101 protein-coding genes, 1 tRNA gene and 1 pseudogene (1 of these 103 cut by a window edge) are annotated in these 115,343 nt (G+C 62.6%); 32 read left to right on the top strand and 71 right to left on the bottom strand.

Translation table 11 applies throughout. From position 1 onward, the window contains the following. Positions 1-6 precede the first annotated feature (6 nt). The 4 genes from L630_RS0102045 to L630_RS0102060 all read left to right on the top strand — a co-directional run bounded on the left by L630_RS0102045 (position 7) and on the right by L630_RS0102060 (position 4,660). Positions 7-957: an alpha/beta hydrolase gene (locus tag L630_RS0102045; protein WP_024846626.1), complete on the top strand. Its 951-nt coding sequence runs from the start codon at positions 7-9 to the stop codon at positions 955-957. 56 nt (positions 958-1,013) lie between these two features. Continuing rightward, entirely contained in the window at positions 1,014-2,189 is a 1,176-nt protein-coding gene (locus L630_RS0102050) for a CaiB/BaiF CoA-transferase family protein (RefSeq protein ID WP_024846627.1), read from the top strand. After that, complete coding sequence (locus L630_RS0102055) at positions 2,186-3,835, top strand: thiamine pyrophosphate-binding protein (RefSeq protein ID WP_024846628.1); 1,650 nt, start codon at positions 2,186-2,188, stop codon at positions 3,833-3,835. Before L630_RS0102050 ends, L630_RS0102055 begins: the two co-directional genes overlap by 4 nt. A gap of 219 nt (positions 3,836-4,054) precedes the next feature. Beyond that, a complete protein-coding gene (locus tag L630_RS0102060; protein WP_051473067.1) occupies positions 4,055-4,660 on the top strand; it encodes a TerC family protein in 606 nt (201 codons plus the stop codon). Between the two features lie 121 nt (positions 4,661-4,781). On the opposite strand, the gene L630_RS0102065 is transcribed toward L630_RS0102060, so the two are convergent. Genes L630_RS0102065 through pobA form a run of 5 tightly spaced genes read right to left on the bottom strand, consistent with a single transcriptional unit; the run spans position 4,782 to position 8,799 of the window. Beyond that, positions 4,782-5,840 (bottom strand): 3-carboxy-cis,cis-muconate cycloisomerase, encoded by a 1,059-nt coding sequence (locus L630_RS0102065; RefSeq protein WP_024846630.1) that lies wholly within the window; start codon positions 5,838-5,840, stop codon positions 4,782-4,784. Between the two features lie 11 nt (positions 5,841-5,851). Continuing rightward, complete coding sequence (gene pcaG, locus L630_RS0102070) at positions 5,852-6,466, bottom strand: protocatechuate 3,4-dioxygenase subunit alpha (protein ID WP_024846631.1); 615 nt, start codon at positions 6,464-6,466, stop codon at positions 5,852-5,854. A 3-nt stretch (positions 6,467-6,469) separates the two neighbouring features. After that, positions 6,470-7,225, bottom strand: a complete 756-nt coding sequence (gene pcaH / locus L630_RS0102075; RefSeq protein WP_024846632.1) for a protocatechuate 3,4-dioxygenase subunit beta — start codon at positions 7,223-7,225, stop codon at positions 6,470-6,472. Then, positions 7,222-7,617 (bottom strand): 4-carboxymuconolactone decarboxylase, encoded by a 396-nt coding sequence (pcaC, locus tag L630_RS0102080; protein WP_024846633.1) that lies wholly within the window; start codon positions 7,615-7,617, stop codon positions 7,222-7,224. The genes pcaH and pcaC overlap by 4 nt, the downstream gene beginning before the upstream one ends. Before the next feature lie 12 nt (positions 7,618-7,629). Further along, positions 7,630-8,799: a 4-hydroxybenzoate 3-monooxygenase gene (pobA, locus tag L630_RS0102085; protein WP_024846634.1), complete on the bottom strand. Its 1,170-nt coding sequence runs from the start codon at positions 8,797-8,799 to the stop codon at positions 7,630-7,632. A 45-nt stretch (positions 8,800-8,844) separates the two neighbouring features. Here pobA and L630_RS0102090 point away from each other — a divergent pair, with 45 nt between their 5' ends. Then, positions 8,845-9,816, top strand: coding sequence for a helix-turn-helix domain-containing protein (locus L630_RS0102090; protein WP_245263636.1), 972 nt, complete (start codon positions 8,845-8,847; stop codon positions 9,814-9,816). A gap of 60 nt (positions 9,817-9,876) precedes the next feature. Here L630_RS0102090 and L630_RS0102095 read toward each other — a convergent pair whose 3' ends face one another. From L630_RS0102095 to L630_RS0102125, 7 genes are all read right to left on the bottom strand, one after another. Continuing rightward, complete coding sequence (locus L630_RS0102095) at positions 9,877-10,842, bottom strand: ABC transporter substrate-binding protein (RefSeq protein WP_024846636.1); 966 nt, start codon at positions 10,840-10,842, stop codon at positions 9,877-9,879. Positions 10,843-10,865: 23 nt separating this feature from the next. Continuing rightward, on the bottom strand, positions 10,866-11,978 hold the full coding sequence (locus L630_RS0102100) for an ABC transporter permease (RefSeq protein WP_024846637.1): 1,113 nt from the start codon (positions 11,976-11,978) through the stop codon (positions 10,866-10,868). Continuing rightward, positions 11,975-12,856, bottom strand: a complete 882-nt coding sequence (locus tag L630_RS0102105) for an ABC transporter permease (RefSeq protein WP_024846638.1) — start codon at positions 12,854-12,856, stop codon at positions 11,975-11,977. Before L630_RS0102105 ends, L630_RS0102100 begins: the two co-directional genes overlap by 4 nt. Before the next feature lie 39 nt (positions 12,857-12,895). Next, positions 12,896-13,687 (bottom strand): ABC transporter ATP-binding protein, encoded by a 792-nt coding sequence (locus L630_RS0102110; protein ID WP_024846639.1) that lies wholly within the window; start codon positions 13,685-13,687, stop codon positions 12,896-12,898. A gap of 100 nt (positions 13,688-13,787) precedes the next feature. Next, complete coding sequence (gene hydA / locus L630_RS0102115) at positions 13,788-15,239, bottom strand: dihydropyrimidinase (RefSeq protein WP_024846640.1); 1,452 nt, start codon at positions 15,237-15,239, stop codon at positions 13,788-13,790. A gap of 70 nt (positions 15,240-15,309) precedes the next feature. Then, positions 15,310-16,560, bottom strand: a complete 1,251-nt coding sequence (locus tag L630_RS0102120; RefSeq protein ID WP_024846641.1) for a Zn-dependent hydrolase — start codon at positions 16,558-16,560, stop codon at positions 15,310-15,312. A gap of 75 nt (positions 16,561-16,635) precedes the next feature. Continuing rightward, positions 16,636-17,964, bottom strand: a complete 1,329-nt coding sequence (locus tag L630_RS0102125; RefSeq protein ID WP_024846642.1) for an aspartate aminotransferase family protein — start codon at positions 17,962-17,964, stop codon at positions 16,636-16,638. A gap of 218 nt (positions 17,965-18,182) precedes the next feature. On the opposite strand from L630_RS0102125, the gene rutR reads away from it, so the two are divergent. After that, entirely contained in the window at positions 18,183-18,815 is a 633-nt protein-coding gene (gene rutR / locus L630_RS0102130) for an HTH-type transcriptional regulator RutR (RefSeq protein ID WP_024846643.1), read from the top strand. 3 nt (positions 18,816-18,818) lie between these two features. On the opposite strand, the gene L630_RS0102135 is transcribed toward rutR, so the two are convergent. The 6 genes from L630_RS0102135 to L630_RS0102160 all read right to left on the bottom strand — a co-directional run bounded on the left by L630_RS0102135 (position 18,819) and on the right by L630_RS0102160 (position 24,025). Beyond that, positions 18,819-19,073, bottom strand: a complete 255-nt coding sequence (locus L630_RS0102135; RefSeq protein ID WP_024846644.1) for a hypothetical protein — start codon at positions 19,071-19,073, stop codon at positions 18,819-18,821. A gap of 63 nt (positions 19,074-19,136) precedes the next feature. Beyond that, entirely contained in the window at positions 19,137-20,093 is a 957-nt protein-coding gene (locus L630_RS0102140; protein WP_245263637.1) for a DMT family transporter, read from the bottom strand. A gap of 487 nt (positions 20,094-20,580) precedes the next feature. Beyond that, positions 20,581-21,894: an NAD-dependent dihydropyrimidine dehydrogenase subunit PreA gene (gene preA, locus L630_RS0102145; protein ID WP_024846646.1), complete on the bottom strand. Its 1,314-nt coding sequence runs from the start codon at positions 21,892-21,894 to the stop codon at positions 20,581-20,583. Positions 21,895-21,896: 2 nt separating this feature from the next. Next, positions 21,897-23,264 (bottom strand): NAD(P)-dependent oxidoreductase, encoded by a 1,368-nt coding sequence (locus tag L630_RS0102150; RefSeq protein ID WP_024846647.1) that lies wholly within the window; start codon positions 23,262-23,264, stop codon positions 21,897-21,899. A 126-nt stretch (positions 23,265-23,390) separates the two neighbouring features. Then, on the bottom strand, positions 23,391-23,783 hold the full coding sequence (locus tag L630_RS0102155; protein WP_024846648.1) for a type II toxin-antitoxin system VapC family toxin: 393 nt from the start codon (positions 23,781-23,783) through the stop codon (positions 23,391-23,393). Then, complete coding sequence (locus tag L630_RS0102160) at positions 23,780-24,025, bottom strand: type II toxin-antitoxin system VapB family antitoxin (protein ID WP_084465693.1); 246 nt, start codon at positions 24,023-24,025, stop codon at positions 23,780-23,782. Before L630_RS0102160 ends, L630_RS0102155 begins: the two co-directional genes overlap by 4 nt. Positions 24,026-24,210: 185 nt before the next feature. On the opposite strand from L630_RS0102160, the gene L630_RS0102165 reads away from it, so the two are divergent. Beyond that, positions 24,211-24,804 (top strand): glucosaminidase domain-containing protein, encoded by a 594-nt coding sequence (locus L630_RS0102165; protein ID WP_144708575.1) that lies wholly within the window; start codon positions 24,211-24,213, stop codon positions 24,802-24,804. Between the two features lie 25 nt (positions 24,805-24,829). Here L630_RS0102165 and L630_RS22740 read toward each other — a convergent pair whose 3' ends face one another. Next, positions 24,830-24,979 carry a hypothetical protein gene (locus L630_RS22740; protein ID WP_156941748.1) on the bottom strand — a complete coding sequence of 50 codons (150 nt, stop codon included), beginning with the start codon at positions 24,977-24,979 and terminating at the stop codon, positions 24,830-24,832. On the opposite strand from L630_RS22740, the gene L630_RS0102170 reads away from it, so the two are divergent. After that, a complete protein-coding gene (locus L630_RS0102170) occupies positions 24,978-27,020 on the top strand; it encodes an acyltransferase family protein (RefSeq protein ID WP_084465696.1) in 2,043 nt (680 codons plus the stop codon). The two genes, L630_RS22740 and L630_RS0102170, sit on opposite strands and share 2 nt — an antisense overlap. A 15-nt stretch (positions 27,021-27,035) precedes the next feature. Here the strand turns inward: L630_RS0102170 and L630_RS0102175 are convergent, their stop codons facing one another. Continuing rightward, positions 27,036-28,676 (bottom strand): ABC transporter substrate-binding protein, encoded by a 1,641-nt coding sequence (locus L630_RS0102175; RefSeq protein WP_024846652.1) that lies wholly within the window; start codon positions 28,674-28,676, stop codon positions 27,036-27,038. A 238-nt stretch (positions 28,677-28,914) separates the two neighbouring features. Between L630_RS0102175 and L630_RS0102180 the strand changes: the two genes are divergently transcribed. Then, the gene (locus L630_RS0102180) at positions 28,915-34,383 is read left to right on the top strand and encodes an MG2 domain-containing protein (RefSeq protein ID WP_024846653.1); all 5,469 of its coding nucleotides are present in this window, start codon (positions 28,915-28,917) and stop codon (positions 34,381-34,383) included. After that, on the top strand, positions 34,380-36,449 hold the full coding sequence (gene pbpC, locus L630_RS0102185) for a penicillin-binding protein 1C (RefSeq protein ID WP_024846654.1): 2,070 nt from the start codon (positions 34,380-34,382) through the stop codon (positions 36,447-36,449). The genes L630_RS0102180 and pbpC overlap by 4 nt, the downstream gene beginning before the upstream one ends. A 6-nt stretch (positions 36,450-36,455) precedes the next feature. Here pbpC and L630_RS0102190 read toward each other — a convergent pair whose 3' ends face one another. Then, the gene (locus L630_RS0102190) at positions 36,456-37,685 is read right to left on the bottom strand and encodes an FAD-dependent oxidoreductase (RefSeq protein ID WP_024846655.1); all 1,230 of its coding nucleotides are present in this window, start codon (positions 37,683-37,685) and stop codon (positions 36,456-36,458) included. Between the two features lie 229 nt (positions 37,686-37,914). Between L630_RS0102190 and L630_RS0102195 the strand changes: the two genes are divergently transcribed. Beyond that, positions 37,915-39,096: an amino acid aminotransferase gene (locus tag L630_RS0102195; RefSeq protein WP_024846656.1), complete on the top strand. Its 1,182-nt coding sequence runs from the start codon at positions 37,915-37,917 to the stop codon at positions 39,094-39,096. 15 nt (positions 39,097-39,111) lie between these two features. Here the strand turns inward: L630_RS0102195 and L630_RS0102200 are convergent, their stop codons facing one another. Next, positions 39,112-40,089 (bottom strand): MBL fold metallo-hydrolase, encoded by a 978-nt coding sequence (locus L630_RS0102200; protein ID WP_024846657.1) that lies wholly within the window; start codon positions 40,087-40,089, stop codon positions 39,112-39,114. Positions 40,090-40,317: 228 nt separating this feature from the next. On the opposite strand from L630_RS0102200, the gene L630_RS20905 reads away from it, so the two are divergent. Next, the gene (locus tag L630_RS20905; protein WP_034329138.1) at positions 40,318-41,718 is read left to right on the top strand and encodes a DHA2 family efflux MFS transporter permease subunit; all 1,401 of its coding nucleotides are present in this window, start codon (positions 40,318-40,320) and stop codon (positions 41,716-41,718) included. A 51-nt stretch (positions 41,719-41,769) separates the two neighbouring features. Here L630_RS20905 and L630_RS0102210 read toward each other — a convergent pair whose 3' ends face one another. The 12 genes from L630_RS0102210 to L630_RS0102270 all read right to left on the bottom strand — a co-directional run bounded on the left by L630_RS0102210 (position 41,770) and on the right by L630_RS0102270 (position 54,943). After that, complete coding sequence (locus tag L630_RS0102210) at positions 41,770-42,513, bottom strand: RlmE family RNA methyltransferase (protein ID WP_024846658.1); 744 nt, start codon at positions 42,511-42,513, stop codon at positions 41,770-41,772. Beyond that, positions 42,510-43,937, bottom strand: a complete 1,428-nt coding sequence (locus L630_RS0102215) for a Ppx/GppA phosphatase family protein (RefSeq protein WP_024846659.1) — start codon at positions 43,935-43,937, stop codon at positions 42,510-42,512. The genes L630_RS0102210 and L630_RS0102215 overlap by 4 nt, the downstream gene beginning before the upstream one ends. A gap of 270 nt (positions 43,938-44,207) precedes the next feature. Continuing rightward, positions 44,208-44,993 carry an IclR family transcriptional regulator gene (locus tag L630_RS0102220; protein ID WP_024846660.1) on the bottom strand — a complete coding sequence of 262 codons (786 nt, stop codon included), beginning with the start codon at positions 44,991-44,993 and terminating at the stop codon, positions 44,208-44,210. Positions 44,994-45,060: 67 nt separating this feature from the next. After that, positions 45,061-46,377, bottom strand: a complete 1,317-nt coding sequence (locus L630_RS0102225; RefSeq protein ID WP_024846661.1) for a TRAP transporter large permease — start codon at positions 46,375-46,377, stop codon at positions 45,061-45,063. A 20-nt stretch (positions 46,378-46,397) separates the two neighbouring features. After that, complete coding sequence (locus L630_RS0102230; RefSeq protein ID WP_024846662.1) at positions 46,398-46,946, bottom strand: TRAP transporter small permease; 549 nt, start codon at positions 46,944-46,946, stop codon at positions 46,398-46,400. Positions 46,947-46,971: 25 nt separating this feature from the next. Further along, a complete protein-coding gene (locus tag L630_RS0102235) occupies positions 46,972-47,967 on the bottom strand; it encodes a TRAP transporter substrate-binding protein (RefSeq protein ID WP_024846663.1) in 996 nt (331 codons plus the stop codon). 70 nt (positions 47,968-48,037) lie between these two features. Beyond that, complete coding sequence (locus L630_RS0102240; RefSeq protein ID WP_186445248.1) at positions 48,038-49,033, bottom strand: aminopeptidase; 996 nt, start codon at positions 49,031-49,033, stop codon at positions 48,038-48,040. 16 nt (positions 49,034-49,049) lie between these two features. Continuing rightward, positions 49,050-50,390: an MmgE/PrpD family protein gene (locus L630_RS22080; protein WP_024846665.1), complete on the bottom strand. Its 1,341-nt coding sequence runs from the start codon at positions 50,388-50,390 to the stop codon at positions 49,050-49,052. Positions 50,391-50,393: 3 nt separating this feature from the next. Further along, positions 50,394-51,326, bottom strand: coding sequence for a hypothetical protein (locus L630_RS0102250; RefSeq protein WP_084465701.1), 933 nt, complete (start codon positions 51,324-51,326; stop codon positions 50,394-50,396). A 663-nt stretch (positions 51,327-51,989) separates the two neighbouring features. Continuing rightward, entirely contained in the window at positions 51,990-52,463 is a 474-nt protein-coding gene (locus L630_RS0102260; protein WP_024846667.1) for a tripartite tricarboxylate transporter TctB family protein, read from the bottom strand. Beyond that, on the bottom strand, positions 52,460-53,431 hold the full coding sequence (locus tag L630_RS0102265) for a tripartite tricarboxylate transporter substrate binding protein (protein ID WP_024846668.1): 972 nt from the start codon (positions 53,429-53,431) through the stop codon (positions 52,460-52,462). The genes L630_RS0102260 and L630_RS0102265 overlap by 4 nt, the downstream gene beginning before the upstream one ends. Before the next feature lie 33 nt (positions 53,432-53,464). Continuing rightward, positions 53,465-54,943, bottom strand: coding sequence for a tripartite tricarboxylate transporter permease (locus L630_RS0102270; protein WP_024846669.1), 1,479 nt, complete (start codon positions 54,941-54,943; stop codon positions 53,465-53,467). 275 nt (positions 54,944-55,218) lie between these two features. On the opposite strand from L630_RS0102270, the gene L630_RS0102275 reads away from it, so the two are divergent. The 3 genes from L630_RS0102275 (at position 55,219) to L630_RS0102285 (ending at position 60,441) form a co-directional block, all read left to right on the top strand. Then, positions 55,219-56,457: a LysR family transcriptional regulator gene (locus L630_RS0102275; RefSeq protein ID WP_084465705.1), complete on the top strand. Its 1,239-nt coding sequence runs from the start codon at positions 55,219-55,221 to the stop codon at positions 56,455-56,457. 172 nt (positions 56,458-56,629) lie between these two features. Further along, positions 56,630-57,499: a DUF1932 domain-containing protein gene (locus L630_RS0102280; RefSeq protein WP_024846671.1), complete on the top strand. Its 870-nt coding sequence runs from the start codon at positions 56,630-56,632 to the stop codon at positions 57,497-57,499. A 59-nt stretch (positions 57,500-57,558) separates the two neighbouring features. Beyond that, positions 57,559-60,441: an FAD-binding and (Fe-S)-binding domain-containing protein gene (locus L630_RS0102285; protein ID WP_034329180.1), complete on the top strand. Its 2,883-nt coding sequence runs from the start codon at positions 57,559-57,561 to the stop codon at positions 60,439-60,441. A 50-nt stretch (positions 60,442-60,491) separates the two neighbouring features. Here L630_RS0102285 and L630_RS0102290 read toward each other — a convergent pair whose 3' ends face one another. The 4 genes from L630_RS0102290 to L630_RS0102305 all read right to left on the bottom strand — a co-directional run bounded on the left by L630_RS0102290 (position 60,492) and on the right by L630_RS0102305 (position 64,059). Then, complete coding sequence (locus L630_RS0102290; RefSeq protein ID WP_024846673.1) at positions 60,492-61,487, bottom strand: TRAP transporter substrate-binding protein; 996 nt, start codon at positions 61,485-61,487, stop codon at positions 60,492-60,494. Positions 61,488-61,822: 335 nt separating this feature from the next. Continuing rightward, entirely contained in the window at positions 61,823-63,100 is a 1,278-nt protein-coding gene (locus tag L630_RS0102295) for a TRAP transporter large permease subunit (protein ID WP_024846674.1), read from the bottom strand. After that, positions 63,097-63,642: a TRAP transporter small permease gene (locus L630_RS0102300; protein ID WP_024846675.1), complete on the bottom strand. Its 546-nt coding sequence runs from the start codon at positions 63,640-63,642 to the stop codon at positions 63,097-63,099. Before L630_RS0102300 ends, L630_RS0102295 begins: the two co-directional genes overlap by 4 nt. Before the next feature lie 126 nt (positions 63,643-63,768). After that, a complete protein-coding gene (locus tag L630_RS0102305) occupies positions 63,769-64,059 on the bottom strand; it encodes a DUF1330 domain-containing protein (RefSeq protein WP_024846676.1) in 291 nt (96 codons plus the stop codon). Positions 64,060-64,269: 210 nt separating this feature from the next. Between L630_RS0102305 and L630_RS0102310 the strand changes: the two genes are divergently transcribed. Further along, positions 64,270-65,079, top strand: a complete 810-nt coding sequence (locus tag L630_RS0102310) for an IclR family transcriptional regulator (RefSeq protein WP_024846677.1) — start codon at positions 64,270-64,272, stop codon at positions 65,077-65,079. Positions 65,080-65,148: 69 nt separating this feature from the next. On the opposite strand, the gene hpaI is transcribed toward L630_RS0102310, so the two are convergent. Genes hpaI through L630_RS0102325 form a run of 3 tightly spaced genes read right to left on the bottom strand, consistent with a single transcriptional unit; the run spans position 65,149 to position 67,618 of the window. Beyond that, positions 65,149-65,910 (bottom strand): 4-hydroxy-2-oxoheptanedioate aldolase, encoded by a 762-nt coding sequence (gene hpaI / locus L630_RS0102315; protein WP_024846678.1) that lies wholly within the window; start codon positions 65,908-65,910, stop codon positions 65,149-65,151. 8 nt (positions 65,911-65,918) lie between these two features. Then, positions 65,919-66,701 carry a 2-oxo-hept-4-ene-1,7-dioate hydratase gene (gene hpaH / locus L630_RS0102320; protein ID WP_024846679.1) on the bottom strand — a complete coding sequence of 261 codons (783 nt, stop codon included), beginning with the start codon at positions 66,699-66,701 and terminating at the stop codon, positions 65,919-65,921. A 26-nt stretch (positions 66,702-66,727) separates the two neighbouring features. Continuing rightward, positions 66,728-67,618: a dioxygenase gene (locus tag L630_RS0102325; RefSeq protein ID WP_024846680.1), complete on the bottom strand. Its 891-nt coding sequence runs from the start codon at positions 67,616-67,618 to the stop codon at positions 66,728-66,730. 249 nt (positions 67,619-67,867) lie between these two features. Here L630_RS0102325 and L630_RS0102330 point away from each other — a divergent pair, with 249 nt between their 5' ends. The 4 genes from L630_RS0102330 to aroQ all read left to right on the top strand — a co-directional run bounded on the left by L630_RS0102330 (position 67,868) and on the right by aroQ (position 71,089). Continuing rightward, positions 67,868-68,563, top strand: coding sequence for a GntR family transcriptional regulator (locus L630_RS0102330; RefSeq protein WP_051473081.1), 696 nt, complete (start codon positions 67,868-67,870; stop codon positions 68,561-68,563). Between the two features lie 156 nt (positions 68,564-68,719). Beyond that, positions 68,720-69,700 carry a sialic acid TRAP transporter substrate-binding protein SiaP gene (locus L630_RS0102335; protein ID WP_024846682.1) on the top strand — a complete coding sequence of 327 codons (981 nt, stop codon included), beginning with the start codon at positions 68,720-68,722 and terminating at the stop codon, positions 69,698-69,700. A gap of 39 nt (positions 69,701-69,739) precedes the next feature. Next, the gene (locus L630_RS0102340) at positions 69,740-70,558 is read left to right on the top strand and encodes a TIM barrel protein (protein WP_024846683.1); all 819 of its coding nucleotides are present in this window, start codon (positions 69,740-69,742) and stop codon (positions 70,556-70,558) included. Positions 70,559-70,621: 63 nt separating this feature from the next. Next, positions 70,622-71,089, top strand: a complete 468-nt coding sequence (gene aroQ, locus L630_RS0102345) for a type II 3-dehydroquinate dehydratase (protein ID WP_024846684.1) — start codon at positions 70,622-70,624, stop codon at positions 71,087-71,089. A gap of 231 nt (positions 71,090-71,320) precedes the next feature. Here aroQ and L630_RS0102350 read toward each other — a convergent pair whose 3' ends face one another. Together L630_RS0102350 and L630_RS0102355 are read right to left on the bottom strand one after the other, a co-directional pair. Next, on the bottom strand, positions 71,321-71,722 hold the full coding sequence (locus L630_RS0102350) for a DUF930 domain-containing protein (protein ID WP_245263638.1): 402 nt from the start codon (positions 71,720-71,722) through the stop codon (positions 71,321-71,323). Between the two features lie 187 nt (positions 71,723-71,909). Then, the gene (locus L630_RS0102355) at positions 71,910-72,551 is read right to left on the bottom strand and encodes a dihydrofolate reductase family protein (RefSeq protein WP_024846686.1); all 642 of its coding nucleotides are present in this window, start codon (positions 72,549-72,551) and stop codon (positions 71,910-71,912) included. 103 nt (positions 72,552-72,654) lie between these two features. Here L630_RS0102355 and L630_RS0102360 point away from each other — a divergent pair, with 103 nt between their 5' ends. Both L630_RS0102360 and L630_RS0102365 read left to right on the top strand, forming a co-directional pair. Then, a complete protein-coding gene (locus tag L630_RS0102360) occupies positions 72,655-73,005 on the top strand; it encodes a metalloregulator ArsR/SmtB family transcription factor (protein ID WP_024846687.1) in 351 nt (116 codons plus the stop codon). Further along, a complete protein-coding gene (locus tag L630_RS0102365) occupies positions 72,986-73,474 on the top strand; it encodes an SRPBCC domain-containing protein (RefSeq protein ID WP_024846688.1) in 489 nt (162 codons plus the stop codon). Before L630_RS0102360 ends, L630_RS0102365 begins: the two co-directional genes overlap by 20 nt. 62 nt (positions 73,475-73,536) lie before the next feature. On the opposite strand, the gene L630_RS23110 is transcribed toward L630_RS0102365, so the two are convergent. The 5 genes and pseudogenes from L630_RS23110 to L630_RS0102390 form a co-directional block, all read right to left on the bottom strand. Next, positions 73,537-73,737 (bottom strand): helix-turn-helix transcriptional regulator, encoded by a 201-nt coding sequence (locus L630_RS23110; RefSeq protein WP_348601453.1) that lies wholly within the window; start codon positions 73,735-73,737, stop codon positions 73,537-73,539. A 585-nt stretch (positions 73,738-74,322) separates the two neighbouring features. Next, positions 74,323-74,980 (bottom strand): annotated as a pseudogene (locus L630_RS22350) (glycerophosphodiester phosphodiesterase family protein); the annotation flags it as partial. Between the two features lie 422 nt (positions 74,981-75,402). Further along, the gene (locus L630_RS0102380) at positions 75,403-77,049 is read right to left on the bottom strand and encodes a BCCT family transporter (protein ID WP_024846689.1); all 1,647 of its coding nucleotides are present in this window, start codon (positions 77,047-77,049) and stop codon (positions 75,403-75,405) included. Between the two features lie 223 nt (positions 77,050-77,272). Further along, a tRNA-Gln gene (locus tag L630_RS0102385) sits at positions 77,273-77,346 on the bottom strand. Positions 77,347-77,800: 454 nt separating this feature from the next. Beyond that, positions 77,801-78,292, bottom strand: a complete 492-nt coding sequence (locus L630_RS0102390) for a MarR family winged helix-turn-helix transcriptional regulator (RefSeq protein ID WP_024846690.1) — start codon at positions 78,290-78,292, stop codon at positions 77,801-77,803. 44 nt (positions 78,293-78,336) lie between these two features. Here L630_RS0102390 and L630_RS0102395 point away from each other — a divergent pair, with 44 nt between their 5' ends. Next, positions 78,337-79,851, top strand: coding sequence for an FAD-dependent oxidoreductase (locus L630_RS0102395; RefSeq protein WP_024846691.1), 1,515 nt, complete (start codon positions 78,337-78,339; stop codon positions 79,849-79,851). 45 nt (positions 79,852-79,896) lie between these two features. Beyond that, on the top strand, positions 79,897-81,108 hold the full coding sequence (locus L630_RS20925; RefSeq protein WP_051473071.1) for an MFS transporter: 1,212 nt from the start codon (positions 79,897-79,899) through the stop codon (positions 81,106-81,108). A gap of 79 nt (positions 81,109-81,187) precedes the next feature. Here L630_RS20925 and L630_RS0102405 read toward each other — a convergent pair whose 3' ends face one another. Next, positions 81,188-83,575: a transketolase gene (locus L630_RS0102405; RefSeq protein WP_024846692.1), complete on the bottom strand. Its 2,388-nt coding sequence runs from the start codon at positions 83,573-83,575 to the stop codon at positions 81,188-81,190. A gap of 128 nt (positions 83,576-83,703) precedes the next feature. On the opposite strand from L630_RS0102405, the gene L630_RS0102410 reads away from it, so the two are divergent. Continuing rightward, the gene (locus L630_RS0102410; RefSeq protein ID WP_024846693.1) at positions 83,704-84,174 is read left to right on the top strand and encodes an Lrp/AsnC family transcriptional regulator; all 471 of its coding nucleotides are present in this window, start codon (positions 83,704-83,706) and stop codon (positions 84,172-84,174) included. Positions 84,175-84,190: 16 nt separating this feature from the next. On the opposite strand, the gene L630_RS0102415 is transcribed toward L630_RS0102410, so the two are convergent. The 6 genes from L630_RS0102415 to L630_RS0102440 all read right to left on the bottom strand — a co-directional run bounded on the left by L630_RS0102415 (position 84,191) and on the right by L630_RS0102440 (position 90,191). Continuing rightward, entirely contained in the window at positions 84,191-85,171 is a 981-nt protein-coding gene (locus tag L630_RS0102415; RefSeq protein WP_024846694.1) for a GlxA family transcriptional regulator, read from the bottom strand. Positions 85,172-85,288: 117 nt separating this feature from the next. Then, complete coding sequence (locus tag L630_RS0102420; RefSeq protein WP_024846695.1) at positions 85,289-86,290, bottom strand: dipeptidase; 1,002 nt, start codon at positions 86,288-86,290, stop codon at positions 85,289-85,291. A gap of 17 nt (positions 86,291-86,307) precedes the next feature. Then, a complete protein-coding gene (locus tag L630_RS0102425) occupies positions 86,308-87,369 on the bottom strand; it encodes an ABC transporter ATP-binding protein (protein ID WP_024846696.1) in 1,062 nt (353 codons plus the stop codon). Positions 87,370-87,379: 10 nt separating this feature from the next. Next, on the bottom strand, positions 87,380-88,195 hold the full coding sequence (locus L630_RS0102430) for an ABC transporter permease (protein WP_024846697.1): 816 nt from the start codon (positions 88,193-88,195) through the stop codon (positions 87,380-87,382). Then, positions 88,195-89,097, bottom strand: a complete 903-nt coding sequence (locus tag L630_RS0102435; protein WP_051473072.1) for an ABC transporter permease — start codon at positions 89,095-89,097, stop codon at positions 88,195-88,197. The genes L630_RS0102430 and L630_RS0102435 overlap by 1 nt, the downstream gene beginning before the upstream one ends. 38 nt (positions 89,098-89,135) lie before the next feature. Next, on the bottom strand, positions 89,136-90,191 hold the full coding sequence (locus L630_RS0102440) for an extracellular solute-binding protein (protein ID WP_024846699.1): 1,056 nt from the start codon (positions 90,189-90,191) through the stop codon (positions 89,136-89,138). Between the two features lie 117 nt (positions 90,192-90,308). Between L630_RS0102440 and L630_RS0102445 the strand changes: the two genes are divergently transcribed. After that, positions 90,309-91,211, top strand: a complete 903-nt coding sequence (locus L630_RS0102445; protein ID WP_024846700.1) for a LysR substrate-binding domain-containing protein — start codon at positions 90,309-90,311, stop codon at positions 91,209-91,211. Positions 91,212-91,223: 12 nt separating this feature from the next. On the opposite strand, the gene L630_RS0102450 is transcribed toward L630_RS0102445, so the two are convergent. Next, the gene (locus L630_RS0102450) at positions 91,224-91,928 is read right to left on the bottom strand and encodes an isochorismatase family protein (protein ID WP_024846701.1); all 705 of its coding nucleotides are present in this window, start codon (positions 91,926-91,928) and stop codon (positions 91,224-91,226) included. 142 nt (positions 91,929-92,070) lie between these two features. Between L630_RS0102450 and L630_RS0102455 the strand changes: the two genes are divergently transcribed. Next, complete coding sequence (locus L630_RS0102455; RefSeq protein WP_024846702.1) at positions 92,071-92,964, top strand: LysR family transcriptional regulator; 894 nt, start codon at positions 92,071-92,073, stop codon at positions 92,962-92,964. 232 nt (positions 92,965-93,196) lie between these two features. Here L630_RS0102455 and L630_RS0102460 read toward each other — a convergent pair whose 3' ends face one another. From L630_RS0102460 to L630_RS0102485, 6 genes are all read right to left on the bottom strand, one after another. Next, a complete protein-coding gene (locus tag L630_RS0102460; RefSeq protein ID WP_024846703.1) occupies positions 93,197-93,424 on the bottom strand; it encodes a hypothetical protein in 228 nt (75 codons plus the stop codon). Between the two features lie 407 nt (positions 93,425-93,831). Next, positions 93,832-94,419, bottom strand: coding sequence for a DJ-1/PfpI family protein (locus L630_RS0102465; RefSeq protein WP_024846704.1), 588 nt, complete (start codon positions 94,417-94,419; stop codon positions 93,832-93,834). A gap of 64 nt (positions 94,420-94,483) precedes the next feature. Next, complete coding sequence (locus L630_RS0102470) at positions 94,484-95,452, bottom strand: substrate-binding domain-containing protein (RefSeq protein WP_024846705.1); 969 nt, start codon at positions 95,450-95,452, stop codon at positions 94,484-94,486. A 31-nt stretch (positions 95,453-95,483) separates the two neighbouring features. Continuing rightward, complete coding sequence (locus tag L630_RS0102475) at positions 95,484-96,479, bottom strand: ABC transporter permease (protein WP_024846706.1); 996 nt, start codon at positions 96,477-96,479, stop codon at positions 95,484-95,486. Next, positions 96,445-98,028, bottom strand: a complete 1,584-nt coding sequence (locus tag L630_RS0102480) for a sugar ABC transporter ATP-binding protein (protein WP_024846707.1) — start codon at positions 98,026-98,028, stop codon at positions 96,445-96,447. Before L630_RS0102480 ends, L630_RS0102475 begins: the two co-directional genes overlap by 35 nt. Next, positions 98,025-98,708 carry a GntR family transcriptional regulator gene (locus tag L630_RS0102485; protein WP_024846708.1) on the bottom strand — a complete coding sequence of 228 codons (684 nt, stop codon included), beginning with the start codon at positions 98,706-98,708 and terminating at the stop codon, positions 98,025-98,027. The genes L630_RS0102480 and L630_RS0102485 overlap by 4 nt, the downstream gene beginning before the upstream one ends. A 178-nt stretch (positions 98,709-98,886) precedes the next feature. Here L630_RS0102485 and L630_RS0102490 point away from each other — a divergent pair, with 178 nt between their 5' ends. The 3 genes from L630_RS0102490 to L630_RS0102500 are packed head-to-tail and all read left to right on the top strand — an operon-like array spanning position 98,887 to position 102,440. Continuing rightward, a complete protein-coding gene (locus L630_RS0102490; protein ID WP_024846709.1) occupies positions 98,887-100,083 on the top strand; it encodes an iron-containing alcohol dehydrogenase in 1,197 nt (398 codons plus the stop codon). Positions 100,084-100,100: 17 nt separating this feature from the next. Continuing rightward, the gene (locus L630_RS0102495; RefSeq protein WP_024846710.1) at positions 100,101-101,564 is read left to right on the top strand and encodes an NAD-dependent succinate-semialdehyde dehydrogenase; all 1,464 of its coding nucleotides are present in this window, start codon (positions 100,101-100,103) and stop codon (positions 101,562-101,564) included. A 39-nt stretch (positions 101,565-101,603) separates the two neighbouring features. After that, positions 101,604-102,440 (top strand): alpha/beta hydrolase, encoded by an 837-nt coding sequence (locus L630_RS0102500; protein ID WP_024846711.1) that lies wholly within the window; start codon positions 101,604-101,606, stop codon positions 102,438-102,440. A gap of 42 nt (positions 102,441-102,482) precedes the next feature. Here the strand turns inward: L630_RS0102500 and L630_RS0102505 are convergent, their stop codons facing one another. The 5 genes from L630_RS0102505 to L630_RS0102525 all read right to left on the bottom strand — a co-directional run bounded on the left by L630_RS0102505 (position 102,483) and on the right by L630_RS0102525 (position 107,523). Then, entirely contained in the window at positions 102,483-104,000 is a 1,518-nt protein-coding gene (locus L630_RS0102505) for a tripartite tricarboxylate transporter permease (RefSeq protein ID WP_024846712.1), read from the bottom strand. Between the two features lie 9 nt (positions 104,001-104,009). Next, positions 104,010-104,480, bottom strand: coding sequence for a tripartite tricarboxylate transporter TctB family protein (locus L630_RS0102510; RefSeq protein WP_024846713.1), 471 nt, complete (start codon positions 104,478-104,480; stop codon positions 104,010-104,012). 77 nt (positions 104,481-104,557) lie between these two features. Next, positions 104,558-105,523 (bottom strand): tripartite tricarboxylate transporter substrate binding protein, encoded by a 966-nt coding sequence (locus L630_RS0102515; RefSeq protein WP_034329144.1) that lies wholly within the window; start codon positions 105,521-105,523, stop codon positions 104,558-104,560. Between the two features lie 85 nt (positions 105,524-105,608). Beyond that, a complete protein-coding gene (locus L630_RS0102520; RefSeq protein WP_024846715.1) occupies positions 105,609-106,358 on the bottom strand; it encodes an SDR family oxidoreductase in 750 nt (249 codons plus the stop codon). Positions 106,359-106,395: 37 nt separating this feature from the next. After that, positions 106,396-107,523 carry an iron-containing alcohol dehydrogenase gene (locus tag L630_RS0102525; protein WP_024846716.1) on the bottom strand — a complete coding sequence of 376 codons (1,128 nt, stop codon included), beginning with the start codon at positions 107,521-107,523 and terminating at the stop codon, positions 106,396-106,398. 392 nt (positions 107,524-107,915) lie between these two features. Between L630_RS0102525 and L630_RS0102530 the strand changes: the two genes are divergently transcribed. Both L630_RS0102530 and L630_RS0102535 read left to right on the top strand, forming a co-directional pair. Beyond that, entirely contained in the window at positions 107,916-109,436 is a 1,521-nt protein-coding gene (locus tag L630_RS0102530; protein WP_024846717.1) for an aldehyde dehydrogenase (NADP(+)), read from the top strand. Positions 109,437-109,472: 36 nt separating this feature from the next. Further along, complete coding sequence (locus tag L630_RS0102535) at positions 109,473-110,282, top strand: IclR family transcriptional regulator (RefSeq protein ID WP_024846718.1); 810 nt, start codon at positions 109,473-109,475, stop codon at positions 110,280-110,282. Positions 110,283-110,402: 120 nt separating this feature from the next. On the opposite strand, the gene L630_RS0102540 is transcribed toward L630_RS0102535, so the two are convergent. The 4 genes from L630_RS0102540 to L630_RS0102555 all read right to left on the bottom strand — a co-directional run. Then, the gene (locus L630_RS0102540) at positions 110,403-110,828 is read right to left on the bottom strand and encodes a universal stress protein (protein ID WP_024846719.1); all 426 of its coding nucleotides are present in this window, start codon (positions 110,826-110,828) and stop codon (positions 110,403-110,405) included. Between the two features lie 11 nt (positions 110,829-110,839). Further along, positions 110,840-113,503, bottom strand: coding sequence for a TRAP transporter permease (locus tag L630_RS0102545; protein ID WP_084465708.1), 2,664 nt, complete (start codon positions 113,501-113,503; stop codon positions 110,840-110,842). 149 nt (positions 113,504-113,652) lie between these two features. Beyond that, positions 113,653-114,633: a TAXI family TRAP transporter solute-binding subunit gene (locus tag L630_RS0102550; RefSeq protein WP_024846721.1), complete on the bottom strand. Its 981-nt coding sequence runs from the start codon at positions 114,631-114,633 to the stop codon at positions 113,653-113,655. Between the two features lie 124 nt (positions 114,634-114,757). Continuing rightward, positions 114,758-115,343 carry the 3' portion of an aspartate aminotransferase family protein gene (locus L630_RS0102555; RefSeq protein ID WP_024846722.1) on the bottom strand. 740 nt of this gene lie beyond the right edge of the window, so only the last 586 of its 1,326 coding nucleotides appear in the window; the start codon falls outside the window, past its right edge; the stop codon is at positions 114,758-114,760.

Raw genomic sequence — 115,343 nt, forward strand, 5'->3', positions numbered from 1 at the left:
AATCGAATGGCTTTTGACACTCCCGAGACCATCTTGTCGCCAACAGGTGCGAAGGTCAATCTTCGCTCGGTTGCACCTGAAGAATCGCCTGTCGCGGCGGTACAAATCAATCATGGTCTCGCAGAACATTCGGCGCGTTACAGCCGGTTCGCAAAGTATCTTGCCGAACGCGGCTTCGCGGTAGTTGCACACGATCATCGCGGCCATGGTTACACGAGTGCCCCCGGCGCGCCGCGGGGATCGTTCGGCCCCGGAGGTGTAGATACCGTGCTCGACGACGTACTTGCCGTCCACGAGCACATTGCGCAGGCATATCCTGGACTGCCGGTCATCGTCTTCGGCCATTCGATGGGCGCTCTGATCGCGCTCAACTTCGTCAGCCGCCATCCGCGCCGCATTTCCGGAGCAGCGATTTGGAACGGCAATTTCACCGGCGGTGTCCTCGGCCTCGCCGCTAAGGTCGTGCTTGCCTGGGAAAAGTTCAGGCTCGGTTCCGACGTTCCCTCGCGCATTCTCCCGCGTCTTACCTTCCGCGACTGGGCCCGAAAAGTGTCAGATGGTCGGACCGAGTTCGACTGGCTGTCGCACGACCATAACGAGGTCGATCGCTATGTCGCCGATCCGCTTTGCGGCTGGGCACCATCAATTGGCATGTGGAACGCGGTCTTCGACATGATGATCGCCGGCTCGGACGATCGCAACCTCGCCCGCATCCCGCGTGACCTGCCCATCAATCTCGTCGGCGGCGACGAAGACCCGGCCACCGACTTCGGCAAGGCGGTCACCAGGCTCGAGGACCGCATGCGGCGGATGGGCTTTTTGAATCTTACTTCAACGATCTACGAGAAGACACGACACGAATCTCTCAACGAGTTGAATCAGAACATCATCATGAAGAAGTTCGCCGACTGGGCGGAAATGGTCGCCACAAACACTGGCACAACCCCTTCGGCGTGACATTTCGAGCGGTCGTCTGGTAGTGCTCGGGTCGACTAGATTTGGAGCGAATATTCATGGCTCAACCGCCTCTATCGGGCGTGCGCGTAATCGAACTTGCGCGCATCCTCGCCGGTCCCTGGGCTGGCCAGCTGCTGGCCGACCTCGGCGCCGACGTCATCAAGGTCGAGAATCCGGACGGCGGCGATGACACCCGCAAATGGGGCCCGCCCTTCGTCACTGGAGCCGACGGCGAAAACCTTTCCGCCGCCTACTATCACGCCGCCAATCGGGGCAAGCGCTCGATCGCGATCGACTTCTCGACGCCCGAAGGTGCAGAAACCGTCCGCAAGCTGGTCGCGACCGCCGACGTTCTCATCGAGAACTTCAAGCTCGGCGGGCTCAAGAAGTACGGCCTGGACTACGAGAGCCTGAAGAAGATCAACCCGAAGCTCGTGTACTGCTCCATTACCGGCTTCGGCCAGGACGGTCCCTATGCGCCGCGCGCAGGCTACGACTTCATCATCCAGGGCATGACCGGCCTGATGTCGATCACCGGCGAGCCCGGTCGCGAGCCGCAGAAGGTTGGCGTTGCCGTCACCGACATTTTCACCGGCCTCTATTCGGTCATCGCCATCCAGGCTGCGCTTCGCCACGCGGAGAGGACCGGCGAGGGCCAGCACATCGACATGGCGCTGTTCGACACGCAGATCTCGGTGCTGGCGAACCAGAACCTCAACTATCTCGTTTCGGGCGTCGCGCCGCGCCAGATGGGCAACGCCCATATGAACATTGCCCCGTACGAGGTGGTGCCGGTGGCCGACGGCCACATCATCCTCGCGGTCGGCAATGACGGCCAGTTCCAGCGCTTCTGCAAGGTGACCGGTCTCGACGACCTCGCCACCAACCCGGATTTTGCCACCAACCCGGCGCGCGTCACCAACCGTGTCGTGCTGCGCGAACGTGTGGTTGCTGCGACGCAGACCTGGAAGCGTGACGAACTCCTGGCCGAACTCGAGAAGGTCGCGGTGCCGGCCGCGCCGATCAACACGATCGCGGACGCCTTCGCCGATCCGCAGACGATCGCGCGCGGCATGCGGCTCGACCTCGACGACGGCTTCGGCACCAAGCTCCCCTCGGTACGGGCGCCGATGGTGATGAGCGAAACGCCTTTGGTCTACGACCGCCCCTCGCCGCGGCTGGGGCAGCACACCGACGAAATCCTTGCAGAACTTGAACGGAGCGGAAAATGAGAACTGGCGGCCAACTCATTGTCGACACGCTTGAAGTGAACGGTGTCGACCGGCTGTTCTGCGTTCCGGGAGAAAGCTACCTCGCGGTTCTCGACGCCCTGCACGACTCGAAGATCGAGACCGTTGTCTGCCGCCAGGAAGGCGGCGCGGCAATGATGGCCGACTGCTACGGCCGCCTCACCGGCAAGCCAGGCATCTGTTTCGTCACCCGCGGCCCCGGCGCCACCAACGCGTCGGCCGGCGTCCACATCGCAGCGCAGGACTCGATCCCGATGATCCTGTTCATCGGTCAGGTCGCACGCGATATGATGGAGCGCGAAGCCTTCCAGGAGGTGGACTACAAGGCGTTCTACGGCTCGATTGCAAAGTGGGTCGTCGAGATCAACGACGCCCGCCGCATTCCCGAGCTCGTCACCCGCGCCTTCGCGGTCGCCACGTCCGGCCGCCCCGGCCCGGTCGTGATCGCATTGCCCGAGGACATGCTGATTGAAGAGGTCGAGACCGTTGTACCGGTGGCGTATACCCCGGTCGAGACGCGCCCCGGCGACGCCGAGATTTCCGCCATGGTCGAGCTGCTGGAGAAGGCCGAGCGTCCGTTCGTCGTCCTCGGCGGCACCCGCTGGACCGAGGAAGCGGTGGAGAAGATGTGCGCGGCGCTGGAGCGCTGGTCGCTGCCGGTGGGCTGCTCCTTCCGCCGCCAGGCACTGTGCGACCAGTTGCACCCGAACTACACCGGCGACATCGGCATCGGCATTAACCCGAAGCTCGCCAGCTACATCAAGGACGCCGACCTCATCCTGCTCATCGGCTCGCGCTTCGGCGAGATGCCGTCGTCAAGCTACACGCTGATGAAGAGCCCCTACCCCGACCAGAAGCTGGTCCATGTCTATCCGGACCCGGAGGAACTCGGCCGGGTCTACCGCCCGACCGTCGCGATCAACGCGACGCCGTCGAGCTTTGCCGACGCCTTCGCTGAAACCGCGCCGTCACGCACGCCCGTTTGGGCGAACCGGACGGCGGAGCTTCACCAGAACTATCTCGAGTGGTCAACGCCGCCGGCGACCGGCCCCGGCAAGGTGCTGATGGGTCCGATCATGCAGCATCTCGAGCAGGTGCTGCCGGAAGACGCCATCATCTGCAACGGCGCCGGCAATTTTGCGACCTGGATGCACCGCTTCCACCGCTATCGCCGCTTCAACACGCAGGCCGCCCCTACTTCTGGGTCAATGGGTTACGGCCTGCCGGCGGGCGTTGCGGCAAAACACATCTTCCGCGATCGCGAGGTGATCGTCTGGGCCGGCGACGGCGACTTCATGATGCACGGCCAGGAATTCGCGACCGCGATCCAGTACGACCTGCCCATCATCGTCGTGATCCTCAACAACGGCATCTACGGGACGATCCGCATGCACCAGGAGCGTGAGTATCCCGGCCGCGTGTCAGGCACAATGCTGACGAACCCCGATTTCGCGGCACTGGCCCGCGCTTATGGCGGCCATGGCGAGACTGTGGAGGAAACCTCGCAGTTCGCCGAGGCATTCGCCCGCGCGCGCCAGAGCGCCAAACCGGCGATCATCGAGGTCAAGCTGGACCCCGAGGCCATTACCCCGGCCAAAACGCTCAGCGACATCCGCGCCGGCAAATAGCCGGCGCACGCCTTCCCTCGGGGACGCAAATTGCGGCGAAAAAACAGCGCACCCCGCTTGAACTGCACACGTTAAGTGCCCATTTACAAGCGCCCGCCGGTTCCACCCCGTGTCGGGTCCTGGGCGCTTGCGCCGAATAAATTTTGAGACCCGGACTAACGGAGAGGGATAGTGGCGGAACTTCTAACTGCGGAGGGCTGGATCGTCCTCCTACAGGTCATGGCTATTGACCTGGTTCTGGCGGGTGACAATGCGGTTGTCATCGGCCTTGCAGCGGCAGGTCTTCCGGCCGACCAGCGCCGCAAGGCAATTCTGATCGGCATCATTGCGGCAACCGTGATGCGCATCTGCTTTGCGGCCGTGACCGCGGAATTGCTGCAGCTTGGGCCTATGCTTCTCCTCGCTGGCGGCCTCCTGCTCCTCTGGGTCTGCTGGAAGATGTGGCGCGAGCTCCGCGCGCCGGAGCACGAACATGAGGCACACGAAGCGCTGCACGGCGAGGACCTCGACAAGGACGGGGCGGTTGCCGGAAAGGCGCCGCGCAAGACGCTGAAGCAGGCGGTCTGGCAGATCGTTGCAGCCGACGTCTCGATGTCGCTCGACAACGTTCTCGCAGTCGCCGGTGCTGCCCGCGAGCATCCGACCGTGATGATCATCGGCCTGGCGATGTCGATCGCCCTGATGGGTCTGGCAGCGTCCTTCATTGCGCGCCTGCTCGAGCGCTACCGCTGGATCGCCTATATCGGTCTTGCGATCATTTTCTACGTCGCCTGCGACCTCATCTACCGCGGCGCTACGGAGTCCTTCCCGGGACTCTTTGGCTGACAGCCTACGACGAACTGATCAGAAAGCCGGCCTTCGAGCCGGCTTTTTTTTTCGCTTCCCCTAGCCGCGCAAACAAAAAGGCCGCGCAATGCGCGGCCTGCCAGAAGCTGGGTAGACGCCCTTACTTGCGGTTGAACGAAACCGCCGGGAGAAGCGTCGCGGCTGTGCGGAGCGAAGCGGCAGTCCCCACCGCCATTTGCGGCAGGAGCATCCATTCGAGCGTCCAGGCAGCGCCCGAGCGTTCGTTTTCGTGCACCAGCGATTGGTGCATGCCGGCAACCAGTGTCGCGTTGAAACGCGCAAGCGCGACGAGCGTCTCAGCCCCAACCGGATTGACCTTATGCGGCATGGCGGACGAGCCCCCACCCGCAGCGAGCTTGATCTCGGCGACCTCGTTCTGCGCAAGCAAAGCAATGTCCTGCCCCATCTTGCCGAGGCTGCCCGTCAGCAGCGACAGGTAAGATGCGAAGCCCGCGACGCCGTCACGTTCGCTGTGGCGTGCCCGCTCCGGAGCTTCGAGGCCGAGGCGCTGTGCCAGAAGTCGCGACACCTCGGCGCCCTCGTCGCCCAGCTTCTCCAGCGTGCCGGCAGCGCCGCCGAAGGAAAGAACAGCAACGCCCCGCGTCGCCTCGTCCAGCTTATCGCGAAGGCGGACCAGGGGGTCCTTCCAGCTCGCGATCTTGCGGGCGGCGGGCACGGGAATGGCGGCCTGCATGCGGGTGTGCCCCATCGTCTCGATGGAGCCGTCGCGCGCCTCGATCTCTTCGAGCAGCTTGATGACGGCATTGAGACGGGAAGAAAGAACCGATGAAAGCGCCTTCAGGCGCAGGGCAAGGCTGGTGTCGATGACGTCCTGGCTGGTCGCGCCGAAGTGAACCTTCGAGCCAAAGGTGTCACCGACCGCCTTGCGCATCATGGCAACCAGCGACGGGATCACCACCCCGTCGCGAGCCGTGCCGACGCGGAGAGCGTCCATGTCCGGCACGAATTGCGAAAGCGCATCCCCGATCGCATTCCCCGCTTCCGCCGGGATCACTCCTGCTTCAGCTTCCGCCGCAGCGAGCGCGACCTCGAACGAGATCATGGCCTGGACATCGGCCTGTGCGGAAAAGAGTGCCGAAACCTCCTCGTCACCGAGGAGGCCCGACAGGAACGGGTGGTCGAATGGGGCTGCGCTCACGTTGTCCTGCGTCAGATATCGAAGAAGACGGTTTCCTTTTCACCCTGCAGGTGAATGTCGAACGTGTAGACATTCCCTTCACGCTGGGCAATCAGGGTCGGGACGCGGACGCGGTGCTCGATCCTGTTGAGGATCGGGTCTTCCGCATTCGCCGCTTCTTCGTCGCCGAAGTACATGCGGGTGTGCAGGCCGAGGTTGATGCCGCGCGCCACGATCCAGAACGTGATGTGCGGCGCCTGCATGCGGCCGTCGGAGAACGGAACGCGGCCCGGCTTGATCGTCTCGAACTTGAAGACGCCGTCATCCTGGCCGGCCGGGCAACGGCCCCAACCCGTGAAATTCGGGTCGGCAGAGCCACGCAGTTCCGCCGGCGAGTTGTAGAGACCATCGGCGTCTGCCTGCCAGATCTCGATCAGCGCGTCCTTGAGCGGCGTGCCGGTGCCGTCGATGACACGGCCGGTGACGATGATGCGCTCGCCCTTGGTCTTCTCGTTGACCATGCGGCCGCCGAGGTCTTCCGGATAGACGCCTTTGATGTCGCAGAAGTTCGGCGTCAGGCCAATGTGGACGTAAGGGCCCGCGGTCTGCGACGGGCTTTCCTTCAGACGGTTGAGGGACTGGACCATGTATCAGTTTCCTTCGCGACGGTTCTCGAAGAAGGTGGAGCGGCGGCCGCGCAGCACAATGTCGAACTTGTAGGCGCGGCTGTCCATCGGCGTGGTCGCCTGCATGTCGAGCCTCGCGGTCAGCATCTTCACGGCTTCCGGATCGTTCAGCGTGCGCGCGATCGGGCACAGCGGGATCAGCGGATCGCCCTCGAAATACATCTGGGTGATCAGGCGCTGCGAGAAACCGCTGCCGAAGATCGAGAAGTGGATGTGCGCCGGACGCCAGTCGTTAGGACCATTCGGCCAAGGATACGGACCCGGCTGAATGGTGCGGAACCAGTAGCGGCCTTCCTCGTCGGTGATCGAACGGCCGCAGCCGCCAAAGTTCGGGTCGAGGGCAGCCTGGTAGCCTTCCTTCTTGTGGCGGTAGCGGCCACCGGCATTGGCCTGCCAGTACTCGACCAGTGCACCCGGGACCGGGCGACCATTTTCGTCAAGGACACGGCCGTAGACGATGATGCGCGGACCGATCGCACTCTCGCCTGGGCGGGCGTAGTTGTGGATCAGGTCGTTGTCGAGCTCACCGATGATGTTGTGGCCGAAACGCGGACCGGTGTTCTCCGAAATCGTGCCCTCCAGCGACAGCAGGGCACGCTGCGGCGAGCGCACGATCGAGGTCTTGTACCAAGGCGTGTATGCCTTGGGGTGCCAGTCGAGGTCGCGCTGGAAGAACGGACCTGTCTCCGGCAGCCGGTTGGAGCGTATGGGATCGCTCATTGCTCTCTCTCCTTGTCCATCTCGTCAAATGTCTGCTTGACGATCTTGATCGCGTGGTTGGCGCGCGGGACGCCCGCATAGATGGCGACGTGCAACAGTGCCTCCATGATGTCGTCGCGGGATGCGCCGGTGTTGGCGGTGGCGCGCACATGCATCGCCACCTCCTCGTGATTTCCGAGGGCGGCCAGAAGCGCGATGGTGATTATCGAGCGTTCACGCTTGGTGATCGTGTCGCGCGACCAGACATGTCCCCATGCCGCCTCGGTAATCAGTTCCTGGAAAGGCGCATCGAACGGGGTCTTGTTCGCCTCGGCGCGGTCGACATGGGCATTGCCCAGGACGCTGCGCCGCGTCTTCATCCCCTGTTCGTAGCGCTTGGAAATCTCGCTCATCTGCTTCTCCGCTCAGTAGGGCAGCCCGACATAGTTTTCGGCCAGCGACTGCTGCGCGGCGAGCGAGCCCGAGAGGTAGTCGAGCTCGGCCTCCTGAATGCGTTGGCCGAATGCGCCGGCGTCGGGGAACCGGTGCAGCGTGTTCGTCATCCACCAGGAGAAGCGCTCGGCCTTCCAGACGCGGCGCAGCGCCCGCTGCGAATAGGCGTCGATCCCGGCCTCCGACTTGTCGAGGTAGTGCTCGCGCAGCCCGTCAAAGAGGTAGCGGACGTCGCTGGCGGCAAGGTTCAGGCCCTTCGCACCGGTCGGCGGCACGATGTGCGCGGCATCTCCGACGAGGAACAGGCGGCCAAAGCGCATCGGCTCGGCCACGAAGGAACGCAGCGGCGCGATCGACTTCTCGATCGACGGGCCGATGGTCATCTTCTCGGCCGTTTCGGCCGGAAGACGGGCGCGAATTTCGTCCCAGAAGCGCTCATCCGACCAGTCCTCGACCTTGTCGTCGAGCGAGCACTGTACGTAGTAGCGGCTGCGCGTGTGCGAGCGCATCGAGCAAAGCGCGAACCCGCGCTGGTGGTTCGAGTATATCAGCTCATGGCTGACAGGCGGCACTTCAGCGATGATTCCGAGCCATCCAAACGGATAAACCCGCTCATAAGTCTCGAGCCCCTTGCCTTCCACTGCCTTTCGGGACGGCCCATGATAGCCATCGCAGCCTGCGATGAAGTCGCAGTCGAGGCGGTGGGTAACGCCATCCTTCTCGTAGGTGACATATGGCTTGTCGCCGTCGAAATCGTGCGGCTGGACGTTGGCCGCCTCATAGACGGTCAAAGCCCCGGAAGCCTCGCGGCAATCCATCAGGTCACGCGTGAGCTCGGTCTGGCCGTAGACGACGACGCGCTTGCCCGTGAACTTGTGGAGGTCGATCCGGTGGTGGCGGCCGGAAAAGGTTAGGTCGAACCCCTCGTGCGCCAGCCCCTCGCGGCGCATACGGTCGCCCGCCCCTGCTTCAACCAACATGTTGGCCATGCCCTCTTCGAGGACACCAGCACGAATACGGCCGAGCACATAATCCTTGCTGACACGTTCGAGGATAACGTTGTCGATGCCGGCGTTGGTGAGAAGCTGACCGAGCAATAGCCCGGAGGGTCCGGAGCCGATGATGGCTACCTGGGTACGCATGCTGGCTGTCCTCCCTCGTGGCTGCAGCGTGAAGATTGTATACCGTTGCGCCGGTTACCCTCTCAATGGACTTTCCGGGCAAACGATTGCACTATCGGAACACCTTGCAGGATGAAATCGTTGGCGCAGACTGTTCCCTCATATCGACTTTATCGTGAAGCATACGGGGAATCCGGGGATTTCTGGATTCACTGCGAAACGATCCCGGAGCGCACGCACCTGCACAATTGGGAAATTTCGCCTCACCGCCACGACGCGCTGTTCCAGATTTTTTTTATGAGCGACGGTGCTGGCGAAATCACGGGCGACGATGGCAGCCGCCGCTTCAAGGCTCCCTGCGCGATATTTATCCCACCTGGAGAAGTCCACGGTTTCTCCTATTCGCGCGATGTGGATGGCCTGGTGCTCACGGTCGTCAGCGACCGGCTGAAGACGCTTGCCGCTGCCGACCGTCGGGTTGCACTTTTTGCCTCCGAAATTCGCATTATTCCGACCTCTCCTGAGGACAAGGATGCGAACTTTGCGATCGAATGTGTACGCAAGCTGTTCGAGGAACTCACCGGACGCGCCCACTGCCGGCTGCTGATGCTCGAACCGCTCATGACAGGCGCGATCGTCGGCCTGGTCCGCTCTGCCAATGCCGCGGGCGCGGCCAATGACGGCCTCGATGATCGCGACCGCGAACGGGTCGAGACACTGGCGACGCTAATCGCGGCCAACTTCCGCGCGCACAAGCCGGTGAGCTTCTATGCCGACACGATCGGTGTCTCGCCAACACACCTCAACCGCATCGCACGCAAGGCAACCGGCTACTCGGTGCTGGGTCTCATCACTCAGCAACTGCTTGAGGCCGCGCGCCGCGATCTGATTTTCACACCTACGCCGATCCAGGGTATCGCCTACGGCCTAGGCTTTTCGGACCCCGCCTATTTCAACCGCTTCTTCCGTCGCCAGACCGGCATGACGCCGGGCGCCTTCCGTGAAGCTGAGCGGAGAAAGCAGGCGCTCGGCAAATGACACGCCGCCGACGAAAAAGGGGCGGTTGCCCGCCCCTTCCGAGTTCCGGACCAGCCGCGATTACATCGCGTCGGTGATCTCGGTCGTGTAGGCGCCAGACGGCTCCTTCTCGATGATCTTCTGGTCGAGCAGCGCCTTGGCGGTACGCTCGTAGGCCGGCACGATAAGCTTCGCATCAGGCGTATCGATCAGCTTCGCCACCTCGCCGATCATGCGGACCTGGTGGTTTTCGTCCTGGCCGCCATTGTCCATGACGATCTCGGCCGCCTCTTCAGGGTTCTCCATGGCGTACGCCCAGCCCTTCATCGAGGCGCGGACGAAACGGACCATCTTGTCCTTGAAGGCCTGGTCCTTGAGGTTCTCCTCCATGACGTAGAGGCCGTCCTCGAGCAGGTCGACGCCCATCTCCGTGTAGTTGAAGACAATGAGATCCTCCGGCTTGAAGCCCGCGTCGATCACCTGCCAGTACTCGTTGTAGGTCATGACCGAAATGCAGTCGGCCTGCTTCTGGATCAGGGGTTGCACGTCGAACGACTGCTTGAGCACGGTCACGCCGTCAGGCCCGCCCTCGGTCGGAATGCCGAGCGAGTTCATCCAGGCATAGAACGGATACTCGTTGCCGAAGAACCAGACTCCGAGCGTGTGACCCTTAAAGTCGTCGGTGGTCTTGATCGGACCATCCTTCGGGCAGACGAGCTGCATGCCCGCCTTCTTGTACGGCTGCGCGATGTTGACGAGGTTGACCCCCTTGTCGCGCGCGGCGAGCGCTGCCGCCATCCAGGTCACGACGACATCAGCGCCGCCGCCGGCAATCACCTGCTCCGGCGCGATGTCCGGGCCGCCCGGCTTGATGGTGACGTCGAGGTTCTCCTCATCGTAGAACCCCTTGTCCTTGGCAACGAGATAACCTGCGAACTGCCCCTGCACGACCCACTTGAGCTGCAGGGTTACCGGATCAGCCGCCCAGGCATGCGCAGTGGCGAGGGAGAACGCCCCCGCCAGCATAGATACGATCAGTTTCTTCATTCTTCTTACCCTCTGGAGAACGTCTAACCACCGCGGATAGACGGATGCCAAAATGTGACTGCCCTTTCTGCGAGGGCTACCACTCCATAGAAGACGGAACCCGCGAGTGCTGCAACCGCGATTTCCGCCCACACCATGTCGACATTCATGCGTCCGACCTCGGTCGAGATGCGGAAGCCCATGCCGACCACAGGCGTCCCGAAAAACTCGGCCACGATGGCGCCGATCAGCGCCAGCGTCGAATTGATCTTCAGAGCATTGAAGATGAATGGCATCGCCGCCGGAAGCCGCAGCTTCGCCAGCGTCTGCCAGTAGCCCGAAGCATAGGTGCGCATCAGGTCGCGCTCCATGTGCCCCGCAGCGGCGAGGCCCGTGACCGTATTAACGAGCATCGGGAAGAAGGTCATGATGATTACCACCGCCGCCTTCGACTGCCAGTCGAAACCGAACCACATCACCATGATCGGCGCGATGCCGATGATCGGCAGCGCCGAGACGAGGTTGCCGATCGGCAGCAGGCCCCGCTGCATGAAGGTGAAGCGGTCGGCAACGATTGCCGCCAGGAACCCCGCCCCGCAGCCGACGCCATAGCCGAACAGCACGGCCTTGAAGATCGTCTGGTTGACGTCAGCCGCCAGGATCGGCAGCGAGTTTGCAAAGCGCGCGGCGACCGCGGATGGCGGCGGCAGCAGCACGAACGGGATGCCCGCCCCGCCCACAATCGCTTCCCACAGGATCAGCAGCCAGGCGCCGAACAAAAACGGAATGAAGAGGCGCAGGAGGATGTCGGTGCGCCTGTCCCTGGTCCGGATCGCCGATAGCACCGTCACCAACCGCCATGCGAGCAGCCAGGACGCAGCCAGCAGCAGCCAGAATGAAGGAGTTGCCCTACCCGCGTGGTCCGTCAATGCCGAAAGCAGCAGCCAGACCGCCCCGTGCGCAGCAATGAACAGGACGGCAGAGACCGCAACCGTATTGCCAAGCGCTACACCACCGACGGCACCCGCAACGAGCAGCAGGACGATCGGCCAGCTTGTCCCGCCTGCCCCGCTCGAAACGATAGGCAGGAACGCAAATGAGGTGACGACCAGAGCAAGCGCCAGAACGGACTGCCAGTTGCGCAGAAAGATGCTCATGCCGGTCGCCCTCCCATGCCGCGCTCAACGAGCCGGCCAACGAGTCCAACCGCTGCTACCAGCAGCGCCGCAACGATAGAGCCGGCGACAAGTGCCGAGAACATGTCGATGGTTTGGCTGTAGTAGGAGCCGTTGAGGAGCTTTGCGCCGATGCCTGCCACCGCGCCTGTCGGCAGCTCGCCGACGATGGCGCCGACGAGGCTCGCCGCCACCGCCACCTTCATCGAGGCGAACAGGAACGGCACCGACGCGGGCAGCCGAAGCTTCCAGAAGGTTTGCCAGCGGCTCGCATTGTAGGTGCGCATGAGATCGAGATGCAGCACGTCCGGCGAGCGCAGACCCTTCACCATGCCGACGGCGACGGGGAAGAACGACAGGTAGGTCGAGATCAACGCCTTCGGAATCAGCCCGGTGATGCCGACCGCAGCCAGCACGACGATGATCATCGGTGCCAGTGCAAGGATCGGGATCGTCTGCGAGGTGATGATCCACGGCATCAGGCTTCGGTCCAGCGCCGTCACGTGGACGATGCCGACCGCGATCAGGATGCCGAGCAGCGTGCCGATGGCGAAGCCGGCCAACGTCGACGAGAGCGTGATGCCGGCGTGATAGACGAGGCTGCGGCTGGAGGTGACCTTCCGCAGGAAGGTGTTTTCAAAGAAGTTTTGCGCCACCTGATGCGGCGCCGGCAGCGTCGGCTTCGGCTGCGTCATCGTCCGCACGAAGAACTCGGAAAACGCCGGTGTTTCCCCCGCGCGCCGGTCGAGATCACGCTGGAACGGCGCATTCATTGCATAGGCTCCGGCATACCAGAGCGCGATGATCCCGAGCAGCAGGACGGTGACGGGCAGCAGCTTGTCTCGGAAGCGGTCGGTCATGGCACCAAACGCCTCCCTGACAGATCAAGAGACACCACCTCAATCCTCATAGCTGTGCCCTGCCCTGAGGCCGTCGCGGACGCGGGCGGCGATGGCCAGAAATTCCGGGGTCTCGCGAATGTCGAGCGGCCGCTCGCGCGGCAGGTCCGACTCGATCACGTCGGTCACGCGGCCGGGGCGCGGCGACATCACGACTATCTTGGTCGACAGGTAAACCGCCTCGGGGATCGAGTGCGTCACAAAACCGATCGTCTTTTCGGTTCGCGCCCAAAGCTTCAGCAGCTGCTCATTGAGATGGTCGCGCACGATCTCGTCGAGCGCACCGAATGGCTCGTCCATCAGGAGCAGGTCGGCATCGAAAGCAAGCGCACGCGCGATCGACGCGCGCTGCTGCATGCCGCCCGAAAGCTGCCACGGATATTTCTTCTCAAAGCCAGTCAGGTTGACGAGTTCGAGCGTGCGATGGATGCGCTGTCCGATCTCCTCTTTCGAATAGCCCATGATCTCGAGCGGCAGCGCAACGTTGCGCTCGATGGTGCGCCACGGGAACAGTCCCGCCGCCTGAAAGACATAGCCGTAGGCACGCTGCTCGCGCGCCTCGCGCGGTGACCTGCCGTTGACGGTGATGGTGCCTGCGGTCGGCTGCTCCAGGTCAGCGATCACACGCAGGAACGTAGTCTTACCGCAGCCAGAGGGGCCGATGAACGAGACGAACTCGCCCTTGTTGATGGTCAGGTTGACGTTCGACAGGGCATGCACCTGCCCGTCGCCCGTATCGAAGGTAAGCCCCAGCCCCCTGGCTTCGACTACTGAGTTTTGCGATGCCGTCATTCTCGATCCGTATTCAACTTGGCTGGACGGGGCCGGCCGGCCCTCGTCTGGCGAAACGGCGCTTGCGCGCCGGCAGTCAGTCGGACGCGCGAGATGCGGCCTACACCCCGGAAGCCGGGATGCCCGAACGCTCCACCTTGCGAGGTGCTACGAGTTCCTTCCAGGTCGAGAGCGCCTTGTTGACGGCCATGTGCGGCTCGCGGGCCACGAACTTACCGTGGCCGGGCTTAGCGTCGACCTTGCCTTCCTCGACCACCAGTTCGCCACGGGTGAAGACGAAGCGCGGCAGGCCCTTCACCTCGATACCCTCGAAGACGTTGTAGTCGATCACCGACTGCTGGCTCTTCGACGAGATGACCTTCGAGCGGTTTGGATCCCAGACGATAATGTCGGCATCCGCCCCTTCAACAATCGCCCCTTTCTTCGGGTACATGTTGAGGATCTTGGCGATATTGGTCGAGGTGACGGCGACGAACTCGTTTGGCGTAAGGCGGCCGGTGTTGACGCCATAGGTCCAAAGGACCGGCAGGCGATCCTCGAGGCCGCCGGTGCCGTTCGGGATCTTGGTGAAGTCACCGACGCCGTAGCGCTTTTGCTCGGACGTGAACGAGCAGTGGTCGGTGGCCACGACCTGCAGCGAACCGGCGGCGAGGCCAGCCCACAGCGAATCCTGATGCTGCTTGTTGCGGAACGGCGGGCTCATCACGCGGCGCGCGGCATGATCCCAGTCCTTGTTGAAATACTCGCTGTCATCGAGCACGAGGTGCTGGATCAGCGGCTCGCCGAAGACGCGCATCCCTTTCTGGCGGGCTCGGCGGATCGCTTCATGCGCCTGCTCGCACGAGGTGTGCACGACATAGAGCGGAACGCCCGCCATGTCGGCGATCATGATGGCGCGGTTGGTCGCCTCGCCCTCGACTTCCGGCGGGCGCGAATAGGCATGCGCCTCGGGGCCGTTGTTGCCTTCCGAAAGCAGCTTCTGCGACAGCGCCGCGACGACGTCGCCGTTCTCGGCATGGACGAGCGGCAGCGCCCCGAGTTCTGCGCATCGCTGGAACGACGCGAGCATCTCGTCGTCGTTGACCATCAGCGAGCCCTTGTAGGCCATGAAATGCTTGAACGAGGTGATGCCGCGCTTCACCACTTCCGGCATCTCGTTGAAGACCTGTTCCCCCCACCAGGTGATAGCCATGTGGAAGGAGTAGTCCGAGCAGGCGCGCGTCGACTTGTTGTCCCACATGGTAATCGCCTCGAGCAGCGACTGGCCGGGGGACGGCAGGCAGAAATCGACCACCATCGTCGTGCCACCCGAAAGCGCGGCACGCGTGCCGGTCTCGAAATCGTCGGCCGAATAGGTGCCCATGAACGGCATTTCGAGGTGCGTGTGCGGGTCGATGCCGCCCGGCATGATGTAGCAGCCGGTGGCGTCGTACTCGTGGTCGCCGTGCAGGTCGCCGCCGATCCCGACGATCACGCCGTCCTTGATCAGCACGTCGGCCTTCCAGGTGCGATCCGCGGTCACGACCGTGCCGTTCCTGATGACTTTGGTCATACTTCAGTTCCCCTTGTTTTCGAGCCGCTTCTGACGAGCAGCTTCAAAATCGGACTTTAAAGGATTCAGATCAATCCACTATTTCCGCAGTCTCCACCACGGCGTGGAACAGGACGTCGGCGCCGGCCGCGGCCCATTCCTTTGAGATTTCCTCTGCCTCGTTGTGCGACAGGCCATCTACGCACGGGCACATGACCATTGCGGTCGGCGCCACGCGGTTGATCCAGCAGGCGTCATGGCCTGCGCCCGAGACGATGTTGCGATGCGTGTAGCCGAGCCGATCAGCCGCCTTGCGGATTGCCTCCACACAACCCTGGTCGAAGGTGACCGGCTCAAAATGGCCGACCGGCTCGATGTCGAAGGAAATGTCCATCGCATCGCAAATCTGGGCGATGCCGTGCTCGATGCGCGCGCGCATCTCGCCCAGCACCTCGGCATTGGGCGAGCGAATGTCGATGGTGAAGACCACCTTGCCGGGGATCACGTTGCGCGAGTTCGGATAGACTTCGACATGGCCGATCGCGCCAACCGCGTCCGGCTGGTAGTCCATCGCGACTTCGTGGACGAGCTCGGTGACGCGCGCCATTCCAAGGCCGGCATTGCGGCGCTTCGGCATCGGCGTCGAGCCGGTGTGCGCTTCCTTGCCAGTGAGGGTGACTTCCAGCCACCACAGGCCCTGGCCGTGCGTGACGACGCCGATGTCGATGCCCTCGTCCTCCAGGATCGGACCCTGTTCGATATGCAGCTCGAAGAAGGCCTTCATCGGCCGGTTGCCGACTTCCTCGTCGCCCTTCCAGCCGATGCGCTCAAGCTCGTCGCCGAAGCGCTTTCCCTTGGCATCGACGCGGTCATAGGCCCAGTCAAGCTCATGAACGCCCGCGAAGACGCCCGAGGCCAGCATCGCGGGAGCAAAGCGCGTGCCCTCCTCGTTGGTCCAGTTGGTAACGACGATCGGATGTTTCGTCTTGATGCCGAGATCATTCAGCGAGCGGACGACCTCAAGGCCGCCGAGCACGCCGAGGACACCGTCATACTTGCCGCCGGTGGGCTGGGTATCGAGATGGGAGCCGACATAGACCGGTGGCAGCGAGGGGTCCGTTCCCTCGCGGCGGGCGAACATGTTGCCCATCTTGTCGACGCCCATGGTCAGGCCCGCTTCATCGCACCACTTCTTGAAGAGGTGGCGGCCCTGCCCGTCCTCGTCGGTCAGCGTCTGGCGGTTGTTCCCGCCGGCAACGCCGGGCCCGATCCTGGCCATCTCCATGAGGGAATCCCACAGCCGGTCGGCATTGATGCGCAGATTCTCGCCCGGTGCTGCCATCGGTCACAATACTCCCATTCATGTTCATCCGGAAGAGCCGGCGGTTCCCGTCGCCGGCCCCTCCCAGATCGACGGCTAGTCGATCTCTTTCAGAACGTCGCGGATGCACCCGACGATCTGGTCGATGTGCTCCTTCTCGACGATGAGCGGCGGCGACAGCGCGATGATGTCGCCGGTGGTGCGGATAAGCACGCCCTTCTCAAATGCTTTGAGGAAGGCCGTGAACGCGCGCTTGGTCGGCTGTCCTTCCAGCGGCTGCAGCTCGATCGCACCCACGAGACCGATGTTGCGGATATCGATCACATGGCGCGCATCCTTCAGCGAGTGCAGCGCCTCTTCAAAGTACGGCGCAAGCTCGGCACCACGCGTCAGCAGGCCCTCTTCTTTGTAGGTGTCCAGCGTCGCGATGCCGGCAGCCGATGCGATCGGATTGCCCGAATAGGTGTAGCCGTGGAAGAACTCGATCAGGTGCTCCGGACCGGTCATGAAGGCGTCGTGAATTTCCTTCTTCACGAACACCGCGCCCATTGGGATGACGCCGTTGGTGACGCCCTTCGCGGTGGTGATGATGTCCGGGGTAACGCCGAAATAGTCGGCCGCGAACGGCGTGCCGAGACGGCCGAAGCCGGTGATGACCTCGTCGAAGATCAGGAGGATGCCGTGCTTGGTGCAGATGTCGCGCAGGCGCTGCAAGTAGCCCTTCGGCGGAATCAGGACGCCGGTCGAACCTGCCATCGGCTCGACGATGACGGCAGCGATGGTCGACGCATCATGCAGGGCGACGATGCGCTCCAGCTCGTCGGCGAGCTCGGCGCCATGTTCCGGCACGCCGCGCGAGAACGCGTTCTTGGCCGGCAGATGCGTGTGCGGCAGATGGTCGACGCCGCCGAGCAACGTGCCGAACATCTTGCGGTTGGTGACGATGCCACCGACGGAGATGCCGCCGAAATTGACGCCGTGGTAGCCGCGCTCGCGGCCGATCAGGCGGGTGCGGCTGCCATCGCCGCGGACGCGGTGATAGGCGAGCGCGATCTTGAGCGCCGTCTCGACCGATTCAGAACCCGAATTGGTGAAGAAGACATGGTCCATGCCTTCCGGAGCGATGTCGACCAGGCGGTTGGCCAGCTCGAACGCAAACGGATGCCCCATCTGGAACGCCGGCGCATAGTCGAGTTCGGCAGCCTGGCGCTGGATCGCCTCGGTGATCTTCGGACGGCAGTGACCCGCGTTGACGCACCAGAGGCCGGCGGTACCGTCGAGCACCTTGCGTCCGTCAGACGCAGTATAGTGCATGTCCTTCGCAGCAACCAGCATACGCGGCGCCTGCTTGAACTGCCGGTTTGCCGTAAACGGCATCCAGAATGCGCTGAGATCGTTCGGCGCGACGTTGAGCCTGTTGGACATGACCAAGCTACCCCTTTTTGATTCCCACTCTTTACGGCCAACGCTTGGTTCTTCGGGCGCAGCTATGCTACGCATTATTTTTGACCGATTGGACAAACGTTAGCACCGCCATAAGGGCGGTCAAGCTATTACTAGCGCAATCGCGCATGACTCGAAGCGCTCCACAGGCGAGCGTAAAACTGGTCCAGCGGATTGGGCCAGATAGAATGGAGAGGCGGTTGGAGACGGCAGCCCCAAAGCGGCGGACGCGCATACAGATCGAGAAGCGCGAAGCCATCCTCGAGGCCGCGCTCGACGTGTTTTCGCAGCATGGGTTCCGCGGCGCGACCATCGACCAGATCGCCGAAGCGGCCGGCATGTCGAAGCCCAACCTGCTCTACTATTTCCGCTCCAAGGAGGAGATGCATGTCACGCTCATGCAGCGGCTGCTCGACACCTGGCTGGCCCCACTGCGCGAGCTGGACGATGAGGGCGACCCGATCAGCGAGTTGCGCGGCTACATCCGCCGCAAGCTGGAGATGGCGCGCGATTTCCCACGCGAGAGCCGGCTTTTTGCGAACGAGATCCTGCAGGGCGCGCCGCGCATCATGCCGATGATCGAGGGCGAGCTGAAGACGCTGGTCGACGAAAAGGCGCGCGTCATGAAGCGCTGGATGCGCGACGGCAAGATCGCCACAGTCGATCCCTATCACCTCATCTTCGCAATCTGGGCAACGACCCAGCATTATGCGGACTTCGACGTACAGGTGCGCGCGGTGCTGGGGCCGGATCGTGGCGGCGACGGCCGCTTCGACGACGCTGCCAGATTCCTCGAAAACCTGTTCCTGGAAGGGCTGCGCCCGCCACGCTGAGGCTTACGACAGCTCGTATTCCCCTGCCCGCTCGATCTCAACCGGCTGCAGCCTGTCGATCGCATCCTGTGTGCGCGCGGAAATGATGGTGCCAGGCAGCGTGCTGACAGTTGGCTTTCCGGCTTTGCGCGCGAGGCGAGCCGTTTGCGTGGGCGTCGGATCCTCGATCGAGACGTCGCCATCCTGCGCACCAAGCGAGCGCGCAAGCTTCTTCAGCTGCTTTACATCAGGGGCACCGGTGGCCTTGATGACGATCATTTCCGAGGCATTCCAACGCTATGCTGTTGCCGCGATGGTGCCTCGGCCTTGGTTAACGTTCCGTCAAACTTCCTTCGCCATCGCCATCACGATGAGGCCAACGACGATCACCAGCGCTCCCGCGGCAACCGAGAGGCTCGGCCAGCCATGTCCGAGCAAGCCCTCGAACACGATGATGAAGCACGGAGAAAGGTAGTTGTAGGCGAGCACCTTGGCCGCAGGCAGCTTCATCGAGCCGTACATGACGAGAAAGGTCGAGAACGCACCGGTGACGATGGCGAGATAGAGGATGATGCCCCACATGCTGGCCGACAGCGCACTCCAGTCGGTCGCGAGGATTTCGTCAAAGCCGTAGATCGCAATGAAGAGCCCGGTGCAGAGCATGGTGTAGGCCGTCAGCCACGGCAGCGGCTCGCCGTGCCGATTGAGCTTCTTCACCATCGGCGAGTAGAGGGCATGCGCCGCCACGCCAACAAGGAAGAGCAACTCGCCCTTGCCGAGGTCGAAGGCCAGGAGCGCATCGAGGCTGCCGCCGAAGATCACCCAGATCGCGCCCACCGCTGCAAACAACAAACTGCCGACGACGATCTTGCGCGGCACCTGACCGAGGATCATGTAGCCGAAAAGTGCTGCCATCAGCGGCATCAGCGTGAACACCGCGCCGCTGGTCACCGGACTCGTCAGCTTCAGCGAGATGAACATCGTCACGAAGAAGATGGCCATCAGACCGCCGAGGATCAGGAACCGCCACGGCGCCGGCGGCCGGTAGACCCGCCCTCTGGTAGAAATGTATGCCACCAGCATCATGAAGATGATGCCTATGAGGAAGCGCACACCGTTCGCGGCGCCGGCGCCGAGTTCGCGCATCGCGATCGCGCCAAGAGAATAAGAACCGGAGGCAAGCGCGGTGAAGAGCAGCATCGCCAGGTGGCCCTTCAGCTTCTCGCGCCCCCCGGCGACCGCTGCGGCGCCGGCCGATGCGCCCGTGGAAACTGCGGCCGAATTCTGCGCGAGACTCATGCGTACCCCTCGAATGTATACAATCACTATCCGAGGCGAACGTGTTTAGAAAGAGGCTGTGCGGGAAGTGACTTGAGCCAGAAAACGGTAGGGAGCGCGAGAAAGTGGCGGGAGCGGCCCCTACCCAAAATAAAACCGCGTCGGGGTCGCGAAGGTCTTCGCCGCAGGCTCAGACGGAACCGTTCAGGCCTGGATGCCCCGGTCGAGCCGGGGCATGACGAAGGTGGTGAGGGCGAAGAAGCTTTGTCCAACGCTGGTGCGGGAGGGTATGCGCAAACACATCTACTTTCGTCATCCTTGGGCAAACGGAGCGACGCGGAGTGCGACCCAAGGATCCATGCCGGAACATTTCCGCGTCGCCTGCGGTGAATGTCAGCGTGCGGGCGCAAGCGGCTGAGCCACAGCCGCGCCGCAACCACCCCGCCCGATCCCGAGGACGGGGCCATCCAATACGCTACGCGGAAGGCCCCGCCCCGCCGGGGAGGAACTATTCTGCCGCCTGGCGCGCAGCCGGATTGTTCGGATGCGTGGTCCAGTTGGCGTAGGCCCCCTCGACCCACCGGCCGGTGCGCTGATCGAGAGCACCAACGGCCAGCGGTTCCATGGTGATGCAGCCTTCAACCGGGCAGACGTTGACGCAAAGGTTGCAGCCAACACACTCAGCCTCGATCACCTCGAAGTGGCGAGCGCCGTTCACCACGTTGGTGATCGCCTGATGCGAGGTGTCCTCGCAGGCGATGTGGCAACGGCCGCACTTGATGCAGGCATCCTGGTTGATGCGCGCCTTGGTGACGTAGTTGAGGTTGAGATACTGCCAGTCGGTGACGTTGGGCACAGCGCGTCCGATGAAGTCGTCGAGCGTCGAAAAACCCTTCTCATCCATCCAGTTGCTGAGGCCGGCTATCATGTCCTCGACGATCTTGAAGCCGTAGGTCATGGCCGCGGTGCAAACCTGAGCAGTCCCAGCTCCCAGCGCCATGAACTCAACCGCATCGCGCCAGGTGGTGATGCCGCCGATCGCCGAGATCGGCAGGCCGCGCGTTTCGGCATCGCGGGCGATCTCCGCCACCATGTTCATGGCGATCGGCTTAACCGCGGGGCCGCAATAGCCGCCATGGGTGCCCTTGCCGTCGATCGTCGGCTCCGGCGAGAAGGTGTCGAGGTTGACCGAAGTGATCGAGTTGATCGTGTTGATCAGCGAGACCGCATCGGTGCCGCCGTTGAAGGCCGCGCGCGCGGGCTTGCGGATGTCAGTGATGTTCGGCGTCAGCTTGGTGATCACCGGCATGCGGGTCGTCTGCTTGCACCAGCGCACGACCATCTCGACATATTCCGGCACCTGACCGACCGCCGAGCCCATGCCGCGCTCGCTCATGCCGTGCGGACAGCCGAAATTGAGCTCGATGCCGTCAGCACCCGTGTCTTCCACCAGCGGCAGGATCGCCTTCCAGGCTTCCTCGACGCAGGGCACCATCAGCGAGACGACCAGAGCCCGGTCGGGCCAGTCGCGCTTGACCTGCTTGATCTCCTGCAGGTTCACCTGCAGGTCGCGGTCGGTGATGAGTTCGATGTTGTTGAGGCCGATCAGCCGGCGGTCAGGGCCCCAGATCGCGCCGTAACGCGGACCGTTGACGTTGACGACCGGCGGCCCCTCCTCGCCGAGGGTCTTCCAGACGACGCCACCCCAGCCGGCCTTGAAGGCGCGGACGACGTTATAAGCCTTGTCGGTGGGCGGGGCAGAGGCCAGCCAGAACGGGTTCGGCGACTTGATGCCAACGAAATTGGAACGGATGTCGGCCATGCTCATGCCCTCCCGTTAGAGGTCAGTGCCCGGTGGATGCTTTCGGCTGCGTCGCGGCCTGCAGCGACGGCAGCAACGGTCAGGTCCTCGCGCGCGTCGCGCACGCAGTCGCCGCCCGCCCAGACTTTTGGCAGGGAAGTCCGCCCTTCACCGTCGACCTTGATGCGTCCGTTTTCCATCGCGATCAGATTGCCGCTGCCATTGAGCGGTGCTCCGTCAAACGTCTGGCCGATCGCCTTGAAAATCTGGTCCGCCTCGAGCCGGATCATCTCGCCGGTACCAACGAGCCTGTCGTCCGCCATCGCGGTGTATTCGAGTTCGATGCCGCGGACAGATCCGCCCTCGGTGATGACCCGCTTCGGCTGCAGCCAGTGGCGGATGCTGACGCCCTTCGACGCGGCCAGGTCCTGCTCGAACTCGGAAGCGTTCATGTGCTCCTTGCCGCGGCGGTAGCAGATCGTCACCTCCTCGGCGCCGAGGAGCTTCGACTGCACGGCGACGTCGATCGCCGTCATGCCGCCGCCGATGACGACGACCCTGCGGCCGATCGGCAACTGCGACAGGTGGCTCGCCTGGCGGATCTGGGCGATGAAGTCGACCGCGTCGTGGACGCCGTAAGCCTCCTCCCCTTCCGCCCGCAGCGCGTTGACACCGGCGAGGCCCATGCCGAGGAAGACGGCATCATAGCTGGCGGTCAGGTCGGCCAGCGAAAAATCGCGGCCGAGCGCCTTGTCGTAGTCGATGGCGATGCCGCCGACGGCGAGCACGTAGTCGACTTCCGCCTGCGCAAAACCGTCTGTCGCCTTGTAGGCAGCGATGCCATATTCATTAAGGCCGCCCGGCTTGGGCTTCGCCTCGAAAATGGTGACGTCATGGCCATAGACGGCCAGCCTGTGCGCCGCCGCGAGGCCCGCGGGACCTGCGCCGACAACAGCAATCCGCTTACCCGACGAGCCGGCTCGCTCGTAAAATTGTTTGTTACGCGCCATCGCCGTGTCGGTGGCGTAACGCTGCAGCCGGCCGATCTGCACCGGCTTGCCTTCCGCCGTCTCCCGGACGCACGCCTCTTCGCAAAGCGTTTCCGTCGGGCAAACACGCGCGCACATGCCGCCCAGAATATTCTGGTCGAAGATGGTCTTCGCCGCGCCCAGCGGATTGCCGGTCGCGATCTGGCGGATGAACAGCGGAATGTCGATCGAAGTCGGACACGCCTGCATGCACGGCGCGTCGTAGCAGAAGTAGCAACGATCGGCCTCAACGACAGCTTCGTGCTGCGTCAGCGGCGGATGAAGATCAGAAAAATTGTCACTGTACTGCCCGGGCGCCAGCCTTCCGGCGGCGATCCCTTGCTTCAACTGGCCCTCGGCCATCATGGATGTTCCCCATTATTTGTTATGGGGAAATCGTAGCACGAATTGTTTTTTTATCAATCGGTCAAAAAAGAGCGTAAGTGCCTGTTGTAACTGAACATTAACTTGACGAATTTTCTCAATTTATTACCCAAGATCCGTACGCGCGAAATCTTCTCCCTTGTAAATCATCGGCAATGGGAACTTCTTGGCCATCGCGTAGGAGATGCAGTCTCCAAAATTCAACCTGGCGCTATGCCCGCTACCCTTGCCATACCTGCGAAATGCTCGGACGGAGGGGCTGAAGTAGTCCATGGTAAGGGGCAAAATCCGAATTCCGCACTCATCGCAAAAATTCCGAACCAAAACCTCAGCACGTTCGTAATCGCGAATATGCCGACCAACGGAAAGCGCAGCCTCGATGAGATTGGTGACCAGAGTAACCGGTTCACTCGCCGTCACAATCGCTGTGAAAAGCTCCTCACCATCATCCTCGTCAAGAAGGATCGCTACGAGCGCCGAGGTCTCGACAGGCGTCATTCGTCCTCCCCCCATCCGCTGTCCATGAAGGACTTCTCATCGTTGTCGACAGGTTGCCGCTTAGCCCGAATTTCGTCGAGGATTGGCTTCACGCGCATTGCCACGGAACGAACCGTTTCGCGTTCGATATCGCTGGCTTCAAGAATTGCGAGCTTGATTGCTGCAGTAAGACCCACGCCACGTCTCCTAGCAAACTCCCTAACCAACCAATCAGTTTCTTCATCCTGTACGTGTATTGCCATCGCTGTATACCACCTTATAGTTGTCTTGTACAGAGATCAACTAGATAGCGCTGTATGTACATTTTCAAATTGTATCATGTAGAAAAAAAGAACGCAACATGAACAAATTTACCTCACCCGCCGATGCCTCACAGGTTAACATTTGTCGAAAGTTTTAATTTACGCCGCCCGGCTACGCTGCCGGCATGTCTGCGTCTCGAGTTCTGCGTTTTCTTCCCCTGGTCGTCCTGCTGGGCGTTTCCGCCTGCGCGACCAAGCCTAGCCAAATCAACAACGTCTGCGCCGTGTTTGCCCAGAACAATGGCTGGATGAACAACTGGCGCCGCGATGTCGCCAAAGCCTCGCAGAAATACGGGATCCCGCCGCATATCATGATGGCGACGATCCGTATGGAATCGGGCTTCGACAGCCGTGCGCGGCCGCGCCGCAAGAGTATGTTCTTCGGCCTGATCCCCGGTCCGCGGATCTCCTCGGCCTATGGCTATTCGCAGGCGCTGGACGGCACCTGGCTGCAGTATCAGAAGGAAACCGGCAACTACTCCGCCCGCCGGACCAATTTTGGCGACGCGGCGGATTTCGTCGGCTGGTACCACAACAAGTCGGTCCGCACGCTCGGCATCGCGCCGGATGACGCCTACAGTCTCTACCTCGCCTACTATCACGGACATGCCGGCTATGCCCGCGGCTCCTGGCGCAACAACGCTTCGATCCAAGGCTATGCCCGGAAGACTGCCGAAATGGCTGCCAAGTATCAGGCGCAGATGCGGACCTGCTGGTAGGTCGAGAGTTTCCGCCGACTAGCTATCAAGAGCTTTCTCCGGAAGTGCGCAGCTCAAGATACTGCACCCCAGCAGTGTCTGGAGCCTTTTGCATAATTGCTGATTGAATAATTGCGCCGCACTGGTAGTTGATAAGGAATTCTCTTCCTATCAACGTAATCCAGCGCAACTTCATGAACAAAACCACCTACCTCCGCTTCGTGGACGGTCTGCGCGCAATCGCAGTTCTAAGTGTAGTTGCCTTCCACATGGAGCTAAATTCCCCATCTGGCGGCTACACGGGCGTAGACATATTTTTTATCATTTCCGGATTTCTGATAATCCGTCAAATCGTATCCGGAGTGGAGACCGGTTCATTTTCGTTTTCTGATTTTTGGTCACGAAGAGCGCTACGAATTCTTCCGCCATACTTTCTGGTTATTTTCGCCAGCGTCCTGCTGAGCACGTATGTGCTCATCATCCCCGCGGAGATTCGGCAGTTCGGCCAGGAAGTTCTCTATTCCGCCGGCATGGTCGCCAATCACCTGTTCCTGAGCCAGCAAGGCTATTTCGACCGGGACTCCTCCCAAAAGATCCTGCTCCATCTTTGGTCGCTGGCGGTTGAGGAACAATTCTACCTGGTCACACCGCTTCTGCTTGTTGGCCTCTTCAAGCTTCGTCTTGCCGGCAAGACGATCGCCATGATCGTCGCCGCACTCGCGGTGGCGTCGTTCGTGGGTTGCATCTATTGGACCGGCACCGGCCTCGACAAGAACTACGCGTTCTATCTGATGCCCTTACGCGCCTGGGAATTTGCGGCTGGCGGCGCAATCCCTTTTGCCGTCCCCTACCTGAAGCGCCTGTCGCGACCTGCCGTCGAAGCCGTCGCCGCCTTAGGCGTTCTGCTCTTGGCCTATGCAATCTTCCGTTTTGATGAGACAACGCCCTTCCCGTCCTTCTGGGCCGCTATTCCTGTCTGCGGCACGGCGATGATCATCGGCGCCGGTCTGGCGCGGCCGGACATCCTTACCGCCCGCGCACTGGCTACCACGCCCATGGTCTGGATCGGCCTGATTTCCTACGCCTGGTACCTGTGGCACTGGCCGCTGATGGCGATGGCGCGGATCATCAACTACGGCACACTGAGCCCCAAATGGGCTGCTCTCGCTGCCGTGGTTTCCTTCTGCCTGGCCGTCGCCACCCATCTTTGGGTAGAGAAGCCTATTCTTGCCTGGCGCCGCAAACGCGGTTCTCTTCCGCTCGGATGGCGACCTGCAATCGCAGGCGTCGGAGCTTGCATCCTGCCAGCGCTATTGGGAGGAGCCTACGCTTACGTGATGCCGCAGAGAGCGACCGACGCAAACTCGTTCCTTGCTTCGGCGGAGGAAAAAGCGCGCGCCCCCATCCACTGTGTAATCGGTCGCCCCGAACACTTTGCCGGCTGCGCAAGCATCGATCCGGAGAGGAGCCGCGTTCTCGTCATGGGCGACTCTCACGCTGGGCAGGCATTGGACGTCCTCGGACACCATCTGGAAGATTCGGCAATCGTCGCCCTTGCCGTTGCCAACTGCCCGGCCATCTTTGACGTTCGGGTCATCGGCTTTTCCCCGGAAAGCGAGGCCGAATGTGTCGCCGCGAAACAGCGCGGCCTGGAAGCAATGATGTCCGAAGTTCGACCGGATGCTGCGCTGCTGATTTCGATTTGGACCATCTATGGTAAATGGGCCGGAGAACCACAGCCCGGCGAGTTCGGTCGCTTCCTCGCTGAAGTCGATGCAAACCGGCCAGAACCGCAGCAAGGCAGGTTCTACTCTCGCAAACTCAGCGAGACGATCTCAAAGCTGCATTCGCTTGGAGTAGACCGCGTGGCCATCGTGGCGCCGGTGCCCGAAATGCCGAAGCCATCGCCGGAATGCGTCGCCCGTGCGGTGCAGGCCCATGTCGATGTCGATGCAAGATGTTCCGTCACCCGCGAGAATGCGGAGAAACGTCGCGAAGCTTCGATGCAGGTACTGCACGAGGTGCTAGCCGAACATCCGAACGTTCGCCTGATCGATCCCTTCCCAAGCCTCTGTGACGATACCTGGTGCAGGCCATACCGAGGTTCGCAGATGCTCTATCTGGACCAGAACCACCTGCTGCACCCTGCAGTGAGTTCAATCATCGAGGATAACCGCGACATCTTCAACTGGATCGAAGGCAAGTCACCGACGGTTCTTAGCCAGAAGCAGGACTAGTAGGATCCGATCTGGTCACCCCACCAGCCAGACCCCAGCCAGGTCCATGACAAAGCTTGGATGAACCGCATGGTTGCGGACGGTGGGACGCGCGTGGCTGTAGACCTTACGCCAGAAGGGCTGGATGACGATCCCGGCATCCAGCACAATCCTTTCAATCTCAGCCATCATCTCGCGGCGGGCTTCTGAATCGACGACCGCCAGCGCGTTGGCGATGGCCTCCTCAAGTTCTTCGCTCGAGAAGCCTGTCTCGTTCCACGCCGCGCCCTTGCGGAAGGCGAGCGCGATGTTTTGAATGCCGAGCGGGCGGTGGCCCCAGGTGGTCAGCGAAAACGGGAACTCCTTCCAGCCTGCCCAGAACTCGTCAGGCCGCCGCACCTTGCGGTTGACTTTGAAGCCTGCCTCGCGCAGCTGCGCGGCAATTGCGTCGCCCGTGTTGCGCTGCCAGTGATCGTCGGTCGAGACCAGTTCGTGCTCGTAGTCGAGTTGGCCGGCCTCCTCCATAAGCGAACGAGCCCGTTCGACATCGCGACGCACCGGCTCCTGCTCGGAATAGTCAGGATGGATCGGGCTGACGCAAAAATTCTCGCCCTTCTCGCCCGCGTTTCGGTGGCCGAGTTCGAGAACGACGGCATTGTCTACGCCTAGCTGCACCGCGCGCCGCACCCGCACATCATCGTACGGCGCGTGGCTGACGTTCATGCGTGCGCAGATGGTGTTGGCTGTCTGCAGCTCCGAGCGGATCATGCCAAGGCCGTCGAGCGCGTCGATGTAGTCGACGTTGGTCTCGAAGTTGATGTCGACTTCGCCCTTCTCGAACGCCTGCACCATCGCTTCCGGCGCGCTGCCGTAGTCGATGAAGACGAGGCCATCGAGATGCGCCTCGCCCGCCCACCAGCCGCCGCCTCCGGTGCGGCGCCGGAACTCTGCCCTCTTGCCGGCCTCGTGCGAGACGAGCTCGAACGCACCGGTGCCGATCGGGTTGGCGAGCCAGCCATCCTCATCCTGCGAATAGCCTGGGTGGACGATCAGGGCCGGATAGTCCGACATGCTCGGGATGAGCGTCACATCCGGCGTCTTAAGGCGCAGGACGACCGTGAAATCGTCGGCCTTTGCGATGCCGCCCGGACGGATGCTGCCGTTCTCGATCAGCGCCGCCATCCGCTCGGCCATCGAGTTGCCCGGCACATTTGCCTCGCACCAGCGCGTGATGTTGAAGATGACGTCGTCGGCCGTGAACGGGTCGCCGTTATTCCAGGTTACACCCTCGCGCACGAACAGCGTGTAGGTGAGGCCATCATCGCTGATCTCCCAGCCGGAGAGCAGGCAACCTTCGAAGGTGAAGTCGCGGGTGTATTTAATCAGCGGTTCAAGAACTTGCCGCTGGATGTTGCCAATCTCGGCACGGTCGGAAAGGCGCGGATCCTTGTCCGGGCGCACGGCCATCGCCACGCGCAGGATGCCGCCGCGCCGCGGCGCGGGTTCTGCAGCGCGCGCCGGCGCGGGCAGGCCGAGCAGGCCATAAGCGGCAGCGGTTGAAGCGCCAAAGACGGTGGCAAGCGCCAGGAATTCGCGGCGATCAAGTCGACCATGCGAGGCCTCGCGAGCAAGCTGCCCGACGCGTCCCGGCAACCCCTGCCACAAACGTCTCGTCATCCAATCTCCCGCGTCAGCGAGACGGCACCGCGGCGGCACCGCCCTCACAATCATCCAAACGAGCCGCATCGTCTAGGGACGCTTTGGCACGAAATTGTGCCCGCCGGAGAATTCGCTGCAAATTTGCGCCAGCCGCCGTATCTGCGGTTGGCGTACCGGCGGCAGTTCAGTTGACAAGGCAGAGCCGAGGCTGCTCAACATTCCCGCAAGGGCACATGTTGAGCGTTTGGAGGACGTCATGTTGTTGCGCACCGTCAGGCTGATCCCGTTCCTCGCAGGTATCGTATTGGCCGTCGCAGCACCGGCGCTGGCGCAGCAAACGGAGCGCGCGGTCGTCACCACGCCGGACGCTGACTATTTCGGCTTCGACCTCAGGACCGAGAAGAACGTCACGCTCGACACCTGCGAGGCGGTCTGTCTGGCCGACGATGCCTGCCGTGCTTTCACCTATAACACCAGGGCGCAGTGGTGTTTTCTCAAGTCCGACTACAGCACGATGAAGCCGTTCGCCGGCGCGGTGGCGGGGAGAGTGGTCGAACAGAGCATTGGCGAAGATCTCGGTGCGCCCCCTGCCCTGAGCTACGTGCCCGATTATATCCGCGAGGAAGCCCAGCGCTTCGGCCGCGACATTGCCGGCCAGCCGGAGCCGGAGGACGTGGGCCTCGCGCAACTGCTGGATCTTGCCTCCAGCGACATGGCTTACGGCAATTCGCTGGCAGCGGCAGAACGCTACAAGGCGGCTCTGGCGATCGATTCCGAAAACGTTGACGTCTGGCTTGACCTTGCCCGCGCCTATATCGACTACGTCCCGAATGCCGGGAACGACGCCAGCAACATCCAGTCCAGCGCGCTCAACGCGGCCCTGAATGCGTATGCACGCTCGCGCACCGCGCAGCAGCGCGCGGAAGCGCTGGCGCTCACCGCGATCGGCCTCGACATGCGGAACCTGTCGCGCCCCGCGCTCACTGCCTACCAGGAGAGCCTCGACCTCGTCGATGACGACACGATCCGGGCGGCCTATCTGGACCTGCGCGAGCGCAAGGGCTTTCGCATCCTCAACCACACGGTGGACTCGGACCTTGCAAGCCCGCGGGTCTGCATCCAGTTCTCGGAAAATCTCGTGAAGGCGGGCGTCGACTATGCCACCTTCTTCACGGTCGACGGGGGAGCGCCAAAAGCCGTCGAAGCCCGCGAGCAGCAGGCCTGCGTCGAAGGCCTTGAGCACGGCAGGCAGTACCAGATCGGCGTGCGGCAGGGCCTGCCGTCGTCGGTCGGCGAGAAGATCGAGAAGCCGGTAAACCTGTCGATCTATGTCCGCGACCGCGCACCGTCCGTCCGCTTCTCGACCGAAAATTTCGTTCTGCCGGCCGCCGGCCGCCATGGCATTCCGATGGTCAGCGTCAACGCGTCCTCGGCAAAGCTGAAGCTGCATCGGGTGGGCGACCGAGCCCTTGCCTCGCTGCTCAACAACAACCTCTTCCTGCGCCAGGTGGATGGCTATTCACTTGGCACCGTCACCGACGATCTCGGCGAGCTCGTCTGGGAAGGTACGATCGAGCTTGAGACCGACCTCAACAAGGACGTGCTGACGAGCTTTCCGGTCAGCGAAGCGCTCGCCGAACGCAAGCCGGGCGTCTACGTGCTGACGGCAAAGGCAGAGGGCGACACCAGCGAATCCTGGATAGCACAGGCGACGCAGTGGTTCGTCGTCTCCGACATTGGCCTCACCACCTATTCCGGCGAGCATGGCCTTATGGTCTTTGCCCGCTCGCTCGAGACGGCAAAGTCGCTCGAAGGCGTCGAAATCGAGCTGCTTGCCCGCAACAACGAGGTGCTTGGCACAGCCACCACCGACGCCGAGGGTCGCGCGCTGCTGTCGCCCGGCCTGATGCGCGGCACCGCCGGCATGGCCCCGTCCGCGATTACCGCCAAGCGGGGGGAACATGATTTCGTCTTCCTCGATCTGACCCGCCCCGGCTTCGACCTCTCGGATCGCGGTGTCACCGGCCGCAAGGCGCCTGGAGCTGTCGACGTGTTTGCCTGGACCGAGCGCGGCGTCTATCGAGCAGGAGAAACCGTTCATGCCGCTGCCCTCGCGCGCGATGCCAGCGCCGATGCGATCGAGAACCTGCCGCTGACCTTCGTGTTCGAGCGACCAGACGGCGTTGTCGAGGCAAGCATCGTCAGCGACGGCAAGGCGCTGGGTGGTCACCATGTGCCGTACGCGCTGCAACCGACATCGATGCGTGGCGCGTGGACCGTTCGCATTCACAGCGATCCGAAGGCTGGGGCAATCGCCGAGGCAAAGTTCCTTGTCGAGGACTTTGTACCCGACCGGATCGAGTTCGATTTGACGGCGGAGACGCCCGCAATCGCGCTCGACGAGCCGGCGATCCTCAATGTTGCGGGCCGTTATCTCTACGGCGCGCCCGCATCGGGCCTTGAGCTTGAGGGCGAAGTCTCGGTCACGACCACGCGCGAATGGGAGCGCTTTCCAGGTTATCAGTTCGGCCTCGCCGACGAGGAAAGCGACCTGAACCTGTCGAGTGAACTGGAGCTTCCGTCCACCGACGAGGACGGCAAGGCCCGGTTCGAAGCCTATGTCGAGGAAGCTCCCTCCACCACCCGCCTCATCGAGGCGAAGGTGACCGTGCGCATGCGCGAGGGTGGCGGCCGCGCCGTGGAGCGCAGCACCACGGTGCGCGTGCGCCCGGAAGCCGACGTGATCGGCATTCGCCCGGACTTCTCCGGCAACGAAGTGGCCGAAAACTCCACAGCCGGGTTCCGCGTTATCGCCGTCTCACCTGAAGGCGAGCGCATCGATCTTAAGGGCGCGAAGTGGACGCTCACCAACATCGAGCGCCGCTACCAGTGGTACCGCAGCGACAATTCGTGGAACTACGAGCCGATCACCGTCGAGCGGCGCGTTGCTGGCGGCGAGATCGACCTGACGACGGGCGAGCCGGCGGCGCTCAACCTGCCGGTCGAGTGGGGCCGCTACCGGCTCGATGTCGCCGCGCCTTCGCCTGACGGGCCGATGGCGAGCGTCGAATTCAATGCCGGCTGGTTCGTTTCGGAAATCTCTACCGAAACGCCGGATGGCCTCGAAATCGCCCTCGACCGCGACAGCTACGCTGCCGGCGATACGGCGCGGCTGAAGGTATCGCCGCGCTTCGCTGGTGAATTGCTGGTGGCGATCGGCTCGGAGAATCTGTTCACGACGATGACGGCGTCGATCCCGGCCGAAGGCGGCGAGGTCGAAATCCCGGTCTCGGAAGAATGGGGGGCCGGCGCCTATGTCACCGCCACCCTGTTCCGTCGAGCCGACGGAGAGACGCGCATGCCTGCGCGCGCCATCGGCATCAAGTGGCTGTCGATCGATCCGGCCGAGCGCAGGCTCGAGGTGAACCTCGGAACGGCCGAGCGCAGCAACCCGCGCGAACCGCTGTCGATCCCTGTCTCGCTCTCGGGGCTGACGCCGAACGAGGAAGCCTATGTGATGGTGGCTGCCGTCGATGTCGGCATCCTCAATCTCACCCGATACACGCCCCCTGCCCCGGTCGACTTCTATTTCGGCCAGCGCCGGCTGGGCGTCGAGGTGCGTGACCTCTACGGCCGGCTGATCGACGGCTCGGCTGGCGCCTTCGGCCGCATCCGTACCGGCGGCGACGGCGGCGGACTGGTCACCCAGGGCAATCCGCCGACCGAAAAGCTGGTCGCCTTCTTCTCCGGTCCCGTTCAGGTCGATGGTGAAGGCAAGGCCAAGATTTCGTTCGACATTCCGGAGTTCAACGGCACCGCTCGCGTCGTGGCGGTCGCATGGTCAAAACACGCGGTCGGTCAGGCTTCGAGCGACGTCGTCATCCGCGATCCGCTGGTGGTGACCGCCAGCCAGCCGCGGTTCCTTGCGAAGGGTGACCGCGCGACCATCCGTCTCGACATCCACAACACGGACGGCCCGCCCGGCGACTATGCGATCTCGATGGAAGCGAGCGGCAAGGCGACCCTCGACTTCGGCAGTCTGCCGCCGTCCATCGCGCTGCGCCAGGACGCGCGCGAGACGCTGTTCCTGCCAGTCGTCGCCGAGACGACGGGGGATGCTACGATCACCGTCGCGCTGTCGCATCAGGATGGCACACGCGTCGAGCGGACGCTCTATCTGCCAGTGCGCGAACCGGCCTTCCCGCTCGCCAGCCAGCAGGTCGTGAGCCTCGTTCCTAATGGCGGGTCGATCCGGATCGACAGCCAGCTGCTCGCCGAACACCTGCTCGACGGCGCATCGGTCTCGGTCGGCGTCTCCCGCTCGGCAGCTTTCGACCTGCCATCGCTGCTGATGACGCTCGATCGCTATCCGTATGGCTGCGCCGAGCAGACCGTGAGCCGCGCATTGCCGCTGCTCTATGTCAGCGAACTATCGTCCTCGGCAGGGCTGGAGGTTGATCCCGACCTGCGTAAGCGGGTTCAGGACGCGATACTGCGTGTGATGACCTTCGAGACCTCCGGCGGCACTTTTGGCCTGTGGGGGCCTGACTGGAACGATCCGTGGCTCGACGCTTACATCACCGAGTTCCTGACCCGCGCCCGCGAGGCGGGTTACGAGGTTCCGACCGAGGGCTTTGCCGCGGCGCTCGACAATCTGCAGAACCGGCTCACCTACACGACCGACGTCTCCGAGCGCGGAACGGAGATCGCCTATTCGCTCTACGTGCTGGCGCGCAACCGCCGCGCTTCGATCGGCGACCTGCGATACTACGCCGACACGCGGCTCGAAGAGTTCACGAGCCCGATGGCACGGGCGCACCTTGCCGCCGCGCTCGCCCTTTACGGTGACAATGTCCGCGCGGAAGTCGCCTTCGCCTCTGCCCTACACCAGGCGCAGTCGGATGCCGGCCGCAACAGTCTCTACCGCTCCGACTACGGCTCGCCGCTCCGCGATGGCGCCGCAATCCTGGCGCTCGCCGCCGAGACCAAGGCTGCGTCCCGCGTGATCCCCGACCTCGTCAGCTTCGTGTCGGCAGAGCGCAATCAGAAGGCTGCCACCAGCACGCAGGAAGAGTCCTGGCTGGTGCTCGCCGCTCGCGCCGTTGCTGAGGCCGGCCGCAGCCTGGAGCTCGACGTCAACGGCGCCGCGCACAAGGGCAACTTCGCCCGCCGCATGACCGGCGAGGAGGTGATGACCGAGCCGCTCGTCATCACCAATCGCGGCAGCGACCCCATCGAGGCAGTGATCACCACCGTCGCGGCTCCGGTCGACCCGCTGCCAGCCGGCGGCAATGGCTTCAGCATCGAGCGCAGCTACTACACTCTGGACGGCGAGCCGGCGAACATCTCCGAGGCAGCGCAGAACGACCGCTTCGTGGTGGTGCTGCGCGTCAACGAGGAGAACGACTGGCCCTCGCGCATCATCGTCACCGACCTTCTGCCAGCGGGCTTCGAGATCGACAATCCGAACCTCGTCAGCAGCGCCGCGCTCTCCAACTTCGACTGGCTCGGCGAGCCGGCCGCGGTCCACAGCGAGTTCCGCGACGACCGCTTCGTCGCCGCGTTCGAACGCGATGGCGGCGGCGAGTTCCTGGTCGCCTATGTGGTGCGAGCAGTGACGCCAGGCGTCTACACGCATCCGGCTGCGGTGGTGCAGGACATGTACCGGCCACAGTTCAACGCCCGCACGGCAGCCGGCATGATGGAGGTGACGGCAGTCCGATGAAACGCCAGATGCAGCGCGTCCTCACTGCCCTGTCGGCCACGGCGGTTGCGGGCACGCTGGTCATGTTCGCGCTCGACCGGCTCGACAAGGCGTTTCCGCCGCCGCTCGATCCCGCCGAAACCTCGGTGGAGGTTATCGACCGCGAAGGCGCGCTGCTGAGGGCGCTCGCCACGAAGGAAGGCGCCTGGCGATTCCGCGTCAGCCTCGACGACGTCGACGCGCAGTTCTTATCAATGCTGATCGCCTACGAGGATAAGCGCTTTCGCGAGCACCGCGGCATCGACCTGATGGCGATCGGCCGCGCGGCCTGGCAGCTGATGACCAACGGGAGGATCGTCTCCGGCGGCTCGACCCTGACGATGCAGCTGGCGCGGCTGCTCGAGCCGAGGCAGGAGCGCTCGTACACGGCCAAGCTACGGCAGATGCTGCGCGCGGTGCAGATCGAGCGGCGGCTTTCCAAGGATGAGATTCTTGAGCGCTATCTGACGCTCGCGCCCTATGGTGGCAACCTCGAGGGTGTCCGAGCCGCAACGCTCGCCTGGTTCGGCAAGGAGCCGAAGCGGCTGACGCTCGGCGAAGCCGCATTGCTGGTTGCCTTGCCGCAGCTTCCCGAACGACGCCGGCCTGACCGCAATCCCGAACGCGCCGAGGCCGCGCGCGACCGAGTACTCGACCGGATGGCGAGCGCCGGCACGATCGACCCGGCCGAGATCGAACGCGGGCGGCACGATCGTATGCCGCGAATGCGCCAGCCGATCCCGTTCCTCGCCGCCCACGCCGCCGAACGCATCCTGCGCGAAAATCCCGGCGTTACCCGTCATCAGTTGACGCTGAACCGCCGTGCTCAGGAAGGCCTGGAGCGCGTCGCGCGCGAGGCCGCCGAACGGCTCGGCCCGCGCATTTCCGTCGCGATCCTGATGGCCGATGCCCAGACCGGCGACATCCTTGCCGAGGTAGGTTCCGCCAGCTTCTTCGACGACAGCCGCCGAGGCTGGATCGACATGACGCGCGCCGTGCGCTCGCCGGGCTCGACGCTGAAGCCGTTCATCTACGGCCTCGCCTTCGAGGAAGGCCTGATCGCGCAGGAGACCATCATCGAGGATCGCCCGACGAGCTTCGGCGCCTACCGCCCGCGCAACTTCGACATGGAGTACCAGGGCGACGTGTCGATCCGCACGGCGCTGCAGATGTCGCTCAACGTGCCGGCCGTGCGCCTGCTCGACGCGGTCGGGCCGACGCGGCTCGTCTCGCGCTTCCGCCAGGCAGGCGTTGTGCCTGCCCTGCCCCGCGATGAACCTCCGGGCCTTGCCATCGCCCTTGGCGGCGCGGGCTTAAGTCTGCGTGATCTGGTAAAGCTTTACACCGGGATCGCCAATCGCGGGCTCGTGACGAGCATCGACAACGTTCCGGGCAAACGCGCGACCGCGACGCTGCTCGACCACCGCGCAAACTGGCAGATCGCCGACATTCTTTCCGGCATTCTGCCGCCCGAGGGCGCCTCGCGCCTAGGCATCGCCTACAAGACGGGCACCAGCTACGGCTATCGCGATGCTTGGTCGGTCGGCTTCGATGGCAGGCACGTCATTGGCGTCTGGGTTGGGCGGCCGGACGGCGCGCCGGTACCGGGCCTTTCGGGCTACCAGTCGGCAGCGCCAATCCTGTTCGAGGCCTTCGCGCGCTCCGGTATCCCGATCACACCCCTGCCCCGTCCGCCCTCAGGTGAAACGAGAACTGCCCGCTCCGACCTTCCAGTCACGCTGAAGCGCTACACGTCAGGCAAGGAAAGCATTGAACGGAAGGGCGTCGCAGAGCCCGCGCCGGAGATCGTATTCCCGCCGCAAGGTGCGCGGGTCGATCTGGTTTCGGCGGGCGACGAGACATTGCCGCTGGTGCTCAAGATGCAGGGCGGACGGGCGCCGTTCCGCTGGCTCGCCAATGGCCGGCCGGTCGATGCGCCCTCACGCCGGCGCACCAGCCGCTGGCTGCCGGACAGCACCGGCTTTTCGCGCCTGACGGTGATCGACGCTGCCGGCCGCAGCGCCAGCGTAGAGGTCTATGTCGAATAGCCCAGCTTAGGCCGCCGGGCGCGGGATCATGCTCTTAAGATCGGCCGCGGGGTCCGCCGCCTGCTCTTTGGTCACGTTAATACCGGCTGCCAGCAGGCGCCGGGCCACCATGTGGTCGGCCGGAGCGTTCAGGCTCTCGACAGCAATCAGCTGGTCGCCGCGATAGACGAAAACCGAGAACTTGCCGTCGGCAGGATCCCCGCGCATGACGGCGTCGTTCATCCCCACATTGAGGCCCGCGATCTGCAGCTTCTGCTTGCCCTGATGCGACCAGAACCACGGCAGGTCGCGGTATGGATAGGACTTGCCTGCAAGGCGGGCCGCGACGCACTTGCCCTGGTCGACCGCGTTCTGGACGGATTCCAGCCGGATACGGCCAGTGGCCCACACGTTCGGGTGGTTGGCGACATCGCCGATGGCGGAAATCGACGGATCGGACGTCAGCAGCATCTCGTCGACAGCGATGCCATTGTCGATCTCAAGACCGGCTTCGGCTGCGAGTTCGACATTCGGCACCACGCCCGCCGCCATCACGATGGTATCGGTTTCCAGCGTGTCGTCATCCGACAGCGTGACGGCGAACCTGTCGCCCTTCTCCGCGACGGACTTCGCCACCGTCTGGAGGCGGATGCGGGTGCCCATCTCTTCGTGCAGCCGCAGGAATTGCGCGCTCATCATCGGCGAGAGGACGCGCCCCATCAGGCGATCGGCAAATTCGAGCACGTCAACCGCGATATCGCGCTGGCGCAGCAAAGCCGCAACTTCGAGGCCGATGAAGCCACCGCCAATGATTGTCACGTGCTTGAGGCCGTCAAGCCTGCCCGTCAGCGTGCGCGCATGCGCCAGCGTGCGCAGTTCCAGCACCTTCGACGTGTCCAGCCCCTCGATCGGCGGGAAGCGGTTGCGCGCACCGGTGGCAATCACGAGATGGTCGTAGGGAACCCGCTCGCCATTTGATAGCTCGACCTCATTTGCGGCGCGGTCGATGCTCACGACGGACTCGCCCAACCGGCGCTCGATCTCGCTTTGCGTGTAGACCGCCTCGCCCTTCAGCGGCAGCGACGAATCCTCGACGCTCTTAAGGAATTCCTTGGAGAGCGGCGGGCGCTGGTACGGCAGGTCCGGCTCGTCGCCGATCATCACGATGGAGCCAGAAAAGCCATCGTGCCTGAGCGCGACAGCGCACTCGACGCCAGCCTGGCCACTGCCGATGATGACAACCCTGGAAATGCTCACGACCGCTCCTCCGTATACAATCGCCCGGGTTTCCTATCACAGCGGGCGGAACCGGAAAACGCGCCATATCGCGAAAGCACCTGCACTGAACCGCGTTCCTTATCCAAACAGATGGCGCCGTAGGTATACAATTCAAATCCCTGCGGCGCTGAGCGGTATCGTCTAGGCCAAATCCGGTTGCCAAGCATCTTAAATTCGGCTTTCTGACGCGCAACAGGAGGAAAACGCTATGTTCGACACTCTCAAGCCGGCCGCGCCCGACGCCATTCTCATGCTGATGGGATTGTACCGGGACGATCCGCGCAGCGACAAGGTTGATCTCGGCGTAGGCGTCTACAAGGACGCGGAGGGCCACACCCCCGTCATGCGCGCGGTGCGCGAGGCCGAGCGGCGCCTCCATGAAGAGCAGAACACCAAGGCCTATGTTGGCCTTGCGGGCGACGTCGGCTTCAACGCGAAGATGACCGAGTTGGTCTTCGGTGCAGGCGCCGACACGTCACGGCTGCGCGCCGTTCAGGCGCCGGGCGGTTCCGGCGCGATCCGCATGCTGGCCGAGCTCATCAAGATCACCGGCACCGGCGCGACGGTCTGGGTGCCGGATCCCACCTGGCCGAACCACATGCCGCTGATGCGCAGCGCGACGCTGAAGACGGCCACTTATCCCTATTTTGATCCGGCTACCTCGGAAATCCGCTTCGACGCGATGATCGAGGCACTGAAGGCGCTTCCGGCCGGCGATATCGTCCTCCTGCACGGCTGCTGCCACAACCCAACTGGCGCCGACCTTTCGCCCGACCAGTGGAAGGTGGTGGCCGAGGTGCTGACGGATCGCGGGCTCATTCCCTTCGTCGACATTGCCTACCAGGGCTTTGGCAACGGCCTCGACGAGGACGCGACGGGCCTGCGCATCCTTGCCGAGCGCGTCCCTGAACTGATGGCTGCGGCGAGCTGCTCGAAGAATTTTTCTGTCTATCGCGACCGTGCCGGCGTTGCCTTCGTGCTTGGCCGCAACACGGGGGAAGCAGATATCGCCCATGGCCAGCTGCAGGGCGCAGGCCGCACGCTGTGGTCGATGCCGCCAGATCATGGCGCTGCATGCGTTCGCATCGTCCTTGAAGATGAGGCGCTGGCAGCGGACTGGCGCGCCGAGCTCGAGGCAACGCGCCTGCGTATGCTTGAACTGCGGCAGGGGCTGGCAGACGCGCTGCGCCGCAAGTCGAATTCCGAACGCTTCGATTTCATCGGCCGCCAGCGTGGCATGTTCTCGCGCTTCGGCCTGAACGCCGAGCAGGTGAAGCGTCTGCGCGAGGAGCACGCCGTCTACATCGTTGGCGACAGCCGCTTCAACGTTGCTGGCCTGCCCGGCGACCGGCTCGACGAGCTGGCCGCCAAGATCGTCGCGGTACTCTGACCCCGTTCCGGTCGCCTACAGGAACTGGTAGGTCACCGGCACAAACCTGTAGCCGAGATCGAGCTTCTCGACATAGCCCATTGCCGGAAATGGCATATGGTAGCCGATGAACGGCACGCGGTCGGCCGCGATCATGTCGAACACGCGCCTGCGCGCTTCAGCGCCCTTCTCTTTGTCCATGTCGAAGCGGACATGCCAGTCGGGTCGCTGTAGTGAGGCCACGTGATGGTTGCAGGTGTCGCCGGTAAGAACGAGCCGCTCGCCCTCAGAATCCACGTTGAAAATCATGTGGCCGGGCGTGTGACCCACGGCCAGCATGCCGGTAATGCCGGGAACCACCTCGCCGCCCTCATCGATGAAGGTGGTCTTCTCGGCCAGCGGCACGACCAGGTTCTGAACCGCCCGCGCGCCATTTTCGGTGGGGCCGGACTTTGCCGCGTCAGACGTCCAGAAATCGTACTCCTGCCGTCCGGCCACGTAACGCGCATTGGGGAAAGCCGGCTGGCCGTCCTCCATCAGCCCGCTGATATGGTCTCCGTGGAAGTGGGTGAGCGCAACGACGGTTATGTCCTCGGGCTTGTAGCCCACGGTCTGCAGCCGCTCACGCAGAAGCCCGCCAGTGCCCGCGCGGGCGCCTTCGCCCAGGCCGGTGTCAAACAACACCAGGTCCTGGCCGGTATTCACGACGACGGGCGTGAAGGACGTTACCGTTCGGTCGGCGGGCAGAAAATTGTCTTCGAGCAGCTTGGTGACGTCTTCCGGCTTCTGGCCGATACCGAAGGTGTCATACGGTGCGCTGCCCGGGACCAGCCCGTCATTGATGGCAACTACCTGGAAACTCCCAAGATTGAAGACGTTGTAGCCCGCGTTCTTCACATCCGTTTTGGGAACCTCCGCGTGTGCCGCGCGGGTCATGATCTGCGGTGCGGCAAGGGCTGCGAGCCCCGCGACACCAATCTTGAAGGCAGTCCTGCGGTCTGTGGCCAGCGTCATTGTCCGGTCCTCCTCATCGAAACGAGAGCGTGCCTTGAACGACTTGAACGATGCAACTCACCCTCGCGCGTCTCACGCCAAAGTGACGCCGCGTGAACCTGCGGCAACCTGCGGCTGTCCTCGGCCTCGGTCAGCTAACGCATTGAGCAGGCAGCGGGGCCGTGCTAACGCAGCGTGACCCATCATCCCGCGGCGCCGTCCGGCGCAGCAGAATTCCAGGCGCCTGCATTGAACCGAGCGATTCCCCTTGTCCTTGCCGTGGCTCTGTTCATGGAGACGATGGATTCCACAATCATCTCCACGGCGCTGCCCTCTATCGCCGCCGACATCGGCACAAACCCGATCGCGCTGAAGCTGGCGCTGACCAGCTACTTCGTCTCGCTCGCGATCTTCATTCCGGTTTCCGGCTGGATGGCCGACCGCTATGGCGCGAGGCGGGTATTCCGCGCCGCCATCCTGGTGTTCGTCGTTGGCTCGGTGGCATGCGCGATGGCAGGCTCGCTGCTGGAATTTGTCGGCGCCCGCTTCCTGCAGGGCATGGGTGGCGCGATGATGACGCCAGTCGGACGCCTGATCCTCGTGCGATCGACGCCGCGCGCGCAGCTCGTCTCGGCAATGGCCTGGCTGACGATGCCGGCGCTGATAGGCCCGCTGCTCGGCTCGCCGGTCGGCGGCTTCATCACCACCTTCTTTTCCTGGCACTGGATCTTCATCATCAACGTGCCGATCGGACTGATCGGCGTCGTGCTGTCGGGCTGGGTGCTGCCGGAAATGCCCGGCGGCAATGCGGGCCGCATCGACTGGCCTGGGTTTTTCTTGGCTGGGGTCGCCGCCTCGGGCGTTGTCTTTGGCCTGTCCGTGATCAGCATGCCGGCGCTGCCGCCGGTCGTCGGCGCGGCTACCCTCGTCCTCGGCATTATTGCAGCCGCCGCCTATGTCCGTCACGTGCGCCGGACCCCTGCCCCGATCCTCGACATCCGTCTGTTCGCGAACCCGGTCCTGCGCATCTCTATCCTCGCCGGCATCATCTTCCGCATCGGCATCGGCGCCGCACCCTTCCTGCTGCCGCTGATGTTCCAGCTCGGCTTTGGCATGAACCCGCTCGAATCCGGCCTGCTGACTTTTGCGACCGCCGTCGGCGCAATGTCGGTGAAGGTCATCGTCGGCTGGATGCTGAAACGGATGGGCTTCCGTATTGTGCTGATCATCGCAATCGCAACCGGATCCCTGCTGATCGCCGCCCCCGGCTTGTTCACACCACAGACGCCTTACTGGCTCATCATCGCCACACTAATCCTGATGGGCTTTGCCCGCGCGATGTTCTTCACCTCAAGCAATGCGCTGCTCTTTGCCGACATCGACGAGCGGCAGATGGCGCAGGCTTCGGCGCTGGCGTCGGTGTCGCAGCAGGTGTCGATCGCAATGGGCGTGGCGGTGGCCGGCATGCTTCTGGAAGCGCACCACGTCATCACCGGCCAGGAGCTCGACATGGCGGCGTTCTCGATGACCTTCTTTGTGGTTGGCGCGCTGTCCGCGCTGGCGCTCATCCCGCTGTTCCAACTCGCATCCGATGCCGGTAACAACATTTCCGGCCACACACCAAAGACGGCCGCGAGCAGCAAGGGATAAAAAGCGAGGCGCAAGCGCCCCGCTTCGATCGGCAACAATGTCCCGGCGAACCTATTTCGCCTCGGCCTCGACAGGCTCGGCTGTCTTTTCCGGCCGGCCCTTAAAATCCTTAGCGAGCAGGTAGAGCTCGACCGATTCTTCGCGCGAGGCCGGCGGCTTCACGTGCATGACGGTGCGGAAATTCTGCTTGAGCATGTCTAGCAACGCGTTCTCCGTGCCGCCCTGGAAGGTCTTGGCGAGAAAATGCCCGCCGGGCTTCAGCACCGATACGGCGAAATCCGCCGCGACCTCACACAGGTGCATGGTCCGGATGTGATCGGTGCGACGATGGCCGGTAGTGGGTGCCGCCATGTCGGACATAACGACATCGGGCAAGCCCCCCAGCGCCTCCATCAGCTTCTCTGGCGCATCGTCGTCCAGAAAATCTTTCTGCAGGAAGGTAGCGCCCGGAATCGGATCGATTTCCAGATAGTCGACGCCAACCACCGTCGGTGCGTCATCGGGCGACTTGATGCGCTGCGCCGCGACCTGCAGCCAGCCGCCCGGAGCAGCACCAAGGTCCACCACCCGCATGCCGGGCTTCAAGAGCTTGTGCTTGTCGTCGATCTCGATCAGCTTGAAGGCTGCGCGCGAGCGCCAGCCCTCAGCCTTCGACCGGTGCACGTAAGGGTCGTTCAGGTGCCGCTCCAGCCAGCGCCGCGAGGAAACCTTCAGCCCGCTCTTCTTCTTGACGCGCGTCTTCAGCGCGCGCGCTCCGCTGCCTGACAGCGCAGCCCCTTTGCCGGGTTTCTTCATTTTCCAGACGCTCCCTTGCGCCAGCGGCGCCACGCTCCGTCATCTGCCATCAGTTCGGACAGCATGCCTTCGCGCAGGCCGCGATCGGCCACCCGCAGCCGCTCCGCCGGCCAGTGGCGGCGAATGGCTTCCAGGATGGCGCAGCCGGCCAGCACCAGATCTGCCCGGTCGGCGCCTATACACGCATTTGCGACGCGCTGCTCGAAATTCCACCCGAGCAGCTTGTTGATCATCGCGTCGACCTGGCGGTTGTCCATCCACAGGCCATCGACGCGGCGGCGGTCGTAGCGGTCGAGACCGAGATGCACGCCCGCTAGCGTCGTCACCGTGCCGGAGGTTCCGAGCAGGTGGAACCGCTTGCGGTCGGCGGTTACATGGGCAAGCCTCAGCTTGCCCTCGAAGCGGTCGAGCATGCCCGACACTTCCTCGACCATCGACTGGAACAGCTCGGGCGTGACGTCCCTGCCGCCGAATCGCTCGGCAAGCGAGACCACGCCGACCGGCAGCGACGTCCACGACACGATGTGGTTCGCGAGCCGCGGCGTGCGGGCAGTCGAAAGATCAATCAGCGCGATCTCCGACGAGCCTCCGCCGATGTCGAACAGCACGACGCCGTCGGTGCTGCGGTCGACCAGCGAACCGCAGCCTGATACGGCAAGCCGCGCCTCGGTCTTGCGGTCGATGATTTCGAGCGAAATCCCCGCCTCGCGCTTCACGCGCTCCAGAAACTCGATACCGTTTTCGGCCGAGCGACAGGCTTCGGTCGCGATCAGCCGCGCGCGGCGCACGTGGCGCGATCGCAGCTTGTCCCCGCACACTTTTAGCGCCTCAATGGCGCGATCCATGGCGGGCTTTCCCAGCCGTCCGGACGTCGACAGCCCCTCGCCGAGCCGCACGATTCGCGAAAACGCGTCGATCACCCGGAACTGGCCGGGCCGTGTCGGCACGGCGACGAGCAGGCGGCAGTTGTTGGTGCCGAGGTCAAGCGCGGCATAGACCGGCAGCTCGTTCGAGCGCGCTGGCTGGATGCCGGGCGTCCGCGTCCCGCCAATCTGGCGCGCCGGAGCTGGCTTTGGTCCTGCAGGGGGTGCTGGCGGAACTTTCGGAAGCGGCGCCCTTGCGGAGACACTTCCGCGCCCCTTCTGGGCGGGTCCCGCGGGACTGGAATGCTTGACATCCGCCTGGGGGGCTGCGCCATCTGCACCTTCGCGGGCAAAAACCTTCCGTCCCCGCCGCCGCTTTCGCCGCTTTCGATTCGGTCCCTTGCCTTGCGGGGCGTTGCGGCCACTTCGCGTACCTGCGGAGTCGCCGCCGGCCTGGGCGGACTGCCGGCCGGGAGGCGGAGCTGCGGGCACAATACGCCCGCCGACACCGCCAAACGCCCCGTTCTGTGGCGCCTTTGCGCCTCGATCGGGGTCTTCCACTCGATTTTCCTTTGACGCCGCGCGAGCCCGAAGGACGCTGCTGGCGCATTCATCTTTAACGTTGGGGCCAGAATACCAGCGACCACCCCAAACACCAAGACCCGCATTGCGCCTCTCCTCAACGGCAGGCGTGAGTGCGAGGTTTCAGGCGAAATAAAACGCGCAGGAGCGCGGGCTGCGAGCAGGGGACCGTTAGTGATTGGAATGGCCGTCGGCACTTTGCCCAGCCGTTAAACGCCACTGCGATAGCGGCTTCGGACGAAAGGAGCGTTAAGGAACCTTATACCCGATTGTTGCGCTGAAAGCCCTTGTCTCGTTCAGCAGCAACGTGGCGAGTTCGGCTTCCTTCGCAGGATCGAAGCGGATCTCAGGGATAGTGATGCAGAAGCTGCCGATGACCCTGCCCTCTCCGTTGCGGATCGGTGCGCCTATGCCGATTGCGCCACTGACCTTCTGGCTCCTGGTCAGTACGTAGCCCTTGCTCCGGATCGCGTCGAGTTCAGGCTTCAGCTCTTCCCAGGCGGGTGGCAGGGCACCGGTGGTGGGTGACGGAACCCGCGTTTCCACGATTTTTTTCTGCTCTTCCTCGGGAAGGAAAGCCAGTATCGAGCGCCCTGTCGCTCCCCAAAGCACGGTGTGAGGAACATAGAGCTCCATCTCGTAGCGCAACGGATGCAGCGAGTTAATCGCCGTCATCAGGCTGACCTGCTGGGTTGCTGGCAGATAGGCGACGAACATGCAGGCTTCGCCGCATTGCTGCGCGATCTTCTGCAAGAACGGGAGCGTGAGGTCCTTGAAACCCTTCTTGTAGCTCAAGAGCGTGCCTAGCCGCTCGAGATCAAGACCCGCGCGGTAGCGCGATGTCTTCGGATCCTTGGCGACCATGCCTTCCTGCATCAGCAGGCGCAGTAGCCGATGCGTGGTGCTGGCGGGGAGGTCCAGATGGCTCGCGGCATCCTTGATGGAGATGTCGGAGTCGATTTCCGCAAGCAGACGAATGAGCTTCAGCGCGCGAACGATTGGCCCGTCGAGACGTGCGGCGTCCTTCGTAGTCATACTCGCCCCTGCAACAATGCGTGGAATGCCGCCCCTTGTTCAGGAGCGGCATATTCATGTCAAGAAATCAGCGAGGTCCCATCAGGAGATCCGGCAGCCACAGGCTGATCTGCGGGAAGATAATCAGGATGATCAGCATCATCAGGAGAAGCAGCGTGTAAGGCAGCGCACCCTTGACCACATCGCTCATCGGCTCGCCGGAGATCGCCTTGACGATGAAGAGGTTCATGCCGACTGGAGGCGTCAGGAGACCGATCTCGGTGTTCACGACGAACACAATAGCGAACCACACGGGGTCGTAGCCATAGGACGAGATCACCGGGAACAGCAGCGGAATCGTGATCACCGTCATGGCTGCGCCATCCAGGAACATTCCCAGGAAGAAGAGCAAGAGCATGATCCAGATGATGACCATCCAGCCGGGCTGGCCCGTGCTCTGGATCAGATCGACCAGATCCTGGGAGATGCCAAGCATGGTGATCGCGCGTCCAAGGATCAGACCTCCGAGCAGGATCGTGCCGATCATCGTAATCGAATAGATCGAACGTACGGCTGCCCTGTGAACGCCCTTCCACGTCAGCCCCTTCAGAACATAAATGCCGATCAACATCGCGGCCAGTGCTCCGAGCGCTGCGGCTTCCGTCGGGGTGACCACGCCAAAGAATATGCCGCCAAGAACCGCAAGCATCAGCACGATCGCCGACCAGATCTGGCGCAGCGACGTCCAGCGTTCGACCCAGGTCACATCGGGTTGGATGGAAGGTGGCGCTTTCCGTTCCTCGGCGTGCGACACGATCATTGTGTAGATCATGAACACGGCCAGGATCGACAGGCCCGGTATAATTCCAGCCATGAAGAGTCGGGCGACGGAAGTTTCCGTCAATTCGCCATAGATGATGAAGCCGGTGCTTGGCGGGATTAGCACGCCGAGCGTGCCGCCTGCGGCGACGGCCCCCATGCCGCGCTTGACATTGAGGCCGCGGCGCTGGAACTCAGGAATGACCACACCGCCGATGGCGCCTGCAGTGGCAACGCTCGATCCCGAAAGGGTAGAAAACGCGCCGCAGGCGGCAAGTGCCGCGTTGTAGAGGGCGCCCGGCATCTTCGAGAACCACTTATCAGTGAAGTCGAGAAGCTTTGGCCCCATGCCGCTTTCGGTGATGTAGGCGCTCATCAGCATGAAGAGCGGAATCGCCAAGAGGCTCGAGCTCGAGAGATGCATGGCCGCGCCAGATGTCAGCGAAATCCACGCACTGGTGCCGCCGGTGGCCGAGTAGAGTCCAAATATACCCGTCATGCCGAGCACATAGGCGATCGGAATTCCGAGAAGCAGGAGTGCAAGCAGTCCGGCCGTTACCAGACCAGCAGTTATGCCGAGATTCATTGATTGCTCCCGGATGACGATCAGTCTTGGGCGCGTCTGTCGCGGGAAAGGTCCCGAGAAATACGCCGCATGAGATGAAGCAGAAGTAGGAGGATAAGCAGGCCACAGCCGAACGGGATAACCGCACTAATCGGCCACAGCGTGATGTAAGGCTGGCTGGGTGTAGTCGTACCACGCAGATACATCTGCAGAGTCGACTTCCAGCCGGACCACCCCAGCAGTCCGAGGAACAGCATGCTGCCCAGGGGAACGAGATAGCCGTTGATGGCCGACGTCACCCTTTTCGGCAGGACCGCAAGCAGGAGATCTACCTTCACGTGCCCGCCGACGATGTGAGTGCCGGCGAGGCCGAGGAAGACGACGATCAGCAGCGAGAAGCGCGCTCCTTCGTCGATTACGGGGAAGCCGCCACCTACCGTGTACCGGTAGATGGCATTTACGACGAGGGCGACCGCCGCCACCTGCAGGATTACCGCAGCGACATGAACGACTGCCGTCGCCAGCTTCTCCAGCGGGTTGTTCCCGACGGGTTCAACCGTGTCGTCGGAGTGACCGCGAGGTTGGGACATTGGACTACCCTCGTCGTCTCCAGCCTTAGCGGGCTGCTTCTACGATCTTGAGAACGTCTTCGAGGATCGGGAGCTTCGCCTTGTAGTCGTCATAGACGGAAGCAACCTTCTCCTTAAGAACGGCTTTCTGCTCCGGTGTCGTCACCTGAACATTGACCTTCTTCTCGGCCCAGTTGTCGAAGCACTCCTTCGACTCGACGCGCTCCATCATTTCCCACTCGAAGGCCTCCATTTCCGCGGCCGCGTCCATGACGATCTTCTGCTGCTCTTCGCTCAGCTCGTTCCAGGCGTCGAGGTTGAGACCGAGGCCCTCGATGTCGTTCTTGAGCGAGACGATCGACGCGTACGGCGACTGCTCGTACCAGGAGCGGCCAATGTGGGCGACGCAGTTGGTCACGATGCCGTCGACCACGCCGCGCTGCAGGCCCTGCGTCACTTCCGTGGTGGGCAGGCGAACAACGTTCGCGCCGAGTGCGCGAAGGACGTCGTCGGAGGCGCCACCGACGCCGCGGATCTGGGCACCAGCGAAGTCTTCAGGCGTCAGCAGGAACTTCGACTTGTGGAAGACCTGGTCGTTGCCCTTCGGGAAGAACGACAGCAGCTTAATGTTCTTGGCTTCATACCAGCTGGCAACGAGTTCGCGCAGGCCGCCGTCGACCGCGCGCTTGTAGTGCGCGTAGTCATCGAACAGGAACGGCATGGTGATCGATGCCAGCTCCGGGATGTCGCCGGCCTGGAAGCCGCCGATCATGTTCGACGCGCTGACGGAACCCGTCGAGACGGCATTGAAGGACTCATCCGAGCCGATCAGTGTGCTGCCCGGGAAAACCTGAACCTTAATGTCGCCATTGCTCAGTTCCTCGACGCGCTTGGCCCACAGGTTGTAGCCATCGCCGATCGGCTGGGTGGACGGGTACTGGTGTGCGAGCGTCAGGCTGACCGACTGTGCAAATGCAGCACCTGAAGCGACGATGAGCGCAGCAGCGCCGGCTGCGAGAGTGGCAAGAAGCTTACGTGTCATCTTGGGTTTCCTCCGTTTGATAAATTGTGGAAGCGCTCCAGACCCGCGCTTCCGATGCGTGGGATAGGGTTCAGTCGACCAGGATCTTGCCCTGGCTCGACACCTTGATGCCGTCGACCGAGATCTCCGGCTTAGAAATGACGCCTTCCAGCCGGAGTTTGGCATGGCAGGTACCGCCAAGCGTGATGGTGTCGCCCATGCCAATATGCGCCGTTCCGTACATCTTCTTGTCGGTGCGCATGGAGCCGACGGGCTTCACGTTCGGGTTGAGGCCGAGGGCGATTTCGGCGGGGGCGTTGTAGCTGGCCGGGTCACCGTGGGTGGCAAGGATATTGCGCCAGGTTTCGGCCTGCGCGCCGCCCTCGATCTTGGTAACGAAGCCTTTTTCGATGGTGAGGATGATGTGCTCCTTGAGCGCGCCGACGGAATGCGCGGTCAGATCGAAAACGACCCGCCCTTCGCCGGTGCCCTCGACCGGGCAAATATGTGTCTCGCCATCCGGGAAGGCGCAACCGCCGCCGCCATTGTCACGCATCTTGAAGACGGTACCGGTGATGGCACGGCCAGGACGGCCTTCGATGCTGGCCGTCAGATCGGTACCGTTCGGGCAGGTCACGCGGATGGTCTTGCCCTCGGTGAAGATCTTTTCGACCTTCTTGCCGAGCACGTTCATTGCCTTGTAGTCGGCGCCAGCCGGACCGTCAGGACGCAGCATTGCCGGCGTCAGTTCTTCCATCAGAAGGTGGCGCTTGCCGATCTCGAGCAACCGCGCGTTCAGCGGGGAATGCGCAAGCGCCGTGCTGGTGAGATAGACGACAAGATCGAGCTCCGGATCCTCGGCAGCGGTGCAGATTGCGCTGGTGGGGTTGAGCGCGTGGGTGGCACGCGGCGACATCAGCGCGACGGTGTACTCGATGTTCATCGTGCCGGCGGCGGCAGCGAACGCCTGCCACACGATCGGATCGATAGCCGTGTCTGTGACGATGAGGATCTTGTCGCCCGGCTTGCAGTTCAGCTCCAGCGGCGTGCGCAGCATCCGGACAAGATCGATCATTTGTACGCTCAAGGATTTACTCCGTGGATCAAGGGCATTTGCGGGATGGAGAAGGCTCACCAGCCAGCCATTCATCGACGCCCAGACCGCGGACGCGTTCGAGGATCGGGAAGGCTGAACCGGTGGCGTCGGAATAGATGCGAAGACAGCCGGCGAACTTGTCGCGCAACGGCGCGGCGGCAGGCGGATCGAGCGGAGAGCCAGGCAGCGCAGATCGGGTAAACTTGTGCGGTGCTTCACCAGGAAGGGTCACGGTCAGGGTGACGGCCCCGAACTCGATGTCGCCGCCGCTTTGCTGCGTCTCGTCCTCGATGATGTCCAACCGGTCGATGATTACGGAGACGTCAGCGTCCGTCACAGCAGCGTCGGCAAAATCGGCGAGCGTCGGCGTTCCCCGCAACAGCGCCACCGCCACCGGATAGGTCGGCGAGAACTTTGCCTGCATGCTGTCTTGCGGGCGGCGGTGCTTCAGCAGGCTGATGCTGCCAGCCGGCACTTTCAGCGCGTAGCGAGCGCCTTCGTCGGCAATGCGCGGGCCAAGCACTTCCCGCGCATCGAGCGCGATCCCGACGAGGCGATGCGAGGCATAGCAGCACGGATAAAGCTTTACGGAGATCATGTCGGGGCGAAGGTCGAATGCATCCTCGCCGGGTTCTTCCTCGCCATCGCCAACCCCGTACAGATCCGGATAGCCCCGCTGGCCAAAGATGTTGCGCGAGCCGGTTACGCCTGCCTGGGCAAGCCGGGCTGCCCGGTAGCCAGCGGCGGCGGCTAGTCCAGCATGGACCGGCTTCGTCTGTGTCGAAAAGTTGACCTGAAGGCCCGACGACATCGACGCCGCCAATGCCAAAGCATTTGCCATTTGCTCTGCGTTCAATCCGGCAAGCCGGCCGCACGCAGCCGCTGCAGCAAAGGTGCCGATGGTGGCGGTGCCATGAAATCCCTTGTGGTAGTGACCGGGACCGACGCGGCGTGCCACGGCCTTGGCGGCAACGAGCCCGGCAGCGAAGGCACTGAGAACCGCCTCCGGCTCGTCTTCGCCCTGGCGGAATACGGCTGGCAGCAGCACGGTGCTGATATGCGCCATGCTTTCGAGATAGACGTCATCGAAGTCGAGCGCGTGCGCGGCCGCCCCGTTGACGAGAATTGCGGCTTCTTCGCTCTCGCAAGCCTCGCCCGACCATGCACGTGGACCATTGCCACGGTACGCGGCCAGAACGTTGCGGGTCACCGGTTCCGGAAAGCCCGCGGCAGCCACGGCCAGCGTATCGGCCACCGCGCGGCTGATGAGTTCGCGCTTGCTGCCATCGTTCAGAATATCCGGATTGAGAACCGCCGTGCAGAGGCGATCGAGAAAGGTGGGGTGCATGTGTTACCGAGGCTCCTCAACGCCTGCCCGGGAGAGGTAGATTGAATGGGCAAGGGCGATATCCAGCGCCGTCGTACCCTGGACGATCACCATCAGATGCCGTCGCGGTTCAGCAGGTGCGGCCGTTACGCCGGCGGCAAGCGCGCCCACCGTTCCCGAAACGCTTTTCTTAAATCCGGCCAGGTCCGTCGCACCAGCCTTGATCCATGCTGCCGCATCGCCCTGATGAAGCGCGTAGCTGAGGTCGTCGACATAGCGCGCTGCTGCGGAGGCCCAGACCTCGTAAGACGTCTCAAGACCTCCACCCATCGACAGCACGACCGTACCGTCCGCGACATGTTCAGGCCGCACGAGTTCTTCGTTTGCGCTGGTAATGGTGATGATGAGGCCCGCATCGCGCGTCGCTTCAGCAACGTCATTCGCCACGACCACCGGCTCATCCTTCGCCGCCGCATCGGACGCGAAACTTTCCGCCGATGCGCGGCTGCGCGCGGTAACGGCGATCTCGTCTGGCTGCAGCAATTGATGGATGGCTGACGCCATTTGCCGTGCGATCGGACCTGCCCCGACAATGGCCACCCGTTTCAACGAGCGTCCCTGCAGCAGATAGCGCGCAACCACCGCCGCCGACACGCCGGTGCGGAACCGATACATCTCGCTCTCATCGAAGAACGCGATCGGCTCGCCGTTCTCGAGCGACCAGAGCATCAGGCGCGGCGCGGCCCGTGAGGTCAAGCGAACGCCGGCAATACCGAGATGGTGCAGAACCGCCCCCTTGGCACCCAAGCGGAACGGAGTGGATCCGATGCGCATCATCGACGGTTCGGATGCCTCGACCTCGCCCAGACCAATCGCGCGGTACGTCGCGTCGATGATCTGCGCCGCCGCCGGCACACTAAGCACCCCTGCGCTGTCTTGCTGACTGAACTGGTACATCGGCCTCCCCCACCTGACCGCCTCCAGATCACACAGGGCTGCAACATTGTCAACTAACGAAATTTAATTCTACTGACTGGAATTTGAACCGAGATCGCTGCGCTGAATGGCCTGAGGTGAGTGACCTGGAAAGCGCGAGTAACCGAAATGGAGAGGAGCATGCCCGGGCCGCTCATTTGCAACGCGTGCGATCCCCACTAACGGTGGCGGGGGGTTACTTTCTGCTATCGCCGGATCTACGCCGATCCAGCAAGACTCCGAACAATGCCGCCGAGCAGCAACGGAAAAACGCCGGCGCCACGTCCAGTCCGCAAGGGGATAGACGCGGCGGTCGGGTTGAATCGCGCTAGGAGATGGCTCCGGTGTTGTTATTCCGGCACGATCCCGGCGGCTGCGACATAGCCCTTCCAGTCATCGATCTGCTTGACCAGCAGGGCTTGGCCTTCGGCGTCAAAGCCCCCCCGACGGTCCCGTAGTCCTTTGAGGCGTCGCGGCGGACGGAGGACTCGCATGGCCAAAGCCCTGGGGGTTACTGCTCCGCACGCAACTGCCGTTGACCCGTTCGGCCAGCCAATAAAGATGATGGCGCGCCGATTGGACGCGCCATCATGGTCAGTCTAACGACCGTACCTGCCACCGATCACGTTGGCGGAGCTGCTTCACTCACATCAGCGGCACGCCGAGGAGCATGCCAAAGCCGAATTTGGTCAGCGCCCAGAAGACGATGCCGGTGCCTGCGGCCCAGAGCGGAGCCTTGCCTCGCTCAAGCACCAGCACCATGATCGCAGCGCCGGCGCCAAGCGCTAACGGCATGCCGAGCCCGTAGATCAGGGTGACCGTGCCGAGGGTGAGCACCAAGAGGACCAGCGCCATCGGATGCACCAGCGCCTTCGTATCATCACGCCCCGTGAGGACTTGGACCAGATAGATCAGGCTCAGGCCAAAGCCGATCACCGCCATGATGAGGGGCAGGAAGGCCGAGCCGACGTCGCCCGCAGCCCGCACCGGCGGCATTAGCCATGCCGAACGGAAGAAGACCGCGAAGCAGGCAAGCGCGGCAACGGCAATGATCAGCTTCTGAGCCAGCAGGGCGGCGGTGTTGCCGCCGCCCTGTTCGATGTTTTCCGCAGTACTCACTGCACCAGCCCGATCGATTTTAGGAACTCGGTCTGCTGGGCGAGCTGGCGCTTGACCAGATCCGTGTAGGCTTCCTCGGCGAGGTTGATGTTTTCCTGCTTCTCGCGGTTCTGGAAGTCGAGCCAGTCCTGTGAAGCCTCAACCTTGTCGACCGCCTTCTGGATTTCGGCGACGATGTCGTCCGGTGTCTGGCCGTGAACGGCGATGCCGCGCCAGACGCTGTCGACGATGTCGTAGCCCTGTTCCTTGAAGGTCGGAACGTCGGGGAAGAAGTCCGAGCGCTCGTCGGTGGAGATGCCCAGCAGGCGGATCTCGCCGCTTTCGACCTGAGCGAGGCCGCTCGAGGGCGTCATGATGGCGACGTCCATGTGGCCACCGAGCAGCGACAGCGGAACCTTGCCCGATGCGTCGTGCGGGATCCAGCCGGCCTCGAATTTGCCCATCTGCCCCAGCTGGTAGAGGATGTACTGGTGGAAGCCGGCCGGTGCATGGCCGCCAACGCGCAGCTTGTTCGGGTTGTCGCGCATGTAGGTAACGAAGTCTTCCAGCGTCTTAAGCTCGCTGTCGGCGCGCACCGCCACGGACGACGGTTCGGCCTGCATCGCGCGCAGGTAGCGCATGTCCTCGAGCTTGAACGGGATGAGCCCCTGGGCGATGCCGAAGGTCAGCGTGCCCGTGCAGACGAGGATGTTGTAGCCGTCAGCCGGCTGCGCCAGAACGGTCGAGACGCCCACCGCGCCCGAGCCGCCCGGGCGGTTCTGCACCGCGACGGTCCAGCCTGCTTCCTTCGTCAGGAGTTCGGCGAGCTGCCGGCCGTAGGTGTCAAGCGCGCCACCTGCGCCTGCCCAGACGACGAGGTTGACCGTCTTCTCCGGATAACCTGCGGCGAATGCGCCCTTCACCTGCAGGACGAGGGGAACAGCCCCCAGGCCAGCGAGAACGGAGCGGCGTGTTGGATTGAATACCATGTTTGTTTTCCTCCAAGTGGTTCGGTTGGGCGGTCAGGCGCTTTTCTCGCGCCAGGCTCGCCAAATTGGGAAAAGGATGCTGGCAACGCTCAGCAGCAGGAAGACCAGCGAAACCGGGTCGGTGAAAAAGATGCTGTAGGAGCCGCGCGAGGTCACAAGCGCTGTGCGGAAGTTCGTCTCCACGAGGTAGCCGAGGACAAGCGCGAGCACGACCGGCGCTACGGGAAATGCGAGCTTCTTCATCAGGTATCCGATCACGCCAAAACCGAGCGTCAGCCAGACGTCGAAGGCGAGGTTGCGCAGCGAATAGGCGCCGAGGATTGCGAAGATCAGGATACCGACAGCAAGCACGGAGTCCGGCAGGTTGATGACGCGCGACATCCAGGGCAGCGACAGCGATGCGAGCACGAACATGACGACACATGCGAGCAGCAGGCCGAGCAGGATGGTGTAAACCAGCACCGGCTGATCGGTGAAGAGTTGCGGTCCCGGACGCAGGCCGTGCAGGACGAGTGCACCGACAATGACGGCAGTCGTGGGGGAGCCAGGCACGCCCAGAGCAAGCAAGGGAACCATTGCGCCGCCTACCGTCGCGTTGTTGGATGATTCCGGAGCGGCGATGCCGCGCGGTTCGCCCTTGCCGAACGGCAGCTTGGGATTGCGGCGCATCGCATAGTCACGCGCAACCCAGCAGGCAATGTTGCCGCCGACACCCGGAAGGATGCCAAGGAAAGTGCCGATGACGGAACCCGACACCATCGTGCTCGCCAGCTCCTTCCACTCACGGAAGGTGAGATAAACCGCGCGCACTGCTCCCTTTGAAACGCGTCCGCGTTGCTTTCCGGCCGATTCAGCGAGCAGGTATCCTTCAGACACCGCGAAGAGACCGATCAGAACCGCCAGCATCGGTATGCCTTCGAACAGGGCAATCTGATCGAAGGTGAAGCGCGGCATGCCGCCAATCGGATCGATGCCGATGAAGGCGAGGAGCAGGCCGAAGGCCGCACCGATGAGACCCTTGATGAGCGAGCCGCCGGAAAGCGCAGCAACGGAGGTAAGACCAAACAGACCAACCGCGAAATAGCTTGCGGGTCCGAACTGCAACGCCAGCTTCGACAGCGGCATCGCGAGGAAAAGTAGCGCAATTCCGCCAATGATACCGCCAACGGTCGATGCCGACAGCGAGATGGCGAGCGCCTTGTTCGCCTGCCCGTTCTGAGTCAGGGCAAAGCCGTCGATCGTCGTCGCGGCAGCGGCGGCCGTTCCCGGCGTGGACAGCAGGATGGCCGACACGGAGCCCCCGTACTCTGCCGCCATGTACAGCGAGATCAGCAGCAACATCGAGGTCTCGGGCGTCATCGTATAGGTGAAAGGAATCAGAAGGCTGATACCAATCGAGGGGCCCAGCCCCGGCAGTGCGCCCACCACGATGCCGATCGCAGTACCCGCTATAATGGACAGCAGCCCCGGAACGGAAAAGAGAACAGCGAGAGTATCTGCGAATATTTGCATAAGTACGCCTTAAATTCCTTGCGAACACGCCAGGACGAATAATGGGCGAACGTCACCCGACGGCGCCGCCGCCGCTGCTAAAGCAGCAATCTTCCTGCCGTATGGCCCCTCCCATTTAAAGGCTCCCTCTCCTCGTGAACCTATGCCGGAAAGGGCTCCCTGAGCGCCCCGGCATATCTGCCCGGTCGTCCAGGCCAATGGGATTTCGTGACCGCATATTGCTTCGGCAGATCGCAGGCCGATAATAGAAGCCACGAAATGCGATATAAGTTTTGATGAAACGCCCTACCCGCTTCCCCAACCTGCGGCACCTCAGGATGTTCATGTCGGTGTGCGAACTCGGGTCGCTCAACGCGGCATCCAAGGGGTTGAACGTGGCACAGCCGGCTATCTCGCAAGCGTTGTCACGGCTTGAGGAATACTACGAGGTCCCGCTTCTCACACGCCGCAGCGGAGGCAGCCAGCCTACCGAAGAAGGCAAGGTGTTGTGGCACAGGTGCGAGCGCTTCTTTCGCCTGCTCCAGCGCGGCATTGTGCTCGCTTCTGAACGGGCATCTGCCCCGTCCCTCACGCAGAGCAATCACATTCTTGCACGCCTGACCGCGGCACAGATCTTCGCCCACATCTCCGTTAGCCATCACGGTTCGCTGCTCCTGGCCGCCAAGGCTGACGATATTTCCGTCTCCGCGCTTCATCGCGCGGTGCGCGACATCGAGAGCAATCTCGGATACGAGCTCTATACGAAGACGCCGCAGGGCCTCAGCGTGAACCGGGCCGGCGCCGAACTTGCCCGGCAATTCAGGATCGCGCTGCGCGAACTCGAAACTGCGGAAGAGGAGTTGAAGGGCTCCGATGGCACCCTCGTCGGGCGGGTCCTCATTGCTTCACTCCCGATGATTCGGTCATCGATCCTTGGCAAAGCGATCAATCGCACGCGCGCGAAGGCTCCCGGACTGGACTTTGTCGTCCTCGAAGGCATCTACGACACGATGCTGAAGGCTCTCCGGTCCGGCGAGGCTGACATGCTCATCGGCGCGATCAGAAATCCGCCACCGGCCAACGACGTTGTCGAAACCTTCCTCTTCAGCGACCCTTACTCCATCATTGCCCGTAAAGGACATCCGCTCGACGGCAAAGACGTTACCGTCGACGATCTTGCGGCTTTCGAATGGGTGGCGCAGCAGGAGGGAACCCCCATACGCTCCGCGCTCAATGCGCTTTTCGAGGGCCGCAGCGAAGGCCCCCGCGTACGCATTGAAGCCCCCTCCACCCTGCTGACCCGATCGGTCCTTCTCGAGAGCGACACCCTTGCGATCCTGTCCGTCAGGCAGATGGCGCTCGAGGTGAAGCTCGGCCTTCTCACGCCACTGCGCTTTCAAACGCCGATTGGGGGGCGTGCGATCGGAATGACGATGCGAAGCGACTGGCTGCCCAGCAAAACGCAGTTGTTTTTTCTTGAAAATTTCTTCGAAGTCCTAGGGGAAGAGATCAAGGGTTTTACCCCGCCAACATGACACCGTTTCACATTTTTTTATATTGCATCGACAACTTCCGATGAAGCAGTCGCACCGCTTTAGGTGCACAAATTCCCCGACACAGAGAGCGCCGCCGCTGCCAGGCGGGTTCGCAACTTCTCTGAGACCGTTTCAAGGCAGGCCGATCCTGCATTCAAACCGGGGTACCGACATGAAAATAGCGTTCATCGGCTATGGTGAAGCTGCGCGCGCCTTCACCGACACGCTCAAGGGTAAGGGCGAAGCGGAATTCACTGCAGCATATGACATTCTGCAGGACGAGAGCATCGCATCGGAGGCGCGCTCGCGCGGCCTGCGCTTCGAGGCTTCCGTCGAAGCCGCAATCGCCGATGCTGACTGGATCTTCGCGGCGGTGACGGCCGACCAGTCGCTCGAGGCCGCCAAGTCCGCACTGGCCTATCTGAAGCCCGGCCAGCTCTACATCGACATCAACTCCGTTTCGCCGGGACGCAAGAAGGAAACCGCCGCCCTCGTCGAGGCGACCGGCGCGGTCTATCTCGACATGGCGGTGATGGCTCCGGTTCATCCTCGCGGCCACGCAACACCCGTGCTGCTCGCCGGCAAGACCGCTAAGGAACTGGAACCCATTCTTGCGGCGCACGGCTTTGCCTTCGAGACGGTCAGCGAGGACGTCGGCGACGCCACCGCCATCAAGATGGTCCGCTCGATGTTCGTGAAGGGCCTCGAGGCACTCACCGTTGAGGTGATGCTCGCCGCAAGGTCCTCGGGCTGCCTTGACCGCGTCATGGGATCGCTCGCCGAAACTTTCCCGGGCCTCGGCTGGCCGAAGAACGTCGAATACATGTTCGAGCGCACGCTGCGCCACGGCATTCGCCGTGCCGCGGAAATGCGCGAGGTGGCCAAGACCTATGACGAGATCGGACTCGTCGGCCGCCTTGCTGACGCCATAGCGGACGTCCAGCAGAACCAGGGCAAGGTGCCGGCGAAAGACCTCAGCAAGATCGAGCTGCCCGATGCGATCGCGGAGATCGTCGAGCAGCGGCTTTTCCTCAACAAGTAATGCAATTGCTGGCGGAAGGCGGTCGAGCCGCCCTCCGCCCAATCTGGAATGACGAGGCCATGGAGCTTTACCCGGCTTTTCTGGCGGCGCTGAAAGCGGCCGGATTTGAAGGCGACCTTTCCGAGGAGCGTTCCGCGCGCCAGGTGCTGGCGACCGACAACTCGATCTATCAGGTCGTGCCAGAGGCTGTCGTCTTTCCTAAGTCGGTCGAGGATCTGCGGCGCATCGGCAGGCTCCTCGCCGAACCGCGATTTGAGAAGGTCGTGCTGCGCCCGCGCGGCGGCGGCACCGGCACCAACGGCCAGTCGCTGGGCGAAGGGCTCGTGGTCGAGTTCTCCCGCTATCTCACCGGGATCCTCGAGATCAATGTCGAGGAACGCTGGGCGCGTGTGCAGCCCGGTGTCATCAAGGACAAGCTGAACGAGGCGCTGCTGCCTTACGGCCTCTTCTTCGCACCGGAACTTTCGACGTCGAACCGCGCCACGATCGGCGGAATGATCTCCACCGACGCCTGCGGCCAGGGATCCTGTCTCTACGGCAAGACCTCGAACCATGTCCTGGAGTTGAAAGCCGTGCTCGTGGGGGGCGACATCTTTAAGGCGGGGCCACGGACCGGGGAAGAGCTTGCCGCGAGTGCGGGACGAGAGGGAGAAATCCTGCGTGCGCTCGACAGGATCACCCATGATTATGCGGACCTCATCGCGGAGCGGTTCCCGAAACTGAACCGTTTCCTCACCGGCTACGACCTTGCCCATCTGCGCGATGCCGAGGGACGCCTAGACCCTCGGGCGGTCCTCTGCGGTTCTGAAGGCACGCTGGCGCTGCTTGCCGAAGCGAAACTGAACCTGGTGCCGATCCCCAAGGTCTCGCAGCAGATCAACGTCTTCTACGACGATTTTCAGGCAGCCCTGAAGGATGCTCGCGTCCTGGCAGGTCTGGGCGCAGCTGCGGTCGAGACCGTCGACAGTCGGGTGCTGAGCCTCGCCCAGGCCGACCCTGTCTGGGCGCACGTCGCCCCCTTCTTTCCGGATGCCGATGCAAAGGGCGTCAATCTCGTCGAGTTCACGGGCGACGACGAAGCGGCGGTTGACGCGCAAATGAAGGCGGCACTCGAACGCCTGCAGCAACCCGCCAGCGGACGCCGCGGCCACACGCTGGCGCGCGGCGCGGATGTCGCCAGGATCACCGAAATGCGCAAGAAGGCCGTCGGCCTGCTTGGCCGCACCGCTGGCAAGCGCCGGCCGGTTCCCTTCGTCGAGGACTGCGCGGTCCCGCCCGAAAACCTCGAACCGTTCATCCGCGAATTCCGCGCCGTTCTCGACGCGGAAGGACTTCAGTACGGCATGTTCGGACATGTCGACGCCGGCGTTTTGCATGTACGTCCCGCCCTCGACCTCATCGATCCGAATGAGGAGACCTTGGTGCGCCGCGTGACCGAGCAGGTTGAGGCGCTGGCAAGAAAATATGGCGGCTTGCTGTGGGGTGAGCACGGCAAGGGCGTGCGCTCCGAATTCGTCCCGCGCGTCTTCGGCCCGCTCTATCCAGCGCTTGAAGAGGTCAAGCGCGCCTTCGACCCGCGCGACCAGCTCAATCCGGGAAAAATCGCCTCCGCAAGGGGCGCGCCGCTCCTGAAGATCGACGGAGTACCGCTGCGCGGTGCCTCGGACCGGCAGATCCCCGAAGCGTTGCGCGACCAGTACGAGGGCGCGATTTCCTGCAACGGCAATGGCGCCTGCTTCAATCAGGTCCAGAACGAGGTCATGTGCCCTTCCTATAAGGCTACGAATGACCGCCGGAATTCTCCCAAGGGCCGATCGGCGCTGGTGCGGGAATGGCTGCGCCAGGGCGGGCCGGAAGGCCGCGCCGACCCGGAATTCGAGAAAGAGGTCAAGCAGGCGCTCGACGAGTGCCTGTCGTGCAAGGCCTGCGCGCGTGCCTGCCCGGTACAGGTCGACGTGCCGCGTTTTCGCGCTCGCTTCATGGAAAGCTGGTACGCCCGCCATTCACGTCCGCTGCGCGACCATCTGCTAGCGGGACTGGAAAGGGTGCTGCCGCTTGCGGCCGCTTTCCCGAAGCTTGCCAATCTCGGCCTGAATGGCCCCCTCACCCCGCTGCTCAGGAGGCTTGGCTTCAACCACCTGCCGGAGCTGCCCACGCCGCTTCGGGACGCAGAAATGAAGGCCGCTGGCCTCGAATACCTGAGGTTCGACGTGCTTCCGGATCCCGAAAAGGCGGTCGTCATTGTTCCTGACGCCTTCACGCGGTTCTTCGAGCACGGACTGGTTCTCGACTTCGCCCGGATCGCCGTCGCGCTGGGGTTCAAGCCTTACCTCATGCCGTTCCGGCCGAATGGAAAGCCTCTCCATGTGCTCGGCCGCCTCAAGGCGTTCGAGCGTCAGGCCAGGGCAACGGCGGAAGTGCTGCAGGATCTTGCCGGCAAAGGTTTCACACTCGTCGGTATCGAGCCCGCGACCATCCTCGCCTATCACGACGAATATCGGGAGATTGTACCCGGCGGACTCCCGGTCCTGTTGCCGCAGCAATGGCTGGCGTCGAAGACCGACAAGCTGGCCGCACTCGTAAAGAAGGTGCCGAGCGCCCCTCTCACGCTCATGCTCCACTGCACCGAGCGGACGCTGCATTCGGACAGCAAGGCGGAGTGGACCGTGGTGTTCAAGGCGCTAGGCCGGGACGTGTCCGTCCCGAATGCGGGATGCTGCGGAATGGCCGGCACCTGGGGCCACGAAACCCGAAATGCCGCAACATCCGCGAAGATCTTCGATCTGTCGTGGTCGCGGCATATCGAGAAGGCCGAGGGCCAAGTTCTTGCCACCGGCTTCTCCTGCCGCTGCCAGACGAAGATTCAGGCAAACGTCGACGCGCGCCACCCGCTGCAAGTGATTCGACAAATTGTTGACCGCGAAGGCTTGCTGAGACCTTGAAACAGAAAGGTGGCGATGTGCATAGGGCGCACCGCCACTTCATACAAACTTTACTGTCCGGCCACCGCAGCCATCGCCGCACGTGCCTTCTCGACGACATCAACGCCGATCTTCTCGCTGTACTCCGCCACGACCGGCGCGACGCGCTCGCGCATGGCGTCCATCGCTTCAGGCGTCGGTTGCGTGATGTTGAAGCCCTTGGAGATCAGCTCCTGCTCCAGGTCCTCCGCGGACTTGCGGGAGATCTCCCGCTGGAAGGCCGCCGATTCCTTTGCAGCTTCCAGAACGAGCGCCTTGTCATCTTCGGAAAGGCTTCCGAACCATTTCTGGCTCGCCAGGAGGACGAACGGCGTATAGACGTGGCCCGTCTTGGCGAGGTGACTCTGCACCTCATAGAACCGGGCGGTATAGATCAGGGCGTACGGGGTCTCCTGACCATCGACCGCGCGGTTCTCCAGAGCCGCGTAGAGTTCAGGCCAGGGAAGCGGTGTCGGATTGGTCCCCAAAGCCGTCCACGTCGCAATGAACAGCGGGTTCGGGATGACCCTTATGTTGAGCCCGGCCATGTCTTCAACCGCGTTCACGGGACGGATGGCGTTGGTCATGTGACGGAACCCGTTGTCCCACCAGGCAAGGCCGACGATGCCGGTCTTTTCCTGCAGCAGCGAAAACAGACGCTCGCCGACCTCTCCGTCCATCACGGCGTCCACCGCGGCGAAGTCCTTGTAGAAGAAGGGCAGGTCAAAGATCATGAACTCCGGAACAACGCCGACAAGGTTAGGCGTCGGGCCAACCATGATGTCGATGAAGCCGGCCTGCACGGAGGCCTGCATGTCGGGCTCGCTCCCGAGTACCCCGTTGCCAAAGGTCTCGATCTTGATGCGACCGCCAGTCTTCTCTTCGACGAGCTTCGCGAAGTGCCGGGAGGCTTGTCCCACCGGATGATCTTCCGTGGGCACGTAGCCAAGGCGGGCATTCTGGGCAATGGCCGGAGCTGAGGCCAGAAGACCTCCGACAAGGGCCGCGGTCAGAAGCAGCAGTTTCATTGAGTTCTCCTCCCGAGAACGGTTCGTTGAACCAGGATGCGGGGATGTCCCTGACGGCAACAGATCCCGCGTTGAGTATCTAGCTCTCCCTAAGCTAGCGGAACACAGGTGACCACAATGTGGTCATTGTGTCCAACATCACAAGTTGGCCAGAGGGCACGACGATTGTCAACGCTTGTTCTACACGGATGCCGCACGTCGGCGGCTTCGAAACGGCGGCGGTAACGTCAGGTACAATGAAAGCCAAAGACGATCCTCGCGGAGGCGCCGGATGCCTTGGCCTTAGCCTTTGCAAACGGCAAAGGGCGCCGGTCTGGCGCCCCGCCAAGCCCGGGTCAGTGCAACCAGGACGCCGGCACCGTCACCAGTTGCGGGAAGATTACCAGGAGGACGATGAGGATTATCTCGGCCAGAAGGAAAGGCCATACACCCTTCAGCGCCGAGTCCATCGTCACCTTGCTGATCCCGCACACCGTATTGAGAACTGTCCCAACGGGCGGCGTGATCATGCCTACCGCGGCAGTCATGATGAAGATGACGCCGAAATAGACCGGGTCGATGCCAGCCGCGTTCACGAGCGGCATGAGGATCGGCACAAGGATGGTGATTGAAGGCGCGAAATCGAGCACCATGCCGACGATGAAGATCGCCAGCACGATCATGGCCATCAGCAGGGTTGGCGTATCGATGAACGGCCTGAGAAGTGCCACAAATTGGTTGGGCAGGCTGGAAATCGTCATCATGAAACCGGTAACCATCGAGGCTGCCACGAGCAACATGATCACCGCCGTCATGCGGCCGGCAGCGAGCAAGGCCTCATATAGCAGCTTCGGCGTCAGCTCCCGGTAGACGACCAGCCCCACGAACAGCGAGTAAGCGGCGGCGACCACACCGGCTTCCGTCGGAGTGACGACGCCGAAGCGCAGGCCCGCGAGGATGATGACCGGCAGCATCAGGGCCCAGCCGGCAGTAAAGATGGCTTTCGGGATGTCCCTGCGCGGAAGCTTGGGCTGGAGCGCAGCTGTTTCCTTCCGGGAGACAAACCACCACGCGATGATGAGGCTGACGGCCATCAGGATGCCTGGCACGATCCCTGCCAGGAACAGGCCGATGATGGAGATGTTCGCGGTAACGCCCAGGATGATGAAGCCAACCGACGGCGGGATGACCGGGGCGATGATGCCGGTCGAGGCCATAAGGCCGGTGGCGCGGTCCATGTTGTAGCCCGCGTCCCGCATGAGGGGGACCAGCATGACAGCAAGCGTAGCGGTGTCGGCGATTGCCGAGCCGGAGAGGCTGGCCATCAGGAGCCCGGTGCCAATGACCACGTAGCCGAGGCCGCCGCGCAGGTGGCCAACGAGGGCCATGGCGACGTGCACGATGCGTCGCGAGAGGCCGCCGGCATTCATCAGCTCGCCGGCGATAAGGAAGAACGGGATCGCCATCAGCGGATAGCTGTCGGCGCCGTTGACCAGGCGTTGCGCCAGGATTTGCGCATCGAGATTGCCGAGCAGGACCATAAGCGCGACAGCCGACAACATGAGGGCGAAGCTGATAGGAATCCCGATGCCGATCGCTCCCAGAAGGGAGCCGAGAAATACGACGCCGCTCACTGCATTTTCTCCGAAGGTGCCGTGGGAATGACGGTCAGCGGCGGCTCGTTGACCTCTGAGACCGTCCAGGTGGCGGGCAGGCTGCCGCGAAGCGCCTGCCAAAGCCCGACGATCAGGCACAGGGCCATCGTGATGGCTGCGACAAGGGCCGCGGCATAGTTGAGACCTACGGGCAGGCCCGACAAGGCGGCGCGGTTGTTCCATTCGATGAGGGTCAGCGACCAGCTGCCCTTTGCCAGAAGCCAGCAGCACCAGAGCATCAGCCCGTATGAAGCGAGGAAGCAGGCAAAGCGTGCCCTGCGGGGAAGGCGTGCGACCAGCGTGTCGACGCTGAGATGAGCGCCCTTTGCGAGCGCCACGGCTGATCCCAGGAAGATGACCCAGATGAAGAACAGGCGCGAGACTTCCACCGCCGACGCAATGCCGGAGCTGAATCCATAGCGCAGCACGACATTGGAGAAGACGAGGATGCTCATGCCCGCCATGCCGATGACGACGAGGGTATCAAAAAGCCTGAACAGCCATTGTAACGATTTGGGCATAGCTCCTCCCGAAAGGTTCGGCGCTCGTGTGACGCCTTCATCGACTCTGACGAGGACGGGAATCGTCGTGCGGTGCCGCACGGCAGGTCAGAGAAGGATACGGGTCACCGGGGGCACGCTTGGGCGTCAGACGCCTTCGACCACCGAGAGATGTGCCTTCGCGTACTTGGCGCGCACCTCGACGGCTTTCTGGTATTCAGGGGAGTTGTAGCAGGCGAGCGCTGTCTCGTAGTCTTTGAACTCGATAACCACCACCCGGTTCGCGTCAGGTCCCTCCATGACCTGGTGCTGACCCGCACGAACGACGAAATTCGCGCCATATTTGTCGAACGCGGCCTTGTTCAGGGCGATGTATTCTTTGTAGCCTTCCTGGTCGGCAATATCGACCATTGCGACCCAGTATCCTTTTTTCTTCATTGCTTCTCCTCCCATCAGCAATTCCGCTTCCGCGTGAGCGCGGAATATCCACTGCCCGATGCTCACATCTCCGGGGGAGCTTGCCGTTGATCCCTCCTCGATCGAAACGGCCAGAACCGACAATCCCGAATACTGACTACATTATGGACAGATTGTCCATAAACGTGTAGTGCCCGCCTATACGCTTGTCAAGCTCGCCGGAGGTGCGTCATGAGCCTGGAAGACCTGCAGGAGAAAGCAGACGTGAGGGCTTCCAACCCCGTGCCGGGAGCCGCTTCGTTCTCAAAGTTCATGACCGTGCTCCAGATTATCGCGGATTCCCCTGGGGCATTGGATATGGCCCAGCTGACCAGGCGCACGCGCTTCCCGCGCGGGACAGCCTACCGGCTCGTATCGGCGCTCAGCGCCGAGGGACTGATCACGCAATCCGCGGAAAACGGAACATTTCGCCTGGGACCGCGTCTGCTCCAGCTTGCCGCCAAGACGTGGGAGGACTCGGACCTTCGGACGATCGCAAGGGAGTTCCTTGTCTCGTTGCGCGACGCCACGGACGAGGCCGTGCACCTGGCGGTGCCAAGCAACAACCGCATGGTCTACATCGACAAGCTGGTGGGCTCCAGCAGCGTGCAGATGCAGACGAGCATCGGCGGTCAGGTGGAGCTCCATTCCACGTCGGTGGGCAAGGCCTGGCTGTCCGGGCTGTCAGAGAACCGGTTGAGGGAGATCATCAAGGAGCTGGAGCTGACGCGTCACACCGCAAATACGCTGACGACCCCGGAAGCGCTGCTTGAGGAACTGAAGCGAATCCGCGAGCAGGGATTTGCTTTTGATGATGAGGAGAACGAGCCGCATATCCGCTGTCTCGGCAGCCCGGTCTTCAACCGCCAGCAAGAACCGGTGGGAGCGATCAGCGTCAGCATGCCTGTCTACCGGCACGACGCGCAACGTCACGAACTCTGCGTCCGCCTGGTGCGTGAAACGGCGAAACGCATCACGGCTGCACTGTCGAGGATCCTGTAGGCCAACGCAGTCACTCTCGCGTTGCGTCCGGGCTCTGCGTCGCATGCAGAGGCGATCACGAACCGCCCTCTACCGGAAGCTCTTCGCAAGCGCCTCGCTGCCTCGCGCGAGGATCCCAGCGTCGATGCCGACTGCCGTGAAGAGCGTACCGATCTCGATGCATCGGCGCGCGAAAGTGTTGTCCGCAGTCAGGATGCCAGCCGGTTTTCCAAGGACCTTCAGGCGGGAGATCGCATTCTCTACGGCAGCGGCAACGTCCGGATGGTCAGGCTCGCCGGGATAGCCGAGGCTTGCCGCCAGATCGGCGGGCCCGATGAACACGCCGTCGACACCATCGACCGAAGCGATTTCCTCGAGACGGTCAAGCGCCCGACCGGTTTCCACCTGAACAAGAAGGCAGAGCTCGCTCTCGGCCCGCTTTGCATAGCCGGGGATCCGCCCGAAGCGCGTAGCCCGGGTCAATCCCGACACGCCGCGGATACCGCGCGGCGGGTAGCGCATGGCAGCAACCGCGGCTTCCGCCTCTTCGCGCGACTGGACGTACGGCACCAGCAGCGTCTGTGCCCCCACGTCCAGAATGCGCTTGATCAGGACCGGGTCATTGCTGGCCGGCCGCACGACGGCGGAGACGTCATAAGGGGCAACGGCCTGGAGCTGCTCGAGCACGCCGATCGGATCGCTCGGCGAATGCTCGGTGTCAAACAAAAGCCAGTCATAACCCGAGCCCGCAACCAGTTCGGCGGCATAGCCGCCTGGCAGGCTGCACCAGAAGCCGAGTTGGTGGCGACCGGATCTGATCGCTGCTTTGAAATGGTTGCGGGGCAAGTCCATCGTTGGTCCTATCGGAAAGAAACGCCGATCGCGCCAAGCGGCCCGTAGTCGGCGTGGATCACATCGCCTGCCGCAATGTCGACAGGCCGGGTAAACGAGCCGGCCAGCACGATCTGGCCTTCCAGCAGCTTTGCGCCCACCGCGTGGAGTTTGTTGACGAGCCATGCGATGCCGGCCGCCGGATGCCCCATGATCGCCGCCGAGACGCCCGACTCCTCGATGATGCCGTTCTTCGACAGGGTCGCCCCCACCCAGCGGATATCCACGTCCATCGGCCTGATCGGCCTGCCGCCGACGACGATAGCGCCAAAGGCGGCATTGTCGGCGATTGTATCGGTGATGGCCCTGGGAACCTCTGTCCGGTAGTCGATGATTTCCAGCGCCGGCACCACGAATTCGGTCGCTCGCATCACGTCGTAGATCCGCGTGGACGGGCCTTCGAGGTCGCGGCCCATGACGAAGGCGAGTTCCACCTCGAGCCGCGGCTTGATGAACAGGCCCGCATCAATCTGCGCCCCGTCATTGTAGAGGGCATCGTCGAGAATGCGGCCGTAGTCGGGTTCGGTCATTTTCGACGCCATCTGCATGGCGCGCGAAGTCAGGCCGATCTTGTGTCCGGCAACGCGCGCACCAGCACGTATCCGCTCTTCTGCCCACAGATCCTGGATCCTGTAGGCGTCTTCAATATCCATTTCCGGATAAAGCTGGCTGAGTTGCCGGACTGGCTTTCGCTCGCGCTCTGCGCGAAGGATCAGGCCTGCGGCTTCCGCCCTCTGCTCGTCGGTCAGCATTGCTCGTTACCTATGGCTGAATGGGTTCACTTGATGGGCGGCTTCGGAAGCCGGGCCTCGCCCTTTTCCATGACGTAGGTGTAGTCGAGGGAGAACCAGGGGGTGCCCGCCTCCGGGTAGTCGGGGTTGGGTTCCTCGTGGCGAACGAAATCCCCCATCAGCGCTTCCGTGACGCCGAACTGGACGTCGTCCTTGATGTGCGGATCGGTGGGATCGAAGACCTGCGAAACCAGTGTCTTGAACCCTTCCTTGAAGATGAGGGCATGAAGATGCGCCGGACGATAGGGATGACGCCCCTGCGCCTTGAGAAGACGGCCCACCACGCCGTTGGTCGGGATCGGGTAGCCGACCATCTTCACGGTCCTGAACCAGAAGCGGCCGTCTTGGTTGGTCGTGAACTTGCCCCGCAGGTTCATCTCCGCCTGATCAGGATCCTGGTTTTCGTACAGACCCACAGGCGATGCGTGCCACACGTCGACTTCAGCGCCGGCGATCGGATTTCCGTCGACGTCAACCACACGCCCGTTGACGAAGAGCGGTTCCCCCGGCGTGTCCGAGCGAATGATCGTGCCGCCATTTTCGACGCGCGGCGAGTTCAGCCGCCAGAAGGGTCCAAGCAGCGACTGAGACGTCTCGGTCTGTCCGTTGTTGCCGTTATTGAGGAGACAAACGAGCGTCGAAACGCCGAGCGAGCCGGACATCAGCACCATCTCGTTATGGCTGTCCGTCTGCAGCTGACCGATCTCGTTGAGAATGGCGGCGGCTTCCTGAAATTCACGCTCCGTGAGCCTTACTTCTCGAATGAAGGCGTGCAGGTGCGTCACCAGCGACACCATGATTTCCCTTAAGCGGGGATCGGACGTCCTCCTCATCACGGACAATACTGCTTCGGTGACATCCCGTTCACTCTTGATCATCGCAATTTGCTCCTCCAACTGGGGACGAGCAGTCTCGAATAAACGATTATTTGTCAAGTTCCGATCCGCGTTCGGCCCACTCTGGAGGAGTGCCTTACCACTAAATTTTCTACGTTGCTGGGTCGGGGGGAGCTTTCAATTGACAATAATAATCGTTTATCCTAGTCGTTTGGGAAATCTGGAGAATTTGGCGTGCAGGATCGCGACGGCGAAACAGTCGACCATGGAGCGGAGGAATCTGCCAATGCAATGACTGCCGTCGCAGATGGATTTATTGACGACGGCAAGAATACCATTGCGAGCCAGCTCGTAGATCGCTTGCGTGAGGCGATTGTATCCGGACAGCTCGAGGCAGGGAGCAAGATAAATCTTCAGAAGGCCCGCACCGTTTTTCAGGTGAGTCTCAGCCCGCTGCGCGAAGCTTTGGCTCGACTGATTTCGGATGGGCTGGTCACCTTCGAAGACAACCGCGGTTATCGCGTCGCGCCGATGTCGCTTGCTGATCTGGAGGAGATCACAAGCCTGCGTCTGGAGTTCGAGATCTACGCACTACGTGAAGCGATACGGCTGGGAGACGCCGCATGGGAGGGAAATGTCGTCCGCGCGCTGCACCGGCTGAACAAGGAGAAGCGCGAAGCTGACAGTCCGGCAACGCTGGAGGCATGGGAACAGATGCACCGGGCGTTCCATCTCACACTCATATCGGGATGCGGAAAGCCGCATCTGATGCAGTTCTGCAGTGTTCTGCTCAACCTCAACGACCGCTATCGCCGAACCTTCCTCCGCGCAACGTCCGGTGACCGAAATGTCGCGTTTGAGCACAGCGAGATCGCGCACGCAGCCGTCGCGCGCGACGCCGACTACGCGGCGCAGAAATTGCACGACCACATTCGCCGTACCGGAGGAAACCTGCTGACGCACATCTCCGCAAAGGGACTCGCATGAAAGAGGAGATGTGACGCGGCAGGACGCGGCTACCAGCTCTGCAGCCTTGAGGAGGTGTCTGCAGATGACAACGAAGCGGGTGGCTACACGGCTGCACCACCCAGCGAGTTCGAGGGACTCCTTCGCTTCGCAGCCTGTTTAAGGGAGGAAAATACCATGAAACTGAACAGACGGACCCTGTTCGCCGCATGCGCCGTCGGATCGATGCTGATGTCGATCCCGGCTCTTGCCCAGGACAAGACCGAAATTCGCTTCTCCGCGATCTTCTCGGACCGCGATATCCGCGCGGAAATGATGGAGAAGTTCAAGAACGCGGTCGCCGACGACTTCAAGGTCGAGAACTTCTTCAATGGCTCGCTTTTCAAGCAGGGCACCGAACTGGTCGCGATCCAGCGCGGCAATCTGGAGATGGGTAATATCGCGCCGCAGGACTTCGCAAAGCAGGTACCCGCCTGGTCCCTTTTGACCTCGGCCTATCTGTTCCGCGACGTCGACCACCTCAACAAGTTCTTCGCGAGCGACGCTGGCACGGAAATGAAGCAGATGGTCGAAGACCAGCTCGGGGTGAAGATCCTCGGTCCGACCTTCTTCGGCACCCGCCAGGTCGGGTTGAAGGGCAACAAGAAGATCAACACGCCGGCCGACATGGCCGGGATCAAGCTTCGCATGCCTGGCGGCGACGCCTGGCAGTTCCTCGGGCAGGCGCTGGGTGCCAACCCAACCCCGATGGCGGTGACGGAAGTCTATACCGGCCTCCAGACCGGAGCGATCGATGGCCAGGACAACCCGCTGCCGAACGTCCAGACCCTCAAGTTCCACGAGGTCATGGACCAGATCGTGCTGACCTCCCACCTAGTGGGCTTTGATCTGCTGACCATCTCGAAGGCGGTCTGGGACAAGATGCCCCCGGAGCAGCAGCAGAAGGTCCAGGCCGCAGCGGATGAGGCCATTGAGTGGAGTGCGCAGCAGCACACCGCCAAGGAAGCCGAGCTTGCGGAGTTCATGAAGCAGAACGGTCTTGACGTCTACACGCCGGACGTCGCGGCTTTCCGTGAGTACGCACAGAAGCTGTACCTCGAGTCCGACCTGGCCAAGGACTGGCCGGAAGGCATGCTCGAGCGCATCAACGCCCTCTAGCATCTGGCAGGGGCGGCACCTGATGCCGCCCCGCTTCATATGAACATCATGATCCGAAAACTTGGACTGGCTCATTTTTCCGCCATCAGCTTGCCGCCGACAGAGTTCGTCACTCTGGCTGCTGAGGCGGGTTTTGCACGCGTCGGCCTGCGCTTGTGTGCGCCGTTTACGGGCGCCCCACACTACCCTCTTCGCGCCGGGTCGGCTGAGATCCGTGATCTCTCCCGCAAATGCGCGGATCTCGGCATCGAGGTCTACGACATTGAGGCCGTGGTCATCGACGCCACCTTTGATGCAGGCGCGCTTGTTCGGGCCCTGGAGGCCGCAGCAGAACTTGGTGCAAAGCGTCTCTCCGTTGCAGGCGATGATGAAAACGGCCGTCGCCTCGCCGACAACGTCAGTTCGCTCTGCGAGATGGCGTCGAAATTTGGCCTGAGCGTCGACATGGAGAATATGGGCTGGCGCACGATCGCGACCTACGAGCAGGCCGATGCTTTGGTCGCCGCCACGGCCGCAAAGAACGCCGGCGTGCTCGTCGACGCCCTGCACTTCTTCAGGAATGGCGGCAAACTCGAACAGCTGCGCGCGGGGATTGCGCGTGTCCAGAGCGTCCAGCTCTGCGATGTCCGCGGGCTGGCGCCCACGACCGCCGAAGGCATGGTGGCTGAGGCACGTTCAGGCCGCTACGCCCCCGGAGAGGGAGAGCTTCCGCTTCAGGAACTGCTCGCAGCTATCGGCGACACCGTTTTTGTCTCAATCGAAGTTCCGCTGGCCGACCCCGCGGGCACACCGCACGATCATGTCCACCATCTGATGACGGCAACCCGGCGTCTCCTGACCCCAGCGGGTCAGGGCTGAAAATCCCGCCGCCCATCGTCACCAAATCCCGCTCAAAACTTACCTCTAACAACAGGTGACTTCATGAAGCTCATTTACGTCCTGAACGGTCCCAATCTGAATCTGCTCGGCAAGCGTCAGCCCCACATTTACGGCCATGAGACGCTGGAAGACGTGAAACAGGCATGCCTGCAGGTTGCTGCCGAGAACGGCCTGGCGATGGAGTTTCTACAAAGCAACTCGGAGGCCCAGATCGTCGACTGGATCCACGCGGCACGCGAGGTGGCGTCCGGCATCGTCATCAACCCGGCCGCTTTCACCCACACCTCGGTTGCGATCCTCGACGCCCTCAACACCTTCGACCATCCGATCATCGAGGTGCATATCTCGAATGTTCACAAGCGCGAGCCGTTCCGCCACCACTCCTACGTCTCCGGGGTTGCCTCGGGCGTTATTGCCGGCTTCGGCACCCAGGGCTACCTGTTCGCGATCCAGCGGATGGCAAAGTTGCTGCGGGAACATGAGGCCGTGGGCGCTTCGGCGCAGGGCTAGGATCCGACAGTCTGGCCGTTTGAACTTGAGCGTCCACCCCAGAGACCCGAAAACGGACTGTCCGGTAAGGCCCCCCCTACCGGCCTGTATCACGTCCGAGATGAACGGCAAGGAGGTACCGGTGGGGCCGCCCGTCAGCACGATCAGGACAGTGGCTGATGCCACGACGACTACGACGTCCAGGTCGTCGTCCAGAAAGGCGAAGCAGCGAAACCGAGCTAGCCGATCCTCTCAATCGTAGAGATTGTATTTCGCCCACTCGTCGTGCGGGATCTTGGGACCGATCTCGTATCTTAGTATGTGCGCATCGAGGTGGCGCGGACCTGTCTTGCACTTGTACGAGAGTTGGTACCACTCACCCTTGCTCCGGAACGCTGCGCCAGGAGCAGTTATTGCATCTCCTTCGATGAGCGGGTTCTCGAACGTATAAGCGACTACCTTGTCCGCATTGAAGCCTCGGTGCTCCCTGTTTATTTTGTCCATCACCTCGAAGTCGCATGTCTGCTCCAGCCGGGTGATGGGATCGAGCTTCAGCAACTGGCCGTTGAACCTGTCGTCCGCTGTTGCCCACGCGTGGGGTGTAAAGACGGCCAGGATCAGGGAAGCCAGCGATAGAAGCATCGTCAATTTCATAGGTACTCCAGAGGTGGTCGGCGTACGTAAGGAAATAGCGCAACGGCCGTCAGGGCCGTATGACAAAGAGCAACCTCATGCCGCAATCAGGACATCGATGTCCAGACCGCGGCACCGCGATATCGGTTGCTCGCACGAAATCCATCCAGCACGACACCCTGGAAGCCGATTAATTCCGCGGGTACGGTTATCGCCGGAAAGTGACGTGCAGCGTCCCGCTCTCAGCCGTTTCTGTCTTAAAGGCATAGCCCGTTTCCCAACCGCGCAGGTCGTCCCAAAGCCTTATGCCGCGGCCAAGCAGAATGGGCGTAATGGCGACGTGCAGAATATCAACCAGCCCCGCCTTGAGATAGTCGCGGACAAGAGACGGGCCACCGCCGATCCGTATATCCTTACCTTCTGCAACCCTTGCCGCTTGCTGGAGCGCATCAGAAACTGACGTGTTCACGAAATGAAAAGTGGTCCCCCCGGCCATCTCGATCGAAGGCCGAGGTTGATGCGTGAGGACGAAGACAGGCACCCGAAAGGGAGGTTCATCTCCCCACCAACCACGCCAGTCTGGATCATTTGGGTGAGCATGTAACCCGAACATGCCTGCGCCAATTATCTCGGCACCGATATTTGTGAAGTACGCGCGCGCATATTGATCATCGACCCCGGTGGTGCCGGCACCGGACGTATCGTTGAACACTCGCTCACGCACGGTTCGAGTGCCAGCATATGCCGCAACAAGACGCGACCAGTCACGGCCAAACGGATCCTCTGCGGTTTGATCCGTCGTCGTGGCGAAGCCATCGAGAGAGATGTTGAGATCAACACGAACTGCCATTCGAACCTCCCATTGGTTAGGCACACACCTTACCAATAGGAAACACGAAGGCAAGTGCCTTAATATCATTGACGCAGGGGCGCACATCGCTCTACCCTTGGGCATGCCTGCTCATTCGACCCCGCTTGATCTTGTCTTTCACGCTCTCAGCGATCCCACCCGACGCGCTGTGATATCCCGGCTTGCTGAAGGGGAGATGCCTGTCAGTGCGCTGGCTGAACCGTTCGACATGGCGCTGCCTTCCTTCACACAGCATCTTAGAGTGCTGGAGGAATGCGGATTGATCGCCAGTGAAAAGCGCGGGCGCAGCCGCTGGTGCCGGCTAGAACGGGACCGGTTCGAGGAGGCTGCCAACTGGATGGAAATGGAGCGACGGCGCTGGGCTGAACGGCTGGACCGGCTGGAAGTCTATCTGGACAAGTTGGAGGCGAATGATGACGGAAAAGCTCTTTGAAGCCTGGTCTCTCGAGCGTGAGATCGTTCTGGTCAAGGTTCTGAAACACCCAAGGGACAAGGTTTTCGCCGCCTGGACGGATCCGGAAGCTCTCGCACAGTGGTACGGCCCTGCTGGTCTAGGCATTGAGACCTATGAGGCCGATATTAGAGAAGGTGGTGTGTGGCGGTTCGATATGGTTGGCCATTTCGAGGGCCAGCACCAGCGTTTCTCCACTCTCATGCGCTTCCTGAAAATCGTTCCCAACGAAGCGATCGTAGTGGACTACGGTACCCCTGAGCCCGATGATCCTGATCGCTTCTATATGATCATCACGTTCGACGAGCAGGCGGATGGCAAGACCGTGCTGACCATTCGGCAGCTTCACCCCAACCGCGAGCGGCGGCAAACAGTCATCAACTTTGGCGCGGTGGAATACGGTCTGCAGACTTTGGACGGCCTTGCGGCTTGGCTCGATCGCGAACACTGAGGCGGGCAGTTGTTCACGGCCATCAGGCTCCGCCAGCTTATGGAGACTTTGATTGCTGTGTGTCAGCGGCCGAAGGAGCTGGTCTTGAACCCGTCACGGTAAGCGGTTGGTGTCTGTCCTGTAAAGCTGCGAAAGGAAGCATTGAACGCTGAGAGCGATTGGTATCCAACACTGAGCGCAATTTCAGTGACCGGGAGATTCGTTTCTGCGAGCATCTCAATTGCGCGGATCATTCGCATTCTCCGCAGAATTTCCCCCCCCAGCGTTGACCCGTTTCCGCCAGTAGTCTTCGCGCCAGTGTCCTCGGCGTCTGACCGGTCATCCGTGAGACGTCCTCGAACCGAAGCGGCTCAGCCAAAAGGCTTTCCGTAATCGCCAGCGCGCGTATGACTCCTCGGCTTTTGCCTGTCGGGATGGTTGCCTTGCTCGGGGTGTCTGCCAATCGCCAGGTTACCATCTGCAGGGTACGAAACAGGCTGAGCCTGTACTCAGATAGAGGCTCGTCTTCTTCTGTCCGTCCACATTCCTTCACGATCTCCCGCGCCAACGGCGTCATTTCGAAGACCGAAAGCGGAGCCCTTGGCGTGGGGGCAAATCGGCTCGAAAATAGCACCGAACAGACAGACATCTTCTGGTTGAGCAACAATCGCAACGGCGTCCCCGCGGCCACCAATGCCGCTCGATCTGGTGGAAGCGACCATGCAGCTCCCTCGGCCTCCAGCCGCATTGCGCCAAATGAGACATACAGGAGGTAGTGGTGCTCAATCTGGAGCTCACGTGGTGGCTGAGGGAATAGATCTTGATAGATGCAAAGCGCATCAGAGACAGCGATTTGTCGCTGAGGCTGTATCATACCCCCGCAGTCCAGGAATCAGCCGAAGGCTTTCACGGGTTGGGATATCGCCGCCGTAGACGCCAAAAATCGCCTGTCGCCATTCGGGGTTATTTTGCAGGAGCTCGGCCAAAGCCTCCGCCTCATCTAGCCTCTGGCTCTTGAAGTTGATCAGGAATTTTCGTCCAGGAAATTCCCGTAGCACCTCATCCAAAGTGGGCATCAAGCCAATCCCTTTACCGCGGAGCGGAAAAGTCCTGCCGCTGTCGGCTGTATAGCCATAACCGACGTCAAGTTCCTGGAGCCTGATCATTAGGGTCTCTTCGGCGATACCCGTTCCGTCGGTCCTGCAATCGAGCGTCCAGTCGTGGAAGACAAGCAAATTTGCCGTCAGGTGTGAGATGGATGTCCAACTCCACAACTGCCGCACCGTATTGGAACGCCGCCTGCATGGAAGGAAGCGTATTCTCAATAAATTCGTGAGCCGGAGGCAAAATTCGCGATGCCGTGCAGGTGTCGTTTTCCAGGTCTTCCGGACTGAACGTCTGATGCACGCCGCGGTGTGACAGCAACTTGATATTCCCGGCTTCGGGCCTCGCTCCAAGCAAAGACGTGTTTGCAAGCCACAGCACCGCAACTGCAATCGCGCCCGCCATCAATGCCTTACGAAACACGCAGCAACTCCCGATAGAACATGAGCAGTTCTATGCTGAATTGCGGCTGGAGTGGGGACACGACGCGTCCCTCGGGTCGAAGCCCGCGTCTACCTCGATTGAGCCCCGGATATGAAGGAAGTGCATCCGCGTTCCTCGGCACGCCCAGCCAGGATTGAGACGCCGGCGTGGACCGAAGTGGTTCTTGCGACCATCGCTCTTCGACGTCCGCACTCCCTGGAAGTCGCGACCGTACTCGATCCGCGCCGCTATGGGGTATGATGCGCGACGTGTGAGTACGCGGATAAGTTTTTGCTGTATCACTGCCACTTGGCTTGTGCAGCACGTCGCGCAAGCGACGAGGAATTCGGCATCGCCCCATCAACGGGTGTTTTCCGAATTTCTGGGTGCGATGCCGGGAAGCCAAGCGCGATGCTTCCACGTTAGCTTGAGGCTGCAATACCTCGCGGCTCGGACATCAGGCCACGCGCGAGCGCGTAGCAGCCGAGCAACAACACAATCGTGAACGGCAGCCCTGTCGAAACGGCTGCCGCCTGCAGCGCCGCGAGGCCACCACCGAGCAGTAGTGCAATCGCCACGAGCCCCTCAAAGGTCGCCCAGAACACGCGCTGTGCAGTCGGAGCGTCGACCTTGCCACCGGCGGTGATGGTATCGATCACCAGCGAGCCGGAGTCCGAGGAGGTGCAAAAGAAGACGATCACGAGAATGATGCCGACAAACGAAGAGATCGATGTCAGCGGCAGATGAGATAGCATGGCAAATAGCTGCAGCTCGAGTGCTGCTTCCGAGATATCGTTGAAGCCTGCACCGATCAGGCTGATAGCTGTGCCGCCAAAGCTTGTCATCCAAAGCACCGACACAAGTGACGGCACCAGAAGCACCGCGATCATAAATTCGCGCACCGTCCTTCCCCGGCTGACACGAGCGATAAACATGCCGACGAATGGGGACCATGAGATCCACCAGGCCCAGTAGAAAGCCGTCCATCCCTGTCTGAAATTATCGTCTTCACGACCAAATGGGTTCGACAGCGCCGGCAGGTATTCGACGTAGGCTGCCAGGTTCAGAAAGAAGCCGGAGACGATGGCAAGTGTTGGCCCCGTTGCGATTACAAACAGCAGCAGAAGGGCCGCCAGCACCATGTTTATCTCCGAAAGCCGCCGTACGCCTGCATCAAGCCCAGCGACGACCGAAATCGTGGCGATTGCAGTGATGCAGATAATCAGCAGCACCCTTGTGACATCTGTGTCTGGCATGCCGAACAGGAAGCTCAGCCCCGCATTTGCCTGCTGGGCTCCCAGACCAAGAGAGGTCGCCAGTCCAAATAGCGTCGCAAAGACCGCCAGAATATCGATGATGTGGCCAGGCCACCCCCAAACTCGCTCCCCGAAAACGGGATAGAAAATCGACCGCATCGTCAGCGGCAGCCCCTTGTTGTAGGCAAACAGGGCAAGTCCCAACGCAACCACCCCGTAGATCGCCCAGGGGTGCAAGCCCCAATGGAAGATCGTCGCGGCCATCGCCAGCCTCCGCGCGCCTTCGGCATCACCTTCTGCACCAGCAAGCGGGGCCCAGTCGGTGCGCACGCCGCCTTCTTCGGTCACGCCCGCAAGTGCCGCGTCAAAATTTCCGATCGGCTCCGCAACGCCATAAAACATCAACCCAATGCCCATCCCGGCGGCAAAGAGCATCGAGAACCAGGCGGGATAGCCGAAGTCGGGCCTTGCCTCGCTCCCGCCGATACGGATGGAACCCCACGGCAGCACGATAACAGCAAGCGACATCAGGACGAAGATGTTGCCCGAGATGAGGAAGAACCAGTCCAGCTTGGAGGTGAGCCAGTCGCGAAGGCCGGTGAAGAAGGCATCGGCCTCGTTCTGCAGCGCCAGCGTGATGATCACAAACGAAACGATCACCAATCCGGAGATAGCGAAAACGGGATTATGAACATCGAAAGTGAGTGCCCCGATGCTCGGCTGGACATTGTCCTGACCAACTTCATAGTCAGTCTCGATGATGTTCGTTGGGCCCTCGGGTTCCGGAATGCCAGTCGTCTGTGCGTCGGTCATCTGCCTCTCCCTCAATGATGATGTGGGCGGCACCCACCTTGAGTCCTCGTGGCGATGACAACCTTTAGGGCCGCCCTTGGCAAGTCCTTCGTGGGGGAGCGCACGCGATGGGATCCGAGAAGCCGTGGCGGCGGCCACCTCTCGTGATCAGCGTCATCGGCACGATGCGAAAGCCTGCGCAAAGCCTTGGAATTCCAGCGTTTCAACGATTTTGAGGAGCGGTTGGCTGGGGAACCTGGATTCGAACCAGGACTAACGGAGTCAGAGTCCGCTGGTCTACCGTTAACCTATTCCCCAGCATCAGGCTGCTTGTTTGCCGGCCCGGAGATCGGCTGCGCCGTTGGCGTCAGCGATGCGCCGGATATAGACGCCGCCAGAAAATAGTCAACCCAGAAATCTCCACCTGCCTGTGATTTTTCATGATTTTCTCCCCTACCCGCCGATGCTGCGGGGTGGCGGGTGATCCCTTCGAAGGCCGCCTCGGCGGTGCCGCAGGCGGTAGCGCCGCGTCACAACGCATGCAAAGTCAACCGTGGTTGATCCGAAGTTGCCCACCCCCTTCGCCCTGATTTTTGATGAAGACGAAGAACAGCTGTTAAGGAGCCAAGATCAGTGGAACCGGCCCGCAGCGGACTACCCACTGCAGGCTTGGATCAGCGAAAGCTTTGGAGAATCCAGGCGACCTGCAGCAGCGACACTCGAAATCTCAGATGTCACCTATGCTGGCTGGCCACGCTCCGCGCCGCCTAGGCTACCCCTCCTCCCCTTGGCGCTCCTCCTTCATCGCGTCGGCAAATTTGCGCATCAGGCGCACGAGTTCATCGACTTCATGCGGGTCCCAGCTTGAAAACACCGCCGCGGCGATTCGTTCGCGGGCGGCGTCGATCCGGTCGGTCATTGCCTTGCCCTTGGCTGTCACCACCGCTTCGTTGACGCGGCGATCGGCAGCGCTTTGCCGGCGCTCCGCGAGGCCAAGACTTTCCAGCTTCGCGACCTGGCGGCTGACGGTGGTGTAGTCACGACCCACGCGCTCAGCCAGTTCGACGATGCCAACCGGTCCCAGCCGCTCGATGCTGACCAAAAGCGGAAACAGCGCCCGGTCGAGCGCAATGCCTGCCTCGCGCACGAGCTCCTCGTCGCGCTGCGGCTTGTTCATCAGGCTGACGATGTCCAGCAATGCGCCATGCAAAGCACGGACCTGCGGGCCAATCTGTGTATTTTGCACTTTTTTTGTTGACGACATTCCCAGTCTCCTATTATGTGCATAATGCACACAAAGAGATCGATATGGCAAACGAATTTGCGGCAGACGTGCTCGTCTGCGGTGCGGGAGCGGCTGGCCTGACGCTGGCCCTGGAACTGGCAAGGCGCGGTATCTCTTTCCGCCTGATCGACAAGGCGGTTGAGCCGTTTCCGGGCTCACGCGGCAAGGGTATCCAGCCGCGAACACAGGAAGTTTTCGAGGACCTCGGCATTCTCGACAAGGTCGTGGCCGCTGGCGGGCTCTACCCGATGATGCGCGTCTACAGCCCCGACGGAAGCTTCATCGAGAAGGATTTCGGCGAGCGCCCGGAGCCAACGCCTGCCGAACCTTACCATATTCCGTTGATGATCCCCCAATTCCGGACGGAGCGGATCATGCGCGACCGGCTCGCCGAACTCGGCGGCCATGTCGAGTTCGGCCGGGAACTGGTCGGCTTCGAGCAGGACGAAAGTGGCGTCTCGGCGCGGGTTGTGGCAGGCGACCGTGAGGAGGCCCTCCGCGTTCGCTATCTCGTCGCGACGGATGGCGGCCGCAGCTTCGTGCGGCGCGCGCTCGGCCTCGACTTTCCTGGCAAGACGCTGGGCGTCCGCGCCATGGTCGCCGACGTAGCGCTGACGGGGCTGGACCGCAACTGGTGGCACCAGTTCAATGAGGGCGACATGCAATGGATGCTCTCGATCTGCCCGCTGGGCGGGACCGATCTTTTTCAGATCCAGGCGCCTGTGCCGCCCGAGGGTGAAGTCGACCTGTCGGCCGCTGGGCTGCAGCAAATGGTTACGGAGCGGACCGGGCGCATGGACATTCTCGTCCACTCCGTGAGCTGGGCGTCGGCCTATGAAATGAATGCCCGTCTGGCGGCACGCTACCGCGTCGGCCGGATATTCCTCGCCGGCGATGCCGCCCATATTCACCCGCCGACGGGCGGCCAGGGCCTGAACACCAGCGTGCAGGACGCCTACAACCTTGGCTGGAAGCTCGCGGCGGTTCTGCGCGGTGGCCCCGACGATCTGCTCGACAGCTACGAAAGCGAGCGCCGCCCGGTGGCCGAAGATATGCTCGGGCTCTCGACGCGGCTTCTCGATGCTGGCCGGCGCGGCGATATCCGGCGCGGGCGAGAAGTGCGACAGCTCGACATCGGCTACCCCGATTCACCGCTTAACCTCGAAGGATCTGCCCGCATGGGTCGCCTCCGGGCGGGCGATCGCGCTCCCGACGCGCCGGTTGCCGGCGCTGCAGGCCAGCCGACGCGGCTGTTCCAGCTTTTCAAGGGGACGCACTGGACGCTCCTCATCAACGGAGAACATGCTTTCCTGACACGTGCAGGCCTTCACCAATATCAGTTGGGCGATCGGGCCGACATCATCGACACGGGGAACCACGTTCGCGACGCTTATGCTCTTGCCGGTGGCGAATGCGTTCTGGTTCGCCCTGACGGCTATGTAGCCGCGATCACCACCCTCGATGCTGAAGGAATGAGCCAGCTCGAAGCCCTTCTCGATCGCGTCGGCCTGACATCACCTGGGGAGGCAAGGCAATGAGCGCTGGACACTGCACCGTCTTTGTCAACGAGCGAGGTGCGTAACATGACGATCCAGCCTATGTCCGAACGCGCGACCGGGGCGAAGACGCTCGACTGGCGGCGCATCTTCCCCGTTTTCATGATCGTCTGCGCCTATGCGGCGGGCACAGCCGCGGTGCTGCCGGTACTGCCGTTCCACATCCGGGAAATGGGAGGCTCCCCCCTCGTCCTGGGCGTGGTCATTGCCACAGAGGCCGTGGGCCAGTTTGCCTCTGCCCCCTTGCTTGGCCAGTTTTCGGATCGTTTTGGGCGCAAGCGCATTCTGCTGCTCTGCCAGATGGTCGCGGCAGCGAGCCTGCTGCTGCTCGCGCTTGCTCCCAACGTCGTCGTCATCCTGATCGCCCGGGCCATGTTCGGCCTTACGGCAGGAAATATTGCCGTGACGGGGGCATATGTTGCGGACCATACCGACACCGCCAGCCGGCGGCAGGCGATGGGGATGCTGATGGGGGGCGCCGGCGTCGGCGGCATCATCGGTGCAGGTCTTTCCGGCCTGCTTTCCGAGACTTCTCTGACAGCACCTGTCCTTGCCGCATTCGCGCTGGTGCTTCTGGCAACCCTGATAACGGTTCTGCGACTGGAAGACGGCCGTCCGCTGGAGCTTACCCACGAGCGGGAAACGTCTGAAAAGACGTCATTCGGAGCCATCCTGAGTTCACCCGCGATCCGAATTCTCGTCGTGGTGATGCTGTGCCACTTCTTCGCCTACGGCATGTACATGTCGCAGATGCCGGTCTTCCTTGGCGATACCTTCATCTGGAACGGACATGCCTTTACGGCCAGGGAGCTGAGCTATCTGATCATGGCTGATGGCGGGATCAATCTGTTTGCCCAGCTCTTCCTGCTGGGCTGGCTGAGCCGATACCTGAGCGAGCTCAACCTGATCCTTCTCATCTTCGCGATGATCGTGACCGGGTTCGTGACGGCCAGCCTTGCCACCACCATTCCGGTGCTGTTGCTCGCGGTATTCTGCATCAGCGCCGGCGATGCGCTCGCCAAGCCGACCTATATGGCGGCGCTGTCCAACCGCGTACCGGGCGCCCGGCAGGGTATCGTCCTGGGCGCTGCGCAATCGATGGTCGCGCTGGCGGATATTACTGCGCCGGTGCTGGGCGGCTTCATACTCGGCTTTGCCCTGTACGGCGTCTGGATCGGCGTAGCGGTTGTAATGGCGCTTATCGGGATGCTCATCACAGCAGCCCGTCTTTCGCGATAGCGACAGTTTTCGAAAAACATGATTAGCGCACCCGCGTCCCAATTCCGGCCGCGGGTGCGTCGCTTTATCTTGCGCCCCCCTAAACCGCGCGCAAATTCCGGATCGGCTTGCCCGGCGTGAGCGCTTCGGCTGCCTGGATGATGCCGCGGGCGTCGATGCCATAGTGACGGTAGAGTTCGGCGATCGAGCCGGTCTGGCCAAAATGCTCGACGCCAAGCGAGCGGGTGCGGTGGCCGTGGACGGAGCCAAGCCAACCAAGCGTCGCCGGATGGCCGTCGATGACGGTGACGATGCCGCAATGCGAGGGTATGTCCGCGAGCAGGCGTTCGACATGACTTGAGGCATGGACAAGGCCACCCTCGCGAGCGCGCTGCGCCGCCGTCCAGCCGGCGTTGAGCCGGTCGGCCGAGGTGATCGCGAGCAGACCGACGTCGCGCCGGTCCTCGGCCATCATGCCGACGGCCTCGATAGCTTCGGGTGCGACCGCACCGGTATAAGCAACCACGACCTGCGCGTTCGGTCCCGGCTTTCGCATCCAGTAGCCGCCATTGATGATGTCGCGCTCAAGCTGCGGCGTCATCTCGCGCTTCACCTGGTCGATCGAGCGGGTGGAAAGACGCAAGTAGACGGAGCCGCCGGTCGCGTCGCGCAGCCAGGTCAGCGTATCTGGTTCTGCTTCACCCGAGCGCTGCATGTACTCGAACGCCCAGCGCATCATGACGGCAAGCTCGTCGACGAAGGCTGGCTCGAAGCTCGCGAGCCCATCCTGTGCCATGCCGATCAGCGGCGTTGCGATCGACTGGTGCGCGCCGCCTTCCGGCGCCAGCGTCACGCCGGACGGTGTTGCGACCAGCATGAAGCGCGCATCCTGGTAACAGGCGTAGTTGAGCGCATCCAGACCGCGCTCGATGAACGGATCATAGAGCGTGCCAACGGGCAGCAACCGCTCGCCGAAGATCGAATGTGAGAGCCCCAGCGCCGAGAGCATGATGAACAGGTTCATCTCGGCAATGCCGAGCTCCATGTGCTGGCCCTTCGGCGAGAACGACCAGTTGTAGGTCGACGGGATCCGCTCCGCCTTGAAGAGGTCGGCCATCGTCTCCTTGGAGAACAGGCCGCGGCGATTGACCCATGCGCCAAGATTGGTCGAGACGGTCACGTCCGGTGAGGTGGTGACGATGCGCTCGGCAAGTTTTGTGTCGCCCTTGGAGATCTCGTGCATGACAAGACCAAAGCCCTGCTGCGTCGACATGGCGGGCTGAGCGCCGAACTCGAGCTTTTCTGGCACCGGGATCTCGTCGGCGGCATAGCGTCGGCGACCCTTTGCCGCGAACGGCACCGACTTGAGGAACTTTGTCACCGCCTCTTCGGCAACAGAGAGCCCCTCGAACTTATCCCACTCGCGGCCCACGCGCACGTTCATCTGCTGGCGCAGCGCCTCGACCTGCGCCGGCGTCATCAGGCCGGCATGGTTGTCCTTGTGGCCGGCGAGCGGCAGGCCAAAGCCCTTGATCGTGTAGGCGATGAAGCACACCGGACGGTCATGCTGGCGCGCAGCCTCGAAGGCTTCGAGCAGCGACGGCAGGTCGTGGCCGCCGAGATTGCCCATGAGTGCTGCAAGTTCTTCGTCGCTGCGGCGCTCGATCAGACGCGAGACGTCGCCCTGGTCGCCAATGTCGTCGAGCAGACGCTTGCGCCAGGCAGCACCGCCCTGGAAGGTCAGCGCCGAATAGAGCTGGTTCGGGCAGGCGTCGATCCACTCGCGCAGCTTCTCGCCTCCGGGCTCGGCAAAGGCCGCCTGCTGCAGCTTGCCGTGCTTGAGAACGACGACGTCCCAACCGAAATTGCGGAAGATCGCCTCGAAGCGCGCCCACAGGCCCTCGCGCACCACCGCATCGAGGCTCTGGCGGTTGTAGTCAACCACCCACCAGGTGTTACGCAGGTCGTGCTTCCAGCCCTCCAGCAGCGCCTCGAAGATGTTGCCCTCGTCCATTTCGGCATCGCCGACGAGCGCGACCATCTTGCCTTCCGGCATGCCGGGCTTCCAGCCCTTGGCCTGCACGTAGTCCTGCACCAGCGAGGAAAACAGAGTCTGCGCCACACCGAGGCCGACCGAACCGGTCGAGAAGTCAACGTCGTCGACATCCTTGGTGCGCGAGGGATAAGACTGGACGCCCTTGTAACCGCGAAAGTTTTCCATCTTCTCGCGGCTCTGGTGGCCGAGGAGGTATTGGATCGCGTGGAAGATCGGGCTCGCATGCGGCTTGACGGCAACGCGGTCCTCGGGACGCAGCGCGTGGAAATAGAGCGCCGTCATGATAGTTGCCAGCGATGCGGACGAGGCCTGGTGGCCGCCGACCTTGAGCCCGTCGCCATTGTCGCGCAGGTGGTTGGCGTTATGGATCATCCAGGTCGCCAGCCACAGCACCTTGCGCTCCAGCTCTCCCAGCATCCTCAGGTCGGTCATTTGGTTGCTCCCCTTTCTCATTGGCAGAAATGCTACGTCAGAACGGGAGGTGAAACAGACCAAACTTGCGCGCGACGCAGCGTCAGATTAGCCTGTTCAACCAACCTGATGCCTATTATTGGTGAAACGTGCCAAATCCTGAACTCGACGCCATCGACCGCAAGATCCTGCGCGCGCTGCAGGAAGACGGAAAGATTTCAATGGGCGAACTTGCCGAGAAGGTAGGTCTCTCGCCCTCGCCCTGCGCGCGTCGCGTGCGGCTGATGGAGAAGGCCGGCATCATCAAAGGTTATGCGGCAATCATCGACCAGAGGCGAGTGGGGCTGCCGATCAGCGCCTTTGCCTCGATCAAGCTGGAGCGCCAGCGCGAGGAAGATCTCGACCGCTTCGAGGAGACGGTGTCGCGTTGGCCGGAGGTGCTGGACTGCTACCTGATGACGGGGCAGCGCGACTACCTGATGCGTGTCGTCGCCGCCGACCTGGAAGCGTACGAGCGTTTCATCAAGGACAAGCTCACCCGGCTCGACAACATCGCCTCGATCGAGACAAGCTTTGCGCTTGGTCAGGTGAAGCGATCGGAGACGCTGCCGATAAGCTAGCGCGGAAGCCCTTCCCTCACCCGATCCTCGCCGCAGCGCGTGCCTGTGAAGGGGTCTGGCCGTAGACGCGCTTGAAAAGCTTGGAGAAGTGGGTCGGGTTTTCGCAGCCGACCTCGAGCGCCACCTGCACGATTGGCGTCTTCGTCTGCGTGATCAGAAGCCTGGCGTGCTCAAGCCGCACGCGCTTGTAGGCGTAGGCGGGCGACATGCCGGCCTTCTGCATGAACAGCCGCTGCAGCTGGCGCGTCGACAGGCCGACCTTGGCAGCAAGCTCGGCGATTGACAGCTGGCTTTCGAGATTCTGTTCCATGTTGATGAGGGTGGCGCGCACCCGCGCGTCGCCAAAATCCTCGGCAAAGGGCCGTCGCGGCTGCACGTGGAGCGACGGGCGCGGCTGATCAATCTGCAGCACTTCCAGCGCGTTGCGCTGCGCTTCCTCGCCGATATAACGCCGCACCAGTGAAGCGGCCATGTCGGCCGCACTGCTGCCGCCGGCGCAAGAGCCGCGCTTCTCGTCAAGGTTGAAGATCCGGTCGCTCCGCACCGGATGCCCCGGAAAACGCTCCTGATAGGCGCGCACGTGGAGCCAGCTGACACAGGCCTCGTGCTGCTTCATCAGGCCCGCTTCAGCCAGGATAAACGAACCAGTGCACAGGCCGATCAGCGGCACCCCTGCAGCGGCCGCCTTCTTGAGGTAGTCGATGGTCTCGCCATCCACCGGCTCCTCGACGTCGAGGAGGCCACCGACCACCACGATGTAATCGAAATGCTGCGGATCGATCAGCCGGCAGGTTGGGCTCACCTGTACGCCGCAGCTCGACGGGATCAGGTTGCGGGTGCTGCCCAGCACCTCCCAGTCGGCCGCAACGCGACCGGAACGGTCGAGCTGGTCGCTCCCAAGCCGCAGGGTGTCGACGAACAGCGCAAACGCCGACAGCGTGAACAGGCGCGCGAGGACGAAGCCGACCTTGAGCTTGTTCGGTGGCGTGACGGGCATTCGGGGTTCCGATTCGGGCGACAGGTGCCTTCGTCCAGCAAGTAACCGTCCGGCGGGCGGACGCAAGACACCTTAGCGAATTGGCAACCCCGGACGAGCGGGGCTGCCTTGTCGTGCTCAGGCGCCCCAGACTTCACGCAGCAGCGTGACCCAGTTCTCGCCCATGATCTTCTCGATGCGGCTGGTCGACCAGCCGCGGCGCAGCATAGCCTCCGTCAGTGCGCCGGTGTGACCGATCGTGTCGAGGCCTGCTGGATTCTTGATCGTGCCGAAATTGGTCAGGCGGCGGGCGTAGCCCTTGTCGTGGGTGATCCAGTCGAAGAATTCCTGGTCATAGCCCTGCGTGAAATCGGTGCCATAGCCGACTCGGTCCTCGCCGCAGAGATTGATGACGTATTCCATCGCCTCGACATAGTCGTCGACGGTCGCATCGACGCCGCGGGCAAGGAACGGCGTGAACATGGTCACGCCGACGAAGCCGCCGTGATCGACGATGAAGCGCAGCTCTTCGTCGCTCTTGTTGCGCGGATGCTGCTTCAGACCGGCGGGCAGGCAGTGCGAATATGCGACCGGCTGCTTCGAGGCGAGGATGACGTCGCGGCTGCTCACGGGGCCAACATGCGACAGGTCGCAGAGGATACCGAGGCGGTTCATCTCGGCCACAACCTCGCGGCCGAAGTCGGAGAGGCCACTGTCCCGGCTCTCGTAGCAGCCGGTGCTGACGAGGTTCTGGGTATTGTAGGCCATCTGGATGATGCCCACGCCCAGTTCCTTGAACAATTCGAGATAGCCGATCTGGTCCTCGATGCCGGAGACGTTCTGCCAGCCAAGGATGATGCCGGTCTTGCCTTCGGCCTTGGCGCGGCGGATGTCGGCGGTGGTCTTCACCTGCAGGATCAGGTCGGAGTTCTCGCGGAGCCAGGCCTTCCAGCGCATGATGTTGCGCATCGTCTCGGTGAAGCCTTCCCAGATGCAGCAGGTGCAGTTGGCGGCGGTGATGCCGCCCTTGCGCATGTCCTCGAAGATCTCGCGGCCGAAATTGGAGACGATCAGGCCGTCAACGACGGTCAAGCGCTCGTGCAAGGCCGCGGCCTCGGAGTGAGTTGTGGTTACAGTCATGATTTTTTTCCGAGATGTCAGTGTTCGCTTACAATCACTCCGGCCGACGCAGGCCAGTGCAGCCAGGCTTTTGCACCCTTGGGCAGGACTTCCGGCCCGCCCAGACCCGGCGCAACCGCACGGGCGGTGAGGGTCAGGCCGGCATCCGTGCGCAGCTGATATTCGACCGCAGCACCGTGATAGGTCATAATTTCGACCGTACCGGAGAGGTTGTTCTCGCCCTCGACCGCCTCCGCCGAAATGCCGATCACCTCCGGCCGCAGCGCGAGGAAGCAGTTGCCTACGAGTTGTTTTTGCCCCGCAAGGCGCAGCGCGGTGCCACCTTCCATCTCAAAACTCCCCTGCACGATGCGTCCCGGCAGAAGGTTGGGAACGCCGAGGAAGCGCGCGGCAAAGGCGGATCGCGGCTGGTTGTAGAGCTCGTCGGGCGAGCCGATCTGCTCCACCTTGCCGTTGTACATCAGCACCATCCGGTCCGAGGTGCTCATCGCTTCGTCCTGGTCATGGGTGACGAAGATCGTGGTCAGCCCAAGCGACTGCTGCAGCTGACGGATCTCGATCTTCATTTCCTGGCGCAGCGACGCGTCCAGGTTGGACAGCGGCTCGTCGAGGAGCAGGACATCCGGTTCGATTACCAGCGCGCGGGCAAGCGCCACGCGCTGCTGCTGGCCGCCCGACAGCTGCTTGGGCAGGCGGTCGGCATATTGCGCAAGGCGCACGCGAGCGAGCGCTTCCTGTACCTTCTTCTCGGCATCGGCGCGGTTGACCTTGCGCATCTCAAGCCCGAAGGCGACGTTCTGCGCGATCGTCATGTGAGGAAACAGGGCGTAGTTCTGGAACACGAAGCCCATATTGCGCCGGTTTGGCGGCAGGCCGGTCACGTCGCGTCCGCCGACAGTGATCTTGCCGCTGGTGGCATCGACGAAACCGCCGATCATGCGCAGCGTCGTCGTCTTGCCGCAGCCCGACGGACCGAGCAGCGAGATCAGCTCGCCATCGGCGATGCGCAGCGACATGTTCTGCACCACCACCGCCGGGCCGTAGTGTTTCGCAACTTCCTGAAGCACAACTTCCGACATGATATTCCTCTCAGAAAGCCCGGCTGAGTTTGACGTAACGATCGGTGATCAGCAGCAGGAGGGTGATGAGCGAGATCTGCACAGTGGCCACTGCACCGATGGTGGAATCGAAGTTCCACTCCAGATAGTTGATGAGCGCGATCTGCAGCGTCGTGCTGTTCGGCCCGACGAGGAAGATCGACTTCTCGAGATCGATGAACGAATTGACGAAGGCGAAGAGCGAGCCTGCGATCACGCCCGGCTTGATCACCGGCAAGGTGATGCGGAAGAAGATCGTCAACGGGCCTGCGCCGAGGCTGCTTGCCGCCTCCTCGATCGAGGGATTGACGGAAATCATCGAGGTGGTCACCAGCCGGATCATCCACGGCAGCGCGATCAGGCTGTGCGCCATGATCAGGCCGAGGCTGGAACCGGCGACCTGAATGCCGGTCAGGAATTCGATCTCAAGGAAGAACACGAAGATTGCGCTGCCGCCCACGATGGCCGGCACGACAATCGGCGACATCAGAAGCGTGTTGACCAAATCCCGGCCGGCGAAGCGGCCACGAACCAGCGCGAAGCTCGCCGGCAGTCCCAGCACGAGCGCTACGAGCGTCGCGATCATGCTGGTGCGGAAGCTGAGGAAGAAGCCGTTGCGGAAGTCCGACAGCTCCCATGCGCGGGTGTACCAGTCGAGGGTGTAGCCCTGCGGCGGGAAGGACAGGATCTTGTTGGAGAAGAAGCTCATCCAGACGATGAAGACCAGCGGCAGCAGGATGAAGCCGATGACCAGGCTGCTGAAGAGCGTGTAGGCCCAGCGGGTGTTGTTTGCCGAAGCGCCCGACATCATTCACTCCATTTCCGGTACTTACGCTGCACCAGCGCCGAAACCCAGATCGTCAGGCAGAGGGTCACCGCCATCAGGATGAAGGAGAGCGCGGCGCCGAAGGGCCAGTTCATCACCTTGGCGATCTGCTGGTAGACGGTCGGCGCCATCATGTGGAAGGTCGGGCCGCCGATCAGCACCGGCGTCGCATAGGCGTTCATCGACAGGATGAAGCAGAGGACCGAACCGGACAGGATGCCCGGCAGCGCCAGCGGCAACACGATGCGTCGCATGATGGTGACATGATTTGCGCCGAGGCTGAGGCCTGCATCTTCCAGATTGCGGTCGATCGCCTCGAAGACGCTGTTGAGGGTGATGATCATGAACGGCAGCAAGACGGAGACGAGGCCGATCACCACGCCCGGGGCGGAGTACATCAGCCCGAGTTCGCCCTCGTAGCCGAAGAAACCGAGAATGGCAGCGAGAACGCCGTGATCATTGAGGATCAGCATCCACGCTGATGTTCTCACTGCATTACCGATCAGCAGCGGAACGAGGATGAAGATGAGCAGCATCCGCTTGGCGAAATCGCCCACGTAGCGGGCCAGAAAATACGCCACCGGGGCGCCGAAGATCAGGCAGATCGCCGTCGACAGCGCGGAGATCCATATCGTGCGCCAGAGCACACCCTGATAGAAGCTGTCGGTGAAGAACTTGACGTAGTTCTCCAGCGTGAAGGCGCTGATCATCAGCTCCGCGGGATCGTAGATGTTCAGCGAGTTGCGAAGCATCAGCGCCAGCGGCAGGAGAAGCCCGAGCGCCACGAGGATCATAGCCGGTGCTGACAGCATCGGAATTCCCAGCCGGATGGCCACCCCTTTCGGGGCGGCACCGCGAGCCGGTTCGGCGACCGTGTCGGTCATGCGCGTACTCTTTTCAGACTATGGCTTGCTTGCTCGGATCAGGCAGCGAAGGTCTTGTTCCACCATTCGAGCCAGCCAGCGGTGTTTTCCGCGACATAGGCGTAGTCGAGGAACTGCATCGTCGCGCGCTCCTCAGCGCTGAAGTCAACCAGCTGGCGCAGCTCGTCCGTGAGGGCTGCGTTGGGGTTCGCGGGCGCGTAGAGGCTCGCCTCGGCGAGGCCCGCCATTGCGACCGGATCAAGCAGCGCGTCGAGATAGGCGTAACCCGGCTCCGGGTTTGCCGCGAATTCGGTCAGGCTGACGCCGAAGGTGACGGCGATCGCGCCCTCCTCCGGGTACTGGATGCCGAGCGGCAGCCCATCCTTGGCCCACTGCAGGCCACGCGCCTTGTAGTTGATGGCAATGTCGACTTCGCCGTTCGCCAGGCCCGCCTGCAGCTGCTGGTGAGCAGCGTAGAGGCGCGGCTTGCTCTCTGTGGCCAGCTTCTCGAGGAGCGACTTGCCCTCCTCAGCGCTGGTCATGTTGCCCTTGGCAACGAGGCCAGCCATCATCATGTAGTTGAAGTAGAGCTGGTTGGCAAGGCCGATGCGGCCCGCCCACTTCGGGTCCCACAGCTCAGCGTAGGACTTCGGCGGCTCCTTCACCTTGTCGGCGTTGTAAATGATGACGACACCGCTGTAGAGCCACGGCACGAAATACGGGCTCTTGAGCTCTTCAACGACACCGGCGTAGTTCGGGATCTTGGAATGGTCGAGATCCGCAACCACGCCCTGCTGCTTCAGCTCGAAAGCGTCGGCGCTGTTGACGTGGATCACGTCGGCCGAAGCACGGCGAATGCGCTTTTCGCTCAGCAACTTTGCCTTGCGCTCCGGCTCCATGCCCAAGTCGCGGACAACGGAATAACCCTTGTCTTCCAGCAGCGGCTTCTCGACGTACTTGATGGTGCGCTCGTTCCAGTCACCACCCCAGTTCGAGACGACGACCGTACCGCCGGCGGCATGGGCGCCGCGCGGCATCAGCGCCGGCATTGCTGCACCTGCGAGAAGCAGGCTCATCATGCGGCGACGGGACATTGAAAGGCGTTCTTCTGTCATAGCTGGTTCCCCTGACCTTGTTGGCTCTTTGCCTCACGATGGGTCCTCCGTTGCTAATTGTAAAATATTAATTTCGGCGTTATTCATTCTGTAAAGCTATTAATCGCCGGGCAAAATATGAGCATCGAGCTGCGCCACCTGCGCGCTTTTTCAGCACTGGGGAAAGAACTGCACTTTGGACGAGCAGCTGACGTGCTTAACATCGCGCAGCCAGCTCTTTCCAAAATTATTCAACAGCTTGAACAGGAGATCGGAACGCCACTCCTGATTCGCACGACACGGCGCGTAGAGCTAACGGAAGCCGGAAAAGTGTTCCTGGCGGAAGCCGGCGGCCTCGAAAGTCAACTGCGCAAGGCTGTCGACAGTTCGCGTCATGCCGCGCGGGGCGTGAGGGGCGAATTGAAGATCGCCTACACCGACTTTGCCATCAACGGAAAGCTGCCACACGTGCTCCGTGACTTCGCCGGACTACATCCAGACATCCGGCTCGATCTCGTCTTCATGCCGACCACGGCACAGCAGACTTCGCTACTGCAGCAAAAGATCGACATCGGCTTCATGATCGGCCAATTCCAGCATCCGATGATGCGGCAGTTCACCTTTGACGAGGACGACTTTGTCGCATTGCTGCCATCGTCCCATCCGCTCTGCGCCTACGAAACGCTGAAGCTGGAACAGCTGTCCGGCGAGGATTTCGTGATGGGCGCCACCGAGAACTGGGCGGCCTTCCGCAGCATCATGTTCGCGCAATGCCGCAGCCACGGCTTCTTCCCGAACATCGTGATGGAAGCCTCGAACACCGAGGGCATCATGGGGCTGGTCGTTGCGGGCGTCGGGGTGACGATCTATTCAAGCTGCGTGGCCAACATGCCGCGCGCGGGCGTCGAAGTGCGTCCGATCAGCAATATCAGCAGCCGCTTGCCGGTCACCACCGTCTGGGATCGCAGCAACAAGTCGAAGGTCTTGGTGACCTTCCTGAATTTCCTGCGCCGCCCGGAACGAGTAGCGGCGCAGGAATAGGCTCAACGAGGCTTAGGCCTTGAGGCTGTTCAGGTAGGTGACGCAGTCGTCAACGCCGACCACGTCGCCGAACTTGGCGTCGATGTCGAAGAGGTTCCAGGCAACGGCGCCCGGCACGCGGTCACCAATCGCTTCCTTGACCGCGATGGTCCGGAAGCCGTCGGCGATACCGTCGCAGATCGTCTGGCGCACGCAGGCGCAGGCCGTCACGCCGGTCACGAGGATGGTGTCGACGTTAGCCGCACGCAGGATGCCGGCGAGTTCGGTGCCGTGGAAGGCCGACGCGCGCTTCTTCAGCAGCGTGTACTCGCCCTCGACCGGCGCGATGCGGCTGTCGATCGCCCACAGGTCCTTGTCCTTCAGGTCGACGACGTCGACCGGGATCTTGTCGTGCCACAGGCCCATGTCGGTGAACGGCGCCTTGCGATCGGTGATCTCGTAGGCGGTGGTGACGTGGATCACCGGCAGGCCGTTGGCGCGGAACGCAGCCAGGAGCTTCTGCATTGCCGGGATGATCTCGTTGTCCATCTTCTCCTGGTCGCAGGTGAAGGGATTACCCGGGCGGGTCCAGGCGTTGGCGAGGTCGACCGAAACCAGGGCCGGACGCTTGCCGAAGCCGACGCGGCGCTGGAAGCCGCGCTGCTGGTAAAGCGCGGTGGCCGCATCGAAAGCCTGCTGCAGCAGGCGATCCAGTTCTTTCACATCGAAATCTTGCATTTTGACGCTCCGTCTTGGGGGACATGCGATGCTGTCTTCTCAGCACCTTCTGACCCCACAGTGCTGGGGGACGAAGCAAAAATGAAATGGTCATTCGGCAACGATTGATGCATACGATGCATCAGGAAAAACGGGCCGCGCCATGCAGAACATTCCGGGCATCGAACTTGTCAGTTCCTTCCTCGTCGTCGCCGAGGAGCTGAACTTCCGCCGCAGCGCCGAGCGGCTGAACCTCGACCAGTCGGCACTGAGCCGCCGCATCCAGAAGCTCGAGCATTTTCTCGGCTTCAAGCTTCTTGAAAGAAACACCCGAGAGGTAGCGCTGACGCCCGCCGGTCAGTCCTTCTATCGCGACAATGCCGCCATGGCTGACTCCTACCGCGAGGCCGTGCGCGCCGCGCGCCGCGTCGCCGCCGGGCATCGCGAGGATCTGCGCATCGGCTACATGACCTTCGCCGCCCCACGTCTGATGCCGCAGGCGCTCGCGAAATATCACGCCCGCTATCCCTATGTGCGGCTATCCACCACCTACATGCGTACCCAGGCGCAGCGTCTGGCCCTGGCCAAGAACGAGCTCGACGTCGGCTTCATGATCGATCGCTTCGACCACAGCGATTTCCAAAGCGTCACCCTGTCCGACGAGCCCCTTTATGCGGTCCTGCCACAAGGTCACGCGTTGGCAGAAAAGGCGACGGTCCTGCCGCAGGATCTGGCGGATGAGTCGCTTGTCTTGGGCGAAATGCAGGAATGGGATGAATATCGCTGGCGGCTCGAGGGCCTGTTCAGCGCCGAGGGACTGGCGCTGCAGCCGAAGTTTGAGGCGACGCACACGCTCGCCATTGGCGGCATGGTCGCGGCCGGGCTGGGTTACACGATCTTCCCGGAGAGCCTGACCGGCTTTCTCGGCAGCGACGTCGTCACCCGCCCCATCGACCACCCGAAATTCCGTTCCCCCATCGCACTCGTCTGGCGCACAAGCAACTCGGCACCGGAGCTCGCCGATTTCATACGGGTTGTGACGGGGGAGCAGGGCTAACTCCCGTCCGTCCCTGGCGTCTATTCGCCAGGACTCAGTTGCGCGATCGTTAAGTGAGGCATGGGACGGAGTCTGACCGCCCGAAGAGACACCCGTAAGGGAGAAACGACCGCGCTGGCGAATTTTCCCCCGCCACGGCTGTGATCATCCGCAGCGGGAGTATTGGGAGCCGGCCCCTACTGCGCGGGCGTCACGCTCGTCGCGTACAGCAGATTGACGTAGTCGTCATTGTTCAGATCGATCGTGCCGGGGTCTGCATGCTCCACGTCACGTTCACCCTCTGACCGATCCGGACCCAGGACAAGTCCTGATCCTGTGGCAGCTGATAGACATCCCCGCCCCAGATCCAGATCTCATTGCCGTTTACCGCGAGAACATAGCCCGTACTGGTGAACGCGGACGCCTCAGATGCGGAAAACATCAGCGCGGCAGTCAGGGCCGACAGAAGAATGCGCTTCATCCTCTTCTCTCCTGTATCGGGATTCGGACGCGCTCGAACTGCCGCGCTTAACCGACGCGGCAGTCGCACATCGCTATTGAATATAATATATCTAGCTACAAGGCAGCTCAGAACTGCGCGACACCGTCTAGATAGGTAGCCGAATTCAATAATATCAGTTTATTATTGTCTATTGTTGTAAACCACGTGAGAGATCGCGTGTAGTCCCTCACAAGGTTGAAGGCTTGTGTTCTCGAATACGCGGGCGCGGGCGCAGCCCCCCGCCGGGATCGTGCAACACACGTCCCTGTCCGTCCATTACAGGGCGCAAACTTGGTTATATCGCCTCGCTTCAAACAGGATCGGCTCCAGCCGCAAAGGCCGGAGCCGCTAATTCCCAAACAGGAGGTTGCCTGCCCGTCTTCAGGTCAGGAATGGGTGATCTTGGTGCCCAGGACGTTGAGGCATTCGCGCATGAAGGCCGCGAGGCCGGTCCAGCCCTTGGCGGACACCATGTTGCCGTCGACATAAGCCTCAGTCGGCTTGACGTCGATGTAGATGCCGCCGACGGCGGTGACTTCCGGCTCGCAGGCGCCGAGACCGGCCACCTTGCGGCCCTTCAGCACGCCTGGAACCGCCATCAGGATCTGGACACCGTGGCAGATCGTGAAGATCGGCTTTCCCGTCTCGTGGAAGTGGCGAACGATGTCCTGGATGCGCTTGTCGGTACGGATGTATTCCGGCCCGCGGCCGCCGGCGCAGTAGACCGCGTCATACTCCTCGACCCGGATTTCCGAGAAGGTCTTGTTGATGTCGGCATAGTGGCCGAGCTTCTCGGTGTAGGTCTGGTCGCCCTCAAAGTCGTGCAGCGAGGTCTTGATGCGATCGCCCGCCTTCTTGTCGGGGCAGACGACGTGAACGGTATGGCCCACCGCTTCCATGCCCTGCTGGAAGACGTAGATCTCGTATTCTTCAGTAAATTCGCCGGTGAGCATCAGGATCTTCTTGCCGCTCATATCGGTCTCCTCAAACGTGGTCTGGAAAAAGGGCGCCCGCCTGGTGCGGGCGCCGCTCGCTGGATCAGAACGGTGAATCCGGGAAGTAGAACTGGTCTGCGTTCTCCGGCGTGATCAGCGGTGCATCGAGCTTGAACGAGCCGCGCATCGGCGCCTGGCCGGCGAACTGCCCAGCGGTCATGTAGATCGCCGACTTGATCATGGACGGCGGATACGGCGTCGAGATCGGCGTGCGCTCGTTCTTCTCCTTCACCATCTCGATGACCTGCTTCATGCCGTTGCCGCCGAGCGCGTACTTGATGTCCTTGCGGCCGGCCTGGTCGACGGCTTCGATCACGCCGAGCAGCATGTCGTCGTCATTCGCCCAAACAGCATCGATCTTCGGGTACTTGGCGAGGTAGTCCTGCATCAGGGTGAAGGCCTCGTCCTGGTTCCAGTTCGCATACTGGATGTCGAGGATCTTGATCTTGGTCTCGGCGATCACGTCCGAGAAGCCCTGGATGCGCTCGTCGTCGATGACGGTCGGAATGCCGCGCAGGACGACGATCTCGCCCTCGTTGCCGAGCTTGTCGGCGAGCCAGCGGGCGGTATTCGCGCCGACGGCGATGTTGTCGCCTGCAACGTAGAGATCCTGGACCGAAGGATCGGTCAGGCCGCGGTCAACGACGGTGATGAAGGTGCCCTTGGCCTTCACCTGCTCGACGGGGCCGGTGAGCTCCTCGGAGGTAAACGGCAGGATCACAAGCGCGTCGAGCTTGCGGGTCGCAGACAGGTCCTCAAGCGAAGATACCTGAGCAGTCGCGGATGATGCGGTCGAAACGACCACGTCGATGTTCGGGAAGGCCGCTTCGATTTCCTTCTCGGCCTGCTCGGCGTGGTAGACGACGCCGCCGGTCCAGCCGTGGGTAGCCGCCGGAATGGAAACGGCGATGGTCACGTCGCGCTCCTGTGCAACCGCCGCGCCGAGTGGCAGTGCCAGACTGAGGGCAACGGCCGACGCGAGCATCCGCGCCTTCTGTGTAAGCATGCTCATGTTTCTCCTCCACATTGTAGTTCCGCTGTCATCAGCGATTGCTTGTGAAGCGGTGCGCGAGCATCGCAATTATGATAATTGCGCCCTGCACCGCGGCAACGAGGTACTCGGAGACCATGTCCGACAGGACCATGACGTTCGCGATGACCTCGAGTATGAGGGCCCCCGCCACGGAGCCCCATATGCGACCCTTGCCTCCTCTAAGCAGGGTGCCACCGATCACCACGGCAGTGATGACCTGAAGTTCCCACAACTGGCCGGTCGTGGGCGTTGCAGCGCCAAGGCGCGGCACGTAACAGATTGCGGCCACGGCAACGCAGAGGCCCTGAATGACATACGCGATCGTGCGCACCCGGCCGACATTGACGCCCGAGAAGCGCGCGACTTCGGAGTTCGAACCCGACGAGACCAATCGGCGGCCATACTTCGTCCGGTAAAGGATGAAGGCACCCAGCAGCACGACGACCAGCGTGATCAGCACAGGGTACGGAATACCAAGGAAGTTGCCGAAGTAGACCGGGCGGTAGGCTTCGCGCAGGCTGCGGTCGATCGGCAGCGAACCACCATCCGTCATGAAGGTGATGAAGGCGCGGAAAATGCCCATCGTGCCCAAGGTGACGATGAAAGGCTCGATCCGGCCGACGGTTATGATGAGACCGTTGAACAGCCCGCACAGCGCGCCGACACATATCGCAACGCCCGCCCCCATCACGATCGCCCAGCCGCCATAGGCGGGGGCAAGGCCATTCATCACCATGATCATGATGCCCGTGACAAACGCCATCATCGAGCCGACCGACAGGTCGAGGCCGCCCGACGAGATCACGAATGTGGCGCCCACCGCGATGATCGCAATGAAGGCAGAGCGCGTGATCACGTTGATCAGGTTCGCGCTTGAGGTGAAGTTCGAATTGATCAGCGCGCCGAGGAGAACGATCACCGCAAGAGCGATGAACGGAGCAAAGTCCGCCCAGCGAATGCGGTTTCCTTCGTCAGCGGTCGCGACTGATGCGGTCGCTGTTGTCATAGGCTTCCTCCCCCGCCGTCCCGCGTATGCCGGACGTGGCGGCATAGATGACGGTCTTTTCATTGATCTCGTCGCCGGTCAGTTCCGCGACGACCCTCCCGTTGCGCATGACGAGCACGCGGTCTGCGAGACCGACCAGCTCCTGCATTTCCGACGAAATGACGATGCAGGCCTTCCCCTCCCGCACCATCTTGTCGATGAAGTCGTAGATCTGGCTCTTGTTGCCGATGTCGATGCCACGTGTCGGCTCGTCAATGATCACAACCGACGGATTGGTCATCATCACCTTGGCAAGCAACAGCTTCTGCTGGTTGCCGCCGGACAGCTGGCCCGCGGTCAGCGTCAGCGAGCGCACGCGTATGTCGTATTCGGACACCGCCTGCTTGAGCGCGGACATCTCAGCGCGTCGATTGAGCACCGTGCTCGGGTTGACGCTGTCGAGCGCCTGAAGCGTCAGGTTCGGGCCAAGTTCCTCGTCAAGCAGCAGCCCTTTGCCCTTGCGATCTTCGGTCAGATAGACGAGCCCCGCGTCCATCAGCGAGCGAACCGATCGCTCAGCAATGTCCTTGCCGTTGACCCGCACCCTTGCGGCGGTCGACGGCCGAAGCCCCATCAGGCCTTCAATAAGTTCGGTGCGGCCTGAGCCGATCATGCCGCCGATGCCGAGAACCTCTCCGGGGCGAACCGAGAACGATGCTTTCCAGGCGCCATGCTCGACTTCAAGGTCGGAGACTTCCAGAATGGACGCGGCCGTGGTCGCTTCGCGCTTGTGCGGATAGAGCATGTCGAGCTCGCGGCCGACCATCAGCTCCGCCATCTGGCGCTGGCTGAGGTTTTCGGCCGGCCAGGTGCCGATCATGCGCCCATCGCGGAGCACAGTAATTCGGTCGGCCAGCGCTTCCACCTCTTCGAGGCGATGGGAAATGTAGAGGACGGCGACGCCATGTGCACGCAGGCTGCGGACGATATCGAGCAGCGCATCTACCTCGTCATTGGCGAGGACTGCAGTCGGTTCGTCAAGAATAACAACCTTGTGCTCGTTGAGGAGCGCGCGGGCGATCTGGACGAGCTGGCGCTGCGCGAGCGGCAGGTCGCCGACCCGGTCGTTCGGACGGGCTACGGAACCGACGCGCGCCAGCAACTCGGCGGTACGCCGGTTCATGGCGCGGTCATCCACCATCCAGCCGCGCGTCAATTCGCGACCAAGATAAAGATTCTGCGCAACAGTAAGGTCGGGTGCGAGCAGGATCTCCTGGTGCACGAGGACGATCCCGGCAGCCTCGGCCTCTACGGCGTCAGTGAACTGAACCGGATTGCCTTCGATGAACATACGCCCGGTCGTTGGCTGCACGTGTCCCGACAAGAGCTTCATCAGCGTCGACTTGCCGGCGCCGTTCTCGCCGATGATCGCATGAACCTCGCCAGCCATGATGTCGAGGGTGACGTCCGACAAGACGGTAATCGGCCCATAGGCCTTACCTAACCCCTCGGCCCGCATGGCAACCTGCTGCGGCGGCGGGTTGTGTTCTATGTCGACCAGCGCGCTCATTCGAAAGCCGAGAGCAGGCGGTCGCGCGACCGCTCGATGTGGACGTACATGGCCTGATAGGCCGTTTGCGGGTCGCGGTTGCGGAACGCTTCGAGCAGCGCGTCGTGCTCCTCGAGCGCTTCCTGAGTCACCCGCGTGTGAAACATCAGCCGGAAGATGTGCAGGTGCACATGCTGGTTGAACAGGGTCGAGCGGATGATCTCGTTGCCCGATATCCGCATGATGTCGTCGTGGAACTTGGCATCAGCCCGCGCAAAGCGGGAGTAGCGGGTATTGCGGTCAACCGGCGGCTCGCCGCTGCCCATATCAGCCGCGCCCGTTTCCAGTTCGCGCAGTGCCTCCGGCGTCATGTTGATGGCCGCAAGCCGAGCCCCTTCGGGCTCGAGAAGAAGACGGAACGCGTAGAGATCCTCAAACTGCTTGCGCGTCCACTGCGGCGCGGCGCTGTAACCAATGAGGTGCTCCTTGCGAACGAGCCCCTCACGCTCAAGTCGGCTCAGGGCCTCGCGGACGGGCGTCTGCGACACGCCGAGATCACGTGCGAGCACATCGATCGGGATACGCGCTCCAGGCGCGATCTCCAGCGACATGAGGCGGTGGTAGATAATGTCATAGACGCCATCAACGACACTGCCGGGCCTGCTAATGCCCTGTCGCGCGTCCCTTTCCGCTACTGCCACTTCTGCCTCCGAAGTCACCATGCAGAAATATGTTGCATCAGGGGTATCCTATGTCAAATAAAATATCGTATACGATTTCATATACGATTTTCGGACGTGCCTTGGCGGTCCGTAAGAACAAGAAGTCCGCTTTGCGCTCGGCAGGATGGCGCTTGGCGGCGCAGGGAGGAGAGAGGGAATGAATCTGTTTGGCACGATAAGGGCGCCACGCGAACTGGTATTCGGCAGCGGCCAGCGGCACGCTCTGGGTCGCATCGCCAGCTCCATGGGAAAGCGCGCGCTGGTCGTGACCGACGCACGCCTTGCCGTCGACGCACAGTTTCTGGCGATGGTCGATGATCTGCGGAAGTCTGGCGTCGAGGTACGTGTTGACAGCTCCACCCTGCCCGACGTTCCGGTCCACTCCGCAAGCGAAAGCGCGGATGCCGCGCGCGACTTTGCCCCCGAAATCGTCATTGGGGTCGGTGGCGGATCGTGTCTCGACATGGCGAAGTGCGTTGCCATTCTCCTGACCCATGGGGGTAAGCCGCAGGATTACTACGGCGAGCACAATGTGCCGGGCCCAGTCCTGCCCATCATCGCCCTACCGACCACAGCCGGGACCGGCTCGGAGGTAACGCCGGTGGCCGTCCTGTCCGACGCCGAACGCATGCTGAAGGTCGGCGTCTCCAGCCCCCACATTATCCCTACGGTGTCGATCTGCGACCCGGACCTTACCCTCTCCTGCCCCCCCGGACTGACCGCCATCGCCGGCGCCGATGCGATGACCCACGCGATCGAGGCTTACACGGCAATCCGCCGCGACGCCGTACCTGGCATTGCGCGTGACCGGGTCTTTGTCGGCAAGAACGACTTTTCTGATCACCTTGCTTTGCGGGCAATCGTCCTGCTGTGGGAAGGCCTCGAATCAGCCTGCAAAGATGGCTCGAACGCGGCCGCCCGCGAGAAGGTGATGATGGGCGCAACGCTTGCGGGCCTTGCCTTCGGCGTTGCCGGTACGGCAGCCGCCCATGCCATTCAGTATCCCGTCGGGGCCCTCACCCACACCGCGCACGGCTCGGGGGTCGCTTGCCTGATGCCCTACGTGATGCGATGGAACCGGCCGTCGATCGAGACGGAACTCACCGAGATCGCACAGGCAATCGGACTGTCGACCGATGAGCTGATCCCGGCGATTGCCGGCCTGTTTGGCCGGATCGGCATACCACCGACGCTCCGTGACCTCGGGCTCGCCGAGGATCGTCTCGACTGGACCGCCGAACAAAGCTGCGGCATCGCCCGCCTCATCCAGAACAATCCCCGCCCCCTCCCCCTGCCCGACATGCGCAGGCTGCTCGAAGCCGCCTACACCGGCGACGCCAGCCTGATCGACTGACACCGGAAGGAAGCCAGATGAACATTGAACGCAGCATTCCTAACTTTGCCGATCCTTCGCTTCACGCCCGCGGACTTTATATCGGCGGGCAATGGGAGGCCGGTGGCGGCATTCCAGTTGTCGATCCATCGACGGGCAGGACGCTTGCCGAGGTCCCGGATGCCACCGTCGCGGACGCGATGCGGGCCGTCGATGCGGCCGAGAAGGCGGCCGAGGGGTGGCGTGCGACACCAGCCCGCCAGCGCGCGGAAATCCTGCGCCGCTGGTTCGAACTGATGACCCGCCACGCCGAGGAACTGGCGCATTTGATCTCGCTCGAGAACGGCAAGGCCCTGCCTGATGCACGTGGTGAAGTAGCCTATGCGGCGGAATTCTTCCGCTGGTACAGCGAGGAGGCCTCCCGCATTCCCGGCGAGCATCGTCATACGCCATCCGGCTCGCACAACATCCTTGTCGACCATGAGCCGATTGGCATTTCCCTGCTGATCACGCCATGGAATTTCCCTGCGGCGATGGCGACACGCAAGATTGGCCCCGCGCTTGCCGCGGGCTGCACTGTCATCCTGAAGCCGGCGTCTGAGACCCCGCTGACGGCTTATGCGATGGCCCGGCTCGGCGAAGAGGCAGGCGTGCCTGCCGGCGTCGTCAATGTCATGACCACGACCAATCCGGGCGCGGTGACGAGCGCTATGCTGGCGGATCCGCGCGTGCGCAAGCTCTCCTTTACCGGGTCGACCGGCGTCGGCCGCATCCTGCTTGCCGAGGCTGCGAAGTCGGTCGTCAGCTGCTCGATGGAACTCGGCGGCAATGCCCCCTTCATCGTCTTCGACGACGCCGACCTCGACGCAGCGCTCGATGGCGCGATGGTCGCAAAGATGCGCAATGCCGGCGAGGCCTGCACCGCTGCCAATCGCTTCTATGTGCAGTCCGGCATTCATGACGCCTTCGTCGCGGGACTGACTGAACGCATGGCGGCGCTGAAGGTTGGACCCGGCACTGATCCCGGCACCCAATGCGGCCCGATGATCACGAAGAAGGCCGTCGAGAAGATCGATCGCCTCGTCTCGGAAGCTGTCAGCCGCGGGGCGCGTGTGCACACAGGAGGTGCGCCGCTCCCGGGCAGCGGCTTCTACTACCCGCCTACTGTGCTCGACAACGTCCCGGTGGACGCTTCGATGGCAAGCGAGGAGATCTTTGGTCCGGTGGCACCGGTCTACAGGTTCGAAACCGAGGACGAAGCGGTCCGCCTTGCCAACGACACGGAGTACGGCCTGGCCGCCTACATCTACTCCCGGGACCTCAAGCGCGCGATGCGGGTCGGCAAGCGCATCGAGACCGGCATGCTTGGGATCAATCGCGGCCTGATGTCGGATCCAGCTGCCCCCTTCGGCGGTGTCAAGCAGAGCGGCCTGGGCCGCGAGGGTGGCGTCACCGGCATCCTCGAATTCATGGAGGCAAAGTATTACGCCGTGGAGTTCTAGCGGCTAGATTGCCGGACCAAGGACCAACGCGAGGGACACATGAAGGGCCAGGATCCATATCTTATCCGCGACTTCGTCGAGGACTTTGACTCGATTTCTGAGGAATTCGCGAGACGTAGCCGCGCGCTCTCCGAGCGGGTGAGGATGCGGACGGACGTGCCTTATGGCGAGCGGCCGCGCGAAACGCTGGACCTTCTGTTTCCCGACAACGTCGCCGAGGGCGCGCCGCTGCATGTGTTCGTGCACGGCGGCTACTGGCGATCGGGCGAGAAGGAACTGTACCGGCTCGTCGCGGAAACGCCGCTCTCGGCCGGCGCGATCACAGCGATGGTTGAGTACGATCTGATGCCGGGCCAGCGTCTCCCCACCCTCGTCGGGCAAGTCCGGCGCGCGCTGATCTGGCTGCAGGAGAACGCAGCTTCCTTCGGCGCTGATCCCAACCGCATTAGCGTGAGCGGCCATTCGGCAGGAGCGCACCTGTCGTCATACCTCGCTGCCATTGGCACCGGCGAAACACAGCCAAAGCTGCCGCAGATCAAGGCGATGCTGCTCCTGAGCGGCATCTATGACCTCAAGGACATTCCCGACAGTTTCCTCAGGAACGAAGCCGCGATGACGCATGAAGAGGCGGCATTGTGGTCGCCACTGTCCTCGACGCAGCTGCCAGGCCCGCATCGCATCATCGCCTTTGGTGGTGATGAGACCCCGCCGTTCCTCGAGCAGGCTGCGGCACTTGAGGAAAAACTGCGCGCCTCCGGCCAGAGCACGGAACTGCTTAACGTGTCGTCGAGGAACCACATGAACGTTGTTCTCGATCTGGCTGATCCTGCGAGCCGACTGGGCAAAGCCCTGATCGAGTGCATCCGCAGGAGCTAGCGGCGGGTGAAGCCCCCCGCCCCGCCGCTAGTCTGTCCATCGTCACGGCTTGGGTTCTTCCGGAACCCAAGCCGCCTCTTCCCTCTCCCTTGGCCTGATCCAGGACCAGATTATCGCGACCCAGATCAGGCAGAACAGCACGAAGATCCCAAACGCCACCGGGCGATTGACGAAGTCCAGCAGGTTGCCCTGCGACTTGATCAGGGTCGAGATGAGGTTCTTTTCCAGGATTGGTCCGATCACGATGCCGAGCACGCATGGGGCGATCGGAATTCCGTTCTCCTCCATCAGGTATCCGACGATGCCGAAGACCAGCATGATCGTCACGCCATAAACCGCGTTGTTCGAGGCGAATGCGCCGACGATGCAGAAGATCAGGATCAGCGGCATCAGCACCTGCTTGGGCACCCGCAGGATGTTTTTCGACAGCTTGATGAGCCCCCAGCCGAGCGGAACCATGATCAGGTTCGCCAGGATGAAGATCAGGAAGACCGCGTATATGGTCTGCGGGTTGAACATGAACAGGGTCGGGCCCGGGTTCATGCCCTTCACATAAAGTACGCCGATCACGATCGCCGTAATAGTGTCGCCCGGTATGCCGAAGACCAGTGCGGGGACCCATGCGCTGGAAAGCGAGGCATTATTGGCCGCCGCAGCTTCAATTACGCCTTCGACGTGCCCTTCCCCGTACTTCTCCGGTGTCTTCGAGAACCGCCTGCTGACCGCATAGCTGACATAGGCCGCAACGTCAGCGCCAGCTCCCGGCAGGATGCCGATCGCCGTGCCGGTGACATTCCCGCGCAGCGATTGCGCCCAGTAGTTCTTCAGCATCCATCCCCAATCGCGGAAGATGTTGCCGACGGCCCTCGGGGCACCTTCTGTTGCCCCCGTACCGGCCATGACTGTGCGCAGCACTTCCGAGATCGCGAAGATGCCGATCATCACCGGAATGAAGTCGATGCCGGCCAGCATCTCGGTGGAGCCAAACGTCAGTCGCGGAATCCCGGCCGGATTGTTGAGGCCTACTGAAGCTACAGTTAGGCCAATGAAGAGGCTGAGCAGCCCCCGGGCTGGGTTCGATGCGCCCATAAACACCGCACAAGTGAGGCCGAGCAGCGCGATCCAGAAATATTCTGGCGACGAGAACTTGATCGCGAACTCGGCAAGGCTCGGCGCGGCAAAAATGAGCACGAGGGTACCGAATAGCCCCCCAAGTGCGGAGAAGAGCACGCAAGCGCCGAGCCCAAGCTCCGCCTTCCCCTTTTGGGTCAGACGGTATGTGTCTTCCACGTAAGCGGCCGATGCGGGCGTTCCCGGAATTCGCAGCAGCGCACCGGGGATGTCGCCGGCAAAGATTGCCATGGCAGAGCACGCCACCATCGCGCCGACCGCTGCCACTGGCTCCATAAAGAAGGTGAGCGGCACAAGCATCGCAGTCGCCATCGTGGCGGTCAGGCCGGGAATGGCACCAACGAACAGTCCGAAGATGGAGGCGAGCAAAACGGAGAAAATCACATCCCAGGTCGTCACGAGTCCGAAAGCTTGAGCGATTGCATCCATGTCCGCCTCCTACCAGGGCAACCGGGGCATGATGCCCGATGGCAGAGGGACCAGAAGCAAGGTCCGGAAAATGAAGTCGCAGGCAAGGCTGGCGAATATCGCGAGCACGACCGCCTTCAGGAGCGAGACTCTGAGGATCAGGAACATGCACAACGTGATCAGGAACGCTGTTGGAATGAAGCCGAGACGCTTCGAAAACAGAATGTAGAAGACAATCAAGAGGATCGTCGCGAGTGCTGCAGCAAGCGCGCGCGGGTTCCGCAGGTTCTCGGAAAGAAAGACAGGCGGCTCCTTGCCGCTTCGCCATCCCACGTAGATGAGCCGTGCGGAGCACGCGATCATTCCAAGGGCAATCATGAAAGGAAAGGTCGAGGCTCCATAGTTCTGCCCCGGGATCGACGGGAGCTCGTACGAATACCAGCCTAGCGCAATGCCAGCCACGAGGAAGATGGCTCCCAGCATGCTGTCGCTAAAACGCATCCGCAGCACCTCGGTAAGAGTTCATGCAAGGTGAGCGCAGGCCCGCTGCAGCAGCGGGCCTGCATTGAGGCGGCAAATCACTTCGCGAGGCCAATGGCCTTCATCGTCTCGCCGAAGTTGACGTCGTTGGTCGCCATGAATTTCCCGAACTCTTCGCCGGGAAGGAAGCGAGCCCCGAAGCCCTGCTTGCTCATGAAGCCTTGGAAGTCTTCGCTGTTGTAGACGGTCTCCAAAGCACTGACGAGGCGATCGCGCACATCATCCGGCAGCCCCTTCGGAGCCACTATCCCGCGCCACGCGCCGAACTCCCAGTCAGAACCGGACTCTTCTTTCAGTGTCGGAACGTCAGGAAACAGCTGGGAGCGCTCACTGCTCATGTACGCCAGCGACTTGACGCGCCCCGCCTCGATCAGCGCGCGCGCCTCGACGAGCGATGACGGCACGATGTCGACGCCGCCGGCAAGCAGCTCCTGCAGACCGCTCGCGGCACCGTCGCTGGGGACCCAGGTCACCTTGGAGGCATCCGTTCCCGCAGCGTTCAGCATGCCGGCGATGGCGACATGCCAGCTCGATCCCTGCCCGCTGCCGGTCGCCTTGAATGTCCCGGCCGGGGAATCATTGATCGCCTTGAGCAGGTCGCCCACCGTCTTGTATTCGGAATCCGCCGACACCTGGACGCCCGCCGGATCCGTGTTCATCAGGGCAAGCGGCGTGTAGACATTGTAGTCGAGCTCGGTGAGGCCCAGCCAGTGCATCAGGTTGACCTCGGTGGTAGCAAGGCCAAGCGTGTAGCCGTCGGGATCTGCCTCGGCCATGGCGGCGTGACCGACAACGCCCGAACCACCCGTGCGGTTGACTACATTGACCGGCTGACCAAGTTCCTTCTCGAGGCCCACCGCAATGAGGCGCGCAACGGCGTCCGTGCCGCCGCCTGCACCCCATGCCACATAGAGAGTGATCGGCCGTTCCGGATAATCGGCTAGCGCCGGCACAGCCGTCCCCGCCAGGGCAACCGAAACAAGAATGCTCTTTAACAGCTTCATATGCTCTCCTCCCAGATTGACTCTGTTCAACAGCTCCCGCGTTCCCCGGTGCCCTCCCAGTTCGGAGCCGCGCGTTTCCTCTTCCTCAGAAACCTCCAGAAACCGTGATCGTCGTGCCCGTGATGAAGGCGGCTCCCGGTGAAGCCAGCCAGACCACGGCGCGCGCAATATCCTCGGGCTCGGCAATGCGGCCCATCGGCGTCAGAGCCGCGATCTTGCCAGGCCGCTCCGGGTTTCCTTCGGTCTGGTGAATCCTCGTGTTCGTCGTGCCCACACGTATAGCGTTGACCCTGATGCCTTCGGGAGCAAGTTCCTTGCCGCTTCCGGCGGTCAGCGTCTCGAGCGCCCCCTTCGAGGCGGCGTAGTGGATGTACTCGTTCGGGCTGCCGAGCGCCGCCGCGATGGACGAGATGTTGATGATCGCTCCACCGCTGCCGCCCTTCCTGGTCGACATCCGCGCCGCCGCCTGCTGCGTGCAGTAGAAGGCTCCGAAGGTATTGACAGCGAAGGTCGCCATCAGCCGCTCCGGCGTCAGCTCCTCAAGGCGCGAAGCTTGGCCGATGATGCCGGCGTTGTTGACGAGGCAGGTAATGGGCCCGAGCGCGGCGTCGCATTCCTCGAACAGCCTCGCCACCTCGCCATGGTCGCCGACATCCGCGGCAACAGCGACGGCCCTCACACCTGCCGCCTCGCAGTCAGCGACAACGGCGGCCGCCGCATCATGATCTGCCCGGTAGTTGACGCAGATGTTGTAGCCCTCGGCAGCAAGCATCCTTGCAGTTGCAGCGCCAATCCCATGACCGGCTCCAGTTACGAGTGCCACGCCCCGCTTCATCGACGTCGCTCCAGGGTCAACACCTTTTGCCACCTCCTCACATCACGCTTCCCAGGATCGATGCGTAGTCGCCGTGTGTCAGCGGCTTCGGATTGGTCTGATGGCTGTGATCCGCCAGCGCCCGCTCGCAGGTCCAGTCGAACACCTCACGCGTCACCCCGAGCGTGGACAGCTTCGCCGGTATCCCGAGGTTCACGTTGAGGGCATCGAGCGCGTCAGCAAGACCGCCAGCTTCCAGCCCCACCTCTCGTTCGAGCCGCGCGATCTTGTCCGCGGCAACCGGATCGTCCCGGTTTACCCGCACGACCGGCGGCATCAGGATCGCGTTGAGGGTCCCGTGGTGGAGCTTCAGTTCCTTGAGGCCCCCGAGCGCATGGCTGAGCGCATGCACTGCGCCGAGGCCCTTCTGGAAGGTAAGGCCGCCCTGTAGCGCGCCCATCATCATTTCCGTGCGTGCGCCAATGTCGGACCCGTCGGAGAAGGCCTTCGGCAAGGCTTGCCAGATGCGCCTGAACCCATCGACGGCGATTGCATCGGCCGGAGGGTTGAATCGGGGCGAAAGATAAGTCTCGATGCAATGCGACAGCGCATCGAGACCCGTCGCGGCCGTCAAGAACGGCGGAAGCCCGAGAGTCAGTTCGGGGTCGCAAATGGCGCGGCGGGGAATGAGATACCCGCTGATAAAACCGAGCTTGCGTCCATCGTCGAGCGTGATCAGCGCCGCGCGTCCGACTTCCGAGCCGGTTCCTGCCGTCGTCGGCACGGCGATGACGGGAGCCACGGCGCTGGTGATCTTCGGAATGCCGCCGAGGATGGCAGCATATTGCTCCAGGTCCCCCTCATGGGTGGCGAGCAGAGCCACGCCCTTGGCAAGATCAATCGGCGATCCGCCGCCGATCGCGACGATCCCGTCGCACCCGTTGTCGCGGTAGACGGACAGGGCCGCTTTGACCGCGGACTCGGTTGGATTGGTAGGAACGTCCAGAAAGCGGGGCGCCGTGGCGACGGGGCCGAGGGACGGATGGTCGAGGATGCCGGTCGCCTTGATACCGTTGTCGCTGACCACCAGCGGACGGGTGATCCCGAGTTCCTGCATGGAGGCCGCAAGAGACGCGAGCGCGCCGGGGCCGAAGTTGATGCTGGTCAGGTAGTTGATGAGGTGCATTTGCTCTCCGTCACGCCGAATTCCCGGGCTACAGAATGCAGAAATCTTGGGCTCCGCGGCACTTGTCGCGGGGTCGGGGTTCTTTGACAGTCACGATGAGGAAGCCGGCGCTTAAGCCCAAGGCTCCCGTAGCTCCACCCCCGTCACGAACTCCTCCCTCGAGTCACTCAACTTCTGCTGTCACGAACGTCCATAATATGGACGAATTGCCCAAGGATCGTTGCCGAGGTTGGATGTCTTGTCAACCTCAGATGCGTGCTAGCCAGAAGTTACTTCAGGTTGACTCATCCGGCGGCGAAATGCCAATCAGTATGTGGAAGAGTTGACCATATGATGGACGTGGCGCTCCCCGTGCTTCGGGTCACACCGGCGCCAGCTTACGGAGGTTTCGAATGTCCTACACGCCGCACGGAAAGCACCTCATTGCGGGCTCCTGGCGACAGGGAACGCGCACCTTCCAGTCATCGCCGGCAACCGGCAGCCCGCATCCGTTCAGCGTGGGCACCGTGGCCGATGTCGATGACGCCTGCCGCGCGGCCGAAGAGGCGTTTGCGAGCTACGGCTATCTTCCGGCCAGCGCTCGCGCGGAGTTCCTCAACGCGATCGCAGACGAGATCGAGGCACGCGCAGACGCCATCACCGAGATCGGCACGCAGGAAACCGGACTTCCCGAAGGCCGCCTCGTCGGCGAACGCGGTCGCACAGTCGGTCAGCTCCGGCTGTTCGCTCAGCATATCCTCGCGGGACAGTACCTCGACCGCCGCGTTGACCCCGCCCTTCCCGACCGCCGTCCCGCACCGCGGCCAGAACTGCGCATGATGCAGCGCCCGATCGGCCCGGTGGCCGTTTTCGGCGCGTCCAACTTTCCGCTCGCATTCTCGACCGCTGGCGGCGATACGGCGGCCGCGCTGGCTGCCGGCTGCCCGGTCGTCGTCAAGGGTCACTCCGCGCACCCCGGGACTGGTGAAATCGTCGCCGAAGCGATCGATGCCGCAAGGCAGCGGCTGGGCCTTCATCCCGGCGTATTCTCCTTGGTTCAGGGCGGCAATCGCGAGGTGGGCAGCGCCCTGGTGCAGCACCCGTTGATCAAGGCCGTCGGCTTTACCGGCTCGCTTCGCGGCGGCCGCGCCCTGTTCGATCTCTGCGCTGCACGGCCGGAGCCGATCCCCTTTTTCGGCGAGCTCGGCTCGATCAATCCGATGTTCATGCTCCCGACGGCGGTCGCTGCGCGTGGCGCGGAAATCGGCACCGGCTGGGCGGAGTCCCTCGCCCTCGGCGCCGGCCAGTTCTGTACCAATCCGGGCGTTGCATTCGCCATTGAGGGCGATGGGCTGGATGCGCTTCTCCAGGCCGCTGTTGCCACGCTGCAGACGACCCAGTCGCAGACGATGCTGACCGACGACATCGCCTCAGCATTTGCCAAGGGTGCCGCGGCAGCGACCGAGACTCCCGGAGCGGAAATTCTTGTCCGCGCAGAGTGCAGCGGCCGTTCCGCTGCCCCCGTGCTGCTGAAGGTTTCGGCCGAGACGTGGCGGGCAAATCCGGACCTCGCCCACGAGGTTTTTGGGCCGTTTGGCATCATCGTGACCGTACGTGACGCCGACGAGATGCTGGAACTCGCCAGCGCATTCGAAGGCCAGCTTACCGCGACGCTCCACATGGACGCGGGTGACGTCGCCCTTGCGGGACGCCTCCTTCCCGTACTCGAGCGGAAGGCGGGACGCGTGATCGCCAATGGGTTCCCCACCGGCGTGGAAGTCTGCGATGCCATGGTCCACGGCGGTCCCTACCCCGCTTCGACGAATTTCGGCGCGACCTCGGTGGGCACGCTGTCGATCAGGCGCTTCCTGCGCCCGGTCTGCTACCAGAACCTGCCGGCGGAGCTCGTTGACCTCATCGAGTCCCGAGCCTAAGGGGGAGACTTCTGCTCTCGTGAAAGGTTCGCCGCAATGACGAAGCGCTTGGCTGCGCAAGGGGAAAAGTCTGCCGCCGCCCAGGTTCAGGGGACGGCGGCATTCACGAAGTTCATGACCGTGCTGCAGGCGATTGCCGACAACCCCGGCGAACTCGACATTGGCAAACTGACAAGGCTCGTCCAGTTTCCCCGGGCGACCACCTATCGCATCGTCGCCGGGCTAATCGCCGAAGGGCTTGTCACCCAGGATGAAGAGACTGGCTCCTTCGCCCTCGGTATGCGGCTGATCCGCCTTGCCTCGAAGTCCTGGGAAAAGTCGGATCTTCGCACAATCGCGCGGCCGTTCATCGAAGCCCTGCGCAACGCGACGAACGAGACCGTGCACCTTGCGGTCCCGAGCGGCGACGGCATGGCTTATATTGACAAGCTGGAGAGCCCGAACGCCGTGCGCATGATGACCCGCATTGGCGCGCGGGTCGAATTCCACTCAACCTCGGTCGGCAAGGCATATCTCGCTGCCCTGCCGGACGAGCAGGCGAGACGGATCATCTCCACCTTGGAGATGCCGCGTTTTACCCAGCATACGTTCACCGATCCCGAGGCGTTCTATCAGGAGATCTGCAAGACCCGCCAGCGCGGCTATTCCTATGACCACGAGGAGAACGAACCCGACATTCGCTGTTTCGGCAGCATGATCCGCGACAGGTCAGGTCAGCCGGTCGCGTGCGTGAGCATCAGCATTCCCCTCTACCGCTACTCGGAGGACCGCCACGACGACTTCGCGCGCCTCATCCGCGACACCGCCGCCTCGATCTCCGACGCACTGGCGAATGTCGTTTCCTAAGTCGGGCGCCTGAGCTTGTGATCGCATGGCTGAACGGGTTAGAGGCCCATCGACTAGCGCGCCGCTAAAACCCGCCTGCCACCTGCCCGAGGACCAGACCGCGACGATGCCGCGTCCGAGCTATCTGACCACGTGTACGGACATGCTCGCGTGGCGGGCGACGCGTGCCGCGTTGGGGCCGAGAAGGTAGTTCTCGGGCCCGGGCTTCGACGCGAGCATGACGATCAGGTCGGCCTTGCAGACTCCCGCATAGTGCAGGATCTCCCGGTAGATCGAGCCGTGGCCGACGATGTGGCGGTGCTTGACCTCCTTGGGCACATGCACCTTGGTGAACTCGTGCAGCGCCGCGTTCGCCTGCTCGATCGCCTGCTTTTCATGCCCCTTCGGGAAGAAGCCGCCGACGATCGACATGCCATAGTCCGGCACCACGGTCAGGACGTGCAGGTTGGCGCCGGTGAACCTTGCGAGCTCGACAGCCGTCCGGATTGCCTTCTGCTCCGCCTCGGCCTCTCCAAGATCGATCGAAACCAGAATGTTCTTGTACATCGCATCGCTCCTCAGGCAGCCTTCGGATTGCCGGCAAGCGTTCCGCCGCGCCGGCGCTGCGACCACACCACCAGCAGGAACAGCAGCAGGGCCGGGATGTAGAACACCTCGCGCGGCATGCGTTCTGCCGGAACTTCAACGACCGGAACGGTGACAGGCACGTCGCCATAGAAGTCGAGGTCCGACAGCGTACGTCCGGCGAGACTGTTGAGGTCTAGCGGCTCGTCAAGCACCGCCTGATCGCCCTCGAGCCGCATCGGCAGACCCGTCGCGGCCTCAAAGCGTTCCTGGCCGGGTGCCCCAGCCAGCCCGAGCTCGAACGACATGACGCGCTCGCGCATCTGGTCAGGATTGTCGAAGGACGGGCCGACGATATGGACACGCACCGCCGTTCCATCCGGCTGCGCCTCGACCACCTCCACGATGCGCTGGGGCTCGACCTGGTCGTAGGGCGGCTGGACGAGATCGAGGAAGAAGCCCGGCCGCAGCAGCAGGAAGGTGACGAGCAGCAGCGCGACCGTCTCCCATACCCGGTTGCGGGCCATGAAGAACCCTTGCGTCGCGGCCGCGAAGATGAGCATCGCCAGCGTAGCCAGCACGAATACCCAGATGCCCTGTACCCAGCCCACGTCGATCAGCAGCAGGTCGGTGTTGAAGACGAAGATGAAGGGCAGCAGCACCGTGCGCAGCGAGTAGAAGAAGGCCACGACGCCCGTCCTGATCGGGTCTCCGCCCGAAACCGCCGCCGCCGCGAAGGATGCAAGTCCCACCGGCGGCGTCACGTCGGCCATGATGCCGAAGTAGAAGACGAACATGTGCGCCGCGATCAGCGGTATCAGCACACCGTTGGCGGCACCGACTTCGACGATCACCGGCGCCATCAGCGATGAAACAACGATGTAGTTGGCCGTGGTCGGCAGGCCCATGCCGAGGATCAGGCTGATCAGCGCTGTAAAGACCAGGATCAGGAAGATATTTCCGCCCGAGAGGAACTCGACGAACTCCGCCATCACCTGGCCGATGCCGGTCAGCGTCACGGTGCCGACGATAATGCCGGCGGCGGCCGTGGCGCAGGCGATGCCGATCATGTTGCGCGCGCCCGTGATCAGGCCGACGATGAGATCGTCGAAACCTTCGCGGAAGGCTTCCATCTGCCCGGAGGTCTGGGCGCCCCTGAACAGCGCCTTCAGCGGCTTTTGCGTCAGCACCACCACCACCAGCAGGAGCACCGCGTAGAACGCCGACAGGCCCGGCGAGCGCCGCTCGATCATCAGGAACCAGACGAGCACAAACAGCGGCAGCAGGTAGTGCAGGCCCGTCTTGATGACGTCCTTAACCAGCGGCAGCTCCACGACCGGGGCGGTCGGATCGTCCAGTTCAAGGTCCGGCGTCTTCGCGGCGTACCAGATGAGCGCGACATAGGCGGCCAGCAGAAGCAGGATCAGCACCGGACCGGAGATGCCGGGCAGCAGCATCCGGATAAAGGAAATGAGGTAGTAGACAGCCCCGGAGAGAATAACGATTGAGGCGATGACAATGCCGGCGCGCAGCAGTGCCTGGACGCCCGTCGAATGAACTCGCTTCGGCAGGACCGGCATGTCGCCACGCACGGCTTCCAGATGTACCAGGTAGAGCAGTGCGATGTAGGAGACGACTGCCGGCAGGAAGGCGTGCTTGATCACCTCGATGTATGGGATGCCGATATACTCGACCATCAGGAACGCGGCAGCGCCCATCACCGGCGGCATGATCTGCCCATTGACCGAACTCGCCACCTCGACCGAACCCGCCTTCTCCGGCGTGAAGCCGACGCGCTTCATCAGCGGAATGGTGAAGGTGCCGGTGGTGACGACGTTCGCGATCGACGAGCCCGAAATCAGGCCTGTCATCATCGAGGACAGCACAGCCGCCTTGGCGGGCCCGCCGCGCATGTGGCCAAGCAGCGCAAAGGCGAGCTTGATAAAGAAGTTGCCGGCCCCTGCCCTGTCGAGCATCGAGCCGAACAGCACGAACAGGAAGACGAAAGCGCTCGAAACACCGAGCGGCACGCCGAAGACGCCGCCGGTCGATAGCCACATCTGGTCCATCGCGCGCCCGAACGAGGCGCCGCCCCAGCGGATGATGTCTGGCAGCAGTGTCGAGGAGCCGAAGAAGACGTAACTGAGGAAGACGAGCGCGACCACCGCAAGTGGCGGCCCGAGCGCGCGGCGCGTCGCTTCAAGCAGAAGGACGATCCCGATACCGGCAACGATCAGGTCCTGTGTGATCGGCAGGCCGGGCCGGCGCGCCAGTTCCCGGTAAAAAATGAAGATGTAGAGCGCGGCAAGTGCCGCCGCGATTGCCAGGATCCAGTCGATGACGGGAACACGGTCGCGCGGACTGCGGGCGAATGCAGGATAGGCCATGAAGGCGAGGAAGACGCCGAACGCCAGGTGCGCCGAGCGCGTCTGCGTGTCGTTCAGCACCAGTGGCAGGCCAGTCAGGCTGCTCAGCGTGAACGGCAGCGGAGACGCGATATAGAGCTGGAACAGCGACCAAAGCAGCGCGATGCCGGAGATGACCCAGGCCGCAGAGCCTGCGGGCTTTCTTGCGCCCGTATCGGTCGCAGCAACGAGATCCTGTAGCTCGGCTTCGCTCAGCGGAGCATTGGCGCCCGATTTATCGTCCATCGCCATGGCGGTTCCCCTCCCGGTTGACGATCCTGGCCATGAGAAGGAGGCGCCCCCGGACGGAGGCACCTCATCTTGTCAGCCGCGCAAGCTACAGCGTACGCGGCATAGCGGTGACGGAAAAGTCCTATACCGCCCTGACGCGGGTGGGGCTGCTACTTAAGCCAGCCCTTCTCCTTGAAGTAGGCTTCCGCGGCCGGATGCATCGGGGCGGAGTTACCCTGGTTCGCCATGTCCTCAGGGTTAAGGTTCGCCAGTGCCGGATGCAGGCTCTTGAAGGCGTCGAAGTCCTTGAACACGGCGTCGACAAAGGCACGAACGACCTCATCCGGCACGTCCGCCGAGGTAACAACCGTCGCGCCCACGCCGAACGTGTTCACGTCGTCCGGATTGCCGTTGTACATCCCGCCGGGGATCACCGCCTTGAAGTAGTACGGACGCTCAGCGACGAGCTTGTCGACCACCTCGCCTTCGACGGGGATGATGCGCGAGTCGCAGGTCGTGGTGGCTTCCTGGATCGCACCCGCCGGGTGACCGACGGTGTAGGCGAAGGCGTCGATGTTGTTGTCGCAGAGCTGCGAGCTCTGCTCGGCAGGCGCGAGCTCGGCCGCGAGGGCGAAGTCGGCATTCGTCCAGCCCTTTTCGGCGATCAGCAGGTCCATCAGCGCGCGCTGGCCAGAGCCCGGATTGCCGATGTTGACGCGCTTGCCCTTCAGGCTGTCAAAGTCGGTGATGCCCGCATCAGCACGCGCGACGACGGTGAGCGGTTCCGCATGAAGCGAGAACACCGAGCGCAGCTTGTCGTGCGGTCCGGAGTCCGCGAATGCTCCCTCGCCCTTCGACGCATTGTACTGCACGTCCGACTGGACGATGCCGAACTCGAGGTCGCCGCCCTTGATGGCGTTGGCGTTGAACACCGAGCCACCGGTCGACTCGACCGAGCAGCGAATGCCGTGTTCGCGGCGCGTCTGGTTCATCAGGCGGCAGATGGCCCCGCCCACGGGATAGTAGACGCCGGTCACGCCACCGGTACCTACCGAGATGAACCGCTGCTCCTGGGCGGAAGCGGTTCCTGCAGCCAGTGACGCGAACATGGCCGAGACAAGACCGAAGCCGAGTAGTGTACGCCGTTTCATCTGTGCACCTCCCTGTTGAGCACATTTCCCTCTGGCAGTTGACGAGGCGGCTCCTCGTCAACCGGTTCTGATTGACGCCGCGGGAGCATTCTGGTTCCCGCCCCTGCCACGCCAAGATCCTTCATCAGGCGCCGACCGCGGCATCGACCGCATCGCCAAGACGCTCGACGATACGATCAATGTCCGCTTCCTTGACGATGAATGGCGGCGCCAGCAGCACGTGATCGCCATTGACGCCGTCGATCGTCCCGCCCATTGGATAGACCATAAGCCCGCGCGCCATCGCCTCCCGTTTGACGGCAGCATGCACCTTGCGCTGCGCGTCGAACGGCCGTCTGGTCGCGCGGTCCTCCACCAGTTCTATCGCATAGAATAGCCCGCGGCCGCGAATGTCGCCAACCCGGTGGTGGTTCCCGAAGCGGGCCTTGAGCCGCTGTTCGAGTACGTTGCCCATTGCCCGCACGTTTTCGAGAAGCCCCTCGCGCCGGATAGTCTCCTGCACGGCGAGGCCCGCTGCCGCCGCCATCGGATGGCCGATGTAAGTGTGTCCGTGCTGGAAGAAGCCGGACCCATCGCGCATGGCGTCGTGGATCTTGCCGGACACGAGGACCGCGCCAATCGGCTGGAACCCGCCTCCAAGGCCCTTTGCGATCGTCATCAGGTCAGGTGAAATCCCCTCCTGCTCGCACGCATGCATCGTACCGGTGCGC

The sequence above is a fragment of the Aminobacter sp. J41 genome, from assembly GCF_000526635.1.
In the GTDB taxonomy this organism is placed as follows: Bacteria; Pseudomonadota; Alphaproteobacteria; order Rhizobiales; family Rhizobiaceae; genus Aerobium.

Coding starts and splice junctions, on each gene's coding strand:
- L630_RS0102045 (WP_024846626.1), top strand. CDS start 7: ATGGCTTTTGACACTCCCGAGACCATCTTGTCGCCAACAGGTGCGAAG.
- L630_RS0102050 (WP_024846627.1), top strand. CDS start 1,014: ATGGCTCAACCGCCTCTATCGGGCGTGCGCGTAATCGAACTTGCGCGC.
- L630_RS0102055 (WP_024846628.1), top strand. CDS start 2,186: ATGAGAACTGGCGGCCAACTCATTGTCGACACGCTTGAAGTGAACGGT.
- L630_RS0102060 (WP_051473067.1), top strand. CDS start 4,055: ATGGCTATTGACCTGGTTCTGGCGGGTGACAATGCGGTTGTCATCGGC.
- pcaG (WP_024846631.1), bottom strand. CDS start 6,466: ATGGTCCAGTCCCTCAACCGTCTGAAGGAAAGCCCGTCGCAGACCGCG.
- pcaH (WP_024846632.1), bottom strand. CDS start 7,225: ATGAGCGATCCCATACGCTCCAACCGGCTGCCGGAGACAGGTCCGTTC.
- pcaC (WP_024846633.1), bottom strand. CDS start 7,617: ATGAGCGAGATTTCCAAGCGCTACGAACAGGGGATGAAGACGCGGCGC.
- pobA (WP_024846634.1), bottom strand. CDS start 8,799: ATGCGTACCCAGGTAGCCATCATCGGCTCCGGACCCTCCGGGCTATTG.
- L630_RS0102095 (WP_024846636.1), bottom strand. CDS start 10,842: ATGAAGAAACTGATCGTATCTATGCTGGCGGGGGCGTTCTCCCTCGCC.
- L630_RS0102100 (WP_024846637.1), bottom strand. CDS start 11,978: ATGAGCATCTTTCTGCGCAACTGGCAGTCCGTTCTGGCGCTTGCTCTG.
- L630_RS0102105 (WP_024846638.1), bottom strand. CDS start 12,856: ATGACCGACCGCTTCCGAGACAAGCTGCTGCCCGTCACCGTCCTGCTG.
- L630_RS0102110 (WP_024846639.1), bottom strand. CDS start 13,687: ATGACGGCATCGCAAAACTCAGTAGTCGAAGCCAGGGGGCTGGGGCTT.
- hydA (WP_024846640.1), bottom strand. CDS start 15,239: ATGACCAAAGTCATCAGGAACGGCACGGTCGTGACCGCGGATCGCACC.
- L630_RS0102120 (WP_024846641.1), bottom strand. CDS start 16,560: ATGGCAGCACCGGGCGAGAATCTGCGCATCAATGCCGACCGGCTGTGG.
- L630_RS0102125 (WP_024846642.1), bottom strand. CDS start 17,964: ATGTCCAACAGGCTCAACGTCGCGCCGAACGATCTCAGCGCATTCTGG.
- L630_RS0102135 (WP_024846644.1), bottom strand. CDS start 19,073: ATGATCGTCATCAAGGCCACCGGTGCCCCTGATGTAAAGCAGCTGAAG.
- L630_RS0102140 (WP_245263637.1), bottom strand. CDS start 20,093: ATGAGTCTCGCGCAGAATTCGGCCGCAGTTTCCACGGGCGCATCGGCC.
- preA (WP_024846646.1), bottom strand. CDS start 21,894: ATGGCCGACATCCGTTCCAATTTCGTTGGCATCAAGTCGCCGAACCCG.
- L630_RS0102150 (WP_024846647.1), bottom strand. CDS start 23,264: ATGGCCGAGGGCCAGTTGAAGCAAGGGATCGCCGCCGGAAGGCTGGCG.
- L630_RS0102155 (WP_024846648.1), bottom strand. CDS start 23,783: ATGACGCCTGTCGAGACCTCGGCGCTCGTAGCGATCCTTCTTGACGAG.
- L630_RS0102160 (WP_084465693.1), bottom strand. CDS start 24,025: ATGGCAATACACGTACAGGATGAAGAAACTGATTGGTTGGTTAGGGAG.
- L630_RS0102165 (WP_144708575.1), top strand. CDS start 24,211: ATGTCTGCGTCTCGAGTTCTGCGTTTTCTTCCCCTGGTCGTCCTGCTG.
- L630_RS0102170 (WP_084465696.1), top strand. CDS start 24,978: ATGAACAAAACCACCTACCTCCGCTTCGTGGACGGTCTGCGCGCAATC.
- L630_RS22740 (WP_156941748.1), bottom strand. CDS start 24,979: ATGAAGTTGCGCTGGATTACGTTGATAGGAAGAGAATTCCTTATCAAC.
- L630_RS0102175 (WP_024846652.1), bottom strand. CDS start 28,676: ATGACGAGACGTTTGTGGCAGGGGTTGCCGGGACGCGTCGGGCAGCTT.
- L630_RS0102180 (WP_024846653.1), top strand. CDS start 28,915: ATGTTGTTGCGCACCGTCAGGCTGATCCCGTTCCTCGCAGGTATCGTA.
- pbpC (WP_024846654.1), top strand. CDS start 34,380: ATGAAACGCCAGATGCAGCGCGTCCTCACTGCCCTGTCGGCCACGGCG.
- L630_RS0102195 (WP_024846656.1), top strand. CDS start 37,915: ATGTTCGACACTCTCAAGCCGGCCGCGCCCGACGCCATTCTCATGCTG.
- L630_RS0102200 (WP_024846657.1), bottom strand. CDS start 40,089: ATGACGCTGGCCACAGACCGCAGGACTGCCTTCAAGATTGGTGTCGCG.
- L630_RS0102210 (WP_024846658.1), bottom strand. CDS start 42,513: ATGAAGAAACCCGGCAAAGGGGCTGCGCTGTCAGGCAGCGGAGCGCGC.
- L630_RS0102220 (WP_024846660.1), bottom strand. CDS start 44,993: ATGACTACGAAGGACGCCGCACGTCTCGACGGGCCAATCGTTCGCGCG.
- L630_RS0102225 (WP_024846661.1), bottom strand. CDS start 46,377: ATGAATCTCGGCATAACTGCTGGTCTGGTAACGGCCGGACTGCTTGCA.
- L630_RS0102230 (WP_024846662.1), bottom strand. CDS start 46,946: ATGTCCCAACCTCGCGGTCACTCCGACGACACGGTTGAACCCGTCGGG.
- L630_RS0102235 (WP_024846663.1), bottom strand. CDS start 47,967: ATGACACGTAAGCTTCTTGCCACTCTCGCAGCCGGCGCTGCTGCGCTC.
- L630_RS22080 (WP_024846665.1), bottom strand. CDS start 50,390: ATGCACCCCACCTTTCTCGATCGCCTCTGCACGGCGGTTCTCAATCCG.
- L630_RS0102250 (WP_084465701.1), bottom strand. CDS start 51,326: ATGTACCAGTTCAGTCAGCAAGACAGCGCAGGGGTGCTTAGTGTGCCG.
- L630_RS0102265 (WP_024846668.1), bottom strand. CDS start 53,431: ATGGTATTCAATCCAACACGCCGCTCCGTTCTCGCTGGCCTGGGGGCT.
- L630_RS0102270 (WP_024846669.1), bottom strand. CDS start 54,943: ATGCAAATATTCGCAGATACTCTCGCTGTTCTCTTTTCCGTTCCGGGG.
- L630_RS0102275 (WP_084465705.1), top strand. CDS start 55,219: ATGAAACGCCCTACCCGCTTCCCCAACCTGCGGCACCTCAGGATGTTC.
- L630_RS0102280 (WP_024846671.1), top strand. CDS start 56,630: ATGAAAATAGCGTTCATCGGCTATGGTGAAGCTGCGCGCGCCTTCACC.
- L630_RS0102285 (WP_034329180.1), top strand. CDS start 57,559: ATGGAGCTTTACCCGGCTTTTCTGGCGGCGCTGAAAGCGGCCGGATTT.
- L630_RS0102290 (WP_024846673.1), bottom strand. CDS start 61,487: ATGAAACTGCTGCTTCTGACCGCGGCCCTTGTCGGAGGTCTTCTGGCC.
- L630_RS0102300 (WP_024846675.1), bottom strand. CDS start 63,642: ATGCCCAAATCGTTACAATGGCTGTTCAGGCTTTTTGATACCCTCGTC.
- L630_RS0102305 (WP_024846676.1), bottom strand. CDS start 64,059: ATGAAGAAAAAAGGATACTGGGTCGCAATGGTCGATATTGCCGACCAG.
- L630_RS0102310 (WP_024846677.1), top strand. CDS start 64,270: ATGAGCCTGGAAGACCTGCAGGAGAAAGCAGACGTGAGGGCTTCCAAC.
- hpaI (WP_024846678.1), bottom strand. CDS start 65,910: ATGGACTTGCCCCGCAACCATTTCAAAGCAGCGATCAGATCCGGTCGC.
- hpaH (WP_024846679.1), bottom strand. CDS start 66,701: ATGCTGACCGACGAGCAGAGGGCGGAAGCCGCAGGCCTGATCCTTCGC.
- L630_RS0102325 (WP_024846680.1), bottom strand. CDS start 67,618: ATGATCAAGAGTGAACGGGATGTCACCGAAGCAGTATTGTCCGTGATG.
- L630_RS0102330 (WP_051473081.1), top strand. CDS start 67,868: ATGACTGCCGTCGCAGATGGATTTATTGACGACGGCAAGAATACCATT.
- L630_RS0102335 (WP_024846682.1), top strand. CDS start 68,720: ATGAAACTGAACAGACGGACCCTGTTCGCCGCATGCGCCGTCGGATCG.
- L630_RS0102340 (WP_024846683.1), top strand. CDS start 69,740: ATGAACATCATGATCCGAAAACTTGGACTGGCTCATTTTTCCGCCATC.
- aroQ (WP_024846684.1), top strand. CDS start 70,622: ATGAAGCTCATTTACGTCCTGAACGGTCCCAATCTGAATCTGCTCGGC.
- L630_RS0102350 (WP_245263638.1), bottom strand. CDS start 71,722: ATGAAATTGACGATGCTTCTATCGCTGGCTTCCCTGATCCTGGCCGTC.
- L630_RS0102355 (WP_024846686.1), bottom strand. CDS start 72,551: ATGGCAGTTCGTGTTGATCTCAACATCTCTCTCGATGGCTTCGCCACG.
- L630_RS0102360 (WP_024846687.1), top strand. CDS start 72,655: ATGCCTGCTCATTCGACCCCGCTTGATCTTGTCTTTCACGCTCTCAGC.
- L630_RS0102365 (WP_024846688.1), top strand. CDS start 72,986: ATGACGGAAAAGCTCTTTGAAGCCTGGTCTCTCGAGCGTGAGATCGTT.
- L630_RS0102380 (WP_024846689.1), bottom strand. CDS start 77,049: ATGACCGACGCACAGACGACTGGCATTCCGGAACCCGAGGGCCCAACG.
- L630_RS0102390 (WP_024846690.1), bottom strand. CDS start 78,292: ATGTCGTCAACAAAAAAAGTGCAAAATACACAGATTGGCCCGCAGGTC.
- L630_RS0102395 (WP_024846691.1), top strand. CDS start 78,337: ATGGCAAACGAATTTGCGGCAGACGTGCTCGTCTGCGGTGCGGGAGCG.
- L630_RS20925 (WP_051473071.1), top strand. CDS start 79,897: ATGACGATCCAGCCTATGTCCGAACGCGCGACCGGGGCGAAGACGCTC.
- L630_RS0102405 (WP_024846692.1), bottom strand. CDS start 83,575: ATGACCGACCTGAGGATGCTGGGAGAGCTGGAGCGCAAGGTGCTGTGG.
- L630_RS0102415 (WP_024846694.1), bottom strand. CDS start 85,171: ATGCCCGTCACGCCACCGAACAAGCTCAAGGTCGGCTTCGTCCTCGCG.
- L630_RS0102420 (WP_024846695.1), bottom strand. CDS start 86,290: ATGACTGTAACCACAACTCACTCCGAGGCCGCGGCCTTGCACGAGCGC.
- L630_RS0102425 (WP_024846696.1), bottom strand. CDS start 87,369: ATGTCGGAAGTTGTGCTTCAGGAAGTTGCGAAACACTACGGCCCGGCG.
- L630_RS0102430 (WP_024846697.1), bottom strand. CDS start 88,195: ATGTCGGGCGCTTCGGCAAACAACACCCGCTGGGCCTACACGCTCTTC.
- L630_RS0102435 (WP_051473072.1), bottom strand. CDS start 89,097: ATGACCGACACGGTCGCCGAACCGGCTCGCGGTGCCGCCCCGAAAGGG.
- L630_RS0102440 (WP_024846699.1), bottom strand. CDS start 90,191: ATGACAGAAGAACGCCTTTCAATGTCCCGTCGCCGCATGATGAGCCTG.
- L630_RS0102445 (WP_024846700.1), top strand. CDS start 90,309: ATGAGCATCGAGCTGCGCCACCTGCGCGCTTTTTCAGCACTGGGGAAA.
- L630_RS0102450 (WP_024846701.1), bottom strand. CDS start 91,928: ATGCAAGATTTCGATGTGAAAGAACTGGATCGCCTGCTGCAGCAGGCT.
- L630_RS0102455 (WP_024846702.1), top strand. CDS start 92,071: ATGCAGAACATTCCGGGCATCGAACTTGTCAGTTCCTTCCTCGTCGTC.
- L630_RS0102460 (WP_024846703.1), bottom strand. CDS start 93,424: ATGAAGCGCATTCTTCTGTCGGCCCTGACTGCCGCGCTGATGTTTTCC.
- L630_RS0102465 (WP_024846704.1), bottom strand. CDS start 94,419: ATGAGCGGCAAGAAGATCCTGATGCTCACCGGCGAATTTACTGAAGAA.
- L630_RS0102470 (WP_024846705.1), bottom strand. CDS start 95,452: ATGAGCATGCTTACACAGAAGGCGCGGATGCTCGCGTCGGCCGTTGCC.
- L630_RS0102475 (WP_024846706.1), bottom strand. CDS start 96,479: ATGACAACAGCGACCGCATCAGTCGCGACCGCTGACGAAGGAAACCGC.
- L630_RS0102480 (WP_024846707.1), bottom strand. CDS start 98,028: ATGAGCGCGCTGGTCGACATAGAACACAACCCGCCGCCGCAGCAGGTT.
- L630_RS0102490 (WP_024846709.1), top strand. CDS start 98,887: ATGAATCTGTTTGGCACGATAAGGGCGCCACGCGAACTGGTATTCGGC.
- L630_RS0102495 (WP_024846710.1), top strand. CDS start 100,101: ATGAACATTGAACGCAGCATTCCTAACTTTGCCGATCCTTCGCTTCAC.
- L630_RS0102500 (WP_024846711.1), top strand. CDS start 101,604: ATGAAGGGCCAGGATCCATATCTTATCCGCGACTTCGTCGAGGACTTT.
- L630_RS0102505 (WP_024846712.1), bottom strand. CDS start 104,000: ATGGATGCAATCGCTCAAGCTTTCGGACTCGTGACGACCTGGGATGTG.
- L630_RS0102510 (WP_024846713.1), bottom strand. CDS start 104,480: ATGCGTTTTAGCGACAGCATGCTGGGAGCCATCTTCCTCGTGGCTGGC.
- L630_RS0102515 (WP_034329144.1), bottom strand. CDS start 105,523: ATGAAGCTGTTAAAGAGCATTCTTGTTTCGGTTGCCCTGGCGGGGACG.
- L630_RS0102520 (WP_024846715.1), bottom strand. CDS start 106,358: ATGAAGCGGGGCGTGGCACTCGTAACTGGAGCCGGTCATGGGATTGGC.
- L630_RS0102525 (WP_024846716.1), bottom strand. CDS start 107,523: ATGCACCTCATCAACTACCTGACCAGCATCAACTTCGGCCCCGGCGCG.
- L630_RS0102530 (WP_024846717.1), top strand. CDS start 107,916: ATGTCCTACACGCCGCACGGAAAGCACCTCATTGCGGGCTCCTGGCGA.
- L630_RS0102535 (WP_024846718.1), top strand. CDS start 109,473: ATGACGAAGCGCTTGGCTGCGCAAGGGGAAAAGTCTGCCGCCGCCCAG.
- L630_RS0102540 (WP_024846719.1), bottom strand. CDS start 110,828: ATGTACAAGAACATTCTGGTTTCGATCGATCTTGGAGAGGCCGAGGCG.
- L630_RS0102545 (WP_084465708.1), bottom strand. CDS start 113,503: ATGGCGATGGACGATAAATCGGGCGCCAATGCTCCGCTGAGCGAAGCC.
- L630_RS0102550 (WP_024846721.1), bottom strand. CDS start 114,633: ATGAAACGGCGTACACTACTCGGCTTCGGTCTTGTCTCGGCCATGTTC.